Source organism: Exiguobacterium sp. GL_137, assembly GCF_057834585.1.
This window is the reverse complement of the sequence record NZ_CM174406.1, coordinates 1,522,056-1,632,152: the sequence shown is the minus strand read 5'-3', so window position 1 is coordinate 1,632,152 and position 110,097 is coordinate 1,522,056. Positions and strand designations below refer to the sequence as shown.

Sequence of the window (110,097 nt, the reverse complement as noted above, 5' to 3'; positions counted from 1 at the left end):
CTGTCCGGTTCGACGATCCAGGATTGTGTACCGCTTGGTCGAGCCGGCGAGTATCGACTCGGTCAAGAGACAGGACGGTTGTTGAACCAAATCCATCGTTATGAAGGACCGCTGGCAACGAAGTGGGCGGTCCGATGTCGGGCGAAACACAACCGGTACGTCGCGCTGTATCAACAGGAAGCGTTACCGTTGACCGGCGATCAAGCAATTTTGTCCTTCATCGAACAAAACATCGGATGGATTGCAGATCGGCCGAATCGTTTGCAACACGACGATGTTCATCTGGCCAATCTGATTACGGACGGGGAGCATCTCGTGGGAATCATTGATTTTTCGAATCACGATAGTGGCGATCCGTGGCATGATTTCGTCAAAATGGGATTGTTTCAGGTCGAAAACAGCATTCCGTTTGCCGTCGGTCAAGTCAACGGTTATTTTGAGGGAGATGTTCCGAAACAGTTTTGGAATGTATACAGCGTCTATCTGGCGATGGCCTGTTTTTCATCCATCGTCTGGACGAGCCGTCATGCACCGGAAGAGATGGAGCAGATGCGTGGGCGGCTGGAACATGTCTTATCCGACCATCAGCGATTTGAGCGTGTGATTCCGGAGTGGTATGAAACGTTCAGCCGGCCTTGACCGGTGTCCTCGTATGGTACCGGTCTTTCTAAAAAAATCCGTCTCCTGCACCGAGTTGTTCGGTCCAAGAGACGGATTTTTTTACCGTACAGTTTATTCGCTGTCCCATGTCTCGTCGACACGGGATGCGTAAAAACGCAGGGCATTGGCATATGCGAGGATTTCGGGATTCTCCGTCGTATCAACAAGCGTTTCGATCAACCGTTCGATCGCTTCCGATGACCGGTCGAGATTATGTAACGTCAATGCGAAAAAGGTCTGTAAGGCGGCATGATTCGGGAAGTTAATGAGTCCTTCCGATAGGGTCTGATACGCCTCGTCGTATCGTCCGAGGGCGCGGTATGTACTACCGAGCCCGACATACGCTTCCTGCAAATCGGGTGCAGCCAGACCCAGTTCGATAGCGGTGACATAATAAGGAACAGCCGCTGCTTCTTCCCCTAGATTGTCGTGACACCACGCCATCTGGTAATGGACCACCGGATCGTCCGGTTTTTGGTGCAGATAAGAAGCGACCAAGGCTTTCGCTGCGTGATACTGTTTCACTTGACGGAGACGTGAGACGGCAGAAAAGTCGAAATGAACCTCAGAAGATATGCGGTCTGATTGATGATAGACGAAGGTCAGGGGATGACGCGGCTGTTCATCCGGTAATACGCTGTAGCGAAACTGCAGACCGAGCCGAGAAGCGACAGCGAGCGCCGGTTCGTTGTCCGGATGGATTGAAGTTTCAATCTGTTGGAAATCAAGTCTCGTGAAGACAAACGCCAGCACGGCAGGAAGGGCTTCTGTGGCATAGCCCTGTCGTAAAAACAGCGGATTGATCTGGCAGTGGACGTGTGCCGTCCGGATGTCCGGACGATGAAGGGCTGAGACGATAATCGTTCCGAGCAGTGTTTCGTCGTCTGCACGAAACAACTCAAATCTATATTCGTCTCGCCTGGATGGATTAACGGCGCCTTGAATCCGTAACCGTGTGGTCTCAAGCGTCATGGAAGCTGTCATCTGAAATCACTCCTCGAATGTGGAATCGATACAAAAACCCTTCAACCAATGGGGCTGAAGGGAACGAGATTAATTTTGTTGTTCGAGTTTCGTCAAGAGTGTCCGGAACGTATCCAGTTCAGCATCCGAAAAGTCAGCGAAGACGTCAGACAGGTATTCCATCTTCATCGCTTCGAGCTTCCCGTATAATTCGATGCCTTCTTCTGTTGCCCGGAGTTCAACGACACGACGATCCAGTTCGCTCCGCTCGCGTGAAATCAAACCTTTTTTCGTCAACTCATCGGCCAGTGCCGTAATCATACTCGCTGAAAACTGAAATTCGTTGGATAAAGCCGATGCGATTTGAGGACTGCTTGTGCAAAGCGACTTCAGGATAAAAAATTCGTTTCGCGTCAAGTAAGTCGTGAACATACTCCGGACATCTTTTTTGATGGCGCGGTAGTTCATGCGTAAGCCTTTTTCTGTATCGACGATCAACTGATCGCGGTTTGCCACTTCTAATGTAGTTGCCATAGTTTCACTCTTTCTGTTCCGTAGTTTCTTCTTCCGAGATTTAGTATAGTGAAAAATTTTAGTTTAATCAATATTTTTCTCTTGAATCATCTGTTTAGTTAAAGGTTGGACCTGTTTGATGATGTCCTCGACATTTCGGAGTTCCGGGTAGAACCGGCGGAAGAAATAGTCAATCCGGTGCGGATCGTTCCCGGCAATCGTTACGGCCATACAGATATAGGCGATGCCGATCCCTTGGCGGGGCAGGAACGGGTTCGGCATGACCTGGGCACATTTCAAGGCGAGCGGACTATGGACGGAGACGGCTTCGATCAATTCACCGTAATTGCGGATATCGACGTAATGGAACATCCGGATTAATTCATTGATCAACTGTTGATCGGAATCAAGCATCATCTGGGACGTGACCAGTTGTTTGTCGAGATCGTTGATGACGGCGGAGTGATCAATGAAATAGTTTAAGTTGTCCGACGTGATCCGAACCTTATGAGGATCCGATAAAATTTGTTGGACCGTCTCGTCTTCAAATTGTTTCAACTGTTTTTTGATGTTGACGAATTCCTGATCGGCGATTTCAAGGAGTCCGGCGACACGGCTGAAACTGCGGCGGACTTCAGCTGGTACGCTGTTCGGATTTTTGTATCCTAAATCGTGTTCGATTTCGGCCCAGGCGTGCTGCAGAATCGAACGAATCTGGATTTCAGCGGTATGTTCCTTAAAACGACCGTATTCGCTGAGGGCGAGCCGCTGTTCATTCAACGCAGCGACGAAGTGAACTGACAGATAACCGAACTCGGTCGTGTCGAGCAAAGTGGATTTGTCGACGGATTGATCCCGGTCAATTGAAAATTCATTTTCGATGATCCGGGCAGCTTCCCGGACATCATCGTGAAAATACGTCACGATCCGAATCCCCGTCAAATCGTGGACATCGCGAAGCGATTGGTATTTATTCGGTTGCCGTAACACTTTTTGGTACAGACTGTCGGACTCTTTCGTCCGGGCGACGATCGAATGGTATTTGATGCCGGCTGCATCGAGCAATTCCGATAATAAAACTTTTAATTTATCGGCAAAGGCATCATAGTCTTCCTTGTCATTGACATATTCGAGCATCATCGTGTTTAAGTCCTGCGATTGCACGGAATTCACCTTCCTCATCAATTCTTCTTGTTTTATTGTAGCATTCGTTTTCGACGGACGCACGGCAGGACCCTGTTTCAAGGAGACCGCTTCGTGGGAAAGAAAGAGTAGAACATCTGGGAGGGGTGCTAGAATGGAAATTTTGGACGCGCGGGCGTTACCAGCTGATCATTCTGATATCTTACATGTCACACCATCATCGGTTTATTTCCGACGCCGACTCAACAGCAGTCAATTTCATATCAGCCGGTTTGATTTAGAGGATCAAGAACAGAGTGATCTGACGCCTGATGTATTGCAAGACCACGGACCGACACGACCATTCGTCAAAAAGGGGAAAGTCTATTGTCTGAATGAACAGGACCGGGAAGACGGCGGAGAAACACAACTCCTTTCCATCGACCTGCATTCCGGAAAAAGCGAGCACCTCGCCACGTGGCGTCTAGGAGGCGATTTGACCCTCTACTGGGTGTTGAATGAACGGTATATGGTGTTGTTGCATGTCGACGGAACGACGACAGCCTTTTTATATGATGTCGAGACGACCCGCGAGCATCCGATTAAGGATGAACGATTGTACGGCATCACGGAAAACTACCGCGAACTGTACTTTTTCCTCGTCACGTTGGCGGATATCGATCATATCGTCTGCAATGCCCGGCTCGATGAATTTTCCTTTTACGATGCCCTGGAAAGTGGCGTCATCTCACCCGAAGATCCGATTGATCATTCGGAAAGTTTACTGATTGCCCCGCTATCGACGATTGTTGCTGAAATCGAACAAGGTGTAGAACATCTGTCATTTCGGACCTTGTTACGGTTGGACGGGGAAGGGGATACCGTTCAATATCTGGGGGAGCAGGACGGACACCTCGTCTTTAGTGCCTATACGGAACGTCTGAATGAAGAAGTTTTTTATGAAATCAAGGAACCATCGGCAATCACGGAACGGGAACGAATCCGATGGAGTGATTTCGAACCGCTGGACTTCACGTATGACGATGTCGAGTCGACGATTTTCATCGTGAATGACCGATCGAATAATCATCATGAAGTGATGAATCTGCGGACGGGTGCCCGTTATCTGGACCGAGATCCGTTTGAGCGGGTGTTACGTGACCGGTTCTACCTGCATGAATCGATCGGCACGGACGCGGAGCCGATGGTGACGGTATACGACGGTGAACAGGCGGTTCGTCACCGGTTCGAGGATGCCTACTATATGATTGTATCCGGGGAATTGGTCATTCTGTCCGTCAACCAATTAAAATAAATAATCGAACAAATCGTCGAATCACACTGTGAAGAAGGCAGTGTGATTTTTAAACTGAAGGATAATTTATTTCATGTACCATAATTATCATATAAAAAGATTCAAAGAAAAGAGTAAAGTCTACATTGCCCCTTTAAAAAAAACAACAAAAAACTCCTCCGGTTCAGCGAAATACGCTAATCCAGAGGAGGAGTGGTATGCTTATTCTGAATCAGTCGTCCGTGTGAAGATGTCGACTTGAATGTTTCCGGCTGTTGCACGTGAGTACGGACAAACGCTGTGTGCGAGTTTACCAAGCTCAGCAGCTTGTTCTTCTGAAACACCACGGACAAGAACGTCCAGTTCAACTGAAAGTGTAAATCCGTCTGCTGCTTCATTCAACGTGACGTGTGCAGTGACTTCACTTCCGTCATGTTTGATTCCTTGCTTACGGGCAACCAGATTTAAAGCGGAATCAAAACAAGCAGAGTATCCGGCAGCAAATAATTGTTCTGGGTTTGTCGCTTGTTTCTTCGATCCCGGTACAGGCATAGCGAGAGCGACGTCTAAAATACCGTCTTCCGATACGACGCGGCCGTCACGGCCTCCGACAGCTGTAGCAGATGATGTGAACATTGGTTTCATAATGATAACTTCCTTTCGGGTTGGCTGATTAATTTAAGTAGCTTACAATTAGATTGTATACAATCTATATGAGAACGCAACTATTTTGCTTGAAGGAGGATATATATGTCGAATCCCTTATTGCTGGAGGAACAACTCTGTTTTCCGTTTTATGCGATTTCCCGTGAAATCACGAAGCGATACCGTCCCTTGCTCGAGCCGCTTGGATTAACCTATCCCCAATATCTTGTCATGCTCGTTTTGTGGGAGGAGGACCAACAATCATTAAAAGCGGTCGGCGAACGGTTGCATCTTGATTCAGGGACGTTAACACCCTTATTAAAAAAATTAGAAGCTTCGGGCTTAGTGGAACGTGTCAAAAATCCGACTGACGAACGGCATATTCAAATCACGTTGACAGCAGACGGACAGACCCTCCGAAACGAGGCCGAACAAATTCCGCTGGCCTTAAAGGAGTTACTCGGTGTATCGGAAGAAGATTTGGAACTGGTCAAACAGACCTTAAACCGGTTGACTCTAAAAATGAACGGGACTGATTGACAGTCCCGTTCATTTTAACTATTTATTTGCGGCGGAATCCTTCTTCTTCCAGATAATTCGCTGCTTCTTTATACGAATTGAACGCACCGTCAAGCAAGTCGCCCGCGTATACCAGCCACGTATCGAGGTCTTCATTTAACAATGTCAATTCGAACTGGTTATCGTTGACCCATGTTTCTTCCAGTGTTTCCACGGTCTCGACCGTCTCAAGTGCTTTGATTGCATCTTGTAATAAGAGAATTAAAGCAGGCTCGGAGAATTCACGGATGTTGACGAAACCTTTCCGATCCGTTTCATATCCCGGTAATCCTGCAGCGTAGACAAAACCGTTGCCGTTCGGGTGAAGATGATAGACGACGATTTTTTTCTCGAACTGACTTTCCGGGAAATGAAAATTGACACGGTTAAGCGAGACTTCTTTCCGGACAAGTTGTGGGAAAGTCTCGATGATGTTTAATTTTTCTTCAAATGTTAGCATGGTTCCTCCTTGAAATACATTTCTACTCTCTTATATATGCGATGATTCGCAGCGAAATGTCAACGTCTGTTTATGACAATGAAACTTGAGCAAGTCTCTTCCCGTATGGAAAAAGGAAAGGCAGGCGATTGGATGCAACCAAATCAACCGACCGAGGACTGGCAACGTTTGCCACGTGCCTCGGTGACCGCCGAACGTCAATACGTCGGCATTAAGTATACCATTTATTTGCTACTGATCGGAACGGCAACCGTGGTTCAGGTCAAGTGGCTGGATTTATCCCCCTGGTGGATGTGGATTCTCGTCGGGGTGTGGATCGTATTCTTTTTACTCCAGTTTGTGTACATCCCGAAGATCCGGCAAAAGTATTTTAAATACCGGGTGGATGATGAATTTTTAGTCGTTGAGTTCGGTATCTTTATTTTACGCCATGTCGTGACTCCTTTAGTCAAAGTACAAATCATCGATACGTCGTCCGGTCCGTTGCTTCGCCGATTGAACTTGATGAACATGAACGTTCATACGGCGTCCGGTCAAATCGAATTGCCGGGACTCGATGTCACACAAGCGGTCATCTTGCGACAACGGATTGAACGATTCGCGAAACTCGAGGAACAGGAGGAGGAATCGTTATGACACGACGGGTTCATCCTTTGTTCATCTTAATGACGACGTTGACGCAGCTCCGGTCACTCGTCATCCCGATTGCCGTCATTTTGTTCAATGATTTAAAGAATGACGGATTCGGAAAGTATACGATGATCGGCGCCGTGGTCATCAGTTTCCTCTTACTCGTGTTCGGCATCATTTCGTGGTACTTTTATACGTTTACGATTGATGAACAGTCGATTCGGATCAACAAAGGAATCTTTCGAAAAAGTGAACGGACGACGCAACGCCAACGAATTGAATCGATCGGAATCAATCAGAATCTGCTGGAACGGATTCTTGGTTTAGCGACACTGACCGTTGAGACTTCGTCCGACAGCGGCAAACCGGAAGTCGAATTAAAAGGGGTCCGGCTCGAGTTTGCGAAACAATTGAAGTCGACGATTGCAACAACGGTGTCGCAACCAACTGAACATACTGCTCCGGCCACCACCTATACCGTCGGTGTGATGGATTTAATCACGGCAGGCGCGTTATCAGGCCGACTGGGTCTCGCGCTCGTCGGGTTCGGAGCCGTCTATCAGTTCGCCAACCGGTTCATTGAGAAATACATCAGCCGGGCGTTTGATGAGCTGTTGCATTTATCACTGGTCTTGTTACTGATCCTCGGCGGCCTGCTGTTGCTCTTGATCTATCTTGGATCAATTTTAGTATTCGTCCTCCGCTACGGATCGTTTCGGGCAACACTCGAGAAACAGCGGATGACGATCGGCTACGGTCTCCTGAACCGGACGGAAGTTGTGTTTCATCAGGATAAGGTGCAGGCACTCGTCATCGAGGAAAGCTGGATCAAACGGCGGTTGAAGCGGGCCCATCTCTCGCTGCACATCATCTCGGCAAGCGGCGAAGAAGAGAAGTTGCTGTTACATCCGTTCATCCGGACCGGAGAAATCGATGCTTTTTTAAAGGAATTTTTACCGCGTTTTCAATTGCAGCATCCACACAAGCGGGCCGTTGATCGGGGATTTTTTTACGTTGTCCGTTGGCCGCTGTTCGGTTACAGCCTGGGACTAGTTCTGCTGAACGGAGCGATGCTGTATGGATTACCGGAACCTTTTCGTTACTTCGGTTTACCGTTCATTCTGCTGTTACCGGTGTACTATGCGGTTGCCCGGTCCGGCTATCAAAATACCCGCTATGGACATCACGACGATTTGTTTATTTTACGAAAAGAACTCGTCAACCGGGAAACGATTTATGCGCCCCGCCTGAAAATCGAAGCCTTCTCCGGCCACGTGTCCCGTTTTCTCGAACAGAAAGATATTTTGAAGTTTCAACTCACATTACGCGGATCAAGCGTGTTTCATGCCGGTTACTTTACACAGGCGGAGTTTGAAGAGGTTTTAGCGTGGTACCAACAGACTTTTCTTAAACCGCCAACTCCACCGGCAGGGACACCATTGTCCGGTGACGAATAGATTCGTAGTAGAAACAGATGGAAAAAGGGAGTGAACACTAGTGCGGAAATGGATGTTTGTTCTCTTGCTGATTGTGCTTGGGATTGGAAGTCTGATCGGATATGACGGATACCGCATACAACAAACGTTAATCGGACAGTCCGACCGTTCCCGCCTCCTGCCTGCCGAGAAGAAGGACGATACAGCGGATGAAGCATGGATGAAACAACAGGACACGGAACAACTGCAATTGACGACGACGGATGAAGTACGCATCGGGCGTTATCTCCCGGCCACAACTTCTTCTGACAAGACGGTTGTACTCCTTGCCGATGATGTTCGTTTCGGTTCGTCACAGACGGCACCACTGATCCGCTTTTACCAGGAACAGCTGGGCTATAACGTGTTCGTCCCGGACCGGCGTGGTCAGGGAGCGAGCGATGGGACAGTGAATTATGGCTGGCTCGATCGGTTGGATCTGATTGATTGGACCAACCAATTGATGGAAGAGACCGGAACCCGGCAAGTCGTATATCACGGAATAGGGATTGGCGGGGCGACGGTACTGCTCGCTGCAGGAGAACCGACCGTCCCGAAACAAGTGAAGGCCGTCATTTCTGAAGGCGCCTATGCCCGACTGGATGACTGGTTCCAGTCACTTGCGAAAGTCAACCTGCCGTATCCGGCCGGACCATCTCTTGCTGTCGCAAGTAGTTTTAATAAAGTCGAGCAAGACTTCTTCTATGGAGATGTCTCGGTCACGCGACAGACGAGTCGGATCATGGTACCGACGTTATTCATTCAGGGGATGGAGGACAAGGTGGTTCCGCCCCGGATGGTGTATGAACTGTATCAAGCCAAACCCGGCATCAAACAAGTGTATCCGGTTCGCGGAGCCGGTCACGGCAGTACCTATTCCGATCATCCTGAGAATTATGAAAAACGTCTTCGCTTATTCGTTCAACCCTTTGTCACGACACTTTAACCTGTGGTGGAAAGAAAAGGGCTGACGGGTGTTCGGAAAGGCAGACTGAAAGGGGCAACAAGAGAAATGACCGAGTTAGTTTGGGTAGGAAATGAAACACCGTTCGTCGACGTCATCTCGATGGAATCCGTCGGACCGATCACGGTCGGACGATTCGGAGGTTGCAGCCGTTCCGGACAGACCAAAAATGAAGACGGATGTGTCGTTTGGGTCGGGGTGGACTGGGAATGGACGATGCTGCTCGATGCACATGACACTGCCGAGAGTGCCGTCTTGTTAACCGGCTACTTGACGTCGCACCGTTTAGAGATCGAACGGATTCTGAACGAACCGGTCGAATCGATGTTTTCCTTACTGGAACGGTATGTCGTCTCGTTGTTGGAAAATAAAACGTTTCGGACCGCCTGTCAAACCGTTCGAGGTGAGACCGCCTGTCTATTTCTTGTCCGCAAGGGAAAATACGTCTGGTGGTTATCGGTCGGCGATGTTCTCGCCTATCTGTTCCATTCCGATTTAAGTAACCATCTGCAATACAAATTAAACGAACGGCAGTTTTTTGAATGGATCGGCCGGGTCAATACGTTTGATTTGCCCGTTCCCTGCTACAGCCGGGGAATTCGTGAGTTGCGACAGGGGATCAATCAGCTGTTGTTGACGACGGACGGATTGATTGAATGTCCGGGAGCGCCGTTCGAAGACGGGAAAGAGCTGGAAAGAGTCCTGACGACGTCGTATGTCGGCGTCAAGACATTACTGACGACGATTGAACGGCTTGGTGTCCGGGACAGCACAACCATCTTAGCCTGGGCAGTCGAAATCGAAGAAAATGTAACGATGCCCGGTAACGCAAAATAAAAGCATGACCCGTCTTTTCCATATGTAAGGGAAAGGGGTCATGCTTTTATTCGGTTGCGGCCGGTTCAGCATCCGTCTGATTTGTTTGTAAGGGGATCGGCTCATGCGGTGTGTCTTCTTCTGCATGGGTCAACGGCAAGGCAATCCCGACGCTTGTCAACAAAGCAATCAGTGTGGCATTCGTTAAAGTTTGGTACATTCGTTACCCATCCTTTCCTAAAATTGCGTCACCTTTTTAACTATTCTGAATATTTATGTGTGATTCGTCAAGTAATCGCCATCTTCGTAGTATTCTTTTTTCCCGTTAAACCGGTATACTTAAACGTGAAAAAGGGGGATCTCGCTTGAAACTTACTAAAGCCAACACACGTATTTTAGAGTCACTGTTACCACGTTTGAACCTGAACGTCGAAGAACCGGAACGGACGGATATCGAACGCCGTCTCCAAGCGGATCTTTATGAAGCCCAACGCTTACAAAAACCGTTTGAAACGGTCCATGGCCAATCACCGGAAGAACGGCTGAATCAAATGATTGCCGAGATTCCGGAATTGCGACGGGTCGAGACCCAAAAGCGTTGGACGCGGAATTACATTTCAACGATTTTGATGTTTATTTTCATCGAAGGCATCGATGGTATTTTCCAGTTCGCCCTCGCGGATTACATCTTATTTTCCATCATCGCCTTATTTTTGATTGATGCGATGTCGATTTTAATCACGTCCCCGAAAATCCGCGACGTCAAAAAGCGGGTGTGGGTCCAATTTTTAGTCAGCTTCATCTTGTTTGCCACATATAAAGCAGTCCTGATTCAATTCGTGCCGAATCCGGTCGTTCTGATGCAAGTCAGCGGTACCCCGGCATATCTGATTGGAATCGGCGGATTAGTCGGACTGTATCTCTATTGGTCCAAAAATCCGCTTCGTAAACGCGCATAAGGCAGAAGGAGGGAAAAAGATGGAGTTCACGCACTGGAAAAGACGTTTGCAAGATCATCTGGAACGGATGGGATTTGATTTACGAATCGAACGACTTGCCATGCAGGATATCCTGAAACTTGAGGCAACCCATGGTGCTTTCTTATTTTTCCCGATTACGATCAATTTATATGAACGGATGGGATGGCAGATGGTGGCGATTGAGTCGCACCATCCGGAGGACATCGACGATTTGTTTGCCGAAGCCCAGGTCCAGTCCTTATTTCAAATGACGATGATGACCTTTGAAGAGGAAGAACGGGAATTCATCTTAGGGTTCTACAGCAATACCGGACGTTATCTGACAGATACGCTGTCGTTGACCGGACAACTGGTCCGCATCATCGAAGAAGAATGGAATGCGGGCGAACCGCTCCGGATTGCGACGTTCGAACCGTTTCCCGGTCTGTTCGTCGCTCCGTCCTTTGCCCATCAGACGTATGCCTTTGCTGCCGTCGAAGACGATTGGCAAATGTTCGTCGGACGGACGGGACGTCCGGCGAGTGATTACCGTTTGGATGGAACGGTCCTCGCACCGCATCGTGTCCCGGAAGGCGAGCTGTTTACCCGGATTCCACTGACCGTCCCGCTCCATCAGTTCGAGGATGTTCGGACACAACTGCAGTCGGAGCAGCAGGAAGTTCAAACGTTCCTCGCGCAAGCGATGGCGACGATCCAAGCTTACGATCCGTCATTCGGTTTTGCCTGGCGGGAGACGGTGACGTTTTTCCATGGCATTCCCGTCAATCCGTTTGCCCAGCGGCTCTGGCTGGAAGACGGACAAAAAAGGTTCCGAATCATGCAACAGGGATCACGGCGGATTTTAGCGATTGGTGACACGGCACCGGAAGCAATCGAACGTCTCGACCAAGCAGTCGGGGCGGGCGAACCGGACGGAACACCTGTCAGTGCCGTCGGTCAGCTGCTGTTAGGGATTTGGAAACAATTTGAGTCCGATGAGACAACCTATTTAACGGACGTGACCTGTGAGGGAATTTCAAGACAACAGGTCGAGAATCGGATCCGTAATGCCTTGGCACGACAGGAAACGATTGAATGGATCGTCCAGGCGCAAAACAGTAATGACAGTTGCCGATTCGCAGGGTTGACTATCACGTTCCCGCATCGTCCACCGGGGGTTGTCCAGATTAAACGGGCAGATGATGTGTCCGGAAGCAGCTGATGGTTTGAAAAGAACAGATCAAAAAAGCGGACGCCCTCAGGTGTCCGCTTTTTGGTCTTAAATTCCGAGTGACGCAATCAGCTTCCGGATGCGTTCCTCCGATTGTTTCGGCGTCAAGATCAACAATTGATCGCCTCCGATCAACCGGGTTTGCCCGCGTGGTGTGATGATGGCGTCGTGCCGGATGACAGCGACGACCAGCAAATCCTGAGGCATCTCAATCTCCTGCAGCGTTTTTCCGTCAATTCGGCAAAAGGACGGAACGCTGACTTCGACGATTTCGGCATTCGGATTCGCGACCGTCATGAATTGAATCAACGGTTCGATGTCGATTGCCGGTTTCGCATCGAGCTTCATCAGCTTGACGACCCATGGTAAGGCCGTTCCTTGCAGAAGCGCCGACGTCATGACGGTGAAAAAAACGATATTGAACAACGGATAGGCATCCGGCAGACCACTCGATAACGGATAGGTCGCGAGAATAATCGGGACGGCGCCACGCAAACCGGCCGCTGTGATGACACTCTGTTCGCGGAAATTGTACCGAAAAGGCAACAAGGACAAATAAACGGCGAGCGGACGGGCGATGAGAATCAAGGTCAGGACGATGACGCCTGATACGAACAATGTCTGGGGATCAAGCAATTGCCTTGGGAACACAAGCAGTCCAAGCATGATGAACATCCCGACTTCTGCCAGGTGGGAGAGACTGCCGCTGAACCGAACGAGAATATCACGGTAAATCAAATCATGATTACTGAGCCAAATCCCGGTGACGTAAACGGCTAAGAAGCCGCTCGCATGCAGGCTTGTCGCGACACCGTAGGAAAGGAGCGCTCCACTGATCAGCAGTGTCGGATATAAAGCGGACGACTGCAACTGGATCCGGTTCATCAAGGAGGTCAACAGCCAGCCGACAAACAGCCCTATGACAAGACCGATTCCCATCTCGTAAAACAGCAGAAAAATCCCTTGTACAATAGAAAAGGCTTCCGGATTTAACGCAAACTCCGTGAACAGAATCGTCAAGAAGACAGCCATCGGATCATTCGTTCCCGATTCCGCTTCCAGCGTATGTTTGACTTTCTGGTCAATCGGTCGACCGTTCAGCAATGAAAAGACCGCCGCCGCATCAGTCGAGCCAATCAACGCGCCGATGAGTAACGCCATCGGCCAGCTGAAATCCAGCAGGTAATGTGCCACCGCTGCAATCAGTCCGGTCGTGACCAGGACACCGACGGTTGCAAGCGATAATGCTGCCGGAAGAACCGTTTTGAAATGACGCCACTTCGTATTCAAGCCGCCGTCAAATAAGATGATGACGAGTGCAATCGTACCGAACAGACGGGCCTGCTCGAAGTCTGCAAAATCAATTAATCCAGAGACATCCGTCCCGGCCAGGATGCCGACGAACACAAATAAAATCAGGGTCGGGACGTTCAGACGGACAGAAAATTTCGTCGTGACGATAGCGAGCAATAAAAGAATACCAGCAAGCAACAGGACGGTCCCTTCGTTCATAGGCGATCCCTTCCTTCGATGAAAGACGTCTTTTCTTTAGTATACGTCATTCCTCGTTGCAGATTCAGAAAATAGTTTGCCGGAAGATGTGTATAAATCCGTAAAAAAAGGAAAACACGTATCATAATGAATTATGGAATAATGAAAGAGGAGGCATCTTATATGAACATCTGCGTAGTCACAGGAGCAAACTCCGGTATGGGAATGGTGACGATTCAAGAATTGCTCGAACGTGGTGACCGTGTCATCGCGACCGTCCGATCGGAGAAAAAAGCGACATTATTAATCCAACTGTTACGGGAACATGCGGTTTCGGACAAGAATCTGGAAGTCGAGGTCGTACAGTTGGATCAACTCGATTCCGTCCGGCGTTTTGCGGATGTGTTATTTGACCGGATTGGTCGGATTGATCGCTTGATTTTAAATGCCGGCATCATGGTTCCCCCGTACCATGTGACGAAGGACGGGTTTGAGTCCCAGTTTCAGGTCAACTACCTCAGTCACTTTTATTTGATTGAACGGTTGTTGCCATTGATTGAACAGGGACATGATCCCCGCGTCATTTCGATCTCCTCTTTAGCAGGAGAAGGCGGCATGATCCGGACCGATATCGAACTCGAGGCGATTGCGCATGTCAAAAAAGAACAGTATAATCCGATGAAGTCTTACCGGGAATCGAAGCTGTTACAAATGGTCCATATGCGGGAGTTGGCCGAGGAATACGGGACGCGGGCGACGTTCGTCAGTGTCCACCCGGGGATCGTTAACACCGACCTGTTCTACCGGGGGAAATACGGAAAAGTATTGAAGACCGTCCTGAAACCGATTGCCCAAGTCGGATATTGGACTGGAAAACTGTATACACCGGAATACGGAGCGAAAACCGCCCTGTACCTCGCGACGACGGACGATGTGCTCAACAATGGGGGATATTATGCCGATTCCGCCCCGCGTCTCAGTAATCCGGTCGTTGAAGATGAGGCGTACCGCAAACAGGCCCGTGCCCTGTCGAAACGTTGGGCCGGACTTGTCTAAATGATAAAAAAAGGTCTACCGACTCGTGGGAAGTCGGTAGACCTGTGTTGTGCAGACTGGGGGTCTGTTCACCTCCTGACTATACAATAGGGCGAGATAGAATTTTGAAATATGAAAAATTTTACAAAGTCATGCGATTTGATGATTTTTTGATGTCTTGAAGCAAAACGGTTTTCTTCTGGCATTACTTTCGTTAGGATGAAAGTAAATTTTAAAAAACGGGAGGAACACGATGATACGATCAGCTACTACACACGATGTTCAACGGATTGCGACCTTGTTGCGTGAAAAAGCCGAACTGTTTAAGAAACGGGGAAGCCGCCAATGGTCCGCGTATCTCGAGACCGATTTAGAAGCTCTCGTGCAGCGCGACCTGAATGCCGGAAGACTGTTTGTTTATGAACAGGGACCGGACTTACTGGGTTCGATTGCGTTATTGCCGTCGCTCGAATGGGATCAGACACTATGGTCTGACAGAGAGGGGCTTTACATCCACCGGATCGTCGTCAGTGAATCCGCAAAAGGTTTAGGAATCGGAACACGTTTATTGCAGCAAGTGATTGCCGTTGCCCAAGCGGAACAAGAAGCGTTACGACTTGATTGTGTGGCATCCAATGACTTTTTAAACACCTATTATACGTCATTCGGTTTTGTCCCTAGAGGTGTTCGTGACGGTTTTGCGACATATGAGCATGTGGGGATGCCGGTGCCAAAATAAAGCGGCATTTAGATAGGACAAGCGATGCAGGCTTTGGTATGGTTAGAGAAAGAATTTTTCGAGGAGTGATCGGATGCGACTTCAGATTGGTTTTATCGGCTTTGGAAAAAGTACGACCCGTTATCATCTGCCCTATGTCATGATTGAGGACCAGTTTGATATTACCTGGATTTATAATCGGAAATCAAAACCGGAATTAGAGGCAACTTACGAATCCAAATTGCCCCATGTCCGGTTCACATCAGATCTCGATCTGATGTTGAAGGACCCGGAGCTCCAGGTCGTCGTCATCAATACCCCGCCGGCGACGCACTTCGCCTATGCGTTGCAAGCGTTACAACAGGGAAAACATGTGCTGGTCGAAAAACCGTTTACGGTGACGGAGCAGGAAACCCGTCAATTGTTCGAAGAAGCGCACCGGCAAGGCGTCAAGTTGCTTGCGTATCAAAACCGGCGTTTCGACAGTGACTTCCAAGTCATCGAGCAAGTCATCCGATCCGGTAAGCTCGGACGCCTCGTCGAAGTCGTCTCGCACTTCGATCTCTATCGACCGGATGCTGCCCCGGCGATTGCGCGTCCGGAAAACGGGGCCTTATATGGTCTTGGTGTGCATACGATTGATCAAATCGTTGCTTTATTCGGGAAACCGGAACGGGTCGGATATGATATCCGGACGGTTCGCCTTGCCGGTAATCCGGATGATACATTTGCCCTCGACTTTTACTATCCGGAGTTAAAAGTCAGTGTCCGGACCAGTCATATCGCGTTGGCGGGAGCGCCGCGCTGGATGCTTCACGGGACGAACGGAACGTTCATCAAGCAGCATGTTGACCGCCAGGAGCTGGATCTTAAAGCCAACTACTTCCCGGGAGAAGAAGGATTCGGGGAAGATTCCGAAGATGATTTCGGCCGGTTGTTGTACCATGACGACCATGGTCATTTACAGGATGTCCGGATTCCGAGCCCGGTCGGAGATTACGGCAAGCTGTATCGTGCCTTTTATGAAAGCATCGTCCATGGTACACCGTTACCGGTCTCGGAAGAAGATACGAAACTGGTCGCTCACCTGATGGAACAAGGATTTTCAAAGCCGTCCCCTTTCATTTTAGACCTCTGAAATTAAAAATCTTTAGATATCAATATAATTACATCTCAGCGATCTGCCTATGCAGCGCTGAGATTTTTTGTTATAAAGGAAAAGATATCACAATTTTTCAGAATTCTCTTATGGAATATTGATTAAAATTTCAAAAAGATGGGAAAAATTGTGTATACTACAGACACAAGGGGGTTTATCATGAAAAAAATCATTACGTCCATCATTTTGGCAGGTGTTTTGTTCGGTGTGTTCAGTCCATCGCTCATTGCAGAAGCAGCCACGAAGTTGACGGTCACGACAGATGTGTTGCGCGTTCGTGAAAAACCATCGACAACAAGTAAAATCCTGGGGAACATCACTAAAGGAGCTGTCTATACTTCGAACGGGACGTCCGGCAGTTGGTATAAAATCACGTACAAATCAAAACCGGGCTACATACACAAAGATTATGTCCGTACCTCTACGACATCGAAGTATACATCGACCGGTGCACGTTATACGACGGTTGGCACGCTGAATGTCAGAACTTCTCCAAGCTTAACAGCAAAAACCGTCACGCAATTGAATAAAGGCGTAAAGGTGGCATCTTACGGGACAACCGGCAGCTGGACACGTATTTTGTACAATGGCAGTTACCGTTATGTATCGACACAGTATTTGACGAAAACAGCACCAAGCAGTTCATCGAAACAATTAAACGTCCCGTATTACAATCAATACACACTCGGATATCCGTCAGGCTGTGAGTTCGTTTCACTGAAAATGGCACTCGAATATAAAAAGAAAGCAGTTTCTGCCTCTTCTTTATATAACCAAATGCCGAAAAGCATGGCAAACGCCACTTATAAAAACGGCAAGTATTACTGGGCAGATCCCGAAAAAATGTTTACCGGTAATCCGGCAGGAACGCTCGATTACTATAAAAACTGGGGCATTTACCCGAAAGGCATCCTGCCGCTCGCGAAAAAATACCGGAGTGGCGCTGTTGATATCTCCAAACAAGGAGTCAGTAAAATCGAAAGTGAAATCCGTAGCGGCAACCCGGTCATCGTTTGGGCAACCGTTGATTTCAAAAATCCGTACGGCTACTTCTCATGGATCAAGCCGGATGGTAAAACGTTTACCGGCTACCGCAACTACCACGTCATGCTCGTGACAGGTGTCTCAAGCAGCGCGTTTACTGTGTCGGATCCATACCGTGGAAAATACACGGTTAGCCGTTCACAATTTACGTCCGTTTACAATACGACAGGACAGTACGCATTATCCGTCCGTTAATCGATTGACCGGTGAAGCCTTCCGCTTCATCGGTTTTTTCATGGCACGGACGTGATAAAAGAATGAGGAATGTTCGAAATTTTAAAGAATTGGGAATCGATTAAAAAGTCGTGTAAAATAATGACAACCTCGAATGCTTTCTCTCGAAAGGAGTGGTAAAGAAATGGATGAAAAACGACTGGAACAGCTGGAGCAGGAAATCGTCCGATTAAAAGCACGCGTCGATCAGTTGGAACGTCAGCCGGCGAAAGAATCACAACCGGAACCGGTCTCTTCCGTCGCGCGACCTGCCGTCCGGCCTGCTTTCGTCAAGAAGACCCGGACACCGGTCATAAAACAAGCGCGGACGCGGGATGAGTGGGAAAATGTCCTGGCGACGGTCTGGCTGCCGCGAATCGGGGCGATTTTTGCCGCCATCGGAGCGATTTTTCTATTTTCCTACGCGTCGTTAGCGGGACTAATCAGTCCAGCCGTCCGGATTGGGAGTGGAGTCGTCATCGGCTTACTCGTCATGGCACTGGGAGAGTTCCAGTATGAGAAAAAACGACGGGATCTCGGCGTCGGACTGGTCGCGACCGGGACAATCGTTTCCTTGTCCGCCTTATTTGCCGGTATGGCCTTATATCAATTTTATACGCCGTTGTTGGCTTTTTTCCTGGAAATCGTCGTGCTCGCCATCGCTTACGGATTGATGTTGTGGATGCGCTCGACGGCGTTACTCGTGTTAGTCTCGATTACCGGCTTTTTATTGCCGTTTCTCCAGTTAACGGATGAGCCGAACGTCTTCTTATTTTTACTGTACGAAGTCCTGTTATTTACCGCTTTAGTGTTTGCTATCCTTCGTCTGCAGGCGGTCAAAGCGTACCCGGTTACTGCCGGGATCTTTTTCCTGGCCCTTATCTTCGGCAGTCTCACCGTCAATTTTGAGACACGTCCCTTGATTGACGAAATCACTTTACTCGGGGCATCCTTCATCGCCTATCTTGGTCTCGCTTACGTCGGGACGAAACTTCCGATCACCTACAATTACCCGAGCTGGATAGCGGGCGGATTCGTTCTGCTTAGCCTGTCCGTAGTCGACTGGCCGTTTGCTTACGGACTCGCGGTTCTGTTTGCACTCATCGCTTACGCCGTCGCGAATCAAACGAAGGAGGCGTGGCAAAACGGTGTCGGACATGTTGCCATCCTGTTTGCGATTTCGCAGATTCCGGTCGATCCGCTGAGTTTCGGTGATCAATTCCGTTCACTCCTCTATGCTCTTATGATTGCCGGATTGTGGTTCATCAAGCGGCAGGAAGTGCCGCATCAACGCTTTTTCGGAATTGTCGTATACGTGATGTTCGTCCTGTATACGATTGGAACGTATGAGACGTATCGATTCAACGACCGGTCGTATGCCGTCGCCGTATTCGGTCTGACGCTCGCGACGACAGCCTTCATCGTCTTGCTCGTCCGGACACACGGGGAAGCGATGTGGAAAAAGTATTGGCAAATCGTTCTGTTTTTTGCAGCGGCCGGTGTGTTCGTGACCTATACGCTGATCGTGATGGAACTGCCGTTTTACGCTATGCTTGATCAAACGGACCGGAGTACGACGTTGTCTGTCGCCTACATCCTGTTATCGTTTGTTCTTGTAGCGATTGGCCGCATCCGTGCAGCGGCGGCTTGGCGTCTGTCGGGTCTGCTGTTGCTGTCGGTCAGTGCCTTCAAACTGTTGCTGTTTGATTTGTCATTCTTGTCGTTGATTCAAAAAGCGTTTGTGTTCATCGGCTTCGGAATCGTCGCCTTTATCATTTCGCGGACGTATTTCAAAAAACGGGAGTCTTGAATCATTTAAAATCTTCTGCCTGCGGACCTTGTCTGGAGGGGAGGATTTTTTTATTGAAATATATTGATAACGATTATCATTATCGACTATACTAATTGATGAACTTACTTAATCATCAGGGGGAACCATTTATGCGACATAAAAAAACACTGACAATCGGTCTCTTATCCATGACGGCTTTACTGGCAGCCTGTAATGAACAACCCGCGACGACTAAACCGGCAGCAGCCAAGCCGAATCAATTCGAGCAAGTCGTTGCCGATTACCGGACATATGCGATTGCGGAACTGGAACAGTTCACGAAGCAGACGCAAGCGTTCACGACAGCTGTCAAAGACGGGGACCTGGAACGGGCGAAAGCACTTTATGCGCCAACGCGGATGCATTATGAGCGGGCGGAACCGATCGCGGAAGTATTCGGAGACCTCGATCCGAAAATCGATGCCCGTGAAGGGGACGTCAAAACGTCGGAGTGGGGCGGCTACCACCGGATCGAACAGGGTTTGTTTGAAAAAGGTACGACAAAAGGATACGAAGAGTATGCCGACCAATTGATGAAAGATGTCCATCTGCTCCGGGCGAAAGTCGAGACGGTCGAGGTGACGCCGGAACTGTTGGTTACCGGTGCGACTGATCTTTTAAACGAAGTCTCGACGTCAAAAGTCACAGGGGAAGAAGACCGGTATTCGCATACCGATCTGTATGACTTTGCAGCCAACGTCCAAGGTGCGGAAAAAATTTATCAATTGTTAAATCCGGCTCTGAAAAAACAGGATGCTGCCCTGTCGAAAGAGATTGCGGCCCGCTTTGCTGATGTTAACGGATTATTGGAAGCGAAAAAGAAAGAAGACGGATACGTGCTCTATACCGAGTTGTCCAAATCAGATGTCAAACAATTGAGTCAAGCCATCAACGAGCTGGCGGAACCGCTCTCGAAGATGGGTATCGTACTGGAGGGCTGATCGATGACACGGACTACTTTAGAAGCAGGGGTCACCCGGCGTGACGTCCTGAAAGTCGCGGGACTGACCGGGCTCGGAGCCGCTCTTTACGCAAGTGGACTCGAACGGTTTTTACCCCGTGCCCTGACGGCTCAGGCGACAGATCAAGTCCCGTTCTACGGCAAGTATCAGGCGGGTATCCTGACAACGCCTCAAAACCACGTCCAGGTGGTCGCCTTTGATGTCCAGACGACCCGGCGCGATGAATTGATTGATCTGTTGAAACGTTGGACGCGGGCATGCGCCCGACTGACAGCCGGATTACCGCTCGGCGACGCGGACAGTGCCTATGTTCCTCCGGAAGATACAGGAGAGGCGGAAGGGCTGTCAGCGGGCCACCTGACGTTTACATTCGGTTGCGGTCACAGTTTATTTGCCAAGGACCGATTCGGGATTGGTCATAAACGTCCTAAGCTGCTCCGGGAGTTGCCGGTCTTTGATCTCGATCAACTGGACCCGCAATGGGCGGGCGGAGACCTCGTCGTCCAGATTTGTGCCGACGATCAACAAGTCGTGTTTCATGCGTTACGGAATTTGACCCGGATTGGTCGCGGTATCGTTAAGATCCGCTGGACGCAAGCCGGTTTTCAACGCTCCAAGGCCGCGGATGCGGCAGGGGGGACACCAAGGAATCTGTTCGGATTCAAGGACGGGACCGGTAATCCGGACGGCACGCAGGACGCTGTCCGAAAACAACACCTCTTTTACCAGTGGCAGGACGGTTCACCCTGGTTGACGAACGGCAGTTTCCTGGTCGTCCGCCGGATCCAGATGCATCTTGAGGTATGGGACCGGACGATCCTGAAAGAACAGGAGCGGACGTTTGGCCGCGAACGCGCATCCGGTGCCCCGCTTGGGTCGAAAGAGGAATTTGCAGCGGTGACACCAAGCAAACGGACGGCGCACGGTGAAGCACAACTTCCAAGTGACTCGCACACAGCAGTCGCCCACGGATCAGGAAAAGAACAACTGTTACGCCGCTCCTATTCCTACCAGGCCGGGATTCACGAAACGACCGGTGCCCTCGATGCCGGCTTACTGTTTCTATCGTATCAACGGTCACCGGAGCAGTTCATCACCATTCAGAGACGGTTAGCAGCGTCCGACCGTTTAAATGAATACATTACCCATCGTGGCAGTGCTGTTTTCGCCTGTTTCGGCGGAATTCAAAAAGGAGGCTACATCGGTGATGCGCTTTTTGCTTAATTTCTTTTTACCGGTGCTTCTCTGCACGATGATCGGGATGCCGGTCGTTCATGCCGATGCGAAAACCGATGACCTGTATGTTTTAATCGGTCAAGCTTTGTCAGCGGTCAACGACGGTGACCGGAGCAGCTTACAGACAACGCTCGCGACGCTTGAACAGCAGGTCGACCGGTTGCCGGCTTCTGCCGAACAACAGAACATCGAGCAGAAGTTGCCTGCCGTCAAGCAGCAAACCGCTTTGCCTGCCGTCAAGCAGCAATTGACGGAATTGTCGACTGCGGTCCGGGCGCTGGAAAAAACCAAACAGCCGAAGGACGATTCAGCCGCTAAAAAACGGTTAAAAGAACTGTTCACTCTAACGAAGCAACTGAGAACGGCCACTGACATGTCCGAGCGTCAGCAGTTGCAGTCGGAATTGCTGACAGCCTGGACGGACCGGGAAACAGTCGTCCGGGAGACGAGCATCGGGCACTACGGTCAGGTCGAGATGGGACTGTCCGCAATCCGGATTGCTTTGGCCCGTGAAACATTTGATCCGTCGGAGCTGAATCAGGCACTGGATCAGTTTGACGCCAGTATCCGTTCTTTTCTAAAAGGGGATACGGTGAAAGCCGCGAAACAGACGGGTCTCGTCGAGTTGACGGCGTTACTGAAACAAGCGGATCAGCAACTCGCGAATCAGGACGTCCCGGCGGCGGAGAAAACGCTGACGACCTTTATCGAACGTTGGCCGAGCGGGGAAGGGGAAGTCCGGACCCGGAGCAGTTCTCTGTATACGACGATTGAATCGGATGTACCCGTTCTGTTGTCGCGTTTAGATGAAACGACGATGGCTTCCACCCGGACTGACCTGGCCCCGATCATCACGTCACTTGAAGTGTTAGCGCAGAAAACGACGTATTCGTTTGTCGATGCGATGCTCGTCATGTTGCGGGAAGGGCTGGAAGCCTTGCTGATCATCAGCGCGCTCGTTGCCTTTACCCGAAAAGCCAAGGTGACAGGCGAACGGATGATTTGGAGTGGGGCATTATGTGGTTTATTCGCGAGTGGAGCACTGGCCCTGATCATCCAACAGTTCTTTTCAACGGCACTTGCTGCTGTCGGACGGGAGCAGATTGAAGGATGGACCGGACTGGCCGCAGTATTGATGATGCTGCTCGTCGGTTCGTGGTTACATTCGAAAACGGCGGTTGCTTCACGGCAAACGGAACTGGCACTGAATCTGGCGGGACGGTCTTTGTTTGCCGTCAGCTTTTTGACGATTTTCCGGGAAGGGGCCGAGACGTTGCTGTTTTATGTCGGCATGGCGCCCGCCATGACATCGACTGCTTTAGCTGGAGGGATCGTGCTGGCAATTGCACTCATCGGGCTTCTTTCGCTTGCTGTCATTTATTTAGGGGTACGTTTACCAATCAACCGGCTCTTTGCAGGAGCAACCGGATTGATTTATCTCATGGCGTTCAAAATATTAGGTGCCAGTCTGCATGCCTTGCAAATTACGGGCCTCTTGCCGATCCATGTCATGTCATACATCCCGTCATTGCCTTGGGTAGGGATTTATCCGACGTATGAGACGATCATTCCGCAAGTCGGACTATGTGTTTTAGTTGGTTTGTTGATATATCTGAGACGTCGCTCTCCTTCGGGTCTTCGGAAAGCTGTTTAAGCCGTTTTTCAGTTTCATGTTTTATTCATTATGTTTCGGGAATAACTTTATATCGAGAGTAGATCGTTGGCTCGCATGAAGGAGAGGAAACAGGATGATTGAAACAAGAATCGTACGAAACATGACGGCGGTGGACGCAGAAGTGACAAGCTTGAAGTCAAGTGGCTATTCGAATAAACAAATTTACATCTTTGCGAAGGATGAAGAATTGGCGGAACGGATTGCCAATGACACTCAGACGTTGGCGTATCGTGTAACAAAAAAATCATTTTTTGAGACATTGATGTCGACAGTCCGCAGCAACCGAAAAGACCGCATTGCCCAGTTGTCGGAACTCGGAATGACAAAGGATGTAGCAGAAGATTTGGAAGAGGAAGTTCGCCATGGCCGGATTGTCATCGTCGGCTCAAAATCTGACTTACTGAATCCGGCGTTTGCCGCTTCTTATGTCGAAGATGAGACGACAGAATACGGTGCAGGTGTTCCGAAACTCGAAGAGGAAGAAACGACGACGACCTTACCGGCTGACCAAAACGTCAAGTTGGATAAAAAATAAGAAGCGTCGGTTAAACAGGGACTGGCAACAGTGTCAATTTTTAGACGAACAAAGGATGACGGATTTGAATCCGTCATCCTTTGTTCGTCTATGCAGGATCATTTTTTATGGATCTTCTATTGGAGCGATTCACGCAAATCCATTACCTCATCGAACGGAATATGACGCTGTAAACCGGTTGATGTCTTGATTTCAATGATTCCGCGGGCGTGAAAAAGAGCGGTAACCGTTCCCGTCAATGCGGTCTCGGTTCCCTGGTCGAGATAACGGACCGTCACCAGCCGCCCGCTTCGAATGGCATCTTCTAACAATTGTGGAAAAACAATCTTTGTCTGTGTCGTCTGTCGGGCGGGATGCGTTTTGTACAAGTGTTCCAATTGCAGAATATGATTCCGTGTCGCGCGTTGCCGCCACTTTCGCTCCGTTCGTTTCTTAGACTGTAACACGTCGTTCCACCTCCGATTGAATCCTTTACATGTCGACGATACACTGCCCCAAAATATTCCCCATTTATTTGGGAGATAAACCCGGTTGAAGAAGAGAAAGACACCGTAGAGGAGTAAAGAAACAGAGGTTGGTTTTGAATGTCCGATTTGCGGAAAAAGACTAGAAGTATGCCAGGAACAGAGGAGGAACTGTCTGATGGAACGAAGTACGTTAATTGCCCTTGAAAAACACTTATATGCCATTCAACTTGAGCTGGACGGTCTCGCCCGTCTGATTACCAAACAATTGATGCAACTCAGTCAGGTCGCCGGTTCAGTCGAACACTTCCGGCGGATGAGTTTTGATTTATACCAAAAGCGGGAGACACTCGACCGGATCCCGCCCCAGATTTTATATGAAACCGCTTTGGACTATGAAGATTTTCTCGATGAAGAGTTTGATGAGATCCCGCCATCCTGGGCATTACGGCAGGACGAAGCAGAAGCACTCGATCAGTTATGGTGGTTTGAGTTTTTCCGGATTCAAGCCGACGTGGAGGATTGGTTGAGTCTCTATCTGATTCGACGTATTCGGGAAGATATCCGTTATGTGCCGCCCGTCATCGAAAAAAACGCGTACGCGTTATCCGATGATGCCCGGCAGGTTTTTTGGCGTCTGTTGCAACGCTCCGTCGCCAAACCGTCTTCGAAGATCAAGGCCAACCAGCTGTCCTGCCGGATGGGCATATCAGAGATTGCCCGGTACGCACGGTTTAACCTGGAACGGACACGTCTGGCGATTGAAGAACTGACGGCACGGGGCATCATCTCGATTGAGGAAGAGAACGAAAAGCTGAACCTTCGTGTTCGTCTACAAGTGATTTAAGGAGATGAAACGTTCAATCATGCGTTCATCGTGACGCGCGGAGGGACCGATCCAAATCAAATGACCGGGACTTGCCGACTCGATGAACTGGGCATGGGCAATGGCACGCCGGGCATAGAGGGCATGTTCGAATGGAACGGCCCGGTCCGCCTTGGAATGGATGATCAGCACCGGACAGCGGATGGCTTGCAAGATCGGTCGGTCAATCTGTTGCGTCAAATCAAATAAGACACCCCGCCCCGGTCCGTTCTGCAGTCCGACTTGATACAACAATTGTTGATCGACTCCATTCAATTGACGTCGAATTTCGTCACGCTGCAACAGACTGGTCATTTCGACCATGCGCACAGACGCTTCTTGCGGAAACTTGACCAACTTGTCTTTGACGTAATGCCACAAGACCCATTGCAGGAGCTGCAACGGACGTTGAAGGAGCGGTTGGACAAGCCAAGCCTGATAAGGAAGCGAGATTTCGTGTGTCATCGCACAGGCAAGGACGAGTGAACAGACAGACGGATTATTACTTGCCAACGCAATTGCTGTCGGTCCGCCGGCCGAAATCCCGTAGACCGTATATTGCTCGATGTGTCGCGAAGCAAGCCATTTTTTGTAAAAAGCAGCCAACTCACCGGGGGATGAGGCGACACGGAGCGGTGTTTTCCCGTATCCCGGACGAGACGGGACAATGACCCGGTAACCGGCTTCAATCAATCGTTCTACGTGATAGACTTCCCGGTAATCGGACTGTGTGCCATGAATCAGTAAAATGACGGGTCCGGTTCCACTGTCCCGGTAATCGAATCGGTAACCTTCCCAATCGGCAATGTGTTGCATCCAAATTCTCCTATCTCTTAAATATTTCCATATTATTGTTAATCTTCGTACCTGTTTAAGGTATAATCCAAGTATAATCAAACATCTTATGGATAGGAAATGAGGATGCCCCGTGCCAAATGAAAAATTATCCAATCGGGATCGGTTGTTAGCGGTTCGAGAAATTTTTGAACAGTATTCCGATGAAGAAGAGACGTTGACATTGGAAGAATTAAGTACGGAATTGTCGAAAAGAGGACTGATTGAAAAGCTGTCCCGGAAGTCGTTAAAAGAAGATATCGCGGCTCTTGCCAAATCAGGTTTTGACATCCATGCGGAAGAAACTAAAAACGGTCTGGCGATTCCGTATCATCTTGTCAGCCGTCCGTTCGAATACCACCACCTGCGTTTACTTGTGGATGCGATTGCCAGTGCGAAGTTCATTTCTGAGAGTGAAACGGAGGTCCTGGTCCGCAATATTCATACTTTGACGAGTAAACGTCTGGCGAAAACGTTGACGCCGGTCATACATACCGTCAAGAAACCGAAAGGCGTCATTCCTTTTTCGATTGACACCATTCAAAAGGCTATCATCGAACAGGACATCATCAGTTTTCAATATCAGGGAAAATTCAATGAACGGACACGAAAGTTTGAGTTACGACGGGACGGCGATTATTATCTCGTTACCCCGGCACATTTGATTGTCGATAATGGAAACTACTATCTGATCGGCCGTGATGAACGTGTCGAAGAGATTCGGACGTACCGGGTCGATCGCATCGTCAATTGCAGTGTCTTTGAGCCGGCGCAGACTCCGGTCGAGGTCGAATCCACTTACTTGAGCAGTATGTTCAATATGTACGGGGGAGAACAGGAACAGTTGACGTTGAAGTTCCATGAGAGTGTCATGCCAACCGTCGTCGACCGCTTCGGGACGGACATTCGTTGCCGGCGTTTAGAAGGGGACTGGTTTGAAGTCAAGGTGGGAGCGCTTTTCTCTCAAGGTTTCATGATGTGGCTGATTCAGTTCGCGGAACAAGCGGAGATTCTTGAACCGGCCTTTTGTCGGGAAGCCTTTAAAAACAAAGTCCTTGAGCTTGCTAAAGTCTATAAAAAAGGAATTGCGGTCAGTCAACCGATGAATGAGAGTGTCTAACACGATAGAAGCAGATCTTTTGCCGAATGGGGCAGAAGATCTTTTTTTGTCGTTTTTTGTCGTATATTCATATTTGAATATTTTTGAGCGTTTTTTCCGATTACCATTAAGGATATCTTATTTTTGTTACAGGAGGGGCATCATGCAACATATGGAAAAACCACGGATGGGAAGCGTTATTGCGGGCGTGTCATACCTCTTTTTCATCTGTCTGTCGTACACGTCTTGGTATTTATTATCGATTTTTGCATTTAATCTTCTTTTCAGTACAGAGCTCTTAATGTCAATGGATCTTGTGGTCTTCGGCTTTAGTCCTTTATTTGCATTAGGCATCACGATGTTTTCGCTGAAAGTGCTGAAACGGCATGCACAGCCGAAATTCGGACCTTACATATTGGTAATCTACAGTATCTCGACCAGTGTCTTGATTTATTACTCCGTCGTCTACTCGATATTGCCGCGAATCTGATGATGCTTGCATGGTGCGGTCTTTTGGAATATGCTACGGATAGAGTATTAGCATGTTTTGGAGGAGGGGATACGATGAATACACAGTATATCCTGGACTGGATGCCACTCGTGCTTCCGGTTGCTGCCATCGTCTTTATTGTCATCATCGCGCGTAAAGCGTCTAAAATTGATTCTAAATAACCAAAAGAAGGTGTTCCGGTATCGGAGCACCTTCTTTTTGATTTAACGTTCGATTTGTTCCCGGACATACTTTCGGAACAGTTGGAGATCGTACGCCGGTTCACTGCGACTGAATTCAATCCCGTCGAGAAGGTGTGCGTGGGCCACGGCTTCCGGAAACTCGATCCGCGTTAACCATTCGACGTTCGTTTCCTCGTGACGGCGCGGGAATGCCTGTTCGAGTTGTGAAGCGATTTTCAGAAGCGGGTGCTGGCTATGCTTTTTAATCGGTGCCGGTTGCTTCGCCCCCGTCATCCGGACGACGGGTTCGGCTTCCGTGGAAACGACCTGTCGTTTCCGAATCAAATAGAAGGTGATCCCGACAGCGAGAATCGCCAAGACAATCCCTGCCGTGTTCAGATAAAACAGCGTAGCGGAACTCATACTTGCGGCCTTCAGACTCTCTTGCGGGGCGATGTTTGATAAATCCGTCGCATTCGCTCCCGTCTTTTGATCAATCTGTTCCGCGAGCGGTAACGTCCAGGTAAAGAGAGAGCCGAATGCCTCAAGTGCAGGACGGGTCAGGTTTGCGACAGAACCAAACAGCGCTTCTTTGAGCAACCGGATCACGGTAACGAGGACAAGGCTGATCCCGAGAAACAGCGAGACAGCTGTGGTGATCCGGCGCCATTCTACGAGATGCTGTCTTAAGAAGGGGATTGCCCATAACAGACCAAGCAGCAGATAGGCGCCAAGCGGCGGTGAAAGGCCCGGGAATAACAGAAACAGTCCGGTCAGCCCCGTCGCACTGATGGCAAATTTATACGGCTGATCGACAGTCTCGAGCCATGTCCCGAGAGCAATGGCAAGCAACAACAGTATACTGATTAGCGGAGAAATCAAAAGAAACGAGACTGCCGCGACCAGTTGCAGGCCAATCCGGATGTTGCGTGCCGGGATGGCTACAAGCAGCGGGAACATCAAAATAATGAGCGGTGCCTGCAGGAGACTGATGACGAAAATCCACCAGAGAATCATGCGCTCACCCCCTTGTGCCGGTGTCCAAGATGAATTTCCGCAGTCGTCGAGGGGACGGTCCGTTGAAGACGTTTCGTGAAATAGCGGCGTTCGAGCGGTAAATCATATTCTGAAATCCGGGCGAGACACTCCATCGTCCGTAAAAATTGGTCTTTTCCTTTTCCCGAGGGAACGTGATACCACTGCCCATCCCGGTTGACCATTGAAATCCAGAGACTGTACGAGGCGCCTTGTTTTTCAAGTTCTCGGATAATCGTCGCCGCCCGCGAAAGTAACTTTTCAAAATCACCGCGTAAGGCTAAACCGTCCGCGGACAGCCCATCAATGATGACGGCATAATCATGATTGCGCATCCGGTCATACTGATAGGAATACAGTTCGCCCGTCTTGGCGTAAGCAGACCAATAGATCGTCTTCGCATCACCTGCGTAAGGGACGACGGAGTGAAAGCTCGACCGATCCGTGAATGGACTCGACCGGTCAATCGTCTCGCCCGGAATCTGGCGTTCGTTCCATTCGACCGAGGCCGGTGCAAAATCCGGAAAGACATGCCCGAGTTGTTGAATCGGCAACGTCAAGTAGAGTGTCATCAGATGGAACGGGTCGGAAATCATGATATCAAACGACTGAATCCGGATTGTGCCCCGTTTGGCTGCCGTGACGTCGATTTGAAACGGGACGCTGGCCTGACGCGGAACAAAGACATGTTGACGCCAAAACTGGCTGCTCGCGTCCTCGATCCGGACTTGTTCCCCGAGAAGACCGGATACCGTCACTTTACCAAGGGAAAACCGTGTCGGATTATGGATTTCAAACGGGATGAGTAGCGGATCGTCCCGGAAGGCGCGGACGGTTTCGACGAGCCGGACGCTCAGACGTGCTCCGAGGTACTCGAGGTACTTCGGTAAGAGGTAACCATATAATGTGTACGCGACGAGCAGTGTCGCAAGCAGGAGCGAGCCGTACAGCGTACAGATGCCGGCAGTGACGGCAATCCAAAATAAAATCATCGGGTGAAAGGACTTCGGTGTAATCAATTGCATGTTACACCTCAGTCGGAACAGTCAATGACTCCAAAATCTGCTGGACTAAGCGGCCGTTCGTCATCTTCAATGTCGCTTCAAGTGTCAGGACAAGCCGGTGGGCAAGCAGCGGCGTTGCGAGTTGCTTAATGTCTTCCGGGGTAATGTACGTCCGGTCGTGCATCCAGGCCCGTGCTCGTGCGGCTTGCAGGAGTGCCAAGGTAGCACGGGGACTCGGACCGATTTCCACGTCACGGTGCGCCCGCAAGGCATCACAGACGTCGAGCAGGTAATCTTCGACCGCATCTTCGATCGTGACGGCCTGTACTTCCTGTTTCCAGGTATTCAGTTGCTCAAGCGGCAATTGGAACGTACTCGGTTGTAAGTGAGCTCCCTGCAACAAGGCTTTTTCGACCCGGCGATCAAGCGGAGCGAACGACAACTTAAACAAAAAGCGGTCGAGTTGCGCATGGGGGAGGGGGAACGTTCCCTGACCGTCAAACGGATTTTGGGTCGCGATGACTAAAAAGTGTTGCGGTAACGTATAAGAGGTATCTCCGATCGTGACCTGTGCTTCGCCCATCGCTTCGAGCAGGGCGGATTGTGTCCGCGGCGTCGTCCGGTTAATTTCGTCGACAAGGACGATATTTGCGAACAGCGGACCAAACCGTTGTTCGAATGAACCGGTCAACGGATTAAACAATTCCATCCCAAGCAGATCGGTCGGTAACGTATCCGCGGTACATTGGACGCGGGAAAACTTGGCATCAAGTGTATTGGCCAGTGATTTGGCCAGTGTCGTCTTGCCGGTACCCGGCCGGTCCTCAAGCAGAACGTGACCTTCCGACAACAGGCCGATCAGAAGATGATCTATAACATGTTCTTGTCCGAGGACCGCTTGCTTTAAGTTCGTTCGTAATTGTTGGAACATGGATAAATCCCCCTTTTTATTTCGTATTCTTAAAGTTTACGAAAATTCAGATAAAACTGCCAGTGATTTAAGTCTGTTTTCCAAATTTAGTGGTTTTACTAGGAGAGAAACAAAAAAATCCTTGACCACTGACAGGCCAAGGAACGGAGTTTTAGTCTTCAAACAGTTCATTCATCAAATCATCAATTTCCTGCCGACGGTTCTGCGTTTCCTCCCGGAGAATCCGGATCGAACGACCGTGCCATTCGAGCCAGTCGCCGATCGTTGCAGCACGGGGCAGACGCGAGCGGGGGACTTGCACCGTTTCACGGTTTTCCGTCTCACAAATCGCCTGATCCCCTTCAAATTCCGTGACGGTCATTTTCATCGTGAATCCTCTCCTTTACTCAGGGCGTAAGTCGGTCCGGCTATTGACTTGAATCGTCTCCCCGTCTGACGTGTACTGAACGGTGCCCATCCGGTCCGTCCGGTCGACCTGGATGCTTTCCGCCGCCAGCGCATTCATGACGGTCGGACGCGGATGGCCGTAAGCATTGCCTTCACCTGCTGAAATCAAGGCGCGGGAAGGGTGGACTGCTTGTAAAAAGGGAATCGAGGACGAGGTATCCGCACCATGATGCCCGACTTTTAATACATCAGCTTTTAAATCCATTCCGGATTCGAGCAAATCCTGTTCCGTCCGAATCGGAGCGTCTCCCATGAAGAGAAAGGTATTATTGCCATAAACGAGTTGCAGAACTGTACTCCAGCTATTTAAATCACGTGTGCCGTCGCGGAGCGGGGCGAGTAAGTTCAGTTTTACTTCGTCACTCGGAATCGAGACACCGGCCTTAGCCGTTTTAATGGTGATTCCTTGCCGTTTGACGGCGAGTAAAAAGTCCCGATAGGTTTCTGTCGTGTGGTTGACGCGTGGTGCGTAGACTTGATCAACAGGTAGGGCATCGAGAATCGTATCGAGCCCGCCGATATGATCTGCGTCCGGATGTGTCGCGATGATGGCCGTTAAGCTTGTGATGCCCAGGTTTTTCAGATAGCGGACGACATCGTCCCCTTTCCCGTTGTTCCCGCCATCAATCAAAATCGTTTCGTTTTTCGTCTGAATCAATGTACTGTCACCCTGACCGACATCAAAGCCGTAGACGTGAATGACGGAACCTGATTCCGGACGATCACCAGGTGACGGTTCGTCGTCGCGTGTCATATAAAAGACGACAATCAGACACAAGGCAAGCAACAGAACGGAACCCCATTTCATGTCTATCCCTCCCGTTTCTCAAACAGATACAACATGCCGTTACGCGGATGACCGAAGCGGGGACCGACATACCCCCGTTTTTTTAATGCAGACCGCATCAGAATCATCATCCCGCCGTGTCCGACGAGCAGGACCCGGTCATGTTCTTGTTGTTCAAACGTCAACTGGTTTAAGAGAACCGTAATCCGCTCGTTGGCATCCTTGATTTCCGCTTGAATCCGCTTGCTGAAGGGGGCGACAAGTCGTCCGATCAACGCCCAGGCGAGAAACGGGAGGCGGATCCGCGAGCGGATGGTCGGGAACGGGACTTCCCGTAACAGGTCCGTTATGATAATGTCGTTTCCATATACACTTTTCGCCGTCTGAACGGCACGCGGCATACTGCTGGCGTAACAAATCGTCCAGTCGATGTTTCCGAGTTCAACCGGCTGGACATCGATGGTCGAGACGTCATAACGTTCGATCCAGGCCTCGATATCGGCTGCGCTGATCCAGCCTTTGGTCGGGTAACCCTCCGTTACCCGGTGGTGTCTGACTAATCCAATCTGTTTCATATGTTTGTGACGGTCGCTTGCATCAAGAAACCGTCCACCTCTCTTTCCATCTCTCTATCGCCTTGCTGTCGTTACAGGGCAAGGCGGATCGCCATGCCGCACAGCAAGGCACCGAGAATGCTCAGTAAACTGCCGATGATATAATATTCCGCAAAACGGCGGTCGTCAAACTGTTTAAAACGGGCCAATGCCTTTAAGGCAATGATGAATCCAATGGCGCCCGTTGCATTGACCGCCACCAAAGAGACGATGATGGCCCGTTCGACGAGTCCGATGTAACGGCCGACGCCGTTGATTTCCGTCGTATAACTGCGGGCGGAATCCTCGACTTCATGCGTGACGGACCGCTTCAGACCGTCCAGTTGTTCTTTTCGTGTGACCTTCCGCTCAAAATGCGATTCAATCAAGCGGGGCGCAAAGGGCGCAAGCAGCGGGGCAATCCCGCGTCCGATTAACTCCGTTGCAATCAAGCCCCAGACGCTGATCCACAGGATTTGATCCGGTAACGTAAACGATGCCGGCCAAGCGACAGGGGTGAAAAAGAGGACGATACCGGTCAGAATCCCGATATGGATCAATTGATCGCTCCAAAAGGCAAGTGCCGGATGCAAAAGACGTTTGAAGGGCGAGCCGTCCAGTAAGGCATGTGTCCCGATGATGACACCGCCGATGATCCAGGCCGTCTGACCAGTCACGTCATTCATCTGGTAAAAGAGTCCGAGGACGGCGGCTGTGCCGATGCTATGTATCGTTATATGTTCGAGTAATACCCGAAACGTGCGTTGTTTCAACTTTGCCATCCGTTGACTCTGGAACGGAAAGTCCGCCAGCAGGTGGATCAGAAGCAGGCTTAACAGCAAAGTCATCCGATCGCCTCCCAGACTTGTAACTGGTTTAAGGCATCAATCAATGCCTGTTCGAGACGTTTACGTTGTTTACGTTGGGAACGGGCGACAAGTTTCGCGACATTCATCCGGGCATCTTTTTCGTGAAAGCCCATCTTCAAACCGATTTCTTCGTAAGTAGCGTCCGGATGCAGATCCATCAGCCGGTGTAATTCGATTTGCCGGTCCGTTTTGCCGAAATAAGCGGGATACAGCATCTCGATATAACCGTTCAGCAGGGCGGTCGGCAAATAAGGCGGTCCGGCAAAGGAAATCCGGTTTGCGGTCTGTTTTGCCGCTTCCTGGGCCTCAAAAGCGAAAATGATGGCACTTCCGTTTGCTTCATCGGCATGAGTCGTCGATAACGTCTCATATTGACCGAATCCGATTCCGATATAACCGTTTAACGGTTGATTCAACAGCATCAACATGAGCGGATAACTGACGGCATATTCGTTGAATACGCCAAGCAGACTGTCACCGGACTTGATTTGAAACGGTACGAGTGCTGCCGGAAATGCTCGGTTCAGCTGATCCGCCAACCGATGCAGATCGGTTAATAATTGTTCTTTACTGGAATACGCACGGGAATTTTGAATATCAAATGAAACTGCAACAGCTTGCATACAAATCCTCCTTGTTACCGAATATGCGGTTACTTATCATTTGTTACCGTTTAAAGGGTAACAATAGACTTGTTACTGTATTTAGAGTAACAGGGAAGCGTAAAAAAAACAAAGACTGATTCAAATCTTTTTTATTTTTTCTTTTAGTTAACATAACATATATTATCAATAGTTGGTAATTATTGTCTCATAATTAAGGTAAACTCAATATAGTGAGACAAAACAAAAAAACACGGGATTAACCGTGTTTCCGACAATCGTAATGATGTGTCCGTTCCAAGCGGCTCATTAAACGATCCAAGAAAATATGATGCCGGCGTTCGAGTTGCGTGATTCGTTCAAGCGGTAACCAGGCGAAATGGAAAAAATCACCGCAATCTTGACCGTCACCAGCAACACAATGCGTCCATCTGTTTTCCTGACATTCGATATGAGCATGATAGAAATACGTGTAATGCACCCGCATGCGTTCCGGATAACGCATTTCTTCTTCACCTACGTACTGGACGGTCGCGAGCGATAAACCGCTTTCCTCGAGTGTTTCCCGAACTGCCGCTTCCTTGGCGATTTCGGCATCTTCGATTGTGCCGGCAGGAATTTGCCAATCACTGTCTGGAGCAGATTGCGGATGAAAAACAAGTAGTTCCCATCCCTCTGGTTGCTCCCGTGTGATATAGATTGCTACTTTTTCGCGTCTTCTGAATTTCATCGTCATCACCTCTCCAGTTGGCAGATGGCACAAAAGCAGCCGAGGAACATGTCCGTAGCTGCTTGATGAAACGAATTCTATAAGCTAAAGCTCCGAACTGCCCGCTCCACATACTTCGTGGTAATCTTGCCTGACCATTTTCTTTTATTGTAGCGGTTATTGGCGGTCGTTTCAATTTGTAAACAGGTGATTTGTCAATAATTCGAAGAAAAGTCTGATAAAGCGGTCAAAACAGGCGTCAGAAAGCTAGAAACGAACGGGAAACAGCGACTTTATGCCATATTTCATAAAAAAAGACACCCCTCTATCAAAATGAGGGGCATCTGACCATCAAACAGTATACCAATCGAGAAGCGGACCGAATTTTTCTTCATCATAGGCAAACGAACCGTTCGATAACCGGTCGAGGAAGGACAACGATTGGACTTGAATTGTCTTTTCCTGCTCTTTTCCGATCAAAATCAGCTCTTTTGCTTGTGTGACGTCGATCAATGCCGCGACCTGATGCGGTTTTGATTTTAAATCACGTAACAGTTGTGTACCGCGCAAGGCGCGGTTCGAGACCTGGAACTGATCCGCAAGGCGCATTTTCTTCAAGGCACCACGTTGTGTCAACAGGACGATATTCGGTGCTTGTTTGAAGCCGATCGCACCGGCCACGACATCCTGATCACGAAGGTTGATCGCTTTCACACCCGCTGCCCGGACACCGACGACCGGGACATCGTCTTCCGTGAACCAGAGACCGAATCCATGCTGGGTCGTTAAGAACAATTGCTCTTGTCCGGTAGAAACCTTGGCATACAGGACTTCGTCATCCGCTCGTAAACGGACACCCTGCAATGGTTTTGATTTCCGCTGAGCATTGTAGTCGCTCAATTTCGAGCGTTTGACCATCCCTTGGCGGGTCACGAACAGACAGTGTGAGTTCTCGTCAAACGTTCGGACGAGGTCGACCGATAAAATCCGGTCGCCGGGATCAAGCGGCACGAGATTGGCGACGTGTTGTCCGCCGTCTTTCCATTTCGTATCCGGCAACTGATGGACCGGAATCAAGAGATAATTCCCCTGAACGGTCCAGACGATGACATGATCCGTCGTCATCGCTTGTCCTTGATACAGCAGTCGGTCCTGCTCTTTCATCTCCGGCAAATCGTTGGTCGCGCCGAAAGAACGCATTGAAGACCGCTTGATATAGCCGTTTTTCGAGACGAAGACCATTGTTTCCTCGACTGCAATCATGACTTCTGTCTTCAATTTCAACTCTTCGACTTCCGCTTCAACCGTCGAACGCCGGTTATCAGCAACCTGCTCTTTTAAGACCGTCAATTCCTTGATGATCAATCGGTTCCGCGTTTTTTCGTCGTTTAGAATCTTCTCAAGACGGGTGATTTCTTTTTCGAGTTTTGCCGCTTCGTCCTGTAATTCGACGATATCGGTGTTCGTTAACCGGTACAACTGAAGCATGACGACCGCTTCTGCCTGGCGGTCCGTGAAACTGAACCGTTCAACCAGCTTGTCTTTCGCTTCCGATTTGTTGGATGCGGAACGAATCAACGCAAGTGTCTCGTCGAGGACCGAAATCGCCGTCATCAAAGCCGAAACGACCTCCTGGCGGCGTTTTGCCTGCTCGAGATCAAACGACGTCCGGCGGATGACAACATCTTTGACGTGGCTGAGGTAAGCATCAAGCAGGGCAAGAACGCCCATCTGACGCGGTGTCCGCTCGTGAATCGCGACCATATTGTAGTTATAGGCGACTTGCAGATCGGTTTGCTTCAGGTAGAAGTGAAGCACCCCTTCTGCGTCCGCTTCTTTTTTCAGCTCGATGACGACACGAAGACCATCTCGGTCCGTCTCGTCGCGGACTTCCGCTACCCCTTCGACTTTACGGTCCAGGCGGAGTTCTTCCATCCGTTTGACGAGGTTGGCCTTATTGACTTCATACGGGAGTTCCGTAATCAGAATCTGTTGGCGTCCGCCGCGTAACGTCTCAATCGTTGCCCGAGAGCGGATGATGACTTTGCCACGTCCGGTTTCAAACGCTTTTTTGATCCCGTCGAGACCTTGGACGACACCGCCGGTCGGGAAATCGGGACCTTGCATATGCGTCAGTAAATCGTCGACAGTATGGACGGTTCCGGAGATTCGGCCGATCGCGGCATCAAGGACTTCACCGGCATGGTGCGGCGGGATTTCCGTCGCATAACCTGCTGAAATTCCAGTCGATCCGTTCATTAATAAGTTTGGCAGCAATGACGGCAGAACGAGCGGTTCTTCGGTCGTATCATCAAAATTCAATGTATAGTCAACCGTCTGTTTGTTGATGCCGTCGAGAATCAGGCTCGAAACTTTCGACAAACGGGCTTCTGTATACCGCATTGCTGCCGCACTGTCGCCGTCAATCGAACCGTTATTCCCTTGCATGTCAATTAACGGATAACGCAGTTTCCACTCCTGACTCAGGCGGACCATCGCTTCATAGACCGACGAATCGCCGTGTGGGTGATAGTTACCGATGACGACGCCGACCGTTTTCGCGGATTTCCGGTAAGCGCGGTCGAACAGGTTACCTTCCGTATGCATCGCGTACAAGATACGGCGTTGAACCGGTTTTAATCCATCACGTGCGTCCGGTAAAGCCCGGTCCTGGATGATATATTTCGAATAACGACCGAACCGGTCCCCGACGACTTGCTCAAGGGACAGGTTCAAAATGTTTTGCAGGTTAGACATATCAGTTCACACTCTCTTTCGTCACGTGTTCATTTTCAATGATCGAGAGGTCTTCCGTCAGTCCGAACGCTACATTGTCTTCAATCCAGCTCCGGCGGTGTCCGACATTGTCGCCCATCAGCACGGAAACTCGTTTCTCGGCGACAGCGGCATCATCGATCGTGACGCGGATCAATGTCCGGGTCTCGGGATCCATCGTCGTTTCCCATAATTGCGGAGCGTTCATCTCCCCCAGTCCTTTATAACGCTGGATCATATAGCCTTTACCAAACTTTTTCGTTGTTTTCGCCAGGGTTTCTTCATCCCAGACGTATTCAAACTTCTCAGACTTGCCCTTCCCTTTCGAGACGCGGTAGAGCGGTGGCAAGGCGACGAAGACTTTCCCGGCATCAATCAACGGGCGCATGTAGCGGAAGAAGAAGGTCAACAGCAAGACTTGAATATGCGCGCCATCGGTATCGGCATCGGTCATGATGATGACTTTGTCGAAGTTACAGTCCGATAAATCGAAGTCTGCCCCGACGCCGCTGCCGATCGCGTGGATAATCATATTGATTTCTTCGTTTTTCATGATATCCGCAAGTTTGGCTTTTTCCGTGTTCAGGACTTTCCCGCGTAACGGTAAAATCGCCTGGAACGTCCGGTTACGGCCTTGTTTGGCTGAACCGCCGGCTGAATCTCCTTCGACGAGGAACAATTCATTTTTCTCCGCATTTTTCGACGCGGCAGGTGTCAGTTTCCCGTTCAGGATGCTCGAACGTTTCTTTTTCTTGCCATTGCGGGCTTCTTCGCGGGCTTTACGCGCTGCTTCCCGGGCCTGAGCGGCGCGGATCGCTTTTTTGATCAGGAGGGTCGCCGTTTGCGGGTTTTCCTCAAGATACGTCGATAAACGGCGCGTGATGACGGCGTCACAGCTTGTCCGGGCTTCCGGAGAACCGAGTTTTGATTTCGTCTGTCCTTCGAATTGCAGGAATTCTTCCGGAATCCGGATCGACACGATCATCGTCAGCCCTTCACGGATATCATTCCCGTCTAAATTCTTGTCTTTTTCTTTGAGCAGCGTGTTTTTACGGGCATACTCGTTCATCACCCGTGTCATCGCCGTTTTAGCGCCGACCTCGTGGGTTCCACCGTCGCGTGTCCGGACGTTGTTGACGAACGACAGGACGTTTTCCGAATAGGCATCCGTGAACTGGAAAGCGATATCGACCTCGATGTCATTTTCCGTACCTTCAAAGGCGACTGTCGGATGTAACGTATCTTTGTCGTCGTTCAAATAGCCGACAAATTCGCTGACTCCGTCTTCATATTGGAACGTGTCCGCTTTTTCTGACCGTTCGTCGGTCAGTGTGATTTTCAGACCTTTCAGCAGGAAGGCCGATTCACGTAGGCGTTCCGCTAACGTATCGTAATTGTATGTCAACGTGCTGAAGATTTTTCCGTCCGGCTTGAAATAGACGCTTGTTCCTTTTTGGCGCGTCGTGCCTGTCTCAAGCAACGTCGTTTTCGGAATTCCCCCGTCTTCGAACGTTTGCTCAAACTGTTTCCCGTCGCGATAAATCGTGACTTTTAACTGCGTCGACAGGGCGTTGACAACAGATGCTCCGACACCGTGCAGTCCGCCCGATGTTTTATAACCGCCTTGACCAAATTTTCCACCGGCATGAAGCACCGTGAAGATGACTTCTGCCGTCGGTTTGCCGGAAGCATGCATCCCGGTCGGCATACCGCGTCCATGGTCACGGACCGTAATTGCATTATCTTTATGGATGATGACATCGATCTGTTCCCCGAATCCGGCCAGTGCCTCATCAATTGCGTTATCGACGATCTCATACACCAAATGGTGGAGTCCGCGATGATCGGTCGAACCGATATACATACCCGGGCGTTTCCGGACTGCTTCGAGTCCTTCTAATACCTGTATGGCATCATCATTATAATTGTTTAAATCTGTCGCCATGTTTTTCACCTCAAATAGAAAAACGTCGAATATTCCAAACGTTCGTTCGTTTTTCTAGTAGTCTGTATCTAATTGTAGGCATCTTCTTGCTATCTGACAAGGATAATCTAGAAAACAAGAAAAAAAGACACCTACTGTCAAGGAGTAGATGTCTTGCTGAATCACGATCACAAGTACTGGTGTTCAATTTTAATGCAACGGTTTTCGATGTACGGAATCCCGGCCCCAAGGGCTAAACTTTCCGCTTCGACACTCGATAATCCGAGCTGATTCCAAATCATGCCGACGTCACCGTGAGCGACGGCATCCTTCGCAGCGTCCGCCAAAAACTCCGAGCGACGGAAAACATCGACGATATCGATATGGCCCGGGATGCTGGCGACACTCGGATACACTTTCTGACCATTCCATTCATTTAAGGTTGGATTGACCGGAATGACTTCGTACCCGTGTTGGACGAGATAATCGGCAATCCAGTTCGCCGTTTTTCCGGAATCGCTTGATACCCCGACAACGGCGATCCGTTTTGCTTCTTTTAACAACTGACGTGCTTGTTGATCTGAAATCATGTTATTTCCCCCTTATGTTAAATACAAGATAGTCTTAGTCTATATACCCGATTCAATTTGGATTAAGCCTTTCAACTGGAGGGAGGAACGTGTTCGAAGTGTGAGAATCAAAAACGGTCTGTACGAAAACGAGACGACCAACTACCCGTCGGACTGGATTTCGATGCAACTGAGAGCGAAATGATTTTTTGTGAAAAATAGTCTGTTTAATTGTTTACATAATATAATTATTGTATTAATTTGCTTACAAAGTGATGAAAACCTAATTTGCATCGAGTCGAACCGTTACCTGTCTTTGGTGATTTCGATGCAACTGAGCGCTCCCTGTCTGACAATTTAACGTTGCGTGAAATAACTATTTCACGCAAACTAGTGTACCAACTACCAACGTTTGGTATAGTAGTGACAGAGAGGGGATAGAATGATGAGTTTGTTTAAAAACCTGGGAAAAACCGTGAAAACGGCCCCCCTTCCCGCCCATACGATCGATCTTCCGGGATATGTCCGGATGCCGGATTTCATCCGGTTTTACATCGACCATTTGGCGTCGAAAAATTTCTCGAAGGCGACGATGCGGCGGTATGTGTATGATTTTGATTCATTTTTTCAGTTTGTCGCGGAAGCGTCGGGTGAAGCGATTCGAGCACGTGATATCACGCAGGAAGCATTTCTTGAAATTGACGGATCCGGGATTGCCGCTTATGCGGAATACTTAGCCTTAACAAAGCAAAATGCCCCAAGTGTCATCAACCGGAAGCTGTCAGCACTGCAGTCCTTGTTTCGGCATTTAATCGATATCGGGGTCCTGTCGGAAAACCCGGTCGCAAAAATCAATCGTCCGAAACAGGCAAAACGGGATCCGGTTTACTTAACGAAACGGGAATGGGATGAGTTGATCCAACTGTTGCCGTCGAATATCGAGATGAATGCCCGGGAAGCGGCACATTATGAACGGGATCGCGTCCGGGATATCACGTTGTTCCAGGTGCTCGGTTACAGTGGCATACGGCTCAGTGAAATGACGCAATTGACCTGGAGTGCCATTGATTTTCACGAAGGAACGATTCGGGTCATCGGGAAAGGCAACAAGGAACGGGTCATTCCGCTTGCGAAGCCGGTCCGGGTCGCCTTACGGAAATACGCTGCACACTATAGTCTAACGATGCGGGGGCCGGATCCGATTTTCCAAAAGCAAGGCAAAGCGCTCAGTCCCCGGGCTGTTCAACATATTTTAAAACGGCACGTTGACCGGTTGCGTCCCGTGCTGCCGTTTTTGGAGCGAAAACAGATCACACCCCATAAATTACGGCACACGTTTGCGACGCGCCTGGCAACAGGCGGGGTCGATGTCTTGACGATTCAACAATTACTTGGCCACGAATCGGTCGCAACGACACAGGTCTACGCCCATATCGGTGATCAGGAGAAAAAACGGGCGATCGAATTATTTGATGGTGAACGATAATTGTATTATGTCACCTGAGTGTCACTGAAAGGAGAACTTGGATGAATTATGGCTTAAGTGAACGGAAAATCAAACAAATGTCGGATACCTATGCCTTTCGTCGCGGGAAACGTTACGTCGCTGCCAAAAAAGTTACATTACGGAACTACCAATCCGGTGATTTGCTCGTCGAAGCCGCTGTTCACGGTGAATCTGTCTTCACTGTCACCGTCCGCGTCAAGGAACACGGCGTGGATGCCGGTTGCAACTGTCCGTCGCTGGCAATGGATCAATCGTTTTGCGGGCATATCGTCGCCGTGTTGTTAGCGATGCATCATGTGCAAGTCTACGGCACACCTGCCGGAAACCAATCGTTGATTCGTCCGTTTGCGACGACGCGCCAAACAGAAGACGCAGCAGTGACGGCTTATTTGCAAACATTAAGTAAAACGGAACGGGCAAAAATCAGGTTTGATGTCAACGGTTCGGCGATTGTGATGGAAAGTATCACAGCCCAACAACGTTTTACGATCAGTTCCGCTTATTTTGACCGCCTTTTGCATACGCGTGACCGTTTACGGAATCTGGCCGACGTCTGGCTCAGTCCCCTGCTCAAACAACGGCTCGTCAGCGGTCCGCCGTTAGTCGAACTGGCGCTCGACCGCGAGCAAGGTGGGCTTGAACTGCTCGTGACGTTTAGCTATCAGGGGGTTCGGATCAATCCGTTACAGGAGACGGATTGGCTCGGGCGCGATGTATCGCTTGAAGGGTCCATCCTCCGCTACGTGACAGAGAGTGGTTTCTTGGAGCGGGACGGTCGCTATCGGTTAGAGGAAGAGGTGGCGGAATATCAGTTTTTGAAAGGTTTGCTCGACCCCCGTGTCGTTTACGGCGAACTCATCGTCCAAGTGACGGAGAGTATCCGCCAATCCTTACCGAACGGACCGTTTCATCCACGGATCGATGTCGAGACGACGGACCGCTTGGATTGGTTGACGTTCCGCTTTTCTATGGATGGGATCCCGGAAATGGAACTGAAACAGGTCTTGCAGTCGCTTGTCACCCGGAAAACGTATCACCGGTTAAAGAACGGTCAGTTTGTCTCGTTTGAGACCCGGGCGTTTGAACAGTTACAACGCGTTTTTCGGCAACTTGAAGCAGCAGAGCAGGACCAACTTGAGGCGGTTTTGCGCGCACCCGCCCTGCCGAACCTCAAACATCTAGTCGGTGCCTCCTTCTTGCATATCCATAAACAATTAACAGAACGGTGGCTCGAGCTGAAAAACGGAACGGGTGTCTACCTGAACTTCCCGGAAGTACTCGATCGGCATTTGTATCCGTACCAGCGGGCAGGCATCCAGTTCATGGCGAATCTTGCCGGACATGACGGGCACGGAATTTTAGCGGATGAGATGGGGCTCGGGAAGACGATCCAAGCGATTGGTTATCTCGAGACGCTTCCGCCGGGTCGGATGTTGATTGTCGCCCCGGCTTCCCTGCTCCATAACTGGCAGGCGGAACTTACACGGTTTGCGCCGTCAAGAATCGTTCATTTGTTGAACGGAGCACGGAAACAACGGTTGGATCAAATCGAGACAGTACCAGCGGACGGAATTTTTCTGATTTCCTACCCGTCGTTACGGGCCGACATGGAGGCACACCAGACCGTCGAATACGACGTCGCCATTTTCGATGAGGCACAACATCTGAAGAATCCAGCGTCACAAACCGCTGTCCGCTTGCGCCGTATTCGGGCGAAACGTCGGTTTGCCTTGACCGGAACACCGCTTGAAAACCGGACCGATGATCTTTGGTCGATTTTCCGGGTCATTTTCCCGTCGTTGTTACCGGACTTACCGACGTTCCAGACATGGTCATATGATGAAATCCAACGATTCGTCCGACCGTTTATGATGCGACGGACAAAAGCCGAAGTTTTGCAGGATTTACCGCAAAAACAGATTGTCCACCATTATACAGAGCTCGGTCCGACGCAGAAAAAACTTTATGCTTCCTACTTGGCGAAACTGCAACTGGAAACGTTACAGCATCTCGACGAAGCGAAGCGTGAAGACCGGATTAAGCTGCTCGCCGGTTTGACCCGGTTGCGGCAGATTTGCTGTGATCCGGCGTTATTTGTCGAAGGTTATACAAGTGAATCGACAAAACTCGAACGCCTGCTTGAAATCATTGAAGAAAAAGTAGCGAGCGGACACCGGATCCTGATTTTTTCCCAGTATACGAAGATGTTGGCCCGGATTCGGGAACGACTGGCAGCACGACAACTTGCCCACTTTCTACTAACCGGTGAGACACCGGTTGAAGACCGTGTCGCACTGTGTGACCGGTTTAATGCCGGTGAAGTCGATGTCTTCCTGATTTCCTTGAAAGCCGGCGGGACCGGTCTGAATCTGGCGACGGCAGATACCGTCATTTTATACGACAGCTGGTGGAATCCGGCCGTCGAGCAGCAAGCGGCTGACCGGGCCCATCGATTGGGACAACAGTCACCGGTCGAAGTGATCAAGTTATTGATGACCGGGACGATTGAGGAAAAGATGGCGGAATTACAAGATCGAAAAGCGACGATGATTGATGCCGTCTTATCGGATCAGAAACCGGATATTTTAACGATTCGTGAACTCGTCCGTCTGCTTGATTCCCCCTCTTTTATCGATTCATCAGGTGATTAACCATACAAATCAAAGAAAATCTTAAAAAAATGAAAGACCTTCAATCCGTTGTCTATCAACAGGTTTGAAGGTCTTTCGACAATCAAATTCAGAAAAAAGGTTTTAACTTTTGAAAGACAGGGGTATATCTACATTAGCACCGTACAACACGGTCGCTTTTCAATTATTGTTTCTCAATATCAGCGTAATGACCTGGGAGAGAAATGCTACTTACTCACTTCGTTTTTCATTTCTGAATGAAATCCAGTTGAACTAGCATTTAGCGCATGAATTTCTGTTGGAACCTATTGTTCCACTCCTACATTCATTACCTTTTGAGGGCTATACCAAATTCAAGGGGGAAATGAACATGTCAGTAACATTAAAAGTAGAAGAACGCGAAGTACGCCCACGCTCACTTAGAAAGCAATTACGTCATGAAGGAAAAGCTCTTGGTGTCGTGTATGGCTACAAAGTGGAAAGCACACCGATTTCATTCGACGAAAAAGAATTGGTCAAGGTTGTCCGTGATCACGGCGAAAACGTCTTGGTTGCTCTTCAAATCGGCGGTAAAAAGGTCAACACGTTGATCAACAAGCTCGATATGGATATCTTTACACCAACCATCAAACACGTTGAATTCATCGCTGTTAAAATGGATGAAGAAACAGAAGTCGAAACGGATATCGTCCTCGTCGGCGAAGCAGCCGGTGCGAAACTTGGCGGATTCCTTTCACAAACACTCTTTAAAGTAACAGTTGCCGCAACACCAGATAAATTACCGGAACGGATCGAAGTCGACGTGACGGATCTTGCAATCGGAGATTCAATCACAGTAGCTGATCTTCCGGAAGAAAAAGATTTCCGTGTCGTCACAGAAGGTGACATCCAAGTCGCAGCGGTCGTTGAATCGACACTTGAAGCTGAACTTGAAGAAATCGAAGAAGCAGAAGCTGAGGCACAAGCAGCTGATGCGGATACAGCGACAGACGATTCAGAACAAACTTCTGAAGAGCAAGCTGAAGAAAACAAAGAAGATAAAGAGTAATCTTTTCTCTCCTCCCCTCGTGGGAGGTTTTTTTTATGCATATTGACAAGTCCGGTCGACAGCCGTACAGTGAAGAAGGTACACATCATTGACACATCCACTAGGGGAGCCATTTGGCTGAGACGATTCACTTCGGACCCTTTGAACCTGATCTAGTTCATACTAGCGTAGGAAAGTGGAGCGGAATCCTCGTGCTCTTTTTCTGCATCTTGCAGGTTACACGACCGCTCTCTTTTCATAGAGGGCGGTCTTTTTTGTGGTTTCTTTGTGGGTGTGCATTCAAAGGAGAAGTGATTATGAACAGTTGGAAAATGAAAGAAATCATCGTCATGATGATGCTCGCCGTCGCGTGTGGTGTCCTCTACTTAGGGTGGTCGACGTTATGGTTACCGATCTCGGCCATCTTCGGACCGGTCGGATCAAACTGGATGTTCGGCATCTGGGTCATCGCCAGTCCCCTTGTCGCCTACATCATTCAAAAACCAGGCGCGGCATTGATTGCGGAAGTCGTCGCCGCTGCCGTCGAATTGTTTACAGGGAGTCACTTCGGCTTATCGGCACTGTTGATTGGATTCGCACAGGGGATCGGGGCCGAGATTGCCTTTGCCGTGTTCGGATACCGGAAATTCAATACGTTTACCTTGATGTTGTCCGGTGTCTTCGCTGCCGTCGGAAGTATGGTCTACAGCCTCATCGTGAACGGATTTGCCTACTATACGACGACGACTCTCCTGTTGACGTTTTCCTTACAACTTGTCAGCGGTGCTCTGCTCGGCGGCTTACTCGCAAAAATCATCGTCGATGCGCTCGTTAAGGCAGGGACACTGAATGGGTATGCGATCGGACGACAACGAAAGCAGCGTGCCGCATGATGCAGTGTGAGCACCTGACAGTCCGCTATCCGGATCAGGATCACCCGGTCTTACAGGATTTTTCGGTTACGATTGATAAAGGAGAAACGACGTTGCTCGTCGGTCCAAGCGGCAGTGGAAAGACGACCTTTTTACATGTCCTCGCCGGTCTGTTGCCGGAGACGATTGAAGCCGATGTCACCGGTGGATGGACGACGGATGGAACCGTCGGGATGTTATTCCAACAGCCGGACGATCAGTTTTGCATGCAGACGGTCGGTGCCGAAATGGCCTTTAGTCTGGAAAACCGAAGCATCTCCCGATTTGAAATGGATGAGCGGATTAAAGGTGTCTTGGCACGGGTCGGACTTGACCTCGCCTTGACGACGCCGATTGCCGAGCTGTCCGGCGGGATGAAACAACGGCTTGCTCTAGCCTGTGTATTGGCACTCGAACCGGACATCCTGTTGCTCGACGAACCGACGGCGCAACTTGATCCGCATGGTCAACGTTTGATGATGGAGCTGATTGAGGAATTGCACCACGATCCGAACGTGACACTGGTGCTGATCGAACACCAACTGGAGCAGTGTGTGACGTTTGCGGACCGGGTGCTGGTCTTTCAAACCGGACGGATCCGTCTTGACGGACCGCCGCGGGACATTTTTTCAGAACGCCGGACCGTTTTGACTGAGCTCGGGATTGCGACACCGCGCCTTTACCCGTATACATTCGGAACGATACCGGCCGAGGTCGCGGCAGAACGGGCACTCGATCGCCCACCTGTCCGCGAACCCGTTTCAACCGAACCGACATTTGAACTTGTTGACGTGACCGTCCGGCACGGAAAGCAGACGGTTCTCCAGCGGATCTCGCTGACCGCCCACGCCGGAGAATGGATCATGCTTGTCGGACGCAATGGAGCCGGCAAAAGTACCCTGCTCGAAACGCTGGCCAAACTGTTACCGGCGCAAGGCGGAACGATTCAGTTGTTTCAGACAGCGTTGAAGAAATGGCGGGACCGGACATTTTACCGGCAGGTCGGCTTTGTGTTTCAGCAACCTGAGTTTCAGTTTCTCAAACAGACGGTTCTTGACGAACTGACGATCAGTTGTACCTCACCGTCGTCCGGTCAGATGGATGATGCCTTACAGTACTATCGCTTGGCGGACGTCGCGGGTCAGTCGCCGCTCGCACTCAGTCTTGGTCAAAAACGGCGTTTGAGCGTCGCGACAATGCTGCTTGAGCGAAAAGCTGTCTTGTTGCTGGACGAGCCGACTTTCGGACAGGATGCCGAGACGACGGCACAACTGATTGAAGTCTTGCGGCAAGCCCGTGCAGCCGGGACGACGCTCATCATGGTGACGCATGATATGGAGCTGGTGTACCAACAGGCAGACCGGGTGCTCGTCCTCGGTTCGGGAAACATTCAATTTGACGGTTCACCGGAGGAATTGTTTCAGGAAACCAAGATTTTACACGACAATCAGCTGATTCGTCCGGTGTCCTATCAGTATCAGCAACAAAAGGAGGGGATCCGTCATGCAGGAAAACCACTCATGGCTCGCTCAAATTAATCCTTCCGTCAAACTGGCGACCCTGGTCTATGTCATGCTGTTGCTGATTTCGACATCCCGTTTAGAAGTGACGTTTGCACTGCTCATCCTTTCCGCCGTCGGCGTATGTTGCTCCGGCTGGCAGCTGTCAACGCTTCTCATTCGTCTCGTCCCTTATGGTGTGTTGTTTCTGTTGACGTTTTGGATGATGGCCGCGTTCGGAAAAGGTGAAACGGAATTGTGGGCATTCGGCTGGTTCCGGATCACGGAAGAGAGTCTTGCACATGCCTGGTTGGTCGCGACGCGGATGCTCGCCTTCGTCCTGTTGAGTGTAACGTTCGTTGCAACAACGGACGCGACACGGTTCGTCATGAGTCTGATTCATCAATGTCGTCTGCCGGTTCGCCTGGCCTATGGATTTTTAGCCGGTCTCCGCTTCATTCCGATCTTTCGGCAGTCGATTCGAACGATCCGTCAAGCGCGTCGTGTCCGGCAACAACGGTCACTTTGGCCGTGGCAAACGTTTTTTGACATCAGTCTGCCGTTGTTTACGACCAGTATCCTCCGCTCGGAACAGATTGCGATTGCGATGGAAGCCCGTCAGTTTCGGGTCAATCGGACCTATTATGTCGAGCCGGTCGTAACACGAGGGGATCTTGCCTTTCTGTTGATGACCGTCACGCTCGCGACGTCACTTCGCCTGGTGGTTTGACAGCGGACGATTACGCGGCACTACTTGGGGGAATAAACAGGATAGATACAGTGAATCCAAAAAAGTGGGTGGAGTCGTGAAACGAATCCTGTTAGTCGGCGCAGGTCATGCGCATTTAGAATGTATCAAACAAGGGAGTCATTCGGATGTCGACTGGATTGTCATCACTCCCTCGCGTTATCAGTATTATTCCGGGATGTTCTCCGGACTGGCGGACGGAACCTATACACTCGACGAGATACGCATCAATGTCAAAGCGTTATGTGAACGATACGGTAAGACGTGGATGGAGGACCGGGTCGTGCGAATCGATGCTGCCAACAAACACGTTATCTTTCAGTCCGGACAGGTCGTGCCGTACGATATCGTGTCGTTTAATATCGGATCAAACGACTGGGAAGCAAGCACCCCGAACCACGTTACGATCAAACCGAACTATCGTATAGAACAAGCGTTAAAGACGTTCAGGAGTGCCGTCTCCCCTGTCATCGTCGGCAGTGGTGCGGCGGCCGTCGAGATGGCGGCGTCATTTCAGTCAAACGGTACACCGGTCACCCTGATTCATGAAGAACCGTTGCTCAGCGGTCATCCGGCCGGTCCGGAACTGGCCGCGCGACTCGATCAGTTGGGTGTCAACCGGATCATTGACCGGTTCGAAACGCTGGATGGTCAAACAGCAACGCTCCAATCCGGCCGCTTGCTCGAGACGGATGCCGTTTTGTTTTTAGGAGGGGCAACGGCGCATGAATTGTTTCAGGTATCCGGTCTGTATTGTGATGACCGCGGATTTTTACTGGTGCACGAGACGCTGCAGTCGCTCGAGGATCCGTCCATCTTTGCCGTTGGGGATTGTGCGACTCTGATCGCGTATCCGGATACACCGAAAAACGGTGTGACGGCGGTGCGACAGGCTCCGCTGTTGCTTCAGAATTTGATCCGATGCGTGAACGAAGAACCGTTACGGGCGTTTCGACCCCAACGGTGTTATTTGACGCTTCTTGCGCTCGGTCATCGCCAGGCCACCCTGCTGTACGGACGATTTTACCGAACCAACCGGCTCAGCTGGTATTTCAAACAATCGATTGACCAGCGATTTATCAAGAAATATACGGTCTGAATCAACAGGCAGAAAGATGAATGGTTCATCTTTCTGCCTGTTTTATTTATAAATTACATTTTTTAAAAAAAGAAGATTCTATTAAAAATATGGTAATATGATGGATAATTAATTAAGGAGGAATTATCATCAAAAATAGATTACTGACTCTCGCTATGCTATCCAGCATCGTGTTAACCGGCTGTGGGCAAGAACGATTGCTAGATCTCAAGCCGGTACCTTCCTACTGGTCTGCCCATTCATTTGCTTCCGACGAATACTCAGATCAGGAAGTCCCCGTTAAACAAAAGAAACAATTGTTGCGGACCTGTATGCAGAATAAAACGGTGTCCCTTCCGAAATCGTACCGGACGTTGCAGTCATTCGGTATATTTTTTACGTTAAATAATCTGGAAATAGCACCGTTTCCGACCGAAATTGTTTATTTGGCACACGGCAATCAGATGTACCTATCCTGTCGTTCGCCTAAGACACAGGAGTTGCGTGTCCATCCGATTAAAGCGTCGGACCATCCGTGGGTCCGCTTGACGGAGGGTCCGGATCGGATTGCACTTCAAGCACCCGTCTCTATTCCACTGAAAGAAGAACAATTGGACCAGCATGTATCCGTCAATCAGGAAATGAGCGCAGACAATGAATTTGCTAAGGATTTGAAACCGTTCCATGCGTTTCAATTGCCGATTTCAGGACAACTGTTGTTCGTCATGACAGAATCGGGCAAAGAGCACATCATTCGAAACATTGCGATGTCGTCCCTTCATCAGCAAGGCGAGTTTTACCTGGTGAGCCGCCGTCATATTGACGGATCGACGTCCCGCTCGTTAACCTTTTCACGCGACGGGTGGGACCTCGCAGATCGACAGATCATGACGGCATACAAATCGAATCGGATCAAAACGAAGCAACATTCCTTGCCAAAAACGTTACCGGTCAATCAAACCGTTCCCTTCGTGACCTTTCAATTCATAAAAAAAGAACGGGTAGTAGAAGAAAAGACGCTTTCCATTCGTTATCAGCCGGTCTACCGTCCGGTCAAGGAATACCAAATCGAAGATGAGCCGACGCGCGGAATCACGGCCTACTTCCATCCGACAATGAAATCGTTTGAAAAGGCGAAACTAAGTGAGATGGTCATCCTGCCAGATAAGCTGTCCCGGACGGTGGCCGAAGAGTTAAAGGCTGTGACGTTGGAAGAACCACAAGGAACGCGATCACCATTTTCGTACATGACGTTGCTTGAATACGGTAATACCCAGACCTTTCAGGTGTATCTGAAAAAACGTGCCAACAAGACAGATCTTTACTTGCAAGATCAACGGACGAAAAAAAGTACCAGATTATCAGGTGAGTTGGCACGGCAAGTCAGTCAAGAATTAGAAGAACAGTGATTCTAATCGGTTTCCTGCTCCACTAGTTATGATGTGAGACGCGCCTGCTTAAAAACCCCATCTGCTTCTCCCGAAGGAAAAGCAGATGGGTTACGTGTCTTTTGCAGTTAGACCGCTTGGCTTGATTTGACGTATGAAACAAGTGTTTCCGTGAATTTCTCGCGTTCGTCGAGGAACATCCCGTGTCCGCTCTCTTCAAAGACTTCGAGGCGTGAACCCGTGATGTTTTCATGCATGACTTCGGCAAATTCGAATGGACAGACTTTGTCTTGTTTACCGTGCATGATGAGTGTATCGACCGAAATCTTCGGCAGACCGTCGCGTAAATCTTCGTCACGTAAGGCAATCGCCGATTGGATCGTTCCGTGGGAAGATGCCGCGACACTCAAGTTATGGAACCATTGCTGTAGCGGTTCCGGATGCTCCTTCGCAAAAAAGATTTCCCCGAATCCTTTCAGCATCGATGGACGGTCCTGTTTCGTATCTTCAATCAAGGCATCGACTTCCTCTTTCGTCATGCCGTACGGATAACCATCGCGTTGCGTGAAGACCGGTGCGGCTGCTCCTGCTAAGATCAATTTCGAGACATTGGATTCCCCATGGTTTAAGAGGTATTTTAACGCGATTCCGCCGCCCATCGAGAAACCGAGCAACGTGACATTCGTTAATTCCAATTGCTGAATCACTTCGTTGATATCCGACGCCATCGTCGTATAGTCATATCCGGTAGCAGGCGCATCCGATTTCCCGTAGCCGCGGTAATCGACGCCGATATAGCGGTACCCTTCTTCGAGCAGGCGGTTTTTCTGATATTCAAACATGTTATTGTTGGCCGGCCATCCGTGTAACATAACGACCGGTTGTCCTGAACCGATATCTTCTACATAAATCTTTGTTCCATCGACTGCTTGAATAAATGTACCCATCTGTGAAAACCCCCGTTGTTTTTAGTTAGTCTAGCTTCCGTGCACAATTAAAAGATACCCGGTTGTAACAGAAAACTAACATCTTAATATTAAAAGGTTTTTAGTTTTGAATTTCATTGGAAGTAAAAGGGTATTATCATGGTAAAATATTGTTAAAAGAAGGAAGGGGTGATTACTATTAAAAAATCCGTACTCGCAATCAGTTTCACTGGCAGCCTGTTTCTGACAGGATGCGGGACAGAATCCTTATTACAGTTAGAACGTAATCCGAATTACTGGGAAGCAATCAATTTCTCGGATGATTTATTTGAACCGGTACCAAAACAACAGTCAGCCTACCTGTTACAAACATGCGAAAATACAAAAAAGACGGCTCCCCTGCCGAAGCAATACCGGACGCTTGGTGAATATGGACTTTACTTTAACTTACAACAAATCGGCACCTATACACCGCCGATTGAATTACAATACATCGCAACAGGAGATACGTATTACTTAACATGCCGTTCACCAAAAACATACCGGGTGACGGCACATCCGATTCAATTGAAAAACCACCCTTGGCTGAAACCAACTTCAGGCCAAGAACGTAAACCGATTACAGAACCGGCTTTAACCGTACGTACATATAAAAAAGCAGCAAAACGGAAGGAAGAGGTTGTAGGAGTATCAAAAAACGTGCAACGTCTGTCCATCGAGTTTCCAGTGACAGGACAGATCGTGTTCTTGGAAAAAGAAAAAGACGGGAAACAGAAACCCCTTTTTGGCTTACCGGCATCGTTTTCCTATCCGGAAATTGAGCTGTCATTTGAAAAGACGACGGATGGGCTGCCGTCTATGACCTATACACTGATGATCAAGTCAGACCAGTACTTTAATCAAGAAGACATCATCAACAGGATGGGCAAACAATCCATTGATTTGACCTATCACCCGCTTCCTGACGTCTTACCGGTGAACAAGACGATTCCGTACGTGACCTTCCAATCAAAAGACACGGAAAAGCCGCTGAATAAGACGATTTCTCTGCGTTATGAGACAACAGTCAAAGACATTCGTCCCCGCGGCTTTAACGGGATTGGGAATGATAACAAGGAAATCCACGGATTTCTGCATCCGAACGATGCTGCACTCAAAGACGGAAACTTCCGGCAATTATCTCTGTTACCGGACAAACTGGCGAAGCGGATCTCAAATGATTTAAAGGAAGTGTCGCTAGAAAAACTTCAAGGAAAGCGGGCAGATATCCGGTATATGACGTTGATTCAAAATGGAAAAAGCCAATCGTTTGAAGTCTACTTAAAAGCACGTGCCAACAAAACGGATATTTATGTCAAAGATGCCAAAACGAAAAAAACAGCGAAACTGTCCGGTGAAGTCGCAACTGATCTCCTGACAGAACTGGAGGACTAAAGATGCGGAAAATAGTGCTGTTAGGAATGACGACCATCCTGTTGAGCGGATGCAGTCCGGATGTAAAACCGATCCAGTACACCTACTTACCGGAAGTGTACGATACGTTGAATCTGACAGACTTCAAGAAAGATGATCCGAAGTTGGGTGTTCTCATTAAACAGGTGTGCGCGACGAAACCGGTTGCCGCACCGAAAGAGTATGCGATCGGCAAACAATATTTCGTGAATCTCGTCAGCCAGTTTCCGGAATCGATGGGCGAGCAGGCTGTCTATCTGAAAACAAAACAGGATCGTTTTTTGTATTGCCATGATTATGTGTCAAAACCGGGTTATCACAAGTTGACACGAAAGCAGGACCGCTTTTCATCGGAACATCTCGTCATGCCTGAAAATCAGGTGGAGTTTCAGAAGTTATCTTCCAACTTTGAAGAGAGTGTCCGCATCTCCGGCAGATCCCTGATGAAATCCGCGCGACAGCTGACGGTCCCGACGACCGGCTATCTCGTCGTCCGGGCAACAAATGAACAAACGAAGCAGACTGTCGTCACGAACATCATGGAACTGACACCGTTTGTCGGACCCGTCCCGCTTGTCCTCGAATCAAATATTCAGATTCAAGAACCGTACGAAGTCCAGTTGAACCTGATGGGACAAGCACGATATCGTGCGCCCATTCATTCTTCGAAGGAGCGAAGTACGATTCAGTTCAAGGAGGCACCGCATGCAGACGGCACTTACGGTACGGTCACGGTCAAAGAAAAAACCGGAAAGACTACCCGCTACAAGCTGAGCGTCAAGCACGAAAAACAACTTCCGCCTAATCTTGACGTGCCGCCGGACGAACTGTACGATGCGGACTATTCTTTACCGCGCTTCGCCCTCTTTCATGACCGGTCGCTCGGAAAAATGAAATTTGTGAACGGCGATTTAGATATGGCGGAGCCGCTTTCACCCGATGCCTACATCGAGACGTCACTCGAAGAGTCAAAACAGTTGGTCCGGCTGATCGAGGACAGTGAAGAGGCGGAGCCAAAAGGACGATTGGCTGAGCGGCAGTATTTGACGTTACTGAATAAAGGGAAAGCGCAACAGTTCAAAATTTATCTCGACCGGCGAATCAAAAAAACCGATGTTTATCTCGAAGATGTCCACCGGAAGGTCGGTTTTAAGCTTTCCGCTGCCGGACGCGACGTGTTTCTTGATACGTATCACATCAAATGACTTAAAATACCAGATGTTCGACAGCGAAGATGACACAGCAAAACAAGATGAAGGCGATCCCTTCGTGTAACCACTCTTCGCGGGTCAACTGTTCCCGTAAAAAAGAGGCACAGGCAATCAGCAGTGCAAAAAAGTACAGGTAGACAAAACCGCCGGACAGGAAAAAACCGATGATGAAAATCATGCCGAACAAGACCGTTAAACCTGAAACGATGCCTTTCCGTGTCGTCATCTTCCGTCACCTCTCGAGGTTCAGTTTTAATCCTTTTACCCGCTTTCCGGTTTATCCATTCCAGGCGAAAAAACCGTCTCTTCCCCACTCGCGGGAAAAGACGGTTTTGTTTAGGCATGTGTATGATCGGCGACGACGGCATATTCTGTCACGGCGTTTGACAGGACAAGCGGTTTGACTTCCGATGTCCCCTCGTCCCGTTTCTTATGGACGCCTTTATAGGCTTGGCTTTCCTGCCAGGCATGGAAATGCGTTTGTTTTTCCCACGTCGTCATGATCGTGACGATATCATGCTCGTCCTGACTGAGATCGACTAAGACCTGCATCCGGATAAATCCTTCCATCTGCTCGATGCCTTTAGTCGTTTGAAAACGTGCCGCGACTTGATCGGCTTTCCCGTTTTGCACACGTAATTGATTCATTACAATCCACATACTAAATCCCCCTCTTGTTGAACTATATTCAGTATACCGAACAACTAAATCTTCTTCCTACTGAGAGGTCTTCAATCGAGCGTATTCGACAAGCGGCGTAACTGTTCGTCGCCTTGCCGGTCGACCGCATGAATATCAAAAAAGAGCGAACGGGGAAAAGCTTTCGGTAAGGCCTGAATCGTATGGAAGCTATCCTTTTGTCCGACATCGAGCGTCCGTTTGATATCAGTTAGCGGTACGGTTCGCTCGTGTGTCCCGACGGACGTGACTTTATACGGATCAAACATTAACGTATCCAGTTTCTGCGACGGGTTTTCCCCGTATACGACCAGGAAACGATGTTGATCGACTTCCAGTAACCGTCCTTCGAACCAGTCGGATGACTGCGACGTTTGGCGGAGCAACTTCACGAGCTGATAGGACGCATCCGTTTGTTTCAGCAGGATCAGATACTGCCTCGTCGGTGTTTTGACGAATGCGACTAAATGCCGGTCGCCGAGCGGTTCAATCCAGTAGACCTGTTTCGTCGAAAATCGCACTTCCGGCTGCTGTTGACGGACGGTCTCGACAATCCGTTTCGGTGTCACATCTTGAGGAGCAGCCTCTTTCGTCTGGAAATAAAACAGACTCCCGCCGAGACCGAGCAGGAAAAATAACAATACGAACATCCGGTGTTTCATGACAGCGCCACATCACGAAGCGGATGACAGTCCGGCATGGATCGTTTCATGATGCTCGCCCCCCTTTCATTTTCCGATTGAAAAGCCGTCAAAATAACGACCGCCGCTTTCGGCAAGCCACTGTTCCAGCAAACCGATGACAGCTTGTTTTTCATCCGACCGGAAATAGGCTTCAAAGGCCTCGACCAATCGTCCGGCCTCGACCGGATGGATGGTCTCGAGACTGCGGATCAGCCACTTCCCCTGTCCTGTCCAGTGACCCGACGTCCGTAAGCGGAAATCCGTCGCCTGCTCGAGCAACCGGGCTGCGATTCCAAGTCCTTCCGACCGCTCCGTCACACCGATGAAATCGTCGAGCAAATCGGTCAGAAAGTAACGCGCACGGTCCGTTTCGACAGGCGACAGCACCGGTGGACCGGCGAGCAGCTCTGATTCCGCCTGTGCTTTCAAAGGTCTGAGCAGATCATGATCGAGCAGGACGAATCCTTCTGCGACCATCCGTTGCATCGACGGACGTCCGCGTTCCTGGTCCTGCCGGAAAAAATCCCGGATGGTCGTACTCGAATGAATAAATGCTTCGACCGGATATTCATCGAAGGTGAACGATTCCCGGTAAGAAGCCGGGACGGATTCCCGAAATATGATCAGATCGAGGTCAGATGTCGCGGTTGCCTGTCCCCGGACAAAACTTCCGGCAAGTAACGCAGCGTCACAATCCGGATAACGGCTCTCGACGATTAAACGGGCAGTTTGCTTGGCATACGTCAGCAAATCACTCATGTGTCTGGTTCTGTAACATCGTATTATCGGAAGCAAAAACAGCCAGTTCATCGCCCGGTACAGCGACGATTGAGACAAGACCTTTATCCGGTAATGTCATATCGATGGCCCAGGATTCGTAATAAGTATCCGATCCGTTGATGACCAGAGTTTTCCCCGAACTGAACGTAATGAACAGATGTGGAGCGGCTTTTCCGATCCGGACGGCAATGATTCGTTCTGTATGTAACGTCACGATCAGGTGAAGCATCTCTTCTTTCGGCATATGGCGGACGACCCAGTCCTTCGACGATTCGACATCCCCGTAATACAAACGGTCCGTCTCGATCCGGATTGCGATATCCGGAATCGTGGCGTCGTAGAGATTGATCAGTTCGATGCTGATGAAGCCTGTCAGGTGAATCGTCGAAATTTGAGTTCCGGTCAAATAAGTAGACACGAGCTTTCGGGCGATTTGATGATCTTCTTTATTCATAATTCCACCTCTTCACAAAATAGTTGACGATGATGTCAATCGTGTTGTCATTTTTCTTTCTTATAAATTTACCACATATTAGCAGAGGACGGGAGAACGAACAAAAAAACAGATGACCGTCCGGTGAACGTCATCTGTCTTAAAAGATCAATTCGCTTTTTTCAGGATGTTCAGCAACCATTTCTGCAAGTCTTTGCCGCCTTCATAAAACGAACAGTCGCGGAGTTCGATTGTGTGTCCGCCTGCTTGGATCAATTCGTTGAACGTGTTTCCGAGATCGCGGTTTTCCCACTGGCGTTCATCGTTTAAATACTTGAAACCGAAGTTGCATTCGACGTTAAAGATAATATGGAACGGTTCCTTGAACGATTGGACGGCGCGGATCATTTCAACTAAAATCATCCGTTTTGGTGTTGATTTTTTAAATGTATCGATGACCGTCGTCCGGCGTCCGTGGAATTCGACGACACGGACCGCACGTCCTTCATCGGCCTTGAAATCATAACTCGTCCGGATGGAGACGATGATTTCACGTTGATCAACTTGTTGCATATTCTACCACTGCCTTTCTCTCGCTTGAGTATACATCACCCGCGCCATGTCTTGAAGGGTTATTTCACAATCCGCTCTGAGAACGATTGAAACCTCCTATTATTTGTCTTATAATGAAAAATATGCTGAAAGGAGCTTGATTGTGAAACCGTTATTTTCCATTATCTTAACTGTTTGCTTACTTTTCACAGGGTGTTACTGTACGCTCGACGAGCAGACGGACAGCCCCCACTTCAAGTCTCGTGCGCGGACGATTTCGAAGTATCACACGTTTGATATCGAATTTTCGAAAGGACTGCGTCCGGATCAAGTCTCGGACCGTACGGTTACGATCACGGACTCGACCGGCGAACGGATGCAGACGGAGCTTGAAGTCATTGACGGCAAGGAACTCCGGATCAAGCCGCCCCGCTCGGGTTATCAAAAGGGACGCCGTTACATCATACATATCCGGGATTCGATTGATGCACGAAAACAAGTTAAAAGTAACACGATAAAAGAACGGACCTTCACTGTTGATCGTTAAACAGGAAGATCCGTTTTTTCGTTATGTGTTTCAAACACAGACGATCTCCGGCGCTCCGCCAAATGCAGGGAGACGGATCGCATCAGACCGAAACCGATGAACGCCAGCCACACGCCGTGGTTGCCGATCCAGTAGACCGACAGCAACAGCAGTGCAAAGACGAGAAAAGCCTGAATCATCGAGTTCCGGACCGGTTTTGCCTGAGCCAGACCGGAAAAAACGCCTTCATAGAGCATCGCAAAGCCACCGGTTAACGGAAAGATGAGAATCCAGCCATAATACAGACGGGCGAAATCAAGCAGGTCCGGATCCGTGGAGAATGACCGCAATAACGGGTACTGAAAAATAACTAGCAGAATCATCATCAAAAGAATGGAAGCGAGACCAAACTTTCGGGTTAACCGGACACTTTGACGGTAAACGGCTTCATCGTGGCGTCCGCGCGACCGTCCGACGAGAATCGTCGAAGCACTGCCGAGTCCCCCGAACCAATAGGCAATCAAATACTGGATTTGCAGCAAAATGGCGTTGGCTGCGAGAACATCAGGTCCAAAACTTGCTCCTGTCCGGGTAAACCAGCCGGTCACGATCAAAAGAAAGATCGTCCGGACGAACAGATCGGCGTTGACCGTAAAAAATTGCCGGTACGCCTGGACATGGAACAAAAGGCCGCGGTAGTCCGGTTTCCAGGCTAATTGCCGGAGCATAAATAGGAATCCGAAAGCGACGATACTGATTTCAGCGACAAGCGTCGCGATCGCGACGCCAGCGACGCCGTATCCCAGTCCGAGGACGAAGACGATATCCAGCACGATATTGATGACGTTACTGAATACTTGAATCAACAAGGCGCGTTTTACCTGTCCCTGACCAATCAGCCAGCCGAGGACGGCGTAACCGATCAGGACGAACGGTGCTCCGTACATTCGGTAATGGATGTATGTCGTGACATCCGGCAACAAGGTTTCGGGTGCTGCCAGTAAGTAAAGACCACCTTCCGTCAACGGAACACGAAATAGCATTAGTGCGAGACCAATCAGCAAACCGAGCAACACAGGACGGTATAAAGCGAAATGCAAAGCCGTTTCGTCATGATGGACACTGGCTTGCGCACTGAAACCGGTCGTGCTGACTTTTAGAAATCCAAACAGCCAGTAAATCGTATTAAAGAACACAGCAGCAATCGCAATCGCCCCGATGGCGACTGCATCGCCGGTTTGTCCGATGACGATTGTATCGGTGACACCGAGTAACGGCGTCAATATACTCGACAAGATCAATGGATAGGCAAGCAGTCCATACTGGCTTGCTGTAACAGGCGGCGTCACCATGTCTGTGCCTCGATCAAAACCTTCGTCTCTGTTGCCCGCATCGGAGACGATTGATCCGATACGTGAAACCGGTCGACAATCCGTCCCTTGTGCAGGACGAGGACATCGTCACATAGTGCGGAAACAGACTTTAAGTCGTGAGAGATGAAAATGTACGACATCTGTAAAATGTCCTTCAGTTCGCGTAGTAAAACTACGATTTCTTTTAAGGCAAGAACATCGAGGCCGGTCGTCGGCTCGTCAAGAATCAATACAGCCGGTTCGATTGAAATCGCCCGGGCAATCGCCATCCGCTGTAATTGTCCGCCGCTGAGTTCTGCCGGTCGCCGTTCAAGCAACTGTTCGTCAAGACCAACGGCAGCCATTAATTCATGTGCCAATTGCTGCTCCGACTGATTCGGAAAATAATACAATTCCGGTTGATGAATCCGGTACGGTTCAAGGAGCGACCGGCGCATCGACCAGTCGGGATTAAAGGAGCCGTGTGGGTGTTGGAAAACGGCTTGGATCTGGCGCCGCATCGACCGTTCGGACCGCGTGGAGAACGGTTGACCGAGCAAGGTGACCTGTCCTTCATCCTGCCGTTCTAATTGTAATAGAACTCGTCCTAACGTCGACTTGCCACTACCGCTTTCACCGATGATGCCAAGCGAACGGCCGGTCGTTAAAGAAAATGAGAGATCGGTCAACACGTATTCAGTTTTGTAACGGACAGAGACGTGCTCGACCGTCAGAAGTACAGACATCCTCATGCCTCCTTTTCTAAATGAATCCCCGCAAACAAGGCACGGGTATAGGGATGCGAACGAGTCGCCATCGTCTCTTTTGTGACAGTATCGATGAGTTGCCCTGCCTTCATAATATACAACGTATCGGCATAATGTAAGGCGGCTTTCAATTCATGAGTGACGAACAGGACGGTTGCTGCAGTTTGTTGCTGATACTTTTTTAACCAATCCAACAGTTCACGGGTCGCAACAGGATCAAGTGCCGTCGTCAATTCATCCGCCACAATCAGGCGCGGTTTCAGGCAAACAGCCGTAAGAATCGTCATTCGCTGAAGCTGCCCGCCACTGAGCTGATTCGGAAGACGATTGAGCAGTTCTTCATCCAGCCGAAACGATTGCAGCAAGCCGTCGATAAATGACGCATCGTATTCGAGTTGATGCGCCCGGTACAAATCTTGCAGCGTCTGCTTGATAGTTAGAAACGGGACAAAGGATTGGTGATACTGTTGCGGAATGTAACCGATATCGCGTCCTAACACCCAGTTCCGTCCTTCCGGGAATATCACCGTTCCCCCGGCAGACAGCGTGGATGGTAAGAGACCGATTAATCGTTTCAGGAGAAGTGTCTTCCCGCTTCCGCTCGCTCCGACGAAACACACAAACTGATTGACTGGCAACTTGACGTTAATCGGCTGTAACAACAGATTTAATCCTTTTTTAACTGTCACGTGATTTATCTGAATCATCGGCAGTCTCCTTCCTTTTGTTGGAAACGACGGTTCCACCACATCGTGAAACTGACCGTCAGGACGATACAGAGACCCGGCCAAAGCATGAACCGGGGGGCGACCTGGAAATACGGTCGACCTTCATTCAACAGCGCGCCCCATTCAGGTACAGGTGCTTGGACTCCGAGCCCGATATAAGAGAAGGCAGATAAAAACAAAATGATTTTACCGAGATCAACACTCATCACATTCCGGATTTGTCGCAGAACAGGTGCTAACAGGTGTTGCCGGATGATCATACCGTCCGATAATCCGTTGACACGTGCCATCCAAATATATTCGGATTGTTTTGTCGCCGTGACGATGCTTTCGGTCAAGCGGGCATAGGAAACCCATTTAATCAGTAAAATCGCCCAAATGAGACTATGCATGCCGGCTCCGAGTAAGCCTGCTAACACTAATGCAAGTACCGTGTCGGGAAAAATAATCAGACTTTCTTCGATTCGTCGGATGATCCGTTGTAACAGTCCGCCGTAATATCCGGCGAACAGTCCAAGGATGGTCCCAATACATGCCGTCAACAGGACGGTAAGACCGCTGAATAAAAGTGAAATCAAACCGGCTACAATCAATCGGGCGAGAAAGTCACGTCCTAAGGCGTCCGTACCGAGCCAATGTGCCTTCGAGACCGGTGCCAACCGGTTGGAAATATCCGTCGTATACGGGGAATGCATCATCAAGTACATCAGTGGAATCAGGATCAACAGTCCATAAAAAAGACGTTTCATAGTCTTCCCCCTTTCCAGTCGGGTCGGAGACACTGTGTCAACAGACGCATCAGGAGATTCAATGTCACGATGATACCGGTCGTCAACAGGATGTATCCTTGAATCAAAGGGTAATCCCGTTGTAAGACGGCTTCAACCATCAACTTACCGACACCGGGGTAGGAAAACACGACTTCAAGAATCACGACACCGCCGGCAAGACTTCCGAGTGTCAAGGTGAAGACAGCAAGCACCGGTGGCAGACTGCCGCGAACAGCATACTTCCAAAAAATCGTTTTTTCAGCGATTCCACGTGCTCGGGCAATCTGAATATAGTCTTTGGCCAGTTCCTTTTGGATGTTGATACGTAACAGTTGGATATAGACACTGGCTAATGCCAGACTGAGTGAAACGGCGGGTAAAATGACGGATTCAATACCGTCCCGTCCCATGACCGGAAGCCAGACCAGTCGGATAGCAAACCAATCAGTCAGGATCAGACCGATCCAAAAACTCGGAACTGCTGCGCCTATCAACGACACAATGTCTGCAAAGAGGCGGACAGCCCGCTGGTTTGAATAAGCACTCCATGTGCCAAGCGGGAGGGCAAGCAACAGCGCAATCAGTAAACCACTGCCGGCGATTTCAAACGTCGCTTGGTAACTGTCCTGCAACATTGCAAAAACCGGACGTCCCGTCATAAACGATTCGCCGAAATCAAGACGGCTGATTGAAATCAGCCAATCCGTGTACTGCGTGTATAACGGTTCGTCAAAACCGAGGTTTTCCCGAACCGTCTGAATTTGCTGCGGTGTCGCGCTCAATTCATCGACATTGAGTAAGGTGAGTACGGGATCTCCCGGAAGGAGACGCACTAAGGCAAAACTTCCGAATGTCATCAGAAATAGAAAAAGAAAGGCCTCCCCTGTCTGGCGGATGAGCAACCGTCGCATTTCATTTCACCTCTAACCTATTCGTAATCATATAATATTCACTTTTTTCCGTTTTCCATCCTTTGACGCGGGACGGATCATAAGCGACGAGTGTCGCAGGATGTAATAAAAAACTGTTGAACTGTTTTTGGTCGACGTCTCGGGCAATCTGTTCCGCCAAAGCATTCCGTTTCGCCGGATTGACTGTCCGGTTCAGTTGATTCAGTTGTTTTGTCAACGCGCCATCGTTGACGCCGCTGAAGTTCAGTCCACCTTGCGGATGATAGGTCGCATTGAGATAATAGCCGGCGTCGCCGCGCGGTGCTGTCAGATTGCTGTATGTCGCAAGATCCCAGTCCCGGTGACTGCTCATATATTCTTCCGGAACATCAATCTGTCTGATTTTAATCGTGATACCGATTTTTTTGGCATCATCCTGTAAGACTTGAGCGATCAAAGGTAAGTCCGGACGGGCGGAATAGGTCAACAACGTTAACGTCAACGGCTGGCCGTCCTTTTGCATCTGACCGTCCTGTAAGGTATAGCCGGCTTGCTTTAAATAAGATATCGCCGTTCGGTCTGTCCGCTGCTCATAATCCGGGGCAAAAGGGAACGACGAAATGAATGGTCCGGTCGCGACCGTCGCATACCCTTGCAGGACATGATCGACCAACTGTTTGCGGTCAATCAATGTATCGATCACTTTTCGGACAGGAAGGGACTGCATCGGTCCGTCCGTTACGTTCATCGTCAGTTGGTGGACACGGAACGTTTCCGTCACGTCAGTCGTAAATCCGTTTTCCTTCAGTTGATCGACGGATTCGATTTCGGGCCGGTACACGATATCAGCCTGACCGGATTGTAGTGACATCGTTCGGGCTCCGGCATCTTCATTAAATAAAAAGTCGACGGTTTCAAGTTTTGCCGGTCGTCCCCAGTATCCGTCAAACCGTGTTAATTCCACTTTTGTCCCGGGTGAGAAAGCAGACACCGTAAACGGTCCAGTCCCGATCGGTCGGGCCTCTATTTTTTTGGCCGTCGTATCGATGATAGCTGTATTTGGATTAACAAGTTCCGAGATGAATTCCGGATAGACGGAATTCGTTTCGATCAAAAGATCGTTTCCGTCGACTTTGATCGACTTGATCTTCAATGCATTTTTGACCCCCATATTCTCTGCGATTGATCGCTCAAGAGAAGATTTGACGGCATCCGCATTAACCGTTTTTCCATTTTGGAAGGTGATGCCTTGCTGTAACTCAAGCCGCCAGACCGTTTCACTTTCATTTTTCCAGCTTTTCGCAAGCCACGGTTCGACAGTCAGCTTCTCATCATCCAGCCGGACTAATGTTTCCGTTACACCTGCTCGCAGCGGGACGTAACTGCTGTCGCGGTGCGGATCGAGTGATAACGTTGAAAAATTATAGACAAACGTCAAGTGGTCGTCTTTTTTTAAGTTCGTGTCCGGGATGCAACCACTGAGTAGTACCGCTCCGAGTGCAATCGTCCAAGCGGTCTGTCGTAAGCATTTTTTATATGTAAACATTGGCTCTCCCACCTCTATTTCGTAATCATTACGTTTTACATCATATCGTAACGATTACGTTTTAACAATAGTATTTAGGCAGATCCTAAAAAAGCCCTGTCGACTCTTTCTGATTCAGGAAAGAGTCGACAGGGCTGGACGATTAGCATTTTACAAGACACGTACAAATTCTTTGGCCTGTTGTTCCAACTGTTTGGCGGAATCCGCCAAGAGATCAAATTCACGGACGGTCTGTTCGAGCTGTCCACTGCTCGTTTTGACTTTCGAAGAAATCTGCTCGATGCTCGTTGAGACCGTTTCGATCCGCTGGACGATGCCTTCGATGTTGTCTTTGATTTCACCGATCGATTGGGAGACTTTATTGGACAGATTGCGGACTTCTGTCGCAACGACGTTAAAACCACGTCCGTGTTCTCCGGCACGTGCTGCTTCGATCGCTGCATTCAGAGCCAACAGATTCGTTTGGGCGGCGATGTCACGGATCGTCTTGACGATATCCGTGATGGAATCGGTCTGCGCCTGTAGTTGAACGAGATTCGCGAGACTTACTGTCGATTCTGCTTCGACCTGTTGAACGGTTGCCAACACGTGGAGTCCGTCCTGACGTCCGCTTTCTGATTTCACCATCAAAAAAGTGGATGTAGCATTCAATTCGTCCGCCATCCGTAAGACATCCTGTTGTCGAACAGTGATGTCGGTTGCAATTTTTGATACGCCGACGACACGCCGGCCGTCTTCCGAGAAAATCGGCATATACGTCGCTTCGAGCCACTTTTGTTGCCCGTCCGATGCTCGCCGTTCAATTTTGTCCTGATACGTGATGCCCTGCATCAGCTTGCGCCAAAATAATTCATAGGCTGGACTGTCCGCGAATCCGGAAAAACAAAGATCACGGTGGTACCGCCCAATCAACTCCTCTACCTCATAGCCCATCGTCCGGGCAAACAACTCATTAACATAAGCCACCTTACGTCGGTCATCAAATCGGATAATCGCCAGATTCTGTTCAATTGCCCGGATGACCTGGGTATCCGTCACGCGTGTCGTCTGTTCTTGCATCAATCAACCCGCCCTTTCCCGTCTGCTGAATCATCAATTTGGTACACTATCTTATTATCCTTACTATCGACTAATTCCTTCCAAATTGAATACGATTTCGTAAACTAATTATTGTGCTAAGTAATCATTTAATCTAAAAAAAGTCCCCTTTGATCCGGGAACCTTTGAAAATATCTTTAATAGGCACTCCATCCGCCGTCAGCGACGACAATGGCTCCGTTTACGAAACTGCTGTCTTCGGAGACAAGGAACAAAGCAAGCTTTGCGATTTCTTCCGGACTCGCCGTCCGGGGATTCAAGCCCATCCCGAGCATCGTCCGACCCATTCCGAATTCATTGATGTTCGTCATCGACTGTCCGATGTTCGTCTCGACCGCGCCGGGGGCAATTCCGTTGCAACGGATGCCTTCCTTGGCGTACAGATAGGCGGTGTTTTTCGTCAAGCCGACGACGGCGTGTTTCGAGGCGGTATAGGCGGCTCCGGCCCGCGCACCGTTCAATCCGCCGATCGAAATGTTGTTGAGAATAACACCGTGACCTTGTTTCTGAAATAACGGAACGACAAGCCGCATCGCATGCATGACGGCTGTCGTGTTAATGGAGAAAACGCGTTCCCAGCGTTCATCCGAGATATCGGCGACACCTTCCATCCCGTCCATGATACCGGCATTATTAACGAGCACATCGAGTTTACCGTATGCCGTAATGGTTTGATCGATCAACTGCTGAACGGCTGTCTCCTCTCCTACATTCGTTTCCACGGCGAGTGCGGTTCCACCGTTTTCGGTGATTGTCTGCACGACTTGCTTCGCTGCGTCCCCGTGAATATCCGAAACAACGACATGTGCCCCCTCCGCTGCAAATACCTCTGCCATCGCCTTACCCATTCCGGAAGCCGCTCCGGTGACGATGATGACTTTTCCGTCTAAACGCATGATTTCTCATCCTTTCTGATTGGATTGAAGTCTTCCTTTGTCTTTTCCCGTTTTCCATCCGGACAGTCACTTTGATTGATGGCAAATCGGTAAACGATTTTTTGAAAAATATAAAAAAACCGGGAACTCTCACAGCGAGAATTCCCGGTCGATTTGATTATTTTAATTCGCGGCTTGTTTTTTCTTCCGCCGCTTCATTGTTTTTGCTTTTCGCCTCGAATTCGGCCCGTGTCATGACATCTTCGACATGCATGTTGACTTCGACGACTTCAAGTCCTGTCATATCGCCGATCGCTTTTTTGATTTTGGCGACCGTTTCCTGGAAGATGGACGGAATGTTTTTGCCGTATTCGACGATGACGCGAAGATCGAGCGCCACCTGGCGTTCACCGACTTCTGCGCCGACACCTTTTGTGATGTCTTCCGTGCTGCGGAGGCGATCCGTCAAACCGCTCATGAATCCACCGCTCATCGATAAAATGCCTTGTACTTCATTTGAGGCAATCCCGGCGATTTTTTTAATGACCTGATCTTCGAACGTTAATTTGTTTGAACGTACCTCTTCCGTTTGTCCAGCCGTGTTTAATGATTCGTTTGCCATTTGAAATCTCTCCTTTTGAATAAAGTGTAGGTTATTTTATATATGAATCAGTCCCGGTTAAAGAACTGAATCCATCCTTCAATATCAAGTGCTCCGTCCCGCCACTTTCCGATCAAAAAGCCGATCGCGGTGAAGACGAGCAGTAACATCGTAGGTCCGAAACCGATTGTCAGGAACAGAACCGCGATCACGAGTCCAACGAGACCGCCGATTAACCGGAACCGGTACGGATACAACTGTTCTTTCGTACTCATGTTCAATTCCTCCCTTTAAACGACTCGTTCCGACGTTTTTGTTTTTGTATCACTGATTTTGACTTTCGTGCTCGTTACCGGTAACTCCAGCAACGATTCGACGGCATGTTTCGCCCGTTCTTGAATATCCTTGCCGATCGTCGGCAACCCTTCCTGCCCGAAAACCGAACAGTCAACGGTCAAAGCGACTGTTTCTTTTTTCGAATGGATATCCGCATGGACACTTGGTGTCCGGACACCATTGATTCCACGAATCGACTCAAGTGCCGTCCGTTCGATGGTTTCTTTCGAAATCGTGATGTTACCGTCTCCTGTCCGGATCAACAACCGTTGACCTTTCGAGCGGCTGAGTAACCCGGTGAATAAGAGAATAACGAATACGAAAGCTAAAAACCCACCAATCGAGAGCACTGTGTAGCTGTACCATTGTTGATCCTGCCATTGTTCAAGTAACGGGCTGAGTCGTGGAACATCGTAGACGCCGAGAACCAGTAAGCCAACGCTCACTAACCCAAGCAGACCGATGAGAACGAGTAAGAAACGATTGAACCCATTCATCTTCATCTCTCCTTTTACATAACGTTGTAAGATTCTTTCACATAAGACTTTCACTAGCTGAAATATTATGTGTATGGTGTGTTTATTCCCGTTCACTAGACCTTAAAACATTCAAATGCACTTTTTAATTAATGTTCTATTATTCTGATAATTTAGCTTTTAGTAAGTGGAATCCAGTGTTCTATTTACTATATTTAATAAAAAAAGTCCCTTTCACCAAAAAAAGATGAAGGAACTTTCGTTTTCGAACAGTTTTTTTACTATTTACCACATTGATAGAGCTCTGTCAACATCATTTTACTTGAACAGAAAATGCGACGTTTCCATCGCCTTTCTTCCACCAGGCCGAGACGTGATAGATATACAGACCTTTTTCGGTAGGTACGGTTAAGTCTTCATTCTTCAGCTGAACGGTTTTCGTCCTTCCATCCTTTAACCATTGTTCCGTCTGAATCCGTTCCGGCGCGGGACCGTCGTTAAAGGCGACCTCAATCTTCTGACCGGGTTTGACGACGGTTGGTGTCTGGTCGGCTGTCATGTTAAGCGGGGTCGTATCACTAAGGTCGATACATTTTCTGTTCAACAGGCTGTGCCAGCAAGATGATCCGCTTGTCACACCGATGTCTGTTCCGTTGACGGAAACATCCGGTTCCGGCGGTGACCCGCGAAACGGTTCGACGTATAAAACCAATCCGACTGCTACTATAAGAACGAGCCAAAATCCTTTTCGCATCGTATTCATCCTTTCGGTCTTCGAACTGTCTGTCCGAGGTTTGCTGATGTTTAAAAGAGGTTAATACTTCTAAGTTGAGTTAAAAAATATGCAGGAGGTTTTCTAAATGATCGAAAAAAAAGTCGTCATTATTACAGGAGCATCAAGTGGCATCGGGGAAGCTACTGCTAAGTTACTCGCTAAACAAGGTGCGCAACTGGTCCTCGCAGCGCGCCGGGAAGATCGTTTGAAAACTTTGCAACAGGAAATCGAACAACTCGGCGGTAAAGCCGTCTATCAGGTGACGGACGTCACGGACGCGTCGCAAGTCGATGCACTCGCGAAACTTGCACAAGATACGTTCGGTTCGGTCGACGTACTCGTCAACAATGCGGGCTTGATGCCGCTTTCGAAACTGAACAAAAACAAACAGGATGAGTGGAACACGATGGTTGATGTCAACATCAAAGGTGTCCTCTACGGCATCGGTGCGGTTCTGCCTTATATGCGCGAGCAGAAACGAGGACATATCATCAACATCTCGTCTGTCGCAGGACACGACGTCATGCCGTCGAGTGCCGTTTACAGCGGGACGAAATTTGCCGTCCGTGCGATTACGGAAGGTTTGCGAAAAGAAGAGTCGGTCGAAAACAATATCCGCGCGACAATCATTTCACCGGGAGCAGTTGATACCGAGCTGAAAGATCACATCACGGACGATGAAATCAAACAAGGCATCGGCGACTTAAAAGCGATGGACGCTGACGCCATTGCCCGTGCGATTGCTTACGCCGTCAATGAACCGGACGATGTGGCGGTCAATGAAATCCTGATCCGTCCGACTGCCCAACAATAAGTCAAAACGAACACCGCCTGTACGCAGGCGGTGTTTTTTAATGGAGCAATCGTTCGGCAATCAACTGATAGGACCGGAGACGCTTGTCCTGATCAAACGCATTATTGATCAATAGAAACTGATCGGTCTGGTAACGGTCGGACAACGTCTGCAGTGCCTCGGCGACTTCGTCTGGTGTCCCGACAATCGTCCGCCGGCGGTCGTGCTGGATTCGTTGTTGTTGCTCGGCATTCCACGACTTATTTTCTGTGGTCGCAAACGACGGCACGATCGAATGGCCAAGCCGGATCCCTTGAATCCAGGCGTCTTGCGTCCGTGCCAAGGCTTCTGCTTCTTCCATCGTTTCGGCACAGATGACGAAAACACAGACGATGACGTTCGGTGTTCGTCCGTCGACCGGAACGAATGCGTCGCGGTACGTCTGCAGCGTTTCTTGCCACTTGTCGGGATTGATGAAATGACCAAACACGAGTCCGTGTCCCCGCTCGGCAGCGAGTATCACACTGCGCGGCGACAGTCCGAGCACGGATAACGGGATCCGTTCCTTGATACGCGGTGTCGTCTTGACGATCCGGTACGGATGACGCGACGACAAGGAATCTGTCAAAAAACCTTCAACCTCGTCGAGTATCCGCGGAAATTCAACAGCGGCATTCTCGGCGCCGTCTGTCAATGCACGCCGGGTCCGTTCACTGCCGCCCGGCGAATTGCCGATTCCAAGTTCAATCCGGTTCGGATAAAACGCAGCCAGTGTCGAAAACGTCTCGGCGATTTTTAATGGACGGTACTGAGGTAATAACACCCCGCCGGACCCGAGTTTGATCCGGGAAGTCACATCTCCCATCCGGGCAATGAACAATTCCGGTGCCGCACTGAGCAACCCGTTCGTATTGTGATGTTCAGCAAACCAGTACCGGTCATACCCAAGGCGTTCCGCCTCGACGACCAGTCGTTTTGTCGCCTCCATCGTCTGTTCGATCGTATCCCCCTCGTGACGCGGGACCTGATCCAAGATTCCTAAGCGCATACGCTCGCCTCCTCTACACATTCAGTGTACGCGGTCGCTGCGGTGAATTCAAAAAGAAGGGATCAGGCGCGGACGAGCCGGCGGTCTTCGATGATCAGACCGTCCCGCATTTCGATTTTGCGGTCGGCCCGTTCGGCGAGAGCCGGATCGTGGGTGACGAACAGGACGCCGCAACCCTTCTCTTCATTCAAAGTGCGCAACAGGCTAAAAATGATTTCACCGGTTTCGGTATCGAGATTGCCGGTCGGTTCGTCCGCCAGCAACCATTTCGGTTCGTGGACGAGGGCCCGGGCGACGGCGACCCGCTGTTGCTGACCGCCGGATAACTGCGACGGGAGTGAACCGGCTTTATCCGCCAGTCCGACTTTTTCGAGCAGCGACAAGGCCCGCTCTTTTTTATCGTACGTCACTTTCCGCCCGAATAACGGCGCCATGACGTTTTCGAGCGCGGTCAGTGTCGGAATCAGATGGAACTGTTGAAAGATGAAGCCGACGTTCTCAAACCGGAAATCGGACAGTTCTTTGCTCTTGAGCTGATGAATCGCTTGATCGCCGTATGACAGCGTGCCGCTCGTCGGACGGTCAAGTGTCCCGATCAAGCTGAGCAATGTCGATTTTCCGAGTTGCCGGCAAATGAATGTATCTTGCATGCGTGTTCTCTCTCTTTAAATATAGCTATCTACCTGTTTCTCCTTTTTATTGGGAATTCCTGCAAAAAAGACCTTCTTTTCAGAAGGTCAGCGTCAAGAAGACATCGAAGGGTGATTCGTCGACGATTTTTTTAAGTACATCCATTCATACGGGACGATATAAAACAGACAGGCCAGTGTCGCGAAGCGGACGATTCCGCTTAAGTTTTGCCGGGACTCGACAAAAGTCTCCTGACCGAAATAATCATAAAATCCGACGAACAATAAAATCGTAAAGACACCGGCCGTCAAATAGATCAAACAGCGTAAGGAGAACGGATACTGCCTTGTAATGAAGAGCATCGGCAAACCGACGGCAAATGTAAACAAGGTCGTCGCGAACGTACCGAACTGATATAAAAACTCATTTTCGACATTCGTTAAAAAGGCATACGCAGTGAACAATAAAAAGGATCCGATTGCACTGACGGCTGAATAACTGATCAGTCGCATCTTGACATTTCTCCTTTCAAAAGTGAAGGCGTTTTCATGAAAAGACAGACCAGCATCATCTTGCCTGGACAAGACGATGGAGGATATCGGATAAGGTTTCGTTCCCGAGTTCGGCTTCAAGCGCCTGTTGGGCACGTGTGAAGGACTGGTTGAGGGTCGATTGGATGTCGCGGCCGACCGGACAGGCAGGATTCGGCTGATCATGGATTGAGAATAACGTCTCTTTCGGTTCGACTGCCCGGTAAATCATCAATAATGTGATGTCATGCGGATCTTTCTTCAACGTCGCCCCGGTTTTTCCGGCGACCGTCGAAAGCAATCCGGCTTGGCGTAACGATCCGATCAAGCGACGGATGACGACCGGATTGGTATTGACACTTCCGGCGATATAGTCAGAAGACAAGGCTTGGTCCGGATGTGTCGCGATCAAGGCCAGGATATGAACAGAAACCGCAAGTCGGCTATTAATCATTTGTTTCACCACCAATGCATTTATTTTAATGAGCATCCCCTTTAATGTCAATTGCCTTGACAATAATAGATTCTGTAACTAAAATAATTACATGTACAGCTACATACAAATAAAGGAGGCGTTTTTGGTGAAGGTTGCCATCATTGGAGCGAGTGGAAAAGCAGGACGGGTTATCTTAGAGGAGTTGGCAGAACGGGGTCACGCCTTGACGGCCATCGTCCGTGATGCGACACGGACGAAACATGATACGGTGCTGGAACGCAATGCGTTTGAGCTGACGACGGAGGAATTGGCGGATTTTGATGTCGTTATCAATGCCTTTGGAGCGTCACCCGGAAATGAGCACCAGCATGTTGATTTAGGACGGCATTTGATTGATCAATTACGCGGCAATTCGACCCGTCTGATTGTGGTCGGAGGAGCCGGCAGTCTGTACGTCGATCAAGAAAAAACGGCCCGTCTGGCAGATACGCCGGACTTTCCGTCCGCTTACCTGCCGACAGCGAAAAATCAGGCGAAAAATCTGGAAGATTTGCAACAGACTGTCGATCTACACTGGACATTCATCAGCCCGGCCGCCTTCTTTGATCCGGAAGGGCCACGGACCGGTAAGTATCAATTGGCGCAGGATGTCTTGACGCTGAATGCTGCGGGTGACAGTTACATCAGTTATGCCGATTATGCCGTTGCTTTAGCGGATGAAGTCGAGCATCATCGCCATGATAAGGAACGGATTTCTGTTGTATCCGCTTAATGGATTGCCGACGTTCTCGTCTGACGAGGACGTTTTTATTGTATTAAAAATCAGGTCATGCAGAAAGTGTTCTTGTCGTTTATTTCTCCACCGCTTCCTGTATAATACCCCACCTTTCTTCTCGTCCAGGTTTCCCTTATACTAGGAAGTGACAGATAAACACCGGCTGGATGAATCTTGAATACGAGTTTCATCTAGAACAGATCCGCGTATTCTTTTCATCGCAGCAGGTATTTTGATTCGAGCGAGGAGAACATTATGATTGTTGGTTACATGCGCCCCTATTTTGAAGATCCAACGTGTGAGAAGCAAGCCGAGGCACTTAAGACCTATGAAACCGATCAAGTAAGGATCGAGGAGCACAGTTCCTCGAAACGACGTTACGTGCTTGATCAATTGTTAGAAGATATCAGACCGGGTGACATCATCCTTGTCTCTCATTTGTATGTGTTGGCGGATTCGACGCGTCACCTGATCGAAGTGTTGAACGCTTTGGATACGAAGCAAGCCTACCTCTTGTCAATCCGGGAAGACATTGACACCCGGCAGGCCCTGAACCAGTCGTTCCGTGACATCGTCCAGCATCTCGTGGCCCTCCAAAGTGACGTCGTCAGCATGGCGACCCGCGAAGGACTGTCGAAAGCAAAAGAGCTCGGCAAACAGACGGGACGCCCGCGAAAGCCGGATGAAAACGTCAAACGAGCAATCGACATGTATCAAAGTAAACAGTACAGTCTGTCCGAAATCCGGGAGCAAACGGGCATCAGCAAAAGTACCCTCTACCGTTATTTGGAAAAATGATGTACATTTAATACATCTTCTAGAGAAAATAAACTAGCTATCGAAAGGCGGAAAGAACATGGATCAAGCGACGTTGATTGACATCCTCCATCACCGGTTCACGGATCATCCTGACCGGCATCCCGCTGTGAAGTGGGATGATATCGTGTCCCGGTTATCCCCAGAAATGCTCCATTCCCTTGACTGGATGGAACAGACCGGCGGTGAACCGGATATCGTAACAGTGCCAAATGGCCAATGGGTTTTCGTTGATTGTGCAGCGGAAAGTCCATCGGGTCGCCGCAGCTTATGTTATGACGAGGCTGCACTGGAAAAGCGGAAGAAAAATAAGCCTGTCGGCAATGCCGTCGCGGAAGCCACTGCACACGGTGTCGCCTTGTTGACAGAAGTCCTCTATCGTCACCTGCAAACGATTCAACCGTTCGATGTAAAGACGTCGAGCTGGATTGAGACACCGGAGTCCATCCGGGCGCAAGGCGGCGCGTTATACTGCGACCGGCGGTATGATCATGTTTTCGTGTACCACAATGGAGCCGACTCGTATTATGCCAACCGCGGTTTTCGGACGTACTTCACGCTTTGAACGGTAAAAAGCAGTACTCACTTATGATAGTGAGTACTGCTTTTGTTTACGGGATGATAACTAGCGAGACAGTTCTTTTATTTTCATTGTCTTCTTTTTCCATTGATAATGCATAGTATTTTTCTAATAATGTAGCAAGTTCTGACTGGAATGAATGAAACGTTTCATCTGGTAAATTTAACTTAACCAATGAAAATGTTGCTTTATCCGCTGAATCGGTTGTAATTAGCTTCTCATGATAATTTTTATAGTTTTGTAAAATGTACATAAAATAAAACGAGACAAAATTAACCTTCTCCTCATATGTCGCTGAAGCCCAGTCCTCATCTTTAATTTTGTATCCGGATGTATTCAATGCATAAATTTTTTCTTCGACTTTTCCGACACGTTGAAGCCTAACCACTTTCAATAAAGAATCTTGAAGCATCGCGTTCACATGGCGATATAGCGTAGCTTGTGGAACATCTGAGAGTAACTTATTCAGTTGCATAATGGATAATCCATTATCACGGTCAATTAATTCCAATGCAATTTTGAACCTGATTTGATTTTTAAATAAATCTAAATTCATTTTATCTATCCTTTCGTTAAACAGTATATTTGTTACGTCACCTGGTCCTGATAGTCTCTTTTGTAAAATATCATCTTGTGCCAACTGTTTTTGGCTATCCCTGCTACATGAACATACCATATGTCTACATGATGTTTAAAATTTCATTGAATCCATAAAAAGTAAAAAACTAGTTGACTTATTAATTATCATTATTGATAATGATAATAGAAAGAGGTGATTAAATGAACACAAGTATCACACCTTTATTAGAAATCGATTGGCTTCAACTACTTCCTCTGATTCTCCCCATTCTTTTCCTAAATGTATTGTTGATTGGAATCACCCTCTTCGATTGGTATAAAAGAAAAAATCAAATTGTTCTGCCTTACTTGTGGCTATGGATCATTGTCAGTATGCAAATGATTGGTCCAATTCTCTACTTGATGATAGGAAGGAGAAACGTCCGTCATGATTACGATTCATAATCTGCATAAAACGATTGATAAACAAAAGATTCTCGATGGGATCAATCTTTCGATTGAGGATAACGAATGTATCGGATTGCTTGGCCCAAATGGCGCAGGCAAAACAACGCTGATCAAATGTCTGATGGGAATCCTTTCGTATGAATCAGGCGATATTACATTTCATTCTCAGCCAATTGAAGTTTATAAAAAACAGATCGGTTACTTATCTCAATACACAGATTTCAAACCGTGGATGACTTGCCAAGAGTCACTGTTCTTTTTTGGAAAATTGTCCGGCATAAAAAAAGATATCTTGAAGAATCGTATTTCAGAAACCTTAAAGGAAGTTGGTCTTCAGGACAAACAAGACGTTCAGGTGGAACAATTATCGGGAGGGATGAAACAACGTCTCGGAATTGCGCAAGCCATCTTGCATGAGCCCCGGTTTTTAATTTTAGACGAACCTGTCGCCTCCCTAGATCCAATCGGCCGAAATGAAATTCGAAAGTTAATCGGTCGTTTGAAGCAACGGATGACGATTTTGTTATCGACGCATATACTGCATGATACCCAAGATATTTGTGACCGTTATGTCATCATGAAAAACGGTCGTATCATCAAACACCTATTCCAAAAGGATCAAACAATTAATCCTAAACAGTTACGCATCAAGTTCAGGGATGCTGTACATGTAGATCAAATACGGGAATTTTTCCCATCCGTCATTGTGGAAAAGTTATCAGCCGCCACATTCCTCATCACAGGAACACAAGCGTTTGACCTAAAGAAAGTCTTAACCGTCTGTTCTCTAAAACACATTGACCTGATATCAATTGGTTTCCATGAAATAGGACTGGAAGATGCGTTTCTCGAACTGGCGGCGGATTTATGAACCATTTAGCGACGCTTGTGCGGGTAGAATTAACGGAGGCTGCAAAGGAATATAAATACGTTTGGTTAACGGTTTTTTTTGTTCTACTTGGTTTAACCCAACCTTTGATTAATCTGTATATGGACATCATTTTGCAACAGTTAGGCGGTTCGATTGGAGTCATCCTGGATCCGAACAAGCTAGATCCCACTCCGAGTGAAATTTTTTTATCAACGATCTCTGGTCAATTTGATCAAATCGGTCTGATCATCCTGCTGATCAGCTTCATGGGACTGATTGCAACGGACCGTCAAAACGGGATGCAGGATTTTATTCTGACACGCCCGGTATCCATACATTGTTATGTATATGCCAAACTGATCGCCCATTGGTTCATCAGTATGTTCAGTATCGGATTTGGAATCCTGACATCCTATATCTGCACGGTATACTTATTCGGTTCGTTCTCGATTACAAAACTGATTTTATTTTCTGTTCTATATAGCATATGGATTCTTTACCTGACCAGTCTTGTCATTGTGATTAGCGTCTATGTAAAGCATCAGGTTTTGATTGCTGTTTCAGCCATCGGAATCAGCTTTTTCCTCCTGCTCATCAAGAATGTTGATCTTGCGTTTTCCGATTTGTTACCCTCGTCCATCTTAAACGTGGCGGAACATCAACTAGTGGCGACTTATGATGTTTCCTATTTAAGTATCGTCTCTTGTCTGGTATTGATTTTTTTCAACTTACTATGGGCTAGCAAAAAGCTGAAAAATTGACTGTCTTCCTATCTGTCGTCTCAAGGTTACGAAAATACGGTACCCGCTTTGGCAGGTGCCGTATTTGATATTTTTAGGACTTCCATAAATTAAAATGGGATTTTTTTGTATATTTAAATTCGGTTGTTTACTATACTTTAATGTATCTCATTTTACAGATCATTCCATTGTTGAATCAAAAGAATACATACATAAGGCATAGGTAAATTTGATTTGAAGAAATCCGGCTGAATCGAGACGCTGGAATCGATTCGGACAAAAGATGGCGCCCTTTTTTGCGACCGGCGGTATCAGCACGTTTTTGTCTATCACAATGGAGCGGACTCCTATTATGCCAATCGGGGGTTTCGGACGTATCTAGTGCTTTAAGTCTTAAGAAATGGGTTAGAGCAGATGGACTTTATAGCCCTATTCTAATTGTTAAAAGACACAAACTTGGAGACCAATTCATCAAAAGGCGAAAGGAGCATTGTTCATTTGCACCCTTCCTATCAAAAGCTGCTTTCCTACGTAAGTGAGATTAAGCATCTAAATCATAGCAGTGCTGCAGCGGTAGTTATCATGCAGAATGATCAAATCATTTTAGAACATTATGAAGGAGTTCACGGTAACGAAAATTCGAATTTGATTGGTATAGATTCCATGTTCAATATTGCTTCCGCTCGTAAAAGTTATTTAGCGTTAGCAATTGGTTATGCGTTGTATGAAAAAAAAATTCACAGTCTTGATGATTGTGTCTCGAAATACTTGAAAAACTACGATCAACAGATTTTTCAAGGAATGACCATTCGGCATCTGGTCACCCACTCACATGGTTTAGATGAACGAGATGACGGATCGATTTACAGGGAGTTCGCTGCAGGTGAAAGTTGGGCCTACCGTGGAATCAATATCCGGATTATCACGGAACTGTTTAAGTATCTATATGGCTATGATTTCACTCAATTATTGAAGGAGCGCGTCTTCACTCCATTAGGATTTAAATCTACCGAATGGTCAACAGAGGAGTCGGAAGCTTTGGTCAAAGTCATCGATGACCCTGAGCAGAAGGCAACGTTTCAGTTGTACCCGTATGATGACGGAATGGGTTCAAATCTGCACACGACTGCAAAAGAATTTGCGTTATGGGGAAATCTTCATTTAAATATGGGACGTCATGACGGAATTCAAGTTGTTCCGGAAGAAGTCATTCGAATCTGTACATCCATTCAAAGTCTTCAGTACGATGATGGACGACTTCCTGCCAATGGATTGTTTTGGTACGTGCAAGACGAAGCAAAGGAAAGAAGTGAGATCGGAGAACGTGTTCCAAAGGGTTCTTATCAAATTCTTGGAAACACTGGTCCACTCTTACTCGTAGTACCCGAAAGTCAGCTTGTTGTTGTGAGGATGTATAATAAACGGTATAACTATGGCGGTAAGAACTATCTCCACTATCTTCGTGAGTTTAGTAATAGAGCCTCGGACGCGTTTGCGATTCCGACATGCTCAAAAATGCATCGACTATGAACACAAAAAGGTCAGCAAAACAGTTCGTATTTTGCTGACTTTTTTGTCGTGGAATGAGAAAATCTTTTATCTTTCCAGAAAGCGTCACCTTGCTGATCAATATACTCCTATCGCTCAATATAATATCAAGAAAGTAAATATGTGAATTGTCATTTTTTGTATGTATTATTCAAGGCATTTGCTATAATTTAGTGTGTTCTATTAGCATCTCATCTACATTATTACGCATACATACGTTTTGATACGAGCTGAAGCATTAAAAATAAGGCAGGTGAAGCTTTTGTTGTGGTTTGGAATGACAATTGGGATTGGATTGACCCTCCTATGTTATTGGATATTCAAAAAGATGCGTCCGCTGTCTCTACCTTCGACGATTGCCGCATTCGGGAACTATTCCAAAGACATCATGTATATCTTTGAAGTCAGACCGGTCTATCGCTTTCGTTATATCAGTCCTTCTCTCGATGAACATATCGGTGTTGGAACGGTTGAAGCGAGTTATGCCGACCCGTCCGATTGTTTCGACCGGATTCATCCGGATGATCTCGAGATTTTAATGTCGAAAATCTCGGGTAACTGCAACTACGATGAACCGTTCCTGCAACGCTGGCGGACGAATGACGGTACATATATTTGGTTTGAAGAATATACGACTCCGATTTATGAGAACGGCGAAATCGTTGCCGTTCAAGGTGTGATCCGGAACATGAATGCAGCGAAGGCCAAATAGCAGGAACTCGAGCAACTGTGTCAACGCGATACGTTGACTGGTCTCTACAATCGCCATGCATTCGACTGCTTGATCGAAGAGAAGATATCCTCTGAAGCCATTCCGTTGGGTGTCCTCACGCTGGATCTGAATGATTTAAAACGGGTCAATGACCGGTTTGGTCATATCGCAGGTGATGCGTTGCTCCAACAGACGGCCCTTTGCTTAAGCCGTTTCGCCAAGAAGCGTTCCGTCTCGGGGGAGATGAATTCGTCATCGTCTGCCAGGGGTACACGGAACAGCAGTGTCGCCATTTACTGGAACAATTACGGAGCGAGTTCCTCAAACATGACCTGTCGATTGCCGTTGGGTTTGCGTATGATGAAGCAACAACCGATGTAGTAACCGTGTTTCAAAAAGCGGATCAAGCGATGTACAGTGAGAAGCAGCGGACTAAATCACTGGTTGGACTGAACTAAGATGCTCCGTTTCATTGCAACACGTCCTTTACTGGAGTTTGGTCGAGCTGTCGGATTGCCGCGATGACAAGTTCCGGTCGGTCGAGGTGAACGGCATGGCCTGCTCCTTCAGCAAACCGAATCGTTGCTGTTTTTGTCAGGTTCGCCTGTCGTAATATGAGTTGATGCCACGTCTCTTCCAGCTGACGAACTTCCGTTTACGGTAATCCGTCCTGCAGTCCTTCGGCAATGGCTTGCCTCTGGTCCCGTCCGATGACAATCAGCGGCAAGTCGGGAAACGTGTTTCTTTTTATCCGTTGTGCATCCATTTTCCAGTGTGTGACTTCGGTCGCCATCATCGCATACAGTGCCGGTTCGGTTTGAAAGTCAAGCAATGCCGACTGAATCGTCTTCGGTAATCGATGTTGCGCCGGCGTCAGTACCGGTTGAACCAAACGACGCAACTGATCGTTCGTTTGTGTCGCATAATACCGGCATTGTTTGATCCAAGTGGCATCGGATGACAGGGTGTCAAGCTCCGGTGTATCAAGAGTATCCAGTTCGTGTAAGTCAACCGACGTCGAATCGACCAAAAGCAACCCTTTTAATTGATCGGGATGACGGATCGCAAACTCTTGCGCAATCAGTCCCCCGTAGGAATGGCCGACCAGGAGAATCGGTTTGTCTACGTTGCAATGGGTCAATAGTGTCTTTAGTTGTTGAACAGCGTGACTGGTCCGGTGAACCCCGTCCCCTTCCCACCATGAATGCCGGTGGAAGCTGAGCACCCGGTTGGTTGTTTGAAGTGTTTGGACAATCTCATACCATTCATGATAGGAACAGCCCATTCCGGTCAAAATCACGATTGGTGTTCCGGCTGTTTGTGTATCCAGATACTGTACTGGGTTAAATGAAGATGTTTTTGTTTGCATGTGATTCTCCTTGTGCAATCAGTTTAACGAAATAGACGAATATAGATATTGATGTTCTGTACAGATGTAAGATATCCTGTTCGATTATTGTAATTGATATTAAATTAATAATACGGTAATTGAAATATATAGAATGAATAGGAGTTGCTATTTCATGACCCTCTCCGCTGTTTTATTTGATCTCGACGAGACGTTACTTGATCGTACGACTTCTTTGCAGCTCTTTTTGAAATCTCAACATGCTCGTCTGATTGCGCCCGTTTCAACTTGTACACTTGACGCTTATCAAACCCTCTTTCTGACCTTTGATCAAAACGGTCTCGTCTGGAAGGATGTCGTTTATCAAAAACTAATCACCCACTTTCAGTTTGAAGGTGTCACTGCTACTGAGTTGTTACAAGATTATCTCTCGTCGTTTGCCTCAAGCAGTGTCTTGTTTCCTCAAACGCTCGACCTTTTGCAACGTCTATCACAAACATATCGCCTTGGGCTCATAACGAACGGTCGGAGTGACTTGCAACGATCGGTCATCGCCCACCATCAATTGCAGACATTTTTTGATCCGATCCTGATTTCGGAAGAAGTTGGTCTTGCGAAACCCGATCCCGCTTTGTTCCTCCGTCCCGTACAAGACTGGGGAGTCACACCGGAACAGGTCCTGTTTATCGGGGATCATCCACTGCATGATATCAAAGGAGCAGAAGCAGTTGGCATGACGGCGGTATTAAAAAGTAATCAACCGGTCGTCAATAGTCCGTCCTCCTACACTGTGAACGATTGGTCGGAACTCGAACCCATTCTTATACAGCTTAACTCAGAAAGAAGGTCACGCTTATGACAACTGCCTATCAGATCCGCCCGTACCAAGATCAGGACTTCCCCGCCATTCAGCGCTTAAATGCTGCGGAAGGCTGGAACCAGCTCGTCCGTCTCCATGAACGGACCCAACTCGCTTGGCAACACTCAAACGCTGCGCTTGTCGTCGAACATGCGGGGGAGGTCATCGGTTATGTCCGCGGAATGACAGACACTCAGGTCACGTTGTACATCTGTGAATTACTGATTGAGGCCGATTTCCGTGGCCAAGGTCTTGCTCAACAGCTGTTCGCCCGTCTTCATGACTGGTATCCGACGACCCGGATTGAGGTCCTGGCGTCAAGCAGCTCGGAAAGTTTTTACCGCGGTCAGGCGTTCCGCCCGTTTTACGGCTTTCGGAAGTCCTTTGAGTAATTGGTGTTACTGGTTCAACTGCTCCCAGACATCATCAAATACTGGCCCGTTGACGGCAAAGTAACGGTCGAGCGGTTCATAATAAACATAGCCTTCACGAATCAACCGGAATTGGTTCGTCACCCCGTCTGCCATCGTCACGTTCAGAATCCGCAGATCGGTGTCATTTTGATACTCGACGACATCCGCCGCAAGATCCGACTCGCGTAACGGAACCGCCTTGCTCAATTCAGCAAATAATTGACGCAGCCGGGATCCTGCGGAAATCGGTTCCGAGTTGGTCGATTCCCATGTCGAGAACGTTTGATAATTAGCACGAAGAATTGTCTGTTGCAGGTGAAGCTGTTGGAAATAATCCGGACGGAATGTCGACCGGTCCAGCACGCGGACGATTTCAGCCCCGTCCTCCTGTCCGACCGCGATCAGTCGGATCGCGGGATCATATCCTTTTACGACGTAAATCGTATAATTCTCTAGATTCGATCCAAGTGATTGCTTGACGTTAACGGCTTCTGCGCCTTCGGTCCAGGTATTTTTGGAGACACCTAACTTTTGTCCACGCAACTGAAACTCCGTTTCTTCGGCGATTGTCGTATCACTTTGCAGGTATATCGCTTTCTGGTAGACAAGTCCTGGAATCATCGAGGCGGTCGATTGGTCGATCGGTGGCTGGATCCAGGATTCAATCCGATCATATTGCAACAGACCAATCAGCAGACTAGCTGCTAAAATCAGTTGCGGTAAACGATGTTTCCGTTTTTTCCGGCGGAGTCCCTGCTCCATCCGGGCGTGAACGGTATCCGGTACGGGAATGTCTTTTAATGCTGTCTCAAGTTGCTGTTTCATCCGGACTCTCCTCCTTTCGCTTGATGGCGTTGTAGTTTTTGAATCGCCCGGTATAACGTACTTTTCACCGTACTGATCGGAAGGTCGAGTAAATCAGCAATTTCCTGAAAGGAATAATCGGCTTGATACCGTAACGTGACTAACGACCGTTCCTTGACATCGAGTCGTTCAAGTAAATCAGTCAGGTACAGTTGATCAACGACCACATGTTCAAACGACGGGATTTGCGGCTCACCCCTATCCTGTGCCGTATCGTTTGTCCAGACCAGCACTTGGTATTTTTTAAGATGATCGAGTGCTGCATTGATCGTGATCCGGGTCAGCCAAGTCTTAAAATAGGTGACATCCTGTAACGACTTCCGGTACTTCCAGGCGCGAAAAGCAACTTCCTGAACATTTTCAAGCGCTTCCTGCTCGTGCTTTAAATACAGATACGACATCCGGTAGATATAGTTTTCTTCGGCATATAAGGACGCAAGAAAAGCATCATCCGTCCAACTTCCGGCTAGTTTTTTACGGAACACGGGACTCCCCTCCTTTCGTCTCTATTCATTAGACTGCCTAGAGACCGATTTGGTTTCAAAAATATGTAAAAATATACAGGATAGGAGATTTGCAGATGAACTTTTATACAGCAAGTAGTTTTCGCAACATTGACGACTGTCCGCTGTTTCACTCATCTGTTAGATGAATGCCCGAAAAAAGGGAAGACGATTCCTCCATCGTCTTCCCTGTCCGTTCTATTCTTATTTCAGTCCGTCATAGTAAGGCTAATCCACAGAAACTACACATCATGTGTCAAGGCGGTCATCCCGTGCGGATTCAAATCATCGGCGGTTCCGGCACCGGGAAAAGCACGATCGGCAAATGGATCGGGCAACAAGAAGATATCCCCTCGATCGACAGCAATCATTATTTGTGGAAAGACCAAACATTTACCGAAAAACGATCGATTGCGGAGCGGTATGCCTTATATATACCGGATATCGAAAACCATCAACAGTATGTCGTCTCCGGTTCCGTCTTTTCATGGAATCTGGACGGGTTCGCCAGCCGGGAATTGCTTGTCTTTTTACGCTTGGATGAAGACACGCGGATGGACCGGTTAATCGAGCGGGAACAAGAACGGTATCCTGATTTCAACGAATCAAATGCGTTTCTCGACTGGTGCCGGACGTACTTGACGGCGACGGATCCGGAGATGATTGGAACGTACGCCGAGCACCGTCTCCAAATGGAACAATCCGCTTCTCCCGTCATTCAGATTGATGCTATGTTGTCGACGGACGCCATGTATAAACAAATCAAATCTGCCTATCAGAAACTTCATATTCATCCGTAATGGATTTGGCCCTATCGGACGGCATCATAAATCTTTAGACCCATCCAGACGGTCAGCGTGCACCAAAGCAACAGGATCAACGCGCCAACAAACCAATTTTTCGGTTTATCGACCATTATCCATTGTTCTGCCTTTACGGTACAGTCGTCGATGACTTCCTGCGGTAACATCCTTAACGCGAGCAGAATGCCTAAAGGGACAAGAATGATGTCGTCCAAATACCCTAACACCGGGATGAAATCTGGAATCAAGTCAATCGGACTGAATGCATAAGCAACAACACAAGCCATAAATAATTTGGTATACCAGGCGACCCGGTCGTCCTGGTAGGCAAAATACAAAATAAAAATCTGCTTTTTTAATTTTTTTGCGGTATCCTTCAATTTTTCCAACATGATGATTCTCCATTCTTCGTCCGTTTAAACCGGCGGCGAACCCTTTCAACATTTCCGGTTCACCGGAACCAGTCGGCTCCCTCGCGTTCGAGAAAATCGAGTTCTTGTTCGTAATGCGTGACGTGCCCCTCTTCGATCATCTGTTGAAACGCTTCGTCACCTTCCGCCGCTTTCCGGTGAATCGTTTTGATCAATGCTTCCACACGAAGCAGCACGGTTTCGTACATCTCGCCCTTCAGCTCCGTTTTGCCGTAGGAAGACAAAAACAGATTGATTCGGTGCCGAATCCGTTCCTGATCGTTAACCGGATTATAATGAGCCGGCTCACCGTCTGCCGTCATTTGATGCCGGCTTAACGGGACACAGGTGTAGAGCGTGTAGGCCACATCCCAAATCCGCGGTCCCGGGGCAGCAACGTCGAAATCGATGATTCCGACAGGCCGTTCGCTTTGGAAGATGACATTATAGACAGCAAAGTCATTATGACATATGAGTTCGAGCGGTTCCGGTGTTCTGTCGAGCGGCTGCCAATCGTTTGGTACCGGAAAATCAGCGATGGCATCATGGTATCCCCTTAACAACCGGGCCGTCTCCTCGAGGACACGGTCTGACCGCATATACGGCTGAAGCGGATAATTCCCGGCTTCGCCTTCGATGAACGACAGAATTTCGCGCCCCTCTGGATCCATTCCTAAAAAACGCGGACTTCCTTCAAATCCTTTTTGCTCAAGATGTTGCAGTACCCGGTGGACTCGAAGACTCTCCGGTTTTTGTTCCCGTCTGACCGTATCCCCGATCCGTGAGACGTCGGAGACATTCCCGCCCGTCAATGGTTCTTCCTGTTCCGATTGTTTCATATTTTATCTTCCCCTTTTGACTGATTGAATACCGGAACAAGAATCGCCGCTCCGGCTAAACTGATGATGAGATCGCGCCATGAGACTAATCCGATATCAAAATGAAGGATCGATACCACTCCGTTCGTGACAATCAGTAAGAGGACGTACAATGTCAGACTGAGCGGCACCATCCGTTTAACGAACCGCGGCACACGTAACCACAGCCGTAACAATCGTTCTCCAGTCTTGTTCATCTCATTCACCCCAAACTCCAGTTTTTCCCTGTTCCTGTTTAGCTTATCATGTCCGAATGAATCACTCAAAGTGTTCTCCCGCTGGATCAACTGGTAGACTAAAAGCAGAAGAACCAGGAAATGGAGAGGATTTTCATGAAAGCGATGACGATTTCAAAATACGGCCAGGTACCGCTCGAACAAACCGAACAGCCCCGCCCGGACGTCCGGCCGCATGACGTTCTTGTGGAAATTCACGCAGCGAGCATCAATCCGGTTGATTTTAAGATTCGGGACGGTGACGTCAAGCTGTTGATTCCATATCAGTTCCCGCTGATTCTCGGCAATGACTTCGCCGGAGTCATTGTTGAGGTCGGTCATGCCGTAAAACAGTTTCAAGTCGGGGATGCCGTCTACGGCCGGGCCGAGAAAAACCGGATCGGGACCTTTGCCGAATACATCACAATCGATGAACAGATGGTTGCCCTAAAACCGGCTTCGCTCTCGTTCGAGGAAGCCGCGTCGATCCCGCTCGTCGGCTTGACTTCCTATCAGGCGCTGCATGATGTCCTGCAGGCGACACCGGGACAAAAGATTCTGATCCAGGCAGGTGCCGGCGGCGTCGGAACCTTTGCCATCCAACTTGCGAAAGCGATGGGCTTGTACGTCGCAACGACGGCGAGCCCCGCGGGACACGACCTCGTGGTGTCACTCGGGGCTGATGAAATCATCGATTACCGGACCGAAGCGTTTGACGAAGTCCTCCATGATTATGACGGCGTCTACGATACAATCGGCGGTGAGACACTCCGGCGCTCGTTTAAAATCGTCCGGCCGGGCGGACAAATCGTCTCGATTTCCGGTTTGCCGAACGGACGGTTCGGTAAGTCCTACCGGTCCGGTTTCCTGAAGACAAACCTGTTCCGTCTGCTGACTCTTCGCGAGACATGGCTCGAACGGAAACATCGTGTTACATACACGTTTTTGTTCATGCGACCGAGCGGACGCCAACTGGAACACATCTCAGAGTGGATTGAGACGGGACAAATCAAACCGGTCATCGATCGAATTTATCCGTTTGAAAAAGCACAGGCGGCACTCGAGTATTCCGAGTCTGGTCGTGCCAAAGGCAAGGTCATTTTAAAGATCAAGTAAGAGACTAAAACGGTCCAGCAATCACCCGACGATGGGGTGTTTGCTGGACCGCTTTTTATTGATGGCTTATTTTAAATTTATTCATCAACTTAAACAATAAATGATATAATATGTTAAAAATAGGATAATCGATTCTGGAGATGGGAAGGAAGAAATCAATGGACATACGTACCGGCACTCCGTAAAAGTATTATTTTTGGAAACGGTTTTTCCTGCTGTTCATTCCGCTGTTTTTGATCGGGATTCTACCTGAGCCGTTCATTACAGCAAATCCATTCAACAGTCTTGAAGATTATGGCGAATTCGCCTTCGTCTTTTTGTTGTATTTGATTGTGATGTCCGGAATTTCCGCTTTTTTGGTCTCGATGCGTTGGAGAAGAAAACAAAACCGTAGATGATGACCACTTCGTCTAAAAGGAGACACAGATCATGCACTGGAAAACAGCCCTTACGGCAGCTTTAATGGTGTCACTTGTCGTCACCGCAGGATGCACCGATTCTTATTCAGCCAAGCAACCGTCGAAAATCAAGGCAGACCCGCAGGTGGCTGAGCCGACCCCAAATCTTGAACCGGTCAGTTCCCCTTTGTCCGACTATGGAAAATATGTGCCGCTGAAGAAAAAGACGGACCAGATTTCGCTCGGAACACATCAGACATACAATCTGTCGTCGTTTTTTACCGGTCAAAACGTCCTGATCGCTCCGGACTATCTGTATGAGCAATCGATCTACTATACGCACGTTAAACAAACGAGTGATACAACCATTAACAGTTACATTTACCGCTACATCCAAGGGTCGAACGATAACCAAGTGCTGCATACGGTCAACCGGACGATCGGTATGATGACCGGAGTGTTGCATTACCTGTTTTGGGTCGAATACAATCAAACCAAGTCCGGACAAAAATGGGCGATTCGCTTGCTGGACTTGAAGACGGAAAAAATCAATACGCTTGATCAAGGCATCAGCCGTTATGACACGGCGATTCCTTATCTGGATGCGTCGTCCAAACGGGTATCCTGGATGACGCATGAAGCGACACCAACCCGAACGAAAACAATCCTCAAGTCGTTTGATATCGGTGAGGATGCAATCATCATTCATCAGGATTACATTTTGAAGGAAGGTAAAAAGCGGGACGGTCTGTATCCATTTGACTTCCGCCGGAGCGATGCCGGACTGATTTTGCATACAAGCACGTTTAAGAACAGTCATAAAACACCGACGCTCGAGACGTTTGATGGCACGTTCAAACGACGGATGAACGGGCTGATTGATTTTGAACACAATAAAAAGTATGTTGCAATCGGAGAAGAAGGCTCCGCTCTCTTTATGCCTAAGAAAGGACAACGAACGGGGTACCAGTTCAAACCGTCGGACAACCGCTTGACGGTTGACGCGTTCCGCTTTTTATCGGCTGACCGCGTCATTTTCCGGGAGAGCATATCAAAAATTTGGTACGCCGATCTTGCGCATGGGACCGTCGCTCCTTTAACGGATATGGCCGATACGACATCCAAGCCGATTTATGTAAACGGAAAATTGGCGTACGCTGTATCAGACGGAGCACAGATTGAATTCCATGTCATCGATTTAAAAAAATGATTGGTTAAGACCGTTCCTTTCATGCGAAAAGGACGGTCTTTGTTTTATCTGGAGGGGTCCATTTCGAGCGTTCGGTATGCTACACTTTTGGTAATAATTAGTCATGAGGAGGAAATACGATGACGAAACATCGCTTGTACACGACAGCGTTTTCGAGTGTCTATCCGCATTACGTGACAAAAGCGGAACGCAAGGGTCGGACGAAACAGGAAGTCGATACGATCATCTGCTGGCTGACCGGTTACTCGGAACAACAACTTGCAACGCTGACAGCAGATCAGACGACATTCGAAGCCTTTTTTGCGGATGCCCCACAGATGCAGGAACGTCGATTGTTAATCAAAGGTGTCGTCTGCGGCGTCCGTGTCGAAGACGTCGAGGATCCGTTGATGCGGGAAATCCGCTATCTCGACAAGTTGATTGATGAACTGGCAAAAGGAAAAGCGTTCGAGAAAATCTTACGGTAAGAATTGAAGGAGGAAAAATCGTATGCTGACTTCCATCGCGTCACTCTTCGCTCTCGTCACGATGTTAATGAGCGGTGTTTACGGTTATGTCTATTTTCAAAAAAAGCAAGAAAACATCCCGCTTTCTCCCCGCACGAAAGCGGCCTTTACCTCGTTGATCATCATCTTCGGTACGGCATCGCTTCAGATGACACGCTATTAAAAAACCGGGCATCTCAAGCAGGTGTCCGGTTCTTCTGTCTATTCTCGTTAAAAACGCTCATCCAACCAAAGCAAGGTGTCCGCTATCATCTGATCCGACACGGTATGGTTGATGAATGGATATTTGAAAAACGTCAAATTATTGTTCGTTCCAACAGACTTTTGGACATAGTGTTCTTGCGTTTCAATCGGAATGACCGCATCGCGTTGTCCATGTACGAATAATGTTCGTGTAGACTGTTCTTGCAGGACAGGATCATATGCAAGCAAGCGTCGTTCTTCTTCTACCGTTAAATCGTCTCTTTTGTCACGGCTTCGGAAAAGCTGTTCCGAAAAGAGGAAGGAGCCGGACCCGTTGATGTTAATCACCCCTGCGCTACCGTTGTGTTTAGCAGCAGCACCGCTTGCGATGAATCCTCCCATCGAGACACCAAGCCAAATAATGTCCTCTCTTGGAACGTTCAGCTGCTGAACGAGTGTGCTCGATTCCTCGATGCTTTGAAACACGACTTCCCAAAAGTGACGTTCGACTATTCCTTGATCAAAATACGCACCTAGCGCATTGCGGCAGTCATGCAGGTGGAGTTCCGGCACAATGACCGTAAATCCTTGTTCCGAGAGCATCCGTGCGAATTCTTCATATTTTGTCACGCTTGATCCCCAGCCGTGGTACAATCAAATGATTTTGCGGTAATCCTTACGCTGAGCTGGAAATATGCGAATTGGCAAAGTTGAATCAGTTAACAGGTTCATATAATAAGTCTCCTTTTTCAATCTCTAGATGAATAAATGACAATTATGTAAGTTGCTTTCAACATCCAATTTTTGTTATGTTTGTTAATGAGAGGAGGAAGAACATGGGTTTACTATGGTTCAATCTAATCATGTTTGCCTTTTACTTACCGAGTCTGATTCTGCACGAATACGGTCATGCGCTCGTCGGTCGTTTGATCGGTCTGAGGCTAAAATCAGTTTCCATCGGCAAAGGTGAACCATTCTTACGAATCGGTCATTTTTCCGTCGCCAAAAAGCAGATATGGGAAGGCTTATATCAACCATATCCTCCAACAGTCCCGCTTCGACGTGGACAAAGAGCTGCCTTGTTACTCGGCGGGATTTTCGCGAATTTTATAGCCGGATTGTTCGTCGCCGGATTAAGTCAGCTCTTTCCAAGTTCGGTCATGCATCTGTTGGCTCCACCATTTATACAGATATCCATCATTTTCATTTTATTTAATCTGATTCCGATCCGCTTGACTAGTGGCTTTCCAAGCGACGGACTGCAATTAAAACGGTTGTTCTTTAACAAAAACTCACGGACTGACTGACAGGAGATGATTTCATGTTAAAACCATTGCTGTTCGCAAGTAGTCTACTGCTCGTCGGATGTACTTCCGAGCAACCGAAAACCGTTCCGTGGGGTGAAAGTACACCCGCTCAAATGGAACGGCTAAAAGCCAATGACATTGAGTTTAAAGTTGAGGGCGACCAATTACTGATTCCGCAAGATCAGGTCGATCAAGCGACAAGGTGTTGTACTTAATAGAAAAAATAATCAAGATGGCTATTTCCTTTTAATATTCAGGAGATAGCCGTTTTTGCTTTCCAAATTGTTCAATAAAATTCATATAATCCGTCATCAAAATAGTGAAATGTTTCTTCTGATATTGGTGAATATCCATATCCGGAGTAGAAGGCATCGAGCATCTTGGCATTATACCGAAAAGACCGTGTCGCCAAGGCTTCATCGTAGCGTGGATCGCCGATTGTCATTCCGGATACATCAATAAACGCAACGATTGCGTGGTCTCGGACCAACAGATTATCCGTCGTACAATCCCCGTGTATCCACGTCGCCGGAACAGGTTCCGGCTGCTTGATGGATAATGTGTGAAGCAACTCGCGCGAACCATTTGTCCAGCCAGTCTTGTGAAGAATGGGTAGAAATAGTCTCGCTCGTATGAAACTGTCTGAGGAACCGTCCGAATGAACGGATCAATGCCAATCGTTGTAACTCGCAAGCACCCGCCAGTGCCGTTGTCAACGTCTCACCTGCTATGTAGGACATCAGTAAATAATCCTGTTGCTCGTCTTCCATATAATCAATATAAGTCGGGATAATGATATGTTTTGACTTGAACGTCTGCATCACTGTCGCTTCCTGCGCCAACCGCTCGCGGTATCGGGGTAAGCTTGCCTGTTTGAGGATATAGGTGCCGCCTAACGTTTTCACGTGGTAGACGATGGCTGTTCCCCCCTGCTCGGCAACGGGATAAATAGAATGGATCAAACCGACTTTTTGTTCGATTCGTTGTTTGATAGAAACGTTCATATCAAAATCCCATTTCCGACCGTAAACGCCTTAAACGCAACAGGTGACGACAAGCGGATCCAGGTCGACGGTTTGCCGTACTTCATCGAAGCATCGATAAACGTTTCCAGTGCCTCGACGGACGGCGTATACAATTTGACCATGAAGTTAAACGTTCCGGCGAGCCGGTGGCACTCGACGACATCCGGATGCTCCTTGCAAAACGCGATAAACGCGTCGCATCTTGTATCTTCGAACATCAAAATCGCCATAATGGTTTTCTCAAGCGCAACGGGATTAATGACGGCCCGATATCCTTCGATGACACCACGGTCCTCGAGTTTCTTAACGCGCTCGTTGACGGCCGGTGTCGACAGACCAACCGTTTTGCCGAGTTCCGTCCAGGACATTCGTCCGTCAGCTTGTAACGCATGGAGAATCGCATAATCAATTTCGTCCATTTTTCAACCCTCCTAATATTATGAAGACATATCTTAAAATTACCATTCATTTTCAGGTGAAGCTACTGAATTCCAAGGAAAATCGTCTGTCCGGTTCTTTTCTGCTTTCGTACAATAAAGACAGATCAAACATAAGTGAGGTGAACGACATGCAGGCAACAAACTGTACCCGCTGTGCGGAGACATTTGAAGAAGGTCAGGAAACGTATCATTGTTCGCACAACTGTACCTTTTGTAAAGAGTGTACCGAGACGATGAATTCGATTTGTCAAAATTGCGGGGAAACATTGGTCCGGGTCGAGCGATAAACATAAGCAAGGGAGCGGATCATTGGAGTCCGCTCCCTACTTTCGTTATTCACGTGTCGACACCGGCTTGCGTTCCGCGAGGCGGTCTTTCGCCTGTTCCTGATGCTTCTGAACCGGACGCTCTCCGACCGCTTTCGCCAGTCCCCGCGTCGGCAGATTGACATACATCGTCTCATAGTTGCTGATTTCAAACGTCTCATGGAAAATCCCGACGGCGTTACTCGCCCGCGACGACTGATTAAACTTTTTCCACGCGGTCAGGTGACGGTTACCGTGCGAATAGGCAATCAGAGCGTCGGAGGAACGCCAATACTGAATCAACGTAACCGACCGCCAACCGACGAGCATCTCATGCGACAATAAACCAACCTGTTGCTCATAACATTCCTCAATCATCGGTGTCATCGCCTGGACGGTCGGCCACCATTTCCGGACCGATCGCAGACGGTTGATCCGTAAGCCGATGATGAATACGACGATGTCTTCATTTGGTGTCGCGATCACGCGTTTCATGATGATGTTCCTCCTTCGAGTGTCTGAACGGACGCTTCACACCATTCCAGCAGTGATTGTGTCTTGCGTTTGCCGTAATCAAGCGTCAGCAGCCAATACATGGCGTCATCCGCTTCTTTGTAGGCCAAAATCGATTGTTCAATCATCTGGTATGTCTCCAATCGCTCCCGGAGCAGAGCAGCATGCTGGTCGATTTTTTGAATCGTCATCTCCTTTGATTCATGCCGGGCAAAATAGAGTTTCAGCAACAATTCGTTCCGCTGGACCGGAAGTTCGGTCGTCGGCTCCTCGACCCAGCGTCCGAGTTCCGCCTCGCCGTCCGGTGTCAGAACAAACGTCTTCCGGTCATCCCCCTCTCCGGTTTCTTCGACGATTAACCCTTCCTGCACCAACGTCTTCAACATCGGATAGACCTGCCCGAAGCTGATCTTCCAAAAGTGGTTGAGACTCGTATCAATCGTATGTTTCATTTCGTAGCCTGACGTACATCCGCTCGCCAGTAGCCCTAAAATCGCATACCGGGTCATGTTTTCTTTTGGCATAAGTCGCTCCTATATCTTTTAGATAGTATCTTTTAGATATATATATCCCCGGTCTTTCAGTTACTAAACGAACATTCAGAATATTCATGAAGGAAACATCAGCTTACATTCCTGTAAGCTTCCCTTCTTTTTTAGGGCAATGCACGTTTTTCCCTCTACACTGATAGAGTTTCATTTTCTTAAACCAGAATGGGAGTTTTGTGTGTATGTCTACTTTCATGAAATTGGGCTTATTCAGCCTTATCTTACTTATTTCCGGATGCGGTCAGCCGAAGACGGAATCAATTCAGCCGGTACCGGCACCAACAGAATTAATCCGCAGTGAGGACTTTTCGACACTTGGACCAAGTACGAGTTACGACTTAACAGATGTCTATCAACGTTACCCTTACCTGTCCGGTCCAAGCTATATCGATGAAGCAGCCGTGTACTTTTATGCCTCAAACGAAAAAGACAGTTCGATTTTCCGTTACTCGCTGACGGATCGGCACCTGGAGAAACTATATTCGACGAGCCAAACCATCTATAAGCTGGTTGGTGTCGGACGACAACTGTTCTGGATCCGTTATCAGGACAACGGGAAGGACAGCAACTGGACACTCGAAGTGATGGACTTAGCAACCGGTTCGCTTCAACAACTTGATCACGGAATAGAATCGTCTCGTTTTTACCCGGATCTCCAAGCCACGACGGCACATGTCTCTTGGATCAAACACATCAGTCAGAAAGATCAGACCCGGTCACTCGTCCAAAAATATGATGCGGCGACCGGATACGTCACGACACAAAAAACACTGACAGTGAAGGAAGCAGAAACCCGGAGTGGTGACTATGCCCAGTACTTACGGGACGGTGATGCGGGAATTCTTCTCGATCAAACAACATACAAAGCGGACGAAAAGACGACCGCCTATACGACACTTTCCGGAAAAGCCGTCAAAAAGACGACGATGCCGTTTGATTTCGCTTATGGACAGCATTATCTGGCGACGGGAGCGGAAGGTTCTTCGGGATTTCAAGCTCACGTGTCGAACCATATATCCTATCGTTACAAGACCTCCGAACCGTATTATCTGATTGACGGGTTTTGTTTTCTGACGCCGGATCATATCGTCTTCCGGGAAGAACGCAATCAACTTCTGTATACGGACCTGTCGAATGGAACCGTCGTCCCGTTGACGGACCAGGAAGGAGAATATTCAAAACCGGTCTTCACGAACGGGCGACTTGGTTACAGCGTCGTCCGGGATGATGGATCCGTGTCTTTCCGCATCATTCAAGTCAACAACTGAACATGAGAAAAACCCGTTCCAGATTGGACGGGCTTTTTGCTGTCTGCTCGTATTCAGTGTTGTTCCGCGTATGCTTTGAAGCGGTCGAGGATGGCCTGCCAACCGGCCTGCTGCATTTCCGGAGGATTCACCGACTCCGCTTCAAACGTTTCAACGACTTCCGTTTCCTCCCCGTTCGCTGTAAACCGTACCGTTACATGCCGTCCGTCGTCAATCGTGTACGCTAATTTTTCATAAAGAATCACCTCTAGGTAGACGCCGGAAAAATCAAAGCCGACACTTCCATCCTTTGCCGCCATGTGACTGGAAAAACGACCACCTGCTTGAACATCATTCGTCGCTTCTGTCGTATGCCAATCGTCCGAGGCGGCATTCCAGGCTTTGATATGTTCCGGTTCCGTCCAATACGTCCAGACTTCGGCGACAGGACGTTGGATTACAGTCTGGATTTGAATTTCTTGAGCTTGGTTCATGTGAATCACTCCTCTGTAAGTTCAGAATCTGTTCTTTGTTTAACGTTCTGCTTTAACTGAACAAATCCTTCTTTTAAGAAAATGGTTTATTTTGTCAATCATTCAGGTATACTAACTTCATAGTTAATAAAAGTTAACCGGTTAATAAAAAGGAGTGTTAGTCATGGAACAGCAGGCGATTTTGATTCTCGAACAGTATGAACAACTCAAAGTCATCAGTGATCCGATGCGGACAAAAATGCTGATGCATCTGATTGAACAGCCACATACCGGTCAGCAATTGGCTCAAAAACTTGACGTCTCCCGGGCAAAGATTTTGTATCATCTGCGGGAACTCGAAAAGTATCAGTTGATTCAACTCGTCGAGGAAGAAGTCCGAGGCGGAAATGTATTGAAGTTTTATCAGGCGGTCGCCCGCGGATTCATTCCGGCTGATCATCTCCTGAATCTTGTTGAGACGAAACAAGCGACACGCCAGTCTTATGTCGAGGTGCTTGACCGGGCGAAAACACGTATCTTGACGGCGCCTGACCGCTCGTTTGCCCCGCGTTCCTCTGACGTAGAGGACTGGGAAAGCTTGTCGTTCCAACAAGAACTCCGACTTTCACCTGAGCAATTCTTGATGTTTACGAAACAATACCGGGAACTGTTGCAGGACATCGAACAGGATCCTTCGACGGCTGAAGCGGACAAAAAATTATATTACGTAATGGCAACGGCGTTTGAGATTGATGCACCGTTATTTCAAGAGGATGAGGAGGGACGAGATGCAGGCGACTGAATCGGGACTTCATCAACCGCTGTTAAAGAACCGTTCGTTCCGAGCGCTGTGGCTCGCCAGTACCTGTTCCTTTCTCGCCCTATCAACCTACCTGTTTGCCGAGCAGTGGTATATCCTCCGTGTCTTGAAACTCGATGCGTATTTAGGTCTCGTCTTGATGCTGACGTTGTTGCCGCGGATTTTTTTAATGGTGTTCGGCGGTGTGATTGCCGATCGGTTCAAGAAATCGATCATCTTACGGTATTCCAGTCTGATACGGCTCACCTTTGTGTTGTTCCTGCTGTTCGTCTATCACCTTGAACTGTTGACGATTGTTCCACTCGCTGTATTTGCCTTTACGTTCGGTTGCATCGATGCTTTTTTTTCCCCGGCCAGTGCGTCCCTGTTGCCACTCCTCGTTTCAAAAGATGATCTGACACGGGCCAATTCAATTCTACAAACCTCCAATCAAATGGCATTGTTCTCCGGACCGTTGCTTGGCGGGTTACTGCTTACCTTCTCATCGTTCCACTTCTTATTTTTGACGATTGCACTGTTTCTTCTGCTCGCATCGCTCGGTACCTTGTTTATTCGTGAACATCCAGTAGACAATCCGACTCGTACCTCCGCTTGGCTTGAGCTCGTGCAAGGATTTCATTATGTGTTTGCCGACCAATACTTAAGACGGATCCTCTTCCTGCTGATTATCATCAATTTCTTCTTTTTTGGTCCGTTGCTGATGGGGATACCGTTACTAGTCGATCGGGTTTTAGGCGGTCAAGCCCTTGATCTCAGTTATCTTCAAGGTGCGTATCAGCTCGGCATGTTGCTCGGGGCAGCTTGGATCGGCTTCAACCACTCGATCAACCAGTCGTTTCGCCTGTTGCTGTCGTTGATTGGTCTGCTTGGAGTCGGTCTTGGGTTACTCGGACAAATCGGACACGTTTGGCAAGGCGTTCTGCTGCTGCTGACAATGGGAGGCATCTCCTCCATCATCAATGTCCTGATTTTGACGACGATTCAAACGACGACACGACCACAAATGATGGGACGGGTCATGAGCCTTGTCAATGCCGCGTCCAACGGTCTGGTTCCATTGTCTTACGCTGCCCTGTCCCTCTCATTGTCGTTTGAGGTCCGTCTCGAACAGATTCTTTTATTTTGCGGCTACGGTATCGTTTTTGTGGTGTGTGCTGCCTTTGTTCGGATCAGATGAACGCATCAAAAAAAAGCCATATCCCGTTTCAGGGGATATGACTTTAACTTGTAGAAATGAAAAAACAGGAGTGCAGAATCTTGACCCATTGAAGAACGAGTGCATCAAAACTAACTGTGAGGAGTGTGGCATCTATGGAGATAAACATCCGTCAACTGTCAGCTCATGAGAATCCGCCGATGGAGCTTTTGCTATTAGCGGACCCGTCTCAGAAAATAGTCGAAGAGTATTTGCAAAGAAGCCGTTGTTTCGTTGCTGAAACAAGAGATCAGCTGGTCGGGGTGCATGTGCTTCTACCCACGAGACCGCAAACGATCGAAATCGTAAATATTGCAGTAGACGAGAAGTATCAAGGAAGCGGCATCGGAAAATATCTCTTACAACATGCCATCGAAACCGCGCAAGCGATGGGATACGGAACCATCGAAATCGGGACAGGAAATTCAAGCATTGGCCAGTTGGCACTTTATCAAAAATGTGGATTTCGGATTGTTGGAGTCGACCTGAACTTCTTCTTGCGGCACTACGAAGGGGACATTATTGAAAACGGTATCCGGTGCACCGATATGATTCGGTTATCTCAGGACATATAAGAGTCATCCTCTAAAACAACTTGACGGATCAAAGTATGTTTCAGGAAAACGATTCAAAATGACAAAAAAGCGGTCCTTCTCGAAAAAGAGAAAAACCACTTCGTCTTCAGTCTCAAGTCATGTCGGAACTTAGGTTGTGACTTCCCATTTAAATGACTGTCGTGAATTTCTTTGCCGTTTCATTCAGTTCATGGGCCGACTCACTGACGGTCTCAAACCGTTGCAACGTCTCTTCCATGACGGAAACACTCGACGAGGCATCAGCGTTTGCCCGCGTGATGCCCTGTTGAATCCGCTCCAGCTCCTTGTTCATCTGTTCCGTCGTATTTCGGACGTTGACGACAGCCAGTTCAACAAGCTTCGAGAGATTACGGACTTCCGTCGCAACGACGTTAAAGCCGCTTCCATGCTCACCGGCGCGTGCTGCTTCAATCGAGGCGTTCAACGACAGTAAGTTCGTCTGCGCCGCAATCTCTTTGATCGTCCCGGTAATCTTTGTGATCTCGGAAGACTGTTCCTGCAGATTCGCGAGTGTCCGTAAATTTTCTTTGGCATCGTCCGCCATCTTCTCGATCGTTTGTTTCAGTTGACGGCTCTCCTGTTTGCCTTGCATGGAACGGTCATCAAGATCCATTGCGATGCCGGCAAAGGACGTCGCATACTCTTGGATGTTTTCTTGCCGGTCCGTGACATCAGAAGCTATCTTGACGACGCCGACGACTTGGTTTGCTTCATAAATCGGCATATAAGTTGCTTCAAGCCATATCGAGTCGCCGCGGGCGTCAATCCGTTCGATTTTATCAGCCGAGCTGAAACCGGCCAGTAGTTTGTTCCATAATTTTTGATATGCCTCACTGTTCACAAAGTCCGCTCGGCAAAACAGATGGTGGTGCATACCAATCATCTCGTCGCGTTTGTACTTCATGGTCTTGGCAAACAAGTCGTTGACATCAACGACCCGGCGTTGCGTATCAAAACGGATCATCGCAACATTCGTGTTTAAGGCTTCAAGGACATCTGTAGAGGCAAGTGTTTGATTGTTAGATAGCGGTGTCGTCACGTGGTTAATCTCCTTCGGGTCGAATAGTACTTTGATTTTTAGAAAATGAGTAGAAAGATATTTTTTATCGAAACATTTTTTAGTGTGCTGTTATCATAACAAGCCATGATTGACGTGCACATCATTCTGCTCATACGTCTCAAAACATTGACCCATCGCTCAAAACAGGTCTTTTTTGGGAATATCTTCTCCCTTCTTTACAACTTAATACCAATCAACAACATCTTTCTGCTGGAAGTGATTCTTGAAGATCCAATACACAAAAAAGCCCTCTCCGATTCACGAAGAATCGAGGAGGACTTGCTTATTTCAGAGTGAAACCACGGTCATTTAAAAGAGTCTCCCATTCACTTAAGTACATATACTCCTGCGCCCCGAGCGGATTTTCGAGCTTTGTAATGAACTCGAGACTGTTGCCGTCCGGATCATTAAAATGGATCTTCGCATGGGCATGCTGGGCGATCGGCATGACGAACGGTTCCGTCCCTTCAAAACCAAATGCCTTGCGTGGCGTATAACCACGTTCCGTCAGCCAACGGACCGAATCTCGTAAGCCGTCGAGCGAGACTTGAAAGGCGATATGCCGGATCGACGGATGATACGGCAGTTCGACTTGGTCCGCTTGCCAGAGACCGAGCCAACTCTGATCCTCGACAATCCAGAGAAATGCGATTTTCTGATCCACGATGTGATCGACCTTCAACCCAAGTCCCTCATAAAACTCGATGGATTGCTGTAAATCGCGGACCGGCAGATGTGCTTCGTACAGACCAAGAATCATTGCCGTTCACGTTCCTTAACGTGTCCGTTCAGCGCCTCGATGTAGCGGCTGGCAGAACGGGCGACGGCGGCTTTGGCATCCGTCACGACGATTTTATGGAACGCATCGTAGATTTGATTAAAGCGGACGTCTGTTAGGGCAGACGCCATCTCAGCGACGGTTGCCGCCGGTAACGGAATCAGGTTCGGATAACTGTACATGAAGCTGACCCATGCCCGGTCGGCAACGACACGGACTATATCTCCCGTCAGTAAAATCCCGCGTCCTTCGTCCCCCGTCGTCCATTCGAGCACGGTCGCCCCGTCAAAGTGACCGCCGATCCGGTGTAACACTACATCGTCAGCTAACTCCAAACGGTCACCGGACCAAAAGACAATCTGTTCACTTGGTCGCGTCACCCACTCTTGATCTGCTTCATGAATGTACAGTGGAATTTCAAACGTTTCCGCCCACTCGACCTGGGTCGCGTAATAGTGCGGATGCGACAAGGCCATCGCGTCGAGTTGACCCACTGCATCGATGACCGCCTGATCGAGATAGGTGATGCAGTCCCAAAGAATCCGTTTGGTTCCCGCGACGAGATAAGCCGTCTGCCCGATCCCGAACTTCGGTGTCGTGACGAGACTCGAAAGTCCCGGTTGTTCCTCCGTCACGGTCGTCTGATATGTATCGGACGAAATCATATCCGGAAGTGTCGTCCACGATTGACCGTTTGGATTCACATATTGCCGCTCGTCCGTACAAATCGGACAGATGTCGTCCTGTGTTACGTTCTCATCCATCTGGACCCCGCACGTCGTACAAATTAAGTAAGTCATGCCTATTTCCCCCTGCTGTTTAAGATCTTTTGACGCGTAACCAAATGATGTTAATCAGGGCAAAAATCAAAGCACCGGCCACGAATCCGAGTAGGACACTGACATCAAAGGTCCCCTTCGCTTCGTAAACAATCAGTAAACCGACGATCGCACCAATCAAAATGCCTAACACACGAAGTGCAATCATTCCGTTCGTCATCGTCATGCCCCCTTTTGTTCATTTGTTTTACAACGTTCTTGGTGCATCCGCCATCGCGTTAGCGAGAATCATGTAAATGATTAAATTAATCGGAAGCGGAATGACAAGGAAAATCAGACGGACGGCCAATGACGAAATACCGAAGTGTTCCGCGAGTCCGCCGCATACCCCCTGGATCGAGCGGTCTGTTGCTGATCTGCGTAGTGATTGTGCCAATCGTCTCCCCTTCTTTCTTTAATTTCATTTTGGGTGATCCATCCATATGTTACAATAATTAGTATAGCGTAATGGAGTTCAATTTTGCAGGGGACAGCCCCTTTGATTCGGAATCTGACAGAAAGGACGTGAGACATTGGATATTTTTTATTTGATTCAGGAACGGGCGTTACCGTTCTCGATTTTGGCTTTACTGATGATGGCGAGTGCCGTCGTCGTGTATGTTGTTTGGAAAAAACAGGTCAGCTTGCCGTTGCCGTTGCGTATTTTTACGACCGTCATCTGCCTGACCTGTATCATCGGTTCAGCCTGTTTAATGCTTTTCACACTGTTCGTCGGCTACAACGCTTAAAAAAATACGAGTCCGGTAAACAAACAGACGTCACCTTCCCTCAAGGAGAAGAATGACGTCTGTTTTTCATTCATCGTATGACTGCCCGCTCAAAAGCGGTTTGAGTACGGTATTCTTGATCCTGCCAAATCCAACGCCTCGCTGTTCCTTTAGCCAAGCGATAGGTGTTCTGTTCGAATTGATTCCCGGAGCTCGTCTTAAAGAAGTGGGCGACAAACAGATTGTCTTGCCCCGTCGTAAATGTATTGTGGTCGATCCGGTTATTACGGACATCGTGCTGGATCAGCAGCTGTCCCCCTTCGAGCCCTTTCGTATCATTGCCGGAGACCTGATTCCCTGTAATCCGGACCTGTTTCGTTCCACCTCGTTTTTTATCGTATCCGCCGATTGAAACACCGGTAAACCGGTTTTGTTGGACAAGATTTCCACGGACCGTAATGTCTTCCGCATACTTCTTTGCATGTTCACTTGTTACTTCAATCCCGATATCATTCCGCTCGACGGTATTGTTTTCAATCGTCAGCTGTTTGCCGCCGTCGACGTAAATACCGGCTGCATTGTACTCCTTGCCATAGACCGGATTTCCGTAACTTGAACTGTCGGAAACGTGATTCCCGGCAATCGTCCCGCTCCGTGCATAATCTTCTGCCGGATTCGTTGCGACCCCTTCATATCCAATTAAGTCGATGCCGATGTTATCGTTCCGTCGAACAGTGTTGTCCGTGACGGAAAAACCGTTGATGTTACCATTCAGCACCAAGGCTTCGCTGGCCCCGAGCCGGTTATCTTCGACCCGGTTACCCTGGACAGTGATCTGCTTCAAACGACCGGTTCCATAGATTGCAATCCCGTGGGCGTTGCCGTCTTTCGCATGGGTTTGAATTCGCCGGACCTGGTTGTCGATCAATTGAATGTTCCGTCCGGTTCCTGTAACAAAAATTCCGATCGGTGTCTCATCGGTTCGTTTCGTCGCAATGTCGGCGACAATCAGTCCTTGAATCGTCACGTACTGTCGATTTTCGATCCGGACGAGTGCCGTGTCCCCGTCTTTCTGCTTCAGCGTTTTCCCGCTTAAGACTACTTTCTCCTTTTGATAGTTCCGGAAGACGATCGGTGCTTGTTTCGTCCCGCTGTACTTGACGGTTAACGCTTCCGGATATGTTCCTTTACGCAGATAGACCGTTGTCCCGGCTTTCGCGAGCTGACTGGCTCGTTTCAGCGTTTTCAGCGGTTGCTTAAGCGAACCGGAATTCGTATCCTTGCCGGTCGGAGCGACATACAGAATGTGTTTAGCTGCTGTCGACTCCGCCGGTTCTTGATTCCAAGTCGTCGAACAGCCAAACAGTCCGAGCGACAGCAAGAGAATAAAACGTTTTTTCATGTAACCCTTCCTTCCTATGACACCTAATCCGATTGTAAATATCATCCATTCCCCTTACACTGAATGTACTTACATATGAGGGGCGTGACGTGGATGTTGAAACAACTGCTTGTCTGTTCACTATCGGCACTTTTACTTGCCGGTTGCAGTACGGAAGAAGCCGTGCCGAAAAAAGTCGTCAAACCAATGGAGCTCCCGTTGACACTTAAATTGGATGAGTCCAAAAAACCGGCAGACGCATTTATAAATAACGCTACCTATGTCATGACCGGTCAAACGGATCAACCTCTTTACCTGACCGGAATAGAGCATTTTGCGTCGGGCAAGCAGAAAATCTGGTTCTCCGAGACAATCAAGCCCGGTCAATATGACGGAAAATCACTGAAACTCAGTCAACAGTTTGACAGCACAAAAGGCTACCGGTCCTACAGATATGAGCTGGAGGATACGATGAATGAGTGGTCCGAAGAATCAAATGATTTGAAAAAATCCTTGATGACGGGTGTCGAGTTTCGGAACAGATCATTCCACGCATCTGAATATGACCTGTTGATGTTAGAAAAGTCGACCATTAATGAGTCCATGGTCGGAAGATCATTAGCTGGTATCCATTCTCCTGAAGGCATCAAACTTAAAAAGGGCGAGCATGCTTTTACGATTTCATTATCGACTAAATCCTTCGGTACCCCAAGTGCACGTACACTATAAAAACAGACCTGTCTCTTCGTAAAAAGAGGCAGGTCTGTTTTGTTCAGTGCCGCTGATGCGGCAACGGGATCGTCAATGGTTTGAAGTCCGGTCCAAGCAGGATTTTCATCAAAAAAATCAGCTGTCCGGTGTGATAGGCATAATGCGCGAGCTGCCGTTCAATCGCGTCGACGACGAGATGCGGTTCACCGCGAATCAAAACGGTCCGCTCCAAATCGTTTGGTGTCAAGGAGGCAAGCGTTGATTCGACGAGTTGCCAGCCGTCGTTCCACAGTGTCAGCAAGGTCCCTTTGTCATGACCCTGGTCGACAAACTCGGCGTCCCGGTTGCGGTCCGGCTTTTCCCCGTCCGTCGTTAAAAAATCGGTCCAGCGTGATGTCATATTGTTTGTCATATGCTGAATCAACAGTGCCACGCTGTTCGTGTCGGGTGCAAGTGTCTGATGGAACTGTTCCTCATTCAGCCAGCCGAGTGCCTGCTCTGCCGGTTCGCGGACGGCCCGGAACCGTGCTTGAATTGCCGTCAAATACACCTCTTCAAAAGCCATTTCATTTCCTCCCTTTGCTGTTAATCCATCACAAAGTCCACACCATTTGCTCCTTCGACCGGTATCGTCCGTAACGTTTTTAAGTTGTCATCCGTGATAATCAATCGGCCTTTTCCGGAAAATGATGTTTTACTTTCCGTGAAATATGACGTCTTCTTATATGGATTCCGGTAGAGGTAACGGTAATAGTTTCCCTCCTTCCAAAAATCAGATCGGACCGGTTCAACCCGGAACGCTTGTCCGAACGTCCACTTAACGAGCCGTTGATCCGTATCGTTTTCACCGGTGCCGATGATTTGATAACCGGTCTGTTTGTTGATCATCCGCATCGGTTCCGTCGCCCAGTAGTTGACATCATCCAATACTGAAAATGACTTTTGCTGCATCGTTCCGTTCGTCTTCAGCCGGATCATCACGCCGTCGGTCGTTGCAAAATACGCGGTCTCTTTCGCACCGTATAACGCCGTATAGGCATACGGTTCGTCCGCTTTTCGAATGACGCGTGATTTTCCGGTCGTCTGGTCGAGCAGGACCATTCCGGCCGCCCCTTCTTTATCATCCTCGGTACCGTTGTTGGCATAAGCAATCGTCTGATCCAGTTCAAGAATCGGTGAATCAAAGACCGGCATCAGCCGGTCTTCAATCGGATACCGTTTGTCTGTCCGGACGTTGATTAACTGAATTTTTTCCTTTGGCTTCGAGGCATTGGATTCCAGCCAGACATCTTTCCCGTAATGGGCAACGGATGTGATCGCTGTATTCGGCACCTCATGTTTTGTAAACGTGCCCCGTTTTAAATCGTACGTAAAAAAGTGATCTGCTTCGATGCCATCCGGGTGATGTGCATAGATGTGCCGCGGATCCGTTCCTTTTTGCGACAGCATCATCAGATAGAAATCCGGGTCAGCAATTGCTTCTGCCTTCAGCTCTTTCCCCGTTTTCGAGAGTGTCGTCATCAATCCCGGTTCTTGCGGATCATCCTGTGTTTCTTTATAACGGTTAATATCGCTTCCATACAGCAGGATGACCTGACCATCTTTTGGTGTAAACGTCATCGTCGTGAGATCCTTCGAAATGACCGGATAGGAAACGGCTTTTGGTTCCTCCGGACGCAATCCGAGATATAAAGCACCTGCACTGACCAAAACGGTCAGGCCCGCCGATCCGTACAGCATTCGTTTTTTCCATGATTGAAGCATGAATATCCACTCATTTCGTTTGTCATTTTCACCTTCCATTGTACCGTTTTTTTTGTAAAAAAATTCTTTAAAAACGGATTTTCATTACCAATTGACCTGTTGTTCCATAAAAAAGACACTGTCGGATGGACAGCGTCTTTCATTTCAGTTATCTGGCTGTGACGCCACCATCTACCGGAAGACCGATTCCCGAAATATGGCTCGCTTCATCTGTTGCGAGGAAAAGAATAGCGTGCGCGACTTCTTCGGCTTGTCCGACATGGCCAAGCGGAATTACCTGTTCAAAATAGTCTTTATACGCGGCCATCGACGGGGCACTCATCTTCGTCTCGATGTAACCCGGGTAAACGGCATTGACCCGGATATTGTACTTGCCGTAATCGACAGCCGCCGCCCGTGTCACCGCATCAATCGCGCCTTTTGATGCCGTATAACCACCGGCTCCTGCCATTCCGCTGATGGCAGAAATCGAAGCGATGTTGACGATTGAACCCCCGGTCTCCTGCATCAACTGAATCGCCTGTTGCATCCCGAGCAGAACACTGTTGATGTTGATGTTAAAAATTCGGGACCAATCGGTTTCGTTCTGCTCTAAAAACGGGGTACTCAACGCAATGCCGGCATTGTTGACCAGAACATCCAGTCGATTAAACTCCCGCTCAATCATGTCGATGACGTCTTGCCAACTTTCACGGGAAGAGACGTCGTGGTGTAAGGCATATGCTTGACCCCCTTCAAGCAAGATCTGTTTGACGACAGCACGGACGGCCTCCTCATTGATGTCGGTCGCGACGACGACGGCACCTTCACGCGCCGCCATTAATGCGGTTGCTTCACCCATGCCACTTCCGGCACCGGTAATTAACATGATTTTTTCTGCTAATCGATTCATCTTCATTCACTCCGTTTCTTGATGTTAAGGTTGCATCGCTAAAAAATCGGGACTGGTCGGATTGCCGATATAATGTCCACCTTCAATTTGTAAGGTCTGCCCGGTCATGAACTTTGATTCGTCCGACGCAAGATAAACGACGGCATGTCCGATGTCATTCGCCTCACCGTGATACGGGAGGGCATTGTATTTTTCGAAGGTCGCAAGCAGACTGGGACTCATGTTGGCTTTTGCTGCCGGTGTCAAAATCAAACCGGGAGCAATCGCATTACAGCGGATCAAATCCTTCCCGTACTGCGTCGCGATATACTTCGTCAGCTGAACGATGGCAGCTTTCGATGTTCCGTAAGCCGAGCGGATACTGTCGCCCGCAAAAGCCGACATCGAAGCTGTATTGATGATAGAGCCGCCGCCAGCCTGTTTCATATGTGGAATCGCATAACGGGCACCGAGCAAGACACTTTTGACGTTAACGTTCATCAAACGATCCCATTCCGCGAGGTCCATCGCGACGACATCGAGATCTTTCTGAAGATTCGTCAGACCGACGTTGTTAAACAGGATGTTAAGTTTTCCATAGGTTTCGACGGTAAATGTAACGGCATTCTGGATCGAATCGGCTTCCGATGCATCCAGGAAGACCGCCTGAACCTGTTTTCCTTGTCTCCGTAAACCGGCCGCCACGTCTTTTGCACCCTTTATGTTGTAATCTGCTATTACGACCGCAGCACCTTCTTCCGCAAGCAATGTTGCTGCCGATAAGCCGATACCTGACGCACCTCCTGTCACCAACGCTACTTTTCCCGCTACTCGATTCATCGTTTCACTCCGTTCTCCCGCTTTGCCCGGATATGGGTCAACAGTTTTTCGTTGATTGCTAAATAAAGCCGAATCTCTTCTTCATCCAACACGTCATACAGTTCAAGATACTGTTGTTTTCCGATCGCCTGAGCTTCACTTAAGACCTGTTCGCCCTGCTCTGTGATTTGGAGCAACACCTGCCGCCGGTCTTGTTCGTTGTAGACCCGCTCGACCAGTTCAAGCTGGATCAGTTTTTTGGCGATATTCGTCATCGCCCCTCCCGTAAAACCAAGTGTTTCCGCTAACTTCATTTGATTTTGAGGTCCTTTTCGTTTTAACTCCCCTAATGTCAAAATCGGTGAGATGCCGATTTTGTGCGGAAAACGAGCGTTCCAATCAATAATGGCTTCATTTGTCACAGCTTCCACCGTATGAATCATCTTAAAAAGTTGATCTTGTTCCATTGTCCCCACATCCTTTTGGTTGTTATTCTGTCCAACCAGCATTTTTACTTACCACGTTAAATAATTTAACACTAAACTATTTAACTGTAAACTTTTTTAAGTAATAGGATATCCCGCACGTTTTTTTGTTCACCTCGTACTTTATTTACTACGCTCGCTATAACTTTTTAAAATTTCAGCCGATAAAATAGATAAGCAACACGCAAAACATCACCAGGAGGATTATATGGACACAACACGGACTCATTCCATCAGAACACGTTTACTACTCATCATCAGCTTGATTCTCATCCTGTTCTTTGTTTTCAGTAGCGTCTCGCTTTACCTGACAACTAAACAAACCGCGCTATCGACACTCAAGAAAACAGCGGAACAGGATGCGCTCCGGATTTCAGCCTCCGTCGATTCCGCCGCTTATCAAGAATTTTTAAAAAATCCTACGAATGACGCGATCTATGATGAATTACGAGAATCACTGGATCAACTCCGCAAGCAAAACGGATTGTTGTATGCCTACACGGCAAAAGTGGACCAAAATCAGGTCAAACTATTGATTGACGGTCTACCGGTTGCAGAGGCCGCAAACATCAATGATCCGGCAACCGGTGCTGTTGCCTCCGACATGAAGGACGTCTTACGCGGAGAGATCCACTCAACCGATGTCATCGATGATCCAAAATTCGGAAAATATATCAGCGTCTATGTTCCGTTAAAAAGTCCGACCGGAAACATCATCGGTATTCTAGGAACCGACATCGCAGCGAAAGACGTCGAAAACTTGACGACGGCGATGCTCAAACAAACGTTGCCGCTTTTTATCGGTCTGTTGATCGGTTTACTCGTTGTGACGCTGGGGCTTCTCTATTACATACTCGGCCGGAAACTGAAACCGCTTGAGACCCTGCAGTCCGTCGCCAAGATGATTGCCGATGGAAAACTCGAGCTGGCCCATCAGACGATGCACCGTTTGACGATTCCGGCAAAAGATGAAATCTACGCACTCGCCCGCTCGATTCAGCAAATGAATGAAACGCTTCGGTTGATGATCGTCGACATCAAACGGACGACGGTGCTCGTGACAGAAACCAGTCAAGCCATCGACGCCGGCACGACGGAAGTGCTCGACGGTTCAACGCAGATTGCCGAAACGATGTCGGAAATTGCGATGGGGACCGAAAGTCAGACACATACGACACTCGCCTTGACGGACGAGATGACCGGCTTCTCCGCGCTTGTCCAAAAGACGGCTGACGACAGTCAAGACATCGAACAGACGGTCGAAACGATGCGAAGCGTGTCGCAAGAAGGACAAACGCAGATGAAACAATCCGTTGTCCGGATGAACACGATTCATACGCACGTCGCCGAAGCCACGGAGCAGGTTCGACAATTGAAACAACAATCGAACGATATCCAGGCGCTCGTGACGATCATCCGTGACATCGCGGCGCAAACGAATTTACTGGCATTGAACGCCGCCATCGAAGCGGCGCGTGCCGGCGAACAGGGAAAAGGATTTGCTGTCGTCGCGACCGAAGTCAAGAAACTGTCGACCCATGTCGCAAGCAGTGTCGATCAAATCGCTGCCATCGTCCAAAATATCACCGGGAATTCAACACAAATGGAAGTCCGGTTTGTTGAGACCCTCCAAGAGACACGACTCGGGCAGCAGGAAATCCAAGCGACGGACAGCTCGTTTTCGCAAATCGCGGGACAAGTTGGAACTGTCGCTGCGTCGGCGTCTGATATGCGCAGGCAAATGCTTGATGTCGCCCGGACGGAAGCCCGGATTCGCAGTGCGTTGACAGAAATTGCCGCCGTTGCCGAAGAACATACGGCCGGTAATGAAGAAGTCGCCGCAGCATCGGAACAGATGATTGCAACGATTACCGGATTACATGTCCTGGTTGAGACGTTGAATGAAACATCGGCTTACTTGACTGATCAGACAGAGAAGTTTGAACTGGAATCATGAAAAACGTCCGTTTCCTCATAGGAAGCGGACGTTTGTTTATGCTAAAATTTAAACCGGAATCGCTGAACATAATCTATTTTGTGACTGACTGGAAAGGACGTTATTTCATTGAAACAAATCCATCATCTCTGTATCCAGACGACTGATTACATCGCGTCAAAAACCTTTTACGAACAACTCGGCTTCGAGCTGATCCAGGAATCACCCGATTTCCATACACGTGCCTTCAACAGTTGGTTAAAGCTGGGTGACTTCTATATCGAACTCCAGACAAACAAAGTCGACGAGACATTGAAGTCCTATACGAAACATGCGGCCGGTCCCGTCCACTTCGCATTGTATGTCGATGATTTACAGGCGGAAGTCGCACGGCTCGAACAACTCGGCATGCCGTTTTTGCCGAAACATGGCGGTAATATTTACTTCGTCGTCGACGGTCATCTCAGTAAACTGAAGGCACCGGAAGGAACGATCATCGAACTACGGGATACGTGGACGATCAAAGAATAATCAAACAAACGCTTATGCCTCGTATATTCAGGGCATAAGCGTTTTTCCGTTACAATAAAAAATTTTGTCATTTGATTCCCAAGTTCTCGATATACGTCGTTTTTGCCTTGTCGAGTTCATCCGACACCGTTTTCAATTCTTTCCTTACGTACTGGTCACCCTGCTTTTGATAGACACTTTCTTGCAGTGACTTCTTACCTCCCTGCACAGGTGCATCATAGGACAATTCAATCCAGTCCCCGTCATCACTGACTTCAATTCCCGTTTCTTTTCGGACGATCGGATCGTGGTTCCGTCGTACGAGTTCTTCGTTTTCCAGTTTAATCACGGTATCGATGGATTCGTTAAACTTCTTTTTGTAGTCAGGTGGCGGTGCTGGTTCCCGGAATAGGTAAAAGACAATCAAGGCTCCGAGACTGACAAGCAACATCTTTTGAAAGTTCATCTGTACCCTCCTTTTACAGCCGATCATGAATTATTCAGAACTGATTGACTATCTGTAAATCATGCCGCTTGTCCCATCCCTTGTCGGCTACGCGTTTTTGAAAGATAGTATGATGCGGTAATCCTTTTGAGAACAGCGGGGTCGGACGAATCGTCCGGGTCTGTAAATCGGATGCGCCATATGCCAGGTACAACTGAAATTGTCCGTCCGTTAACTTCGCCGCAATCGCCGTCACCGTCTCCGGAAAATGCGCGATCGCGTCACAGGTCGATTGATACGGCGGTAACTCGTTTTTCAGATGCATCCGCGCCTGATTTTTAACGGACCACGGCAACGGTTGCCAAGATTTCAATAACGCTTCATACTGTTTTTCCGTCGCTTCCGATGTATCGGTCGCGTCGTAATAGACGACATCGATATCCTGTTCCTCAGTCAAAGTCAGCCCCCAAATCAACGACCGGATGTAACCGGCGCAAATC

129 protein-coding genes, 2 pseudogenes and 1 riboswitch (2 of these 132 running past the window's edge) are annotated in these 110,097 nt (G+C 48.6%); of the genes and pseudogenes, 60 read left to right on the top strand and 71 right to left on the bottom strand.

Features of this window, described 5'->3' with window-relative positions; all coding sequences use genetic code 11:
* A protein-coding gene (locus AC3IRK_RS08710) for a phosphotransferase family protein (protein ID WP_489169866.1) crosses the window boundary here: on the top strand, positions 1-639 show its 3' portion. It extends 279 nt beyond the left edge of the window; only the last 639 of its 918 coding nucleotides appear in the window; its start codon lies beyond the left edge, outside the window; its stop codon occupies positions 637-639.
* Between the two features lie 93 nt (positions 640-732).
* On the opposite strand, the gene AC3IRK_RS08705 is transcribed toward AC3IRK_RS08710, so the two are convergent.
* The 3 genes from AC3IRK_RS08705 to AC3IRK_RS08695 all read right to left on the bottom strand — a co-directional run bounded on the left by AC3IRK_RS08705 (position 733) and on the right by AC3IRK_RS08695 (position 3,300).
* Positions 733-1,644, bottom strand: coding sequence for a tetratricopeptide repeat protein (locus AC3IRK_RS08705; RefSeq protein ID WP_489169865.1), 912 nt, complete (start codon positions 1,642-1,644; stop codon positions 733-735).
* A 69-nt stretch (positions 1,645-1,713) separates the two neighbouring features.
* Positions 1,714-2,157, bottom strand: coding sequence for a MarR family winged helix-turn-helix transcriptional regulator (locus AC3IRK_RS08700; protein WP_026828229.1), 444 nt, complete (start codon positions 2,155-2,157; stop codon positions 1,714-1,716).
* Between the two features lie 63 nt (positions 2,158-2,220).
* Positions 2,221-3,300, bottom strand: a complete 1,080-nt coding sequence (locus tag AC3IRK_RS08695) for a GTP pyrophosphokinase (RefSeq protein WP_255508309.1) — start codon at positions 3,298-3,300, stop codon at positions 2,221-2,223.
* Between the two features lie 133 nt (positions 3,301-3,433).
* On the opposite strand from AC3IRK_RS08695, the gene AC3IRK_RS08690 reads away from it, so the two are divergent.
* Positions 3,434-4,573: a Six-bladed beta-propeller, TolB-like protein gene (locus AC3IRK_RS08690; RefSeq protein ID WP_131503709.1), complete on the top strand. Its 1,140-nt coding sequence runs from the start codon at positions 3,434-3,436 to the stop codon at positions 4,571-4,573.
* A 201-nt stretch (positions 4,574-4,774) separates the two neighbouring features.
* On the opposite strand, the gene AC3IRK_RS08685 is transcribed toward AC3IRK_RS08690, so the two are convergent.
* Positions 4,775-5,197: an organic hydroperoxide resistance protein gene (locus AC3IRK_RS08685; RefSeq protein WP_131503710.1), complete on the bottom strand. Its 423-nt coding sequence runs from the start codon at positions 5,195-5,197 to the stop codon at positions 4,775-4,777.
* Between the two features lie 105 nt (positions 5,198-5,302).
* On the opposite strand from AC3IRK_RS08685, the gene AC3IRK_RS08680 reads away from it, so the two are divergent.
* Positions 5,303-5,737: a MarR family winged helix-turn-helix transcriptional regulator gene (locus tag AC3IRK_RS08680; RefSeq protein ID WP_214854445.1), complete on the top strand. Its 435-nt coding sequence runs from the start codon at positions 5,303-5,305 to the stop codon at positions 5,735-5,737.
* 22 nt (positions 5,738-5,759) lie between these two features.
* On the opposite strand, the gene AC3IRK_RS08675 is transcribed toward AC3IRK_RS08680, so the two are convergent.
* A complete protein-coding gene (locus AC3IRK_RS08675; RefSeq protein WP_114595703.1) occupies positions 5,760-6,215 on the bottom strand; it encodes a hypothetical protein in 456 nt (151 codons plus the stop codon).
* A gap of 132 nt (positions 6,216-6,347) precedes the next feature.
* Between AC3IRK_RS08675 and AC3IRK_RS08670 the strand changes: the two genes are divergently transcribed.
* The 4 genes from AC3IRK_RS08670 (at position 6,348) to AC3IRK_RS08655 (ending at position 10,121) form a co-directional block, all read left to right on the top strand.
* Positions 6,348-6,851 (top strand): PH domain-containing protein, encoded by a 504-nt coding sequence (locus AC3IRK_RS08670; protein ID WP_255508308.1) that lies wholly within the window; start codon positions 6,348-6,350, stop codon positions 6,849-6,851.
* Positions 6,848-8,302, top strand: a complete 1,455-nt coding sequence (locus AC3IRK_RS08665) for a PH domain-containing protein (protein WP_131972624.1) — start codon at positions 6,848-6,850, stop codon at positions 8,300-8,302. Before AC3IRK_RS08670 ends, AC3IRK_RS08665 begins: the two co-directional genes overlap by 4 nt.
* A 40-nt stretch (positions 8,303-8,342) precedes the next feature.
* The gene (locus AC3IRK_RS08660) at positions 8,343-9,266 is read left to right on the top strand and encodes an alpha/beta hydrolase (RefSeq protein ID WP_489169864.1); all 924 of its coding nucleotides are present in this window, start codon (positions 8,343-8,345) and stop codon (positions 9,264-9,266) included.
* Positions 9,267-9,332: 66 nt separating this feature from the next.
* Positions 9,333-10,121 (top strand): PP2C family serine/threonine-protein phosphatase, encoded by a 789-nt coding sequence (locus tag AC3IRK_RS08655; protein ID WP_489169863.1) that lies wholly within the window; start codon positions 9,333-9,335, stop codon positions 10,119-10,121.
* 46 nt (positions 10,122-10,167) lie between these two features.
* Here the strand turns inward: AC3IRK_RS08655 and AC3IRK_RS08650 are convergent, their stop codons facing one another.
* Entirely contained in the window at positions 10,168-10,320 is a 153-nt protein-coding gene (locus AC3IRK_RS08650) for a hypothetical protein (protein ID WP_165871614.1), read from the bottom strand.
* Between the two features lie 145 nt (positions 10,321-10,465).
* On the opposite strand from AC3IRK_RS08650, the gene AC3IRK_RS08645 reads away from it, so the two are divergent.
* Both AC3IRK_RS08645 and AC3IRK_RS08640 read left to right on the top strand, forming a co-directional pair.
* Positions 10,466-11,059 carry a hypothetical protein gene (locus AC3IRK_RS08645; RefSeq protein WP_131503715.1) on the top strand — a complete coding sequence of 198 codons (594 nt, stop codon included), beginning with the start codon at positions 10,466-10,468 and terminating at the stop codon, positions 11,057-11,059.
* 19 nt (positions 11,060-11,078) lie between these two features.
* Positions 11,079-12,281 (top strand): hypothetical protein, encoded by a 1,203-nt coding sequence (locus tag AC3IRK_RS08640; RefSeq protein ID WP_131503716.1) that lies wholly within the window; start codon positions 11,079-11,081, stop codon positions 12,279-12,281.
* A gap of 57 nt (positions 12,282-12,338) precedes the next feature.
* Here AC3IRK_RS08640 and AC3IRK_RS08635 read toward each other — a convergent pair whose 3' ends face one another.
* Positions 12,339-13,802 (bottom strand): potassium/proton antiporter, encoded by a 1,464-nt coding sequence (locus AC3IRK_RS08635; RefSeq protein ID WP_131503717.1) that lies wholly within the window; start codon positions 13,800-13,802, stop codon positions 12,339-12,341.
* Between the two features lie 162 nt (positions 13,803-13,964).
* Here AC3IRK_RS08635 and AC3IRK_RS08630 point away from each other — a divergent pair, with 162 nt between their 5' ends.
* The 9 genes from AC3IRK_RS08630 (at position 13,965) to AC3IRK_RS08590 (ending at position 24,189) form a co-directional block, all read left to right on the top strand.
* Complete coding sequence (locus AC3IRK_RS08630; protein ID WP_489169862.1) at positions 13,965-14,837, top strand: SDR family NAD(P)-dependent oxidoreductase; 873 nt, start codon at positions 13,965-13,967, stop codon at positions 14,835-14,837.
* 232 nt (positions 14,838-15,069) lie between these two features.
* Positions 15,070-15,555, top strand: a complete 486-nt coding sequence (locus AC3IRK_RS08625; RefSeq protein WP_489169861.1) for a GNAT family N-acetyltransferase — start codon at positions 15,070-15,072, stop codon at positions 15,553-15,555.
* Between the two features lie 73 nt (positions 15,556-15,628).
* Complete coding sequence (locus AC3IRK_RS08620) at positions 15,629-16,672, top strand: oxidoreductase (RefSeq protein ID WP_489169860.1); 1,044 nt, start codon at positions 15,629-15,631, stop codon at positions 16,670-16,672.
* Positions 16,673-16,852: 180 nt separating this feature from the next.
* Positions 16,853-17,932 carry a C39 family peptidase gene (locus AC3IRK_RS08615; RefSeq protein WP_131503721.1) on the top strand — a complete coding sequence of 360 codons (1,080 nt, stop codon included), beginning with the start codon at positions 16,853-16,855 and terminating at the stop codon, positions 17,930-17,932.
* 163 nt (positions 17,933-18,095) lie between these two features.
* Complete coding sequence (locus AC3IRK_RS08610) at positions 18,096-19,760, top strand: DUF2339 domain-containing protein (RefSeq protein WP_489169859.1); 1,665 nt, start codon at positions 18,096-18,098, stop codon at positions 19,758-19,760.
* A 131-nt stretch (positions 19,761-19,891) separates the two neighbouring features.
* Positions 19,892-20,722, top strand: a complete 831-nt coding sequence (gene efeO / locus AC3IRK_RS08605) for an iron uptake system protein EfeO (protein WP_131503723.1) — start codon at positions 19,892-19,894, stop codon at positions 20,720-20,722.
* A gap of 3 nt (positions 20,723-20,725) precedes the next feature.
* Positions 20,726-21,967, top strand: coding sequence for an iron uptake transporter deferrochelatase/peroxidase subunit (gene efeB / locus AC3IRK_RS08600; RefSeq protein ID WP_131503724.1), 1,242 nt, complete (start codon positions 20,726-20,728; stop codon positions 21,965-21,967).
* Positions 21,951-23,633 (top strand): FTR1 family iron permease, encoded by a 1,683-nt coding sequence (locus tag AC3IRK_RS08595; RefSeq protein WP_489170728.1) that lies wholly within the window; start codon positions 21,951-21,953, stop codon positions 23,631-23,633. The genes efeB and AC3IRK_RS08595 overlap by 17 nt, the downstream gene beginning before the upstream one ends.
* A 94-nt stretch (positions 23,634-23,727) precedes the next feature.
* A complete protein-coding gene (locus AC3IRK_RS08590; protein WP_114595719.1) occupies positions 23,728-24,189 on the top strand; it encodes a YflT domain-containing protein in 462 nt (153 codons plus the stop codon).
* Between the two features lie 116 nt (positions 24,190-24,305).
* Here the strand turns inward: AC3IRK_RS08590 and AC3IRK_RS08585 are convergent, their stop codons facing one another.
* On the bottom strand, positions 24,306-24,635 hold the full coding sequence (locus tag AC3IRK_RS08585; RefSeq protein WP_165871615.1) for a YolD-like family protein: 330 nt from the start codon (positions 24,633-24,635) through the stop codon (positions 24,306-24,308).
* Between the two features lie 196 nt (positions 24,636-24,831).
* On the opposite strand from AC3IRK_RS08585, the gene AC3IRK_RS08580 reads away from it, so the two are divergent.
* Positions 24,832-25,500, top strand: a complete 669-nt coding sequence (locus tag AC3IRK_RS08580) for a hypothetical protein (protein WP_214854485.1) — start codon at positions 24,832-24,834, stop codon at positions 25,498-25,500.
* Here the strand turns inward: AC3IRK_RS08580 and AC3IRK_RS08575 are convergent.
* Complete coding sequence (locus AC3IRK_RS08575; protein ID WP_131972634.1) at positions 25,486-26,334, bottom strand: alpha/beta fold hydrolase; 849 nt, start codon at positions 26,332-26,334, stop codon at positions 25,486-25,488. The two genes, AC3IRK_RS08580 and AC3IRK_RS08575, sit on opposite strands and share 15 nt — an antisense overlap.
* A 112-nt stretch (positions 26,335-26,446) precedes the next feature.
* Here AC3IRK_RS08575 and AC3IRK_RS08570 point away from each other — a divergent pair, with 112 nt between their 5' ends.
* Positions 26,447-27,472, top strand: coding sequence for a helix-turn-helix transcriptional regulator (locus AC3IRK_RS08570; RefSeq protein ID WP_489169858.1), 1,026 nt, complete (start codon positions 26,447-26,449; stop codon positions 27,470-27,472).
* A gap of 142 nt (positions 27,473-27,614) precedes the next feature.
* Positions 27,615-27,941, top strand: coding sequence for a hypothetical protein (locus AC3IRK_RS08565; RefSeq protein ID WP_131503730.1), 327 nt, complete (start codon positions 27,615-27,617; stop codon positions 27,939-27,941).
* A 224-nt stretch (positions 27,942-28,165) separates the two neighbouring features.
* On the opposite strand, the gene AC3IRK_RS08560 is transcribed toward AC3IRK_RS08565, so the two are convergent.
* The 12 genes from AC3IRK_RS08560 to AC3IRK_RS08505 form a co-directional block, all read right to left on the bottom strand.
* Complete coding sequence (locus tag AC3IRK_RS08560) at positions 28,166-29,140, bottom strand: hypothetical protein (protein WP_489169857.1); 975 nt, start codon at positions 29,138-29,140, stop codon at positions 28,166-28,168.
* Complete coding sequence (locus tag AC3IRK_RS08555; RefSeq protein ID WP_489169856.1) at positions 29,137-30,183, bottom strand: DUF58 domain-containing protein; 1,047 nt, start codon at positions 30,181-30,183, stop codon at positions 29,137-29,139. Before AC3IRK_RS08555 ends, AC3IRK_RS08560 begins: the two co-directional genes overlap by 4 nt.
* A 1-nt stretch (position 30,184) precedes the next feature.
* Positions 30,185-31,093: an AAA family ATPase gene (locus tag AC3IRK_RS08550; protein ID WP_131972637.1), complete on the bottom strand. Its 909-nt coding sequence runs from the start codon at positions 31,091-31,093 to the stop codon at positions 30,185-30,187.
* A 151-nt stretch (positions 31,094-31,244) separates the two neighbouring features.
* A complete protein-coding gene (locus tag AC3IRK_RS08545; RefSeq protein WP_489169855.1) occupies positions 31,245-31,460 on the bottom strand; it encodes a DUF3006 domain-containing protein in 216 nt (71 codons plus the stop codon).
* A gap of 15 nt (positions 31,461-31,475) precedes the next feature.
* A complete protein-coding gene (locus AC3IRK_RS08540; protein WP_489169854.1) occupies positions 31,476-32,348 on the bottom strand; it encodes a ComEC/Rec2 family competence protein in 873 nt (290 codons plus the stop codon).
* 2 nt (positions 32,349-32,350) lie between these two features.
* Positions 32,351-32,902: a histidine phosphatase family protein gene (locus tag AC3IRK_RS08535; protein WP_114595730.1), complete on the bottom strand. Its 552-nt coding sequence runs from the start codon at positions 32,900-32,902 to the stop codon at positions 32,351-32,353.
* Positions 32,903-32,973: 71 nt separating this feature from the next.
* A complete protein-coding gene (locus tag AC3IRK_RS08530) occupies positions 32,974-33,768 on the bottom strand; it encodes a DUF3307 domain-containing protein (RefSeq protein WP_489169853.1) in 795 nt (264 codons plus the stop codon).
* Entirely contained in the window at positions 33,765-34,412 is a 648-nt protein-coding gene (locus tag AC3IRK_RS08525) for a hypothetical protein (protein WP_489169852.1), read from the bottom strand. The genes AC3IRK_RS08530 and AC3IRK_RS08525 overlap by 4 nt, the downstream gene beginning before the upstream one ends.
* Positions 34,413-34,650: 238 nt before the next feature.
* A complete protein-coding gene (locus AC3IRK_RS08520; protein ID WP_233494529.1) occupies positions 34,651-35,121 on the bottom strand; it encodes an NUDIX domain-containing protein in 471 nt (156 codons plus the stop codon).
* Between the two features lie 330 nt (positions 35,122-35,451).
* The gene (parC, locus tag AC3IRK_RS08515; RefSeq protein ID WP_131503738.1) at positions 35,452-37,857 is read right to left on the bottom strand and encodes a DNA topoisomerase IV subunit A; all 2,406 of its coding nucleotides are present in this window, start codon (positions 37,855-37,857) and stop codon (positions 35,452-35,454) included.
* A 1-nt stretch (position 37,858) separates the two neighbouring features.
* Positions 37,859-39,820 carry a DNA topoisomerase IV subunit B gene (parE, locus tag AC3IRK_RS08510; protein WP_131503739.1) on the bottom strand — a complete coding sequence of 654 codons (1,962 nt, stop codon included), beginning with the start codon at positions 39,818-39,820 and terminating at the stop codon, positions 37,859-37,861.
* Positions 39,821-39,987: 167 nt separating this feature from the next.
* Complete coding sequence (locus tag AC3IRK_RS08505) at positions 39,988-40,389, bottom strand: CoA-binding protein (RefSeq protein WP_131972640.1); 402 nt, start codon at positions 40,387-40,389, stop codon at positions 39,988-39,990.
* 424 nt (positions 40,390-40,813) lie between these two features.
* Here AC3IRK_RS08505 and AC3IRK_RS08500 point away from each other — a divergent pair, with 424 nt between their 5' ends.
* The 8 genes from AC3IRK_RS08500 (at position 40,814) to AC3IRK_RS08465 (ending at position 51,177) form a co-directional block, all read left to right on the top strand.
* Positions 40,814-41,854, top strand: a complete 1,041-nt coding sequence (locus AC3IRK_RS08500) for a tyrosine-type recombinase/integrase (protein ID WP_489169851.1) — start codon at positions 40,814-40,816, stop codon at positions 41,852-41,854.
* Positions 41,855-41,895: 41 nt separating this feature from the next.
* Positions 41,896-44,526: a DEAD/DEAH box helicase gene (locus tag AC3IRK_RS08495; protein ID WP_489169850.1), complete on the top strand. Its 2,631-nt coding sequence runs from the start codon at positions 41,896-41,898 to the stop codon at positions 44,524-44,526.
* A gap of 349 nt (positions 44,527-44,875) precedes the next feature.
* Positions 44,876-45,553, top strand: a complete 678-nt coding sequence (locus tag AC3IRK_RS08490) for a 50S ribosomal protein L25/general stress protein Ctc (RefSeq protein ID WP_026828270.1) — start codon at positions 44,876-44,878, stop codon at positions 45,551-45,553.
* 92 nt (positions 45,554-45,645) lie between these two features.
* Positions 45,646-45,744: riboswitch (TPP riboswitch) on the top strand.
* Positions 45,745-45,849: 105 nt separating this feature from the next.
* Complete coding sequence (locus AC3IRK_RS08485) at positions 45,850-46,425, top strand: ECF transporter S component (protein WP_426353531.1); 576 nt, start codon at positions 45,850-45,852, stop codon at positions 46,423-46,425.
* Complete coding sequence (locus AC3IRK_RS08480) at positions 46,422-47,981, top strand: ABC transporter ATP-binding protein (protein ID WP_489169849.1); 1,560 nt, start codon at positions 46,422-46,424, stop codon at positions 47,979-47,981. The genes AC3IRK_RS08485 and AC3IRK_RS08480 overlap by 4 nt, the downstream gene beginning before the upstream one ends.
* Positions 47,947-48,672 (top strand): energy-coupling factor transporter transmembrane component T family protein, encoded by a 726-nt coding sequence (locus AC3IRK_RS08475; RefSeq protein WP_188004397.1) that lies wholly within the window; start codon positions 47,947-47,949, stop codon positions 48,670-48,672. The genes AC3IRK_RS08480 and AC3IRK_RS08475 overlap by 35 nt, the downstream gene beginning before the upstream one ends.
* Positions 48,673-48,748: 76 nt before the next feature.
* Positions 48,749-49,789, top strand: coding sequence for an NAD(P)/FAD-dependent oxidoreductase (locus AC3IRK_RS08470; RefSeq protein ID WP_489169848.1), 1,041 nt, complete (start codon positions 48,749-48,751; stop codon positions 49,787-49,789).
* Between the two features lie 197 nt (positions 49,790-49,986).
* The gene (locus AC3IRK_RS08465; RefSeq protein ID WP_489169847.1) at positions 49,987-51,177 is read left to right on the top strand and encodes a hypothetical protein; all 1,191 of its coding nucleotides are present in this window, start codon (positions 49,987-49,989) and stop codon (positions 51,175-51,177) included.
* 107 nt (positions 51,178-51,284) lie between these two features.
* On the opposite strand, the gene AC3IRK_RS08460 is transcribed toward AC3IRK_RS08465, so the two are convergent.
* Positions 51,285-52,103 (bottom strand): alpha/beta fold hydrolase, encoded by an 819-nt coding sequence (locus AC3IRK_RS08460; protein WP_131503747.1) that lies wholly within the window; start codon positions 52,101-52,103, stop codon positions 51,285-51,287.
* A gap of 168 nt (positions 52,104-52,271) precedes the next feature.
* Between AC3IRK_RS08460 and AC3IRK_RS08455 the strand changes: the two genes are divergently transcribed.
* Both AC3IRK_RS08455 and AC3IRK_RS08450 read left to right on the top strand, forming a co-directional pair.
* Positions 52,272-53,516, top strand: coding sequence for a hypothetical protein (locus AC3IRK_RS08455; RefSeq protein ID WP_489169846.1), 1,245 nt, complete (start codon positions 52,272-52,274; stop codon positions 53,514-53,516).
* A 2-nt stretch (positions 53,517-53,518) separates the two neighbouring features.
* Positions 53,519-54,739, top strand: coding sequence for a hypothetical protein (locus AC3IRK_RS08450; protein WP_131972645.1), 1,221 nt, complete (start codon positions 53,519-53,521; stop codon positions 54,737-54,739).
* 1 nt (position 54,740) lies between these two features.
* Here the strand turns inward: AC3IRK_RS08450 and AC3IRK_RS08445 are convergent, their stop codons facing one another.
* From AC3IRK_RS08445 to AC3IRK_RS08420, 6 genes are all read right to left on the bottom strand, one after another.
* Positions 54,741-54,971, bottom strand: coding sequence for a hypothetical protein (locus tag AC3IRK_RS08445; RefSeq protein WP_131503749.1), 231 nt, complete (start codon positions 54,969-54,971; stop codon positions 54,741-54,743).
* 110 nt (positions 54,972-55,081) lie between these two features.
* Positions 55,082-55,405, bottom strand: a complete 324-nt coding sequence (locus AC3IRK_RS08440) for an antibiotic biosynthesis monooxygenase (protein WP_131503750.1) — start codon at positions 55,403-55,405, stop codon at positions 55,082-55,084.
* 71 nt (positions 55,406-55,476) lie between these two features.
* Positions 55,477-56,085, bottom strand: a complete 609-nt coding sequence (locus tag AC3IRK_RS08435) for a hypothetical protein (protein WP_131503751.1) — start codon at positions 56,083-56,085, stop codon at positions 55,477-55,479.
* 66 nt (positions 56,086-56,151) lie between these two features.
* Positions 56,152-56,865 carry a nucleotidyltransferase domain-containing protein gene (locus tag AC3IRK_RS08430; RefSeq protein ID WP_489169845.1) on the bottom strand — a complete coding sequence of 238 codons (714 nt, stop codon included), beginning with the start codon at positions 56,863-56,865 and terminating at the stop codon, positions 56,152-56,154.
* Entirely contained in the window at positions 56,858-57,340 is a 483-nt protein-coding gene (locus tag AC3IRK_RS08425; protein WP_489169844.1) for a hypothetical protein, read from the bottom strand. Before AC3IRK_RS08425 ends, AC3IRK_RS08430 begins: the two co-directional genes overlap by 8 nt.
* 147 nt (positions 57,341-57,487) lie before the next feature.
* Entirely contained in the window at positions 57,488-57,892 is a 405-nt protein-coding gene (locus tag AC3IRK_RS08420) for a hypothetical protein (protein ID WP_489169843.1), read from the bottom strand.
* A gap of 142 nt (positions 57,893-58,034) precedes the next feature.
* Between AC3IRK_RS08420 and AC3IRK_RS08415 the strand changes: the two genes are divergently transcribed.
* The gene (locus tag AC3IRK_RS08415) at positions 58,035-58,418 is read left to right on the top strand and encodes a hypothetical protein (RefSeq protein WP_489169842.1); all 384 of its coding nucleotides are present in this window, start codon (positions 58,035-58,037) and stop codon (positions 58,416-58,418) included.
* Here the strand turns inward: AC3IRK_RS08415 and AC3IRK_RS08410 are convergent.
* The 12 genes from AC3IRK_RS08410 to AC3IRK_RS08355 form a co-directional block, all read right to left on the bottom strand.
* Complete coding sequence (locus tag AC3IRK_RS08410; protein ID WP_489169841.1) at positions 58,415-59,749, bottom strand: MATE family efflux transporter; 1,335 nt, start codon at positions 59,747-59,749, stop codon at positions 58,415-58,417. The two genes, AC3IRK_RS08415 and AC3IRK_RS08410, sit on opposite strands and share 4 nt — an antisense overlap.
* A complete protein-coding gene (locus AC3IRK_RS08405) occupies positions 59,743-60,495 on the bottom strand; it encodes an ABC transporter ATP-binding protein (protein WP_188004390.1) in 753 nt (250 codons plus the stop codon). Before AC3IRK_RS08405 ends, AC3IRK_RS08410 begins: the two co-directional genes overlap by 7 nt.
* Before the next feature lie 2 nt (positions 60,496-60,497).
* Entirely contained in the window at positions 60,498-61,223 is a 726-nt protein-coding gene (locus AC3IRK_RS08400; protein WP_188004389.1) for an ATP-binding cassette domain-containing protein, read from the bottom strand.
* Complete coding sequence (locus tag AC3IRK_RS08395; protein WP_188004388.1) at positions 61,220-61,993, bottom strand: ABC transporter permease; 774 nt, start codon at positions 61,991-61,993, stop codon at positions 61,220-61,222. The genes AC3IRK_RS08400 and AC3IRK_RS08395 overlap by 4 nt, the downstream gene beginning before the upstream one ends.
* Positions 61,990-62,925 (bottom strand): ABC transporter permease, encoded by a 936-nt coding sequence (locus tag AC3IRK_RS08390; protein ID WP_489169839.1) that lies wholly within the window; start codon positions 62,923-62,925, stop codon positions 61,990-61,992. Before AC3IRK_RS08390 ends, AC3IRK_RS08395 begins: the two co-directional genes overlap by 4 nt.
* 1 nt (position 62,926) lies before the next feature.
* Entirely contained in the window at positions 62,927-64,450 is a 1,524-nt protein-coding gene (nikA, locus tag AC3IRK_RS08385; protein ID WP_489169838.1) for a nickel ABC transporter substrate-binding protein, read from the bottom strand.
* A 150-nt stretch (positions 64,451-64,600) separates the two neighbouring features.
* Positions 64,601-65,509: a methyl-accepting chemotaxis protein gene (locus AC3IRK_RS08380; RefSeq protein ID WP_489169837.1), complete on the bottom strand. Its 909-nt coding sequence runs from the start codon at positions 65,507-65,509 to the stop codon at positions 64,601-64,603.
* Positions 65,510-65,685: 176 nt separating this feature from the next.
* The gene (locus AC3IRK_RS08375; protein WP_489169836.1) at positions 65,686-66,444 is read right to left on the bottom strand and encodes an SDR family oxidoreductase; all 759 of its coding nucleotides are present in this window, start codon (positions 66,442-66,444) and stop codon (positions 65,686-65,688) included.
* Between the two features lie 157 nt (positions 66,445-66,601).
* Positions 66,602-67,045 (bottom strand): Asp23/Gls24 family envelope stress response protein, encoded by a 444-nt coding sequence (locus AC3IRK_RS08370; RefSeq protein WP_426353515.1) that lies wholly within the window; start codon positions 67,043-67,045, stop codon positions 66,602-66,604.
* A gap of 47 nt (positions 67,046-67,092) precedes the next feature.
* Positions 67,093-67,299: a DUF2273 domain-containing protein gene (locus AC3IRK_RS08365; protein ID WP_114595755.1), complete on the bottom strand. Its 207-nt coding sequence runs from the start codon at positions 67,297-67,299 to the stop codon at positions 67,093-67,095.
* Positions 67,300-67,314: 15 nt separating this feature from the next.
* Positions 67,315-67,857: an alkaline shock response membrane anchor protein AmaP gene (gene amaP, locus AC3IRK_RS08360; RefSeq protein WP_012370438.1), complete on the bottom strand. Its 543-nt coding sequence runs from the start codon at positions 67,855-67,857 to the stop codon at positions 67,315-67,317.
* A gap of 292 nt (positions 67,858-68,149) precedes the next feature.
* Positions 68,150-68,590 (bottom strand): hypothetical protein, encoded by a 441-nt coding sequence (locus AC3IRK_RS08355; protein WP_426353513.1) that lies wholly within the window; start codon positions 68,588-68,590, stop codon positions 68,150-68,152.
* Between the two features lie 106 nt (positions 68,591-68,696).
* On the opposite strand from AC3IRK_RS08355, the gene AC3IRK_RS08350 reads away from it, so the two are divergent.
* The gene (locus tag AC3IRK_RS08350; RefSeq protein ID WP_489169835.1) at positions 68,697-69,425 is read left to right on the top strand and encodes an SDR family oxidoreductase; all 729 of its coding nucleotides are present in this window, start codon (positions 68,697-68,699) and stop codon (positions 69,423-69,425) included.
* A gap of 37 nt (positions 69,426-69,462) precedes the next feature.
* Here the strand turns inward: AC3IRK_RS08350 and AC3IRK_RS08345 are convergent, their stop codons facing one another.
* From AC3IRK_RS08345 to AC3IRK_RS08330, 4 genes are all read right to left on the bottom strand, one after another.
* Positions 69,463-70,452 carry an LLM class flavin-dependent oxidoreductase gene (locus AC3IRK_RS08345; RefSeq protein WP_489169834.1) on the bottom strand — a complete coding sequence of 330 codons (990 nt, stop codon included), beginning with the start codon at positions 70,450-70,452 and terminating at the stop codon, positions 69,463-69,465.
* Positions 70,453-70,514: 62 nt separating this feature from the next.
* Positions 70,515-71,102, bottom strand: coding sequence for an ABC transporter ATP-binding protein (locus tag AC3IRK_RS08340; protein ID WP_489169833.1), 588 nt, complete (start codon positions 71,100-71,102; stop codon positions 70,515-70,517).
* Between the two features lie 93 nt (positions 71,103-71,195).
* Positions 71,196-71,594 carry a hypothetical protein gene (locus AC3IRK_RS08335; protein ID WP_131972656.1) on the bottom strand — a complete coding sequence of 133 codons (399 nt, stop codon included), beginning with the start codon at positions 71,592-71,594 and terminating at the stop codon, positions 71,196-71,198.
* 55 nt (positions 71,595-71,649) lie between these two features.
* Positions 71,650-72,066 (bottom strand): Rrf2 family transcriptional regulator, encoded by a 417-nt coding sequence (locus AC3IRK_RS08330; RefSeq protein ID WP_489169832.1) that lies wholly within the window; start codon positions 72,064-72,066, stop codon positions 71,650-71,652.
* A gap of 127 nt (positions 72,067-72,193) precedes the next feature.
* Here AC3IRK_RS08330 and AC3IRK_RS08325 point away from each other — a divergent pair, with 127 nt between their 5' ends.
* The 3 genes from AC3IRK_RS08325 to AC3IRK_RS08315 all read left to right on the top strand — a co-directional run bounded on the left by AC3IRK_RS08325 (position 72,194) and on the right by AC3IRK_RS08315 (position 74,204).
* Positions 72,194-72,820, top strand: coding sequence for an NAD(P)-dependent oxidoreductase (locus AC3IRK_RS08325; protein ID WP_131972658.1), 627 nt, complete (start codon positions 72,194-72,196; stop codon positions 72,818-72,820).
* A gap of 258 nt (positions 72,821-73,078) precedes the next feature.
* The gene (locus AC3IRK_RS08320) at positions 73,079-73,621 is read left to right on the top strand and encodes a recombinase family protein (protein WP_131972659.1); all 543 of its coding nucleotides are present in this window, start codon (positions 73,079-73,081) and stop codon (positions 73,619-73,621) included.
* A gap of 58 nt (positions 73,622-73,679) precedes the next feature.
* Positions 73,680-74,204: a DUF4256 domain-containing protein gene (locus tag AC3IRK_RS08315; RefSeq protein WP_489169831.1), complete on the top strand. Its 525-nt coding sequence runs from the start codon at positions 73,680-73,682 to the stop codon at positions 74,202-74,204.
* Between the two features lie 46 nt (positions 74,205-74,250).
* Here AC3IRK_RS08315 and AC3IRK_RS08310 read toward each other — a convergent pair whose 3' ends face one another.
* On the bottom strand, positions 74,251-74,859 hold the full coding sequence (locus tag AC3IRK_RS08310; protein WP_251138733.1) for a helix-turn-helix domain-containing protein: 609 nt from the start codon (positions 74,857-74,859) through the stop codon (positions 74,251-74,253).
* 366 nt (positions 74,860-75,225) lie between these two features.
* Between AC3IRK_RS08310 and AC3IRK_RS08305 the strand changes: the two genes are divergently transcribed.
* The 6 genes and pseudogenes from AC3IRK_RS08305 (at position 75,226) to AC3IRK_RS08280 (ending at position 79,574) form a co-directional block, all read left to right on the top strand.
* A complete protein-coding gene (locus AC3IRK_RS08305; protein ID WP_214854557.1) occupies positions 75,226-76,116 on the top strand; it encodes an ABC transporter ATP-binding protein in 891 nt (296 codons plus the stop codon).
* Positions 76,113-76,877 carry an ABC transporter permease gene (locus AC3IRK_RS08300; RefSeq protein WP_426353507.1) on the top strand — a complete coding sequence of 255 codons (765 nt, stop codon included), beginning with the start codon at positions 76,113-76,115 and terminating at the stop codon, positions 76,875-76,877. The genes AC3IRK_RS08305 and AC3IRK_RS08300 overlap by 4 nt, the downstream gene beginning before the upstream one ends.
* 198 nt (positions 76,878-77,075) lie before the next feature.
* Positions 77,076-77,246 (top strand): annotated as a pseudogene (locus AC3IRK_RS08295) (DUF4256 domain-containing protein); the annotation flags it as partial.
* Between the two features lie 108 nt (positions 77,247-77,354).
* The gene (locus AC3IRK_RS08290) at positions 77,355-78,386 is read left to right on the top strand and encodes a serine hydrolase domain-containing protein (protein WP_426355405.1); all 1,032 of its coding nucleotides are present in this window, start codon (positions 77,355-77,357) and stop codon (positions 78,384-78,386) included.
* Between the two features lie 346 nt (positions 78,387-78,732).
* Positions 78,733-79,116, top strand: a complete 384-nt coding sequence (locus AC3IRK_RS08285) for a PAS domain-containing protein (protein ID WP_489169830.1) — start codon at positions 78,733-78,735, stop codon at positions 79,114-79,116.
* 33 nt (positions 79,117-79,149) lie between these two features.
* Positions 79,150-79,574 (top strand): annotated as a pseudogene (locus AC3IRK_RS08280) (GGDEF domain-containing protein).
* A 197-nt stretch (positions 79,575-79,771) separates the two neighbouring features.
* Here the strand turns inward: AC3IRK_RS08280 and AC3IRK_RS08275 are convergent.
* On the bottom strand, positions 79,772-80,485 hold the full coding sequence (locus AC3IRK_RS08275; protein WP_489169829.1) for an alpha/beta fold hydrolase: 714 nt from the start codon (positions 80,483-80,485) through the stop codon (positions 79,772-79,774).
* A gap of 154 nt (positions 80,486-80,639) precedes the next feature.
* Between AC3IRK_RS08275 and AC3IRK_RS08270 the strand changes: the two genes are divergently transcribed.
* Together AC3IRK_RS08270 and AC3IRK_RS08265 are read left to right on the top strand one after the other, a co-directional pair.
* A complete protein-coding gene (locus AC3IRK_RS08270) occupies positions 80,640-81,323 on the top strand; it encodes an HAD family hydrolase (protein ID WP_489169828.1) in 684 nt (227 codons plus the stop codon).
* Positions 81,320-81,715 carry a GNAT family N-acetyltransferase gene (locus tag AC3IRK_RS08265; RefSeq protein WP_026828305.1) on the top strand — a complete coding sequence of 132 codons (396 nt, stop codon included), beginning with the start codon at positions 81,320-81,322 and terminating at the stop codon, positions 81,713-81,715. Before AC3IRK_RS08270 ends, AC3IRK_RS08265 begins: the two co-directional genes overlap by 4 nt.
* 6 nt (positions 81,716-81,721) lie before the next feature.
* Here AC3IRK_RS08265 and AC3IRK_RS08260 read toward each other — a convergent pair whose 3' ends face one another.
* Positions 81,722-82,561, bottom strand: a complete 840-nt coding sequence (locus AC3IRK_RS08260) for a hypothetical protein (protein ID WP_489169827.1) — start codon at positions 82,559-82,561, stop codon at positions 81,722-81,724.
* Positions 82,558-83,085: an RNA polymerase sigma factor gene (locus AC3IRK_RS08255; RefSeq protein ID WP_489169826.1), complete on the bottom strand. Its 528-nt coding sequence runs from the start codon at positions 83,083-83,085 to the stop codon at positions 82,558-82,560. Before AC3IRK_RS08255 ends, AC3IRK_RS08260 begins: the two co-directional genes overlap by 4 nt.
* Before the next feature lie 290 nt (positions 83,086-83,375).
* Between AC3IRK_RS08255 and AC3IRK_RS08250 the strand changes: the two genes are divergently transcribed.
* Positions 83,376-83,903 (top strand): P-loop NTPase family protein, encoded by a 528-nt coding sequence (locus tag AC3IRK_RS08250; protein WP_489169825.1) that lies wholly within the window; start codon positions 83,376-83,378, stop codon positions 83,901-83,903.
* A gap of 11 nt (positions 83,904-83,914) precedes the next feature.
* On the opposite strand, the gene AC3IRK_RS08245 is transcribed toward AC3IRK_RS08250, so the two are convergent.
* The 3 genes from AC3IRK_RS08245 to AC3IRK_RS08235 are packed head-to-tail and all read right to left on the bottom strand — an operon-like array spanning position 83,915 to position 85,391.
* The gene (locus AC3IRK_RS08245) at positions 83,915-84,298 is read right to left on the bottom strand and encodes a YkvA family protein (protein ID WP_489169824.1); all 384 of its coding nucleotides are present in this window, start codon (positions 84,296-84,298) and stop codon (positions 83,915-83,917) included.
* A 59-nt stretch (positions 84,299-84,357) separates the two neighbouring features.
* Positions 84,358-85,155 (bottom strand): phosphotransferase, encoded by a 798-nt coding sequence (locus tag AC3IRK_RS08240; RefSeq protein ID WP_489169823.1) that lies wholly within the window; start codon positions 85,153-85,155, stop codon positions 84,358-84,360.
* Positions 85,152-85,391: a hypothetical protein gene (locus AC3IRK_RS08235; protein WP_489169822.1), complete on the bottom strand. Its 240-nt coding sequence runs from the start codon at positions 85,389-85,391 to the stop codon at positions 85,152-85,154. The genes AC3IRK_RS08240 and AC3IRK_RS08235 overlap by 4 nt, the downstream gene beginning before the upstream one ends.
* Before the next feature lie 135 nt (positions 85,392-85,526).
* Between AC3IRK_RS08235 and AC3IRK_RS08230 the strand changes: the two genes are divergently transcribed.
* The 4 genes from AC3IRK_RS08230 to AC3IRK_RS08215 all read left to right on the top strand — a co-directional run bounded on the left by AC3IRK_RS08230 (position 85,527) and on the right by AC3IRK_RS08215 (position 88,802).
* Positions 85,527-86,525 (top strand): NADP-dependent oxidoreductase, encoded by a 999-nt coding sequence (locus AC3IRK_RS08230; RefSeq protein WP_489169821.1) that lies wholly within the window; start codon positions 85,527-85,529, stop codon positions 86,523-86,525.
* 429 nt (positions 86,526-86,954) lie between these two features.
* Complete coding sequence (locus AC3IRK_RS08225) at positions 86,955-88,133, top strand: hypothetical protein (protein WP_489169820.1); 1,179 nt, start codon at positions 86,955-86,957, stop codon at positions 88,131-88,133.
* A gap of 119 nt (positions 88,134-88,252) precedes the next feature.
* On the top strand, positions 88,253-88,600 hold the full coding sequence (locus tag AC3IRK_RS08220; RefSeq protein WP_489169819.1) for a DUF2200 domain-containing protein: 348 nt from the start codon (positions 88,253-88,255) through the stop codon (positions 88,598-88,600).
* A gap of 22 nt (positions 88,601-88,622) precedes the next feature.
* Positions 88,623-88,802 carry a hypothetical protein gene (locus tag AC3IRK_RS08215; RefSeq protein ID WP_489169818.1) on the top strand — a complete coding sequence of 60 codons (180 nt, stop codon included), beginning with the start codon at positions 88,623-88,625 and terminating at the stop codon, positions 88,800-88,802.
* Positions 88,803-88,849: 47 nt separating this feature from the next.
* Here AC3IRK_RS08215 and AC3IRK_RS08210 read toward each other — a convergent pair whose 3' ends face one another.
* Complete coding sequence (locus AC3IRK_RS08210; RefSeq protein WP_489169817.1) at positions 88,850-89,476, bottom strand: serine aminopeptidase domain-containing protein; 627 nt, start codon at positions 89,474-89,476, stop codon at positions 88,850-88,852.
* A 182-nt stretch (positions 89,477-89,658) separates the two neighbouring features.
* On the opposite strand from AC3IRK_RS08210, the gene AC3IRK_RS08205 reads away from it, so the two are divergent.
* Complete coding sequence (locus AC3IRK_RS08205; RefSeq protein WP_489169816.1) at positions 89,659-90,129, top strand: site-2 protease family protein; 471 nt, start codon at positions 89,659-89,661, stop codon at positions 90,127-90,129.
* A 14-nt stretch (positions 90,130-90,143) separates the two neighbouring features.
* The gene (locus AC3IRK_RS08200) at positions 90,144-90,344 is read left to right on the top strand and encodes a putative periplasmic lipoprotein (RefSeq protein WP_131972690.1); all 201 of its coding nucleotides are present in this window, start codon (positions 90,144-90,146) and stop codon (positions 90,342-90,344) included.
* A gap of 71 nt (positions 90,345-90,415) precedes the next feature.
* Here the strand turns inward: AC3IRK_RS08200 and AC3IRK_RS08195 are convergent, their stop codons facing one another.
* The 3 genes from AC3IRK_RS08195 to AC3IRK_RS08185 are packed head-to-tail and all read right to left on the bottom strand — an operon-like array spanning position 90,416 to position 91,573.
* On the bottom strand, positions 90,416-90,619 hold the full coding sequence (locus AC3IRK_RS08195) for a protein kinase family protein (protein WP_370528924.1): 204 nt from the start codon (positions 90,617-90,619) through the stop codon (positions 90,416-90,418).
* Between the two features lie 4 nt (positions 90,620-90,623).
* Positions 90,624-91,133, bottom strand: coding sequence for a phosphotransferase (locus AC3IRK_RS08190; protein WP_489169815.1), 510 nt, complete (start codon positions 91,131-91,133; stop codon positions 90,624-90,626).
* Positions 91,130-91,573: an Lrp/AsnC family transcriptional regulator gene (locus AC3IRK_RS08185; RefSeq protein ID WP_489169814.1), complete on the bottom strand. Its 444-nt coding sequence runs from the start codon at positions 91,571-91,573 to the stop codon at positions 91,130-91,132. The genes AC3IRK_RS08190 and AC3IRK_RS08185 overlap by 4 nt, the downstream gene beginning before the upstream one ends.
* Before the next feature lie 20 nt (positions 91,574-91,593).
* Here AC3IRK_RS08185 and AC3IRK_RS08180 point away from each other — a divergent pair, with 20 nt between their 5' ends.
* Positions 91,594-91,881, top strand: coding sequence for a DUF1272 domain-containing protein (locus AC3IRK_RS08180; RefSeq protein WP_489169813.1), 288 nt, complete (start codon positions 91,594-91,596; stop codon positions 91,879-91,881).
* A 45-nt stretch (positions 91,882-91,926) separates the two neighbouring features.
* On the opposite strand, the gene AC3IRK_RS08175 is transcribed toward AC3IRK_RS08180, so the two are convergent.
* A complete protein-coding gene (locus AC3IRK_RS08175) occupies positions 91,927-92,394 on the bottom strand; it encodes a DUF4188 domain-containing protein (RefSeq protein WP_489169812.1) in 468 nt (155 codons plus the stop codon).
* On the bottom strand, positions 92,391-92,936 hold the full coding sequence (locus tag AC3IRK_RS08170; RefSeq protein ID WP_489169811.1) for a PadR family transcriptional regulator: 546 nt from the start codon (positions 92,934-92,936) through the stop codon (positions 92,391-92,393). Before AC3IRK_RS08170 ends, AC3IRK_RS08175 begins: the two co-directional genes overlap by 4 nt.
* A 206-nt stretch (positions 92,937-93,142) precedes the next feature.
* Here AC3IRK_RS08170 and AC3IRK_RS08165 point away from each other — a divergent pair, with 206 nt between their 5' ends.
* Entirely contained in the window at positions 93,143-94,228 is a 1,086-nt protein-coding gene (locus tag AC3IRK_RS08165; RefSeq protein ID WP_489169810.1) for a hypothetical protein, read from the top strand.
* Between the two features lie 53 nt (positions 94,229-94,281).
* Here the strand turns inward: AC3IRK_RS08165 and AC3IRK_RS08160 are convergent, their stop codons facing one another.
* Positions 94,282-94,701 (bottom strand): SRPBCC domain-containing protein, encoded by a 420-nt coding sequence (locus tag AC3IRK_RS08160; protein WP_489169809.1) that lies wholly within the window; start codon positions 94,699-94,701, stop codon positions 94,282-94,284.
* 163 nt (positions 94,702-94,864) lie between these two features.
* On the opposite strand from AC3IRK_RS08160, the gene AC3IRK_RS08155 reads away from it, so the two are divergent.
* The 3 genes from AC3IRK_RS08155 (at position 94,865) to AC3IRK_RS08145 (ending at position 97,270) form a co-directional block, all read left to right on the top strand.
* The gene (locus tag AC3IRK_RS08155; protein WP_131972698.1) at positions 94,865-95,482 is read left to right on the top strand and encodes an ArsR/SmtB family transcription factor; all 618 of its coding nucleotides are present in this window, start codon (positions 94,865-94,867) and stop codon (positions 95,480-95,482) included.
* Positions 95,469-96,677: an MFS transporter gene (locus AC3IRK_RS08150; RefSeq protein ID WP_188004349.1), complete on the top strand. Its 1,209-nt coding sequence runs from the start codon at positions 95,469-95,471 to the stop codon at positions 96,675-96,677. The genes AC3IRK_RS08155 and AC3IRK_RS08150 overlap by 14 nt, the downstream gene beginning before the upstream one ends.
* Before the next feature lie 140 nt (positions 96,678-96,817).
* Positions 96,818-97,270 carry a GNAT family N-acetyltransferase gene (locus AC3IRK_RS08145; RefSeq protein ID WP_489170727.1) on the top strand — a complete coding sequence of 151 codons (453 nt, stop codon included), beginning with the start codon at positions 96,818-96,820 and terminating at the stop codon, positions 97,268-97,270.
* A gap of 148 nt (positions 97,271-97,418) precedes the next feature.
* Here the strand turns inward: AC3IRK_RS08145 and AC3IRK_RS08140 are convergent, their stop codons facing one another.
* The 5 genes from AC3IRK_RS08140 to AC3IRK_RS08120 all read right to left on the bottom strand — a co-directional run bounded on the left by AC3IRK_RS08140 (position 97,419) and on the right by AC3IRK_RS08120 (position 100,344).
* Positions 97,419-98,330 (bottom strand): methyl-accepting chemotaxis protein, encoded by a 912-nt coding sequence (locus AC3IRK_RS08140; RefSeq protein WP_489169808.1) that lies wholly within the window; start codon positions 98,328-98,330, stop codon positions 97,419-97,421.
* 304 nt (positions 98,331-98,634) lie between these two features.
* Positions 98,635-99,111 carry a VOC family protein gene (locus AC3IRK_RS08135; RefSeq protein ID WP_489169807.1) on the bottom strand — a complete coding sequence of 159 codons (477 nt, stop codon included), beginning with the start codon at positions 99,109-99,111 and terminating at the stop codon, positions 98,635-98,637.
* On the bottom strand, positions 99,108-99,929 hold the full coding sequence (locus tag AC3IRK_RS08130; RefSeq protein WP_489169806.1) for a hypothetical protein: 822 nt from the start codon (positions 99,927-99,929) through the stop codon (positions 99,108-99,110). The genes AC3IRK_RS08135 and AC3IRK_RS08130 overlap by 4 nt, the downstream gene beginning before the upstream one ends.
* A 19-nt stretch (positions 99,930-99,948) precedes the next feature.
* Positions 99,949-100,128, bottom strand: coding sequence for a hypothetical protein (locus AC3IRK_RS08125; RefSeq protein ID WP_489169805.1), 180 nt, complete (start codon positions 100,126-100,128; stop codon positions 99,949-99,951).
* Positions 100,129-100,155: 27 nt separating this feature from the next.
* Positions 100,156-100,344, bottom strand: a complete 189-nt coding sequence (locus AC3IRK_RS08120; protein ID WP_188004345.1) for a PspC domain-containing protein — start codon at positions 100,342-100,344, stop codon at positions 100,156-100,158.
* A gap of 136 nt (positions 100,345-100,480) precedes the next feature.
* On the opposite strand from AC3IRK_RS08120, the gene AC3IRK_RS08115 reads away from it, so the two are divergent.
* On the top strand, positions 100,481-100,696 hold the full coding sequence (locus AC3IRK_RS08115; RefSeq protein WP_188004344.1) for a hypothetical protein: 216 nt from the start codon (positions 100,481-100,483) through the stop codon (positions 100,694-100,696).
* Positions 100,697-100,766: 70 nt separating this feature from the next.
* On the opposite strand, the gene AC3IRK_RS08110 is transcribed toward AC3IRK_RS08115, so the two are convergent.
* The gene (locus tag AC3IRK_RS08110) at positions 100,767-102,077 is read right to left on the bottom strand and encodes a right-handed parallel beta-helix repeat-containing protein (RefSeq protein WP_489169804.1); all 1,311 of its coding nucleotides are present in this window, start codon (positions 102,075-102,077) and stop codon (positions 100,767-100,769) included.
* 93 nt (positions 102,078-102,170) lie between these two features.
* Between AC3IRK_RS08110 and AC3IRK_RS08105 the strand changes: the two genes are divergently transcribed.
* Positions 102,171-102,785, top strand: a complete 615-nt coding sequence (locus AC3IRK_RS08105) for a hypothetical protein (RefSeq protein WP_489169803.1) — start codon at positions 102,171-102,173, stop codon at positions 102,783-102,785.
* Positions 102,786-102,828: 43 nt separating this feature from the next.
* On the opposite strand, the gene AC3IRK_RS08100 is transcribed toward AC3IRK_RS08105, so the two are convergent.
* From AC3IRK_RS08100 to AC3IRK_RS08080, 5 genes are all read right to left on the bottom strand, one after another.
* Positions 102,829-103,332 (bottom strand): DUF1572 family protein, encoded by a 504-nt coding sequence (locus tag AC3IRK_RS08100; RefSeq protein WP_489169802.1) that lies wholly within the window; start codon positions 103,330-103,332, stop codon positions 102,829-102,831.
* Positions 103,333-103,352: 20 nt separating this feature from the next.
* Positions 103,353-104,531 carry a hypothetical protein gene (locus tag AC3IRK_RS08095; protein ID WP_489169801.1) on the bottom strand — a complete coding sequence of 393 codons (1,179 nt, stop codon included), beginning with the start codon at positions 104,529-104,531 and terminating at the stop codon, positions 103,353-103,355.
* 148 nt (positions 104,532-104,679) lie between these two features.
* Entirely contained in the window at positions 104,680-105,423 is a 744-nt protein-coding gene (locus AC3IRK_RS08090) for an SDR family NAD(P)-dependent oxidoreductase (protein ID WP_489169800.1), read from the bottom strand.
* 24 nt (positions 105,424-105,447) lie between these two features.
* Complete coding sequence (locus AC3IRK_RS08085; protein WP_489169799.1) at positions 105,448-106,242, bottom strand: SDR family NAD(P)-dependent oxidoreductase; 795 nt, start codon at positions 106,240-106,242, stop codon at positions 105,448-105,450.
* The gene (locus AC3IRK_RS08080) at positions 106,239-106,688 is read right to left on the bottom strand and encodes a MarR family winged helix-turn-helix transcriptional regulator (RefSeq protein WP_131972709.1); all 450 of its coding nucleotides are present in this window, start codon (positions 106,686-106,688) and stop codon (positions 106,239-106,241) included. Before AC3IRK_RS08080 ends, AC3IRK_RS08085 begins: the two co-directional genes overlap by 4 nt.
* Positions 106,689-106,914: 226 nt before the next feature.
* Here AC3IRK_RS08080 and AC3IRK_RS08075 point away from each other — a divergent pair, with 226 nt between their 5' ends.
* A complete protein-coding gene (locus AC3IRK_RS08075) occupies positions 106,915-108,663 on the top strand; it encodes a HAMP domain-containing methyl-accepting chemotaxis protein (RefSeq protein ID WP_131972710.1) in 1,749 nt (582 codons plus the stop codon).
* A gap of 108 nt (positions 108,664-108,771) precedes the next feature.
* A complete protein-coding gene (locus AC3IRK_RS08070; RefSeq protein ID WP_131503824.1) occupies positions 108,772-109,173 on the top strand; it encodes a VOC family protein in 402 nt (133 codons plus the stop codon).
* Positions 109,174-109,240: 67 nt separating this feature from the next.
* Here the strand turns inward: AC3IRK_RS08070 and AC3IRK_RS08065 are convergent, their stop codons facing one another.
* Positions 109,241-109,618 (bottom strand): hypothetical protein, encoded by a 378-nt coding sequence (locus tag AC3IRK_RS08065; RefSeq protein ID WP_131503825.1) that lies wholly within the window; start codon positions 109,616-109,618, stop codon positions 109,241-109,243.
* A gap of 34 nt (positions 109,619-109,652) precedes the next feature.
* Positions 109,653-110,097, bottom strand: partial view of a nucleotidyltransferase family protein gene (locus tag AC3IRK_RS08060; protein ID WP_489169798.1) — the 3' portion only. The gene runs 98 nt beyond the window's last position; only the last 445 of its 543 coding nucleotides appear in the window; the start codon falls outside the window, past its right edge — the gene reads right to left on this strand; its stop codon occupies positions 109,653-109,655.

What these genes read in the sequence shown, in the direction of transcription:
- AC3IRK_RS08705 (WP_489169865.1), bottom strand. Translation starts at nt 1,644, where the DNA reads ATGACAGCTTCCATGACGCTTGAGACCACACGGTTACGGATTCAAGGC.
- AC3IRK_RS08700 (WP_026828229.1), bottom strand. Translation starts at nt 2,157, where the DNA reads ATGGCAACTACATTAGAAGTGGCAAACCGCGATCAGTTGATCGTCGAT.
- AC3IRK_RS08690 (WP_131503709.1), top strand. Translation starts at nt 3,434, where the DNA reads ATGGAAATTTTGGACGCGCGGGCGTTACCAGCTGATCATTCTGATATC.
- AC3IRK_RS08685 (WP_131503710.1), bottom strand. Translation starts at nt 5,197, where the DNA reads ATGAAACCAATGTTCACATCATCTGCTACAGCTGTCGGAGGCCGTGAC.
- AC3IRK_RS08680 (WP_214854445.1), top strand. Translation starts at nt 5,303, where the DNA reads ATGTCGAATCCCTTATTGCTGGAGGAACAACTCTGTTTTCCGTTTTAT.
- AC3IRK_RS08675 (WP_114595703.1), bottom strand. Translation starts at nt 6,215, where the DNA reads ATGCTAACATTTGAAGAAAAATTAAACATCATCGAGACTTTCCCACAA.
- AC3IRK_RS08670 (WP_255508308.1), top strand. Translation starts at nt 6,348, where the DNA reads ATGCAACCAAATCAACCGACCGAGGACTGGCAACGTTTGCCACGTGCC.
- AC3IRK_RS08665 (WP_131972624.1), top strand. Translation starts at nt 6,848, where the DNA reads ATGACACGACGGGTTCATCCTTTGTTCATCTTAATGACGACGTTGACG.
- AC3IRK_RS08655 (WP_489169863.1), top strand. Translation starts at nt 9,333, where the DNA reads ATGACCGAGTTAGTTTGGGTAGGAAATGAAACACCGTTCGTCGACGTC.
- AC3IRK_RS08650 (WP_165871614.1), bottom strand. Translation starts at nt 10,320, where the DNA reads ATGTACCAAACTTTAACGAATGCCACACTGATTGCTTTGTTGACAAGC.
- AC3IRK_RS08640 (WP_131503716.1), top strand. Translation starts at nt 11,079, where the DNA reads ATGGAGTTCACGCACTGGAAAAGACGTTTGCAAGATCATCTGGAACGG.
- AC3IRK_RS08635 (WP_131503717.1), bottom strand. Translation starts at nt 13,802, where the DNA reads ATGAACGAAGGGACCGTCCTGTTGCTTGCTGGTATTCTTTTATTGCTC.
- AC3IRK_RS08630 (WP_489169862.1), top strand. Translation starts at nt 13,965, where the DNA reads ATGAACATCTGCGTAGTCACAGGAGCAAACTCCGGTATGGGAATGGTG.
- AC3IRK_RS08625 (WP_489169861.1), top strand. Translation starts at nt 15,070, where the DNA reads ATGATACGATCAGCTACTACACACGATGTTCAACGGATTGCGACCTTG.
- AC3IRK_RS08620 (WP_489169860.1), top strand. Translation starts at nt 15,629, where the DNA reads ATGCGACTTCAGATTGGTTTTATCGGCTTTGGAAAAAGTACGACCCGT.
- AC3IRK_RS08615 (WP_131503721.1), top strand. Translation starts at nt 16,853, where the DNA reads ATGAAAAAAATCATTACGTCCATCATTTTGGCAGGTGTTTTGTTCGGT.
- AC3IRK_RS08610 (WP_489169859.1), top strand. Translation starts at nt 18,096, where the DNA reads ATGGATGAAAAACGACTGGAACAGCTGGAGCAGGAAATCGTCCGATTA.
- efeO (WP_131503723.1), top strand. Translation starts at nt 19,892, where the DNA reads ATGCGACATAAAAAAACACTGACAATCGGTCTCTTATCCATGACGGCT.
- efeB (WP_131503724.1), top strand. Translation starts at nt 20,726, where the DNA reads ATGACACGGACTACTTTAGAAGCAGGGGTCACCCGGCGTGACGTCCTG.
- AC3IRK_RS08595 (WP_489170728.1), top strand. Translation starts at nt 21,951, where the DNA reads ATGCGCTTTTTGCTTAATTTCTTTTTACCGGTGCTTCTCTGCACGATG.
- AC3IRK_RS08590 (WP_114595719.1), top strand. Translation starts at nt 23,728, where the DNA reads ATGATTGAAACAAGAATCGTACGAAACATGACGGCGGTGGACGCAGAA.
- AC3IRK_RS08580 (WP_214854485.1), top strand. Translation starts at nt 24,832, where the DNA reads ATGGAACGAAGTACGTTAATTGCCCTTGAAAAACACTTATATGCCATT.
- AC3IRK_RS08575 (WP_131972634.1), bottom strand. Translation starts at nt 26,334, where the DNA reads ATGCAACACATTGCCGATTGGGAAGGTTACCGATTCGATTACCGGGAC.
- AC3IRK_RS08565 (WP_131503730.1), top strand. Translation starts at nt 27,615, where the DNA reads ATGCAACATATGGAAAAACCACGGATGGGAAGCGTTATTGCGGGCGTG.
- AC3IRK_RS08560 (WP_489169857.1), bottom strand. Translation starts at nt 29,140, where the DNA reads ATGATTCTCTGGTGGATTTTCGTCATCAGTCTCCTGCAGGCACCGCTC.
- AC3IRK_RS08555 (WP_489169856.1), bottom strand. Translation starts at nt 30,183, where the DNA reads ATGCAATTGATTACACCGAAGTCCTTTCACCCGATGATTTTATTTTGG.
- AC3IRK_RS08550 (WP_131972637.1), bottom strand. Translation starts at nt 31,093, where the DNA reads ATGTTCCAACAATTACGAACGAACTTAAAGCAAGCGGTCCTCGGACAA.
- AC3IRK_RS08545 (WP_489169855.1), bottom strand. Translation starts at nt 31,460, where the DNA reads ATGAAAATGACCGTCACGGAATTTGAAGGGGATCAGGCGATTTGTGAG.
- AC3IRK_RS08540 (WP_489169854.1), bottom strand. Translation starts at nt 32,348, where the DNA reads ATGAAATGGGGTTCCGTTCTGTTGCTTGCCTTGTGTCTGATTGTCGTC.
- AC3IRK_RS08535 (WP_114595730.1), bottom strand. Translation starts at nt 32,902, where the DNA reads ATGAAACAGATTGGATTAGTCAGACACCACCGGGTAACGGAGGGTTAC.
- AC3IRK_RS08530 (WP_489169853.1), bottom strand. Translation starts at nt 33,768, where the DNA reads ATGACTTTGCTGTTAAGCCTGCTTCTGATCCACCTGCTGGCGGACTTT.
- AC3IRK_RS08525 (WP_489169852.1), bottom strand. Translation starts at nt 34,412, where the DNA reads ATGCAAGCTGTTGCAGTTTCATTTGATATTCAAAATTCCCGTGCGTAT.
- AC3IRK_RS08520 (WP_233494529.1), bottom strand. Translation starts at nt 35,121, where the DNA reads ATGAAATTCAGAAGACGCGAAAAAGTAGCAATCTATATCACACGGGAG.
- parC (WP_131503738.1), bottom strand. Translation starts at nt 37,857, where the DNA reads ATGTCTAACCTGCAAAACATTTTGAACCTGTCCCTTGAGCAAGTCGTC.
- parE (WP_131503739.1), bottom strand. Translation starts at nt 39,820, where the DNA reads ATGGCGACAGATTTAAACAATTATAATGATGATGCCATACAGGTATTA.
- AC3IRK_RS08505 (WP_131972640.1), bottom strand. Translation starts at nt 40,389, where the DNA reads ATGATTTCAGATCAACAAGCACGTCAGTTGTTAAAAGAAGCAAAACGG.
- AC3IRK_RS08500 (WP_489169851.1), top strand. Translation starts at nt 40,814, where the DNA reads ATGAGTTTGTTTAAAAACCTGGGAAAAACCGTGAAAACGGCCCCCCTT.
- AC3IRK_RS08495 (WP_489169850.1), top strand. Translation starts at nt 41,896, where the DNA reads ATGAATTATGGCTTAAGTGAACGGAAAATCAAACAAATGTCGGATACC.
- AC3IRK_RS08490 (WP_026828270.1), top strand. Translation starts at nt 44,876, where the DNA reads ATGTCAGTAACATTAAAAGTAGAAGAACGCGAAGTACGCCCACGCTCA.
- AC3IRK_RS08485 (WP_426353531.1), top strand. Translation starts at nt 45,850, where the DNA reads ATGAACAGTTGGAAAATGAAAGAAATCATCGTCATGATGATGCTCGCC.
- AC3IRK_RS08480 (WP_489169849.1), top strand. Translation starts at nt 46,422, where the DNA reads ATGATGCAGTGTGAGCACCTGACAGTCCGCTATCCGGATCAGGATCAC.
- AC3IRK_RS08475 (WP_188004397.1), top strand. Translation starts at nt 47,947, where the DNA reads ATGCAGGAAAACCACTCATGGCTCGCTCAAATTAATCCTTCCGTCAAA.
- AC3IRK_RS08460 (WP_131503747.1), bottom strand. Translation starts at nt 52,103, where the DNA reads ATGGGTACATTTATTCAAGCAGTCGATGGAACAAAGATTTATGTAGAA.
- AC3IRK_RS08450 (WP_131972645.1), top strand. Translation starts at nt 53,519, where the DNA reads ATGCGGAAAATAGTGCTGTTAGGAATGACGACCATCCTGTTGAGCGGA.
- AC3IRK_RS08445 (WP_131503749.1), bottom strand. Translation starts at nt 54,971, where the DNA reads ATGACGACACGGAAAGGCATCGTTTCAGGTTTAACGGTCTTGTTCGGC.
- AC3IRK_RS08440 (WP_131503750.1), bottom strand. Translation starts at nt 55,405, where the DNA reads ATGTGGATTGTAATGAATCAATTACGTGTGCAAAACGGGAAAGCCGAT.
- AC3IRK_RS08435 (WP_131503751.1), bottom strand. Translation starts at nt 56,085, where the DNA reads ATGAAACACCGGATGTTCGTATTGTTATTTTTCCTGCTCGGTCTCGGC.
- AC3IRK_RS08430 (WP_489169845.1), bottom strand. Translation starts at nt 56,865, where the DNA reads ATGAGTGATTTGCTGACGTATGCCAAGCAAACTGCCCGTTTAATCGTC.
- AC3IRK_RS08425 (WP_489169844.1), bottom strand. Translation starts at nt 57,340, where the DNA reads ATGAATAAAGAAGATCATCAAATCGCCCGAAAGCTCGTGTCTACTTAT.
- AC3IRK_RS08420 (WP_489169843.1), bottom strand. Translation starts at nt 57,892, where the DNA reads ATGCAACAAGTTGATCAACGTGAAATCATCGTCTCCATCCGGACGAGT.
- AC3IRK_RS08410 (WP_489169841.1), bottom strand. Translation starts at nt 59,749, where the DNA reads ATGGTGACGCCGCCTGTTACAGCAAGCCAGTATGGACTGCTTGCCTAT.
- AC3IRK_RS08405 (WP_188004390.1), bottom strand. Translation starts at nt 60,495, where the DNA reads ATGTCTGTACTTCTGACGGTCGAGCACGTCTCTGTCCGTTACAAAACT.
- AC3IRK_RS08400 (WP_188004389.1), bottom strand. Translation starts at nt 61,223, where the DNA reads ATGATTCAGATAAATCACGTGACAGTTAAAAAAGGATTAAATCTGTTG.
- AC3IRK_RS08395 (WP_188004388.1), bottom strand. Translation starts at nt 61,993, where the DNA reads ATGAAACGTCTTTTTTATGGACTGTTGATCCTGATTCCACTGATGTAC.
- AC3IRK_RS08390 (WP_489169839.1), bottom strand. Translation starts at nt 62,925, where the DNA reads ATGCGACGGTTGCTCATCCGCCAGACAGGGGAGGCCTTTCTTTTTCTA.
- nikA (WP_489169838.1), bottom strand. Translation starts at nt 64,450, where the DNA reads ATGTTTACATATAAAAAATGCTTACGACAGACCGCTTGGACGATTGCA.
- AC3IRK_RS08380 (WP_489169837.1), bottom strand. Translation starts at nt 65,509, where the DNA reads ATGCAAGAACAGACGACACGCGTGACGGATACCCAGGTCATCCGGGCA.
- AC3IRK_RS08375 (WP_489169836.1), bottom strand. Translation starts at nt 66,444, where the DNA reads ATGCGTTTAGACGGAAAAGTCATCATCGTCACCGGAGCGGCTTCCGGA.
- AC3IRK_RS08370 (WP_426353515.1), bottom strand. Translation starts at nt 67,045, where the DNA reads ATGGCAAACGAATCATTAAACACGGCTGGACAAACGGAAGAGGTACGT.
- AC3IRK_RS08365 (WP_114595755.1), bottom strand. Translation starts at nt 67,299, where the DNA reads ATGAGTACGAAAGAACAGTTGTATCCGTACCGGTTCCGGTTAATCGGC.
- amaP (WP_012370438.1), bottom strand. Translation starts at nt 67,857, where the DNA reads ATGAATGGGTTCAATCGTTTCTTACTCGTTCTCATCGGTCTGCTTGGG.
- AC3IRK_RS08355 (WP_426353513.1), bottom strand. Translation starts at nt 68,590, where the DNA reads ATGCGAAAAGGATTTTGGCTCGTTCTTATAGTAGCAGTCGGATTGGTT.
- AC3IRK_RS08350 (WP_489169835.1), top strand. Translation starts at nt 68,697, where the DNA reads ATGATCGAAAAAAAAGTCGTCATTATTACAGGAGCATCAAGTGGCATC.
- AC3IRK_RS08345 (WP_489169834.1), bottom strand. Translation starts at nt 70,452, where the DNA reads ATGCGCTTAGGAATCTTGGATCAGGTCCCGCGTCACGAGGGGGATACG.
- AC3IRK_RS08340 (WP_489169833.1), bottom strand. Translation starts at nt 71,102, where the DNA reads ATGCAAGATACATTCATTTGCCGGCAACTCGGAAAATCGACATTGCTC.
- AC3IRK_RS08335 (WP_131972656.1), bottom strand. Translation starts at nt 71,594, where the DNA reads ATGCGACTGATCAGTTATTCAGCCGTCAGTGCAATCGGATCCTTTTTA.
- AC3IRK_RS08330 (WP_489169832.1), bottom strand. Translation starts at nt 72,066, where the DNA reads ATGATTAATAGCCGACTTGCGGTTTCTGTTCATATCCTGGCCTTGATC.
- AC3IRK_RS08320 (WP_131972659.1), top strand. Translation starts at nt 73,079, where the DNA reads ATGATTGTTGGTTACATGCGCCCCTATTTTGAAGATCCAACGTGTGAG.
- AC3IRK_RS08315 (WP_489169831.1), top strand. Translation starts at nt 73,680, where the DNA reads ATGGATCAAGCGACGTTGATTGACATCCTCCATCACCGGTTCACGGAT.
- AC3IRK_RS08305 (WP_214854557.1), top strand. Translation starts at nt 75,226, where the DNA reads ATGATTACGATTCATAATCTGCATAAAACGATTGATAAACAAAAGATT.
- AC3IRK_RS08300 (WP_426353507.1), top strand. Translation starts at nt 76,113, where the DNA reads ATGAACCATTTAGCGACGCTTGTGCGGGTAGAATTAACGGAGGCTGCA.
- AC3IRK_RS08285 (WP_489169830.1), top strand. Translation starts at nt 78,733, where the DNA reads ATGCGTCCGCTGTCTCTACCTTCGACGATTGCCGCATTCGGGAACTAT.
- AC3IRK_RS08275 (WP_489169829.1), bottom strand. Translation starts at nt 80,485, where the DNA reads ATGCAAACAAAAACATCTTCATTTAACCCAGTACAGTATCTGGATACA.
- AC3IRK_RS08270 (WP_489169828.1), top strand. Translation starts at nt 80,640, where the DNA reads ATGACCCTCTCCGCTGTTTTATTTGATCTCGACGAGACGTTACTTGAT.
- AC3IRK_RS08265 (WP_026828305.1), top strand. Translation starts at nt 81,320, where the DNA reads ATGACAACTGCCTATCAGATCCGCCCGTACCAAGATCAGGACTTCCCC.
- AC3IRK_RS08260 (WP_489169827.1), bottom strand. Translation starts at nt 82,561, where the DNA reads ATGAAACAGCAACTTGAGACAGCATTAAAAGACATTCCCGTACCGGAT.
- AC3IRK_RS08245 (WP_489169824.1), bottom strand. Translation starts at nt 84,298, where the DNA reads ATGTTGGAAAAATTGAAGGATACCGCAAAAAAATTAAAAAAGCAGATT.
- AC3IRK_RS08240 (WP_489169823.1), bottom strand. Translation starts at nt 85,155, where the DNA reads ATGAAACAATCGGAACAGGAAGAACCATTGACGGGCGGGAATGTCTCC.
- AC3IRK_RS08235 (WP_489169822.1), bottom strand. Translation starts at nt 85,391, where the DNA reads ATGAACAAGACTGGAGAACGATTGTTACGGCTGTGGTTACGTGTGCCG.
- AC3IRK_RS08230 (WP_489169821.1), top strand. Translation starts at nt 85,527, where the DNA reads ATGAAAGCGATGACGATTTCAAAATACGGCCAGGTACCGCTCGAACAA.
- AC3IRK_RS08225 (WP_489169820.1), top strand. Translation starts at nt 86,955, where the DNA reads ATGCACTGGAAAACAGCCCTTACGGCAGCTTTAATGGTGTCACTTGTC.
- AC3IRK_RS08220 (WP_489169819.1), top strand. Translation starts at nt 88,253, where the DNA reads ATGACGAAACATCGCTTGTACACGACAGCGTTTTCGAGTGTCTATCCG.
- AC3IRK_RS08215 (WP_489169818.1), top strand. Translation starts at nt 88,623, where the DNA reads ATGCTGACTTCCATCGCGTCACTCTTCGCTCTCGTCACGATGTTAATG.
- AC3IRK_RS08205 (WP_489169816.1), top strand. Translation starts at nt 89,659, where the DNA reads ATGGGTTTACTATGGTTCAATCTAATCATGTTTGCCTTTTACTTACCG.
- AC3IRK_RS08200 (WP_131972690.1), top strand. Translation starts at nt 90,144, where the DNA reads ATGTTAAAACCATTGCTGTTCGCAAGTAGTCTACTGCTCGTCGGATGT.
- AC3IRK_RS08190 (WP_489169815.1), bottom strand. Translation starts at nt 91,133, where the DNA reads ATGAACGTTTCTATCAAACAACGAATCGAACAAAAAGTCGGTTTGATC.
- AC3IRK_RS08185 (WP_489169814.1), bottom strand. Translation starts at nt 91,573, where the DNA reads ATGGACGAAATTGATTATGCGATTCTCCATGCGTTACAAGCTGACGGA.
- AC3IRK_RS08180 (WP_489169813.1), top strand. Translation starts at nt 91,594, where the DNA reads ATGAAGACATATCTTAAAATTACCATTCATTTTCAGGTGAAGCTACTG.
- AC3IRK_RS08175 (WP_489169812.1), bottom strand. Translation starts at nt 92,394, where the DNA reads ATGAAACGCGTGATCGCGACACCAAATGAAGACATCGTCGTATTCATC.
- AC3IRK_RS08170 (WP_489169811.1), bottom strand. Translation starts at nt 92,936, where the DNA reads ATGCCAAAAGAAAACATGACCCGGTATGCGATTTTAGGGCTACTGGCG.
- AC3IRK_RS08165 (WP_489169810.1), top strand. Translation starts at nt 93,143, where the DNA reads ATGTCTACTTTCATGAAATTGGGCTTATTCAGCCTTATCTTACTTATT.
- AC3IRK_RS08160 (WP_489169809.1), bottom strand. Translation starts at nt 94,701, where the DNA reads ATGAACCAAGCTCAAGAAATTCAAATCCAGACTGTAATCCAACGTCCT.
- AC3IRK_RS08155 (WP_131972698.1), top strand. Translation starts at nt 94,865, where the DNA reads ATGGAACAGCAGGCGATTTTGATTCTCGAACAGTATGAACAACTCAAA.
- AC3IRK_RS08150 (WP_188004349.1), top strand. Translation starts at nt 95,469, where the DNA reads ATGCAGGCGACTGAATCGGGACTTCATCAACCGCTGTTAAAGAACCGT.
- AC3IRK_RS08135 (WP_489169807.1), bottom strand. Translation starts at nt 99,111, where the DNA reads ATGATTCTTGGTCTGTACGAAGCACATCTGCCGGTCCGCGATTTACAG.
- AC3IRK_RS08130 (WP_489169806.1), bottom strand. Translation starts at nt 99,929, where the DNA reads ATGACTTACTTAATTTGTACGACGTGCGGGGTCCAGATGGATGAGAAC.
- AC3IRK_RS08125 (WP_489169805.1), bottom strand. Translation starts at nt 100,128, where the DNA reads ATGACGAACGGAATGATTGCACTTCGTGTGTTAGGCATTTTGATTGGT.
- AC3IRK_RS08110 (WP_489169804.1), bottom strand. Translation starts at nt 102,077, where the DNA reads ATGAAAAAACGTTTTATTCTCTTGCTGTCGCTCGGACTGTTTGGCTGT.
- AC3IRK_RS08105 (WP_489169803.1), top strand. Translation starts at nt 102,171, where the DNA reads ATGTTGAAACAACTGCTTGTCTGTTCACTATCGGCACTTTTACTTGCC.
- AC3IRK_RS08100 (WP_489169802.1), bottom strand. Translation starts at nt 103,332, where the DNA reads ATGGCTTTTGAAGAGGTGTATTTGACGGCAATTCAAGCACGGTTCCGG.
- AC3IRK_RS08095 (WP_489169801.1), bottom strand. Translation starts at nt 104,531, where the DNA reads ATGCTTCAATCATGGAAAAAACGAATGCTGTACGGATCGGCGGGCCTG.
- AC3IRK_RS08090 (WP_489169800.1), bottom strand. Translation starts at nt 105,423, where the DNA reads ATGAATCGATTAGCAGAAAAAATCATGTTAATTACCGGTGCCGGAAGT.
- AC3IRK_RS08085 (WP_489169799.1), bottom strand. Translation starts at nt 106,242, where the DNA reads ATGAATCGAGTAGCGGGAAAAGTAGCGTTGGTGACAGGAGGTGCGTCA.
- AC3IRK_RS08080 (WP_131972709.1), bottom strand. Translation starts at nt 106,688, where the DNA reads ATGGAACAAGATCAACTTTTTAAGATGATTCATACGGTGGAAGCTGTG.
- AC3IRK_RS08075 (WP_131972710.1), top strand. Translation starts at nt 106,915, where the DNA reads ATGGACACAACACGGACTCATTCCATCAGAACACGTTTACTACTCATC.
- AC3IRK_RS08065 (WP_131503825.1), bottom strand. Translation starts at nt 109,618, where the DNA reads ATGAACTTTCAAAAGATGTTGCTTGTCAGTCTCGGAGCCTTGATTGTC.